At 63.5% G+C, this 112,298-nt stretch carries 113 protein-coding genes (2 of these 113 running past the window's edge); 46 read left to right on the top strand and 67 right to left on the bottom strand.

What is annotated here, in order from left to right; genetic code table 11:
• The 3 genes from LD110_RS11675 to LD110_RS11665 all read right to left on the bottom strand — a co-directional run.
• On the bottom strand, window positions 1-705 hold the 5' portion of the coding sequence (locus LD110_RS11675) for an ABC transporter substrate-binding protein (protein WP_225498969.1). 630 nt of this gene lie to the left of the window's left edge; only the first 705 of its 1,335 coding nucleotides appear in the window; the start codon lies at window positions 703-705; the stop codon falls past the left edge of the window.
• 48 nt (window positions 706-753) lie between these two features.
• The gene (locus LD110_RS11670; protein WP_225498968.1) at window positions 754-2,190 is read right to left on the bottom strand and encodes a GH32 C-terminal domain-containing protein; all 1,437 of its coding nucleotides are present in this window, start codon (window positions 2,188-2,190) and stop codon (window positions 754-756) included.
• A gap of 145 nt (window positions 2,191-2,335) precedes the next feature.
• Window positions 2,336-2,530 (bottom strand): hypothetical protein, encoded by a 195-nt coding sequence (locus tag LD110_RS11665; RefSeq protein WP_225498967.1) that lies wholly within the window; start codon window positions 2,528-2,530, stop codon window positions 2,336-2,338.
• A gap of 438 nt (window positions 2,531-2,968) precedes the next feature.
• Between LD110_RS11665 and LD110_RS11660 the strand changes: the two genes are divergently transcribed.
• Complete coding sequence (locus LD110_RS11660) at window positions 2,969-3,196, top strand: hypothetical protein (protein WP_225498966.1); 228 nt, start codon at window positions 2,969-2,971, stop codon at window positions 3,194-3,196.
• 90 nt (window positions 3,197-3,286) lie between these two features.
• Here LD110_RS11660 and LD110_RS11655 read toward each other — a convergent pair whose 3' ends face one another.
• From LD110_RS11655 to LD110_RS11640, 4 genes are read right to left on the bottom strand one after another with little or no spacing between them, the layout of a single operon-like run.
• A complete protein-coding gene (locus LD110_RS11655) occupies window positions 3,287-4,675 on the bottom strand; it encodes a GntP family permease (protein ID WP_225498965.1) in 1,389 nt (462 codons plus the stop codon).
• A complete protein-coding gene (locus tag LD110_RS11650) occupies window positions 4,672-5,334 on the bottom strand; it encodes a bifunctional 4-hydroxy-2-oxoglutarate aldolase/2-dehydro-3-deoxy-phosphogluconate aldolase (protein WP_225498964.1) in 663 nt (220 codons plus the stop codon). Before LD110_RS11650 ends, LD110_RS11655 begins: the two co-directional genes overlap by 4 nt.
• Window positions 5,324-6,970 carry an amidohydrolase family protein gene (locus LD110_RS11645; protein ID WP_225498963.1) on the bottom strand — a complete coding sequence of 549 codons (1,647 nt, stop codon included), beginning with the start codon at window positions 6,968-6,970 and terminating at the stop codon, window positions 5,324-5,326. Before LD110_RS11645 ends, LD110_RS11650 begins: the two co-directional genes overlap by 11 nt.
• A gap of 8 nt (window positions 6,971-6,978) precedes the next feature.
• Window positions 6,979-8,310 carry an amino acid deaminase gene (locus LD110_RS11640; protein ID WP_225498962.1) on the bottom strand — a complete coding sequence of 444 codons (1,332 nt, stop codon included), beginning with the start codon at window positions 8,308-8,310 and terminating at the stop codon, window positions 6,979-6,981.
• A 171-nt stretch (window positions 8,311-8,481) separates the two neighbouring features.
• Here LD110_RS11640 and LD110_RS11635 point away from each other — a divergent pair, with 171 nt between their 5' ends.
• From LD110_RS11635 to LD110_RS11610, 6 genes are all read left to right on the top strand, one after another.
• Window positions 8,482-9,510 carry a sugar kinase gene (locus LD110_RS11635; RefSeq protein WP_225498961.1) on the top strand — a complete coding sequence of 343 codons (1,029 nt, stop codon included), beginning with the start codon at window positions 8,482-8,484 and terminating at the stop codon, window positions 9,508-9,510.
• Entirely contained in the window at window positions 9,507-10,268 is a 762-nt protein-coding gene (locus LD110_RS11630) for an IclR family transcriptional regulator (RefSeq protein ID WP_225498960.1), read from the top strand. Before LD110_RS11635 ends, LD110_RS11630 begins: the two co-directional genes overlap by 4 nt.
• On the top strand, window positions 10,265-10,669 hold the full coding sequence (locus LD110_RS11625) for a RidA family protein (RefSeq protein WP_225498959.1): 405 nt from the start codon (window positions 10,265-10,267) through the stop codon (window positions 10,667-10,669). The genes LD110_RS11630 and LD110_RS11625 overlap by 4 nt, the downstream gene beginning before the upstream one ends.
• A gap of 169 nt (window positions 10,670-10,838) precedes the next feature.
• The gene (locus LD110_RS11620; RefSeq protein ID WP_225498958.1) at window positions 10,839-11,432 is read left to right on the top strand and encodes a sulfite oxidase-like oxidoreductase; all 594 of its coding nucleotides are present in this window, start codon (window positions 10,839-10,841) and stop codon (window positions 11,430-11,432) included.
• Window positions 11,383-12,180 carry a ferredoxin reductase gene (locus LD110_RS11615; RefSeq protein ID WP_225498957.1) on the top strand — a complete coding sequence of 266 codons (798 nt, stop codon included), beginning with the start codon at window positions 11,383-11,385 and terminating at the stop codon, window positions 12,178-12,180. Before LD110_RS11620 ends, LD110_RS11615 begins: the two co-directional genes overlap by 50 nt.
• The gene (locus LD110_RS11610) at window positions 12,177-12,548 is read left to right on the top strand and encodes a DUF6510 family protein (RefSeq protein WP_225498956.1); all 372 of its coding nucleotides are present in this window, start codon (window positions 12,177-12,179) and stop codon (window positions 12,546-12,548) included. Before LD110_RS11615 ends, LD110_RS11610 begins: the two co-directional genes overlap by 4 nt.
• Here LD110_RS11610 and LD110_RS11605 read toward each other — a convergent pair.
• Window positions 12,545-13,483 carry a LysR family transcriptional regulator gene (locus tag LD110_RS11605; protein ID WP_225498955.1) on the bottom strand — a complete coding sequence of 313 codons (939 nt, stop codon included), beginning with the start codon at window positions 13,481-13,483 and terminating at the stop codon, window positions 12,545-12,547. The two genes, LD110_RS11610 and LD110_RS11605, sit on opposite strands and share 4 nt — an antisense overlap.
• A 126-nt stretch (window positions 13,484-13,609) precedes the next feature.
• Between LD110_RS11605 and LD110_RS11600 the strand changes: the two genes are divergently transcribed.
• Complete coding sequence (locus LD110_RS11600; protein ID WP_225498954.1) at window positions 13,610-14,749, top strand: PrpF domain-containing protein; 1,140 nt, start codon at window positions 13,610-13,612, stop codon at window positions 14,747-14,749.
• Between the two features lie 56 nt (window positions 14,750-14,805).
• Window positions 14,806-16,116 carry a C4-dicarboxylate transporter DctA gene (gene dctA, locus LD110_RS11595; RefSeq protein ID WP_225498953.1) on the top strand — a complete coding sequence of 437 codons (1,311 nt, stop codon included), beginning with the start codon at window positions 14,806-14,808 and terminating at the stop codon, window positions 16,114-16,116.
• Window positions 16,117-16,272: 156 nt separating this feature from the next.
• Here dctA and LD110_RS11590 read toward each other — a convergent pair whose 3' ends face one another.
• Genes LD110_RS11590 through LD110_RS11570 form a run of 5 tightly spaced genes read right to left on the bottom strand, consistent with a single transcriptional unit; the run spans window position 16,273 to window position 22,178 of the window.
• Window positions 16,273-17,316, bottom strand: coding sequence for a LacI family DNA-binding transcriptional regulator (locus LD110_RS11590; protein WP_225498952.1), 1,044 nt, complete (start codon window positions 17,314-17,316; stop codon window positions 16,273-16,275).
• 10 nt (window positions 17,317-17,326) lie between these two features.
• Window positions 17,327-18,217, bottom strand: coding sequence for a glycerophosphodiester phosphodiesterase family protein (locus tag LD110_RS11585; RefSeq protein WP_225498951.1), 891 nt, complete (start codon window positions 18,215-18,217; stop codon window positions 17,327-17,329).
• Between the two features lie 2 nt (window positions 18,218-18,219).
• Window positions 18,220-20,031, bottom strand: coding sequence for an iron ABC transporter permease (locus LD110_RS11580; protein ID WP_225498950.1), 1,812 nt, complete (start codon window positions 20,029-20,031; stop codon window positions 18,220-18,222).
• Window positions 20,028-21,104 (bottom strand): ABC transporter ATP-binding protein, encoded by a 1,077-nt coding sequence (locus tag LD110_RS11575; RefSeq protein WP_225498949.1) that lies wholly within the window; start codon window positions 21,102-21,104, stop codon window positions 20,028-20,030. The genes LD110_RS11580 and LD110_RS11575 overlap by 4 nt, the downstream gene beginning before the upstream one ends.
• Window positions 21,105-21,107: 3 nt before the next feature.
• Window positions 21,108-22,178 carry an extracellular solute-binding protein gene (locus LD110_RS11570; protein WP_225498948.1) on the bottom strand — a complete coding sequence of 357 codons (1,071 nt, stop codon included), beginning with the start codon at window positions 22,176-22,178 and terminating at the stop codon, window positions 21,108-21,110.
• Window positions 22,179-22,658: 480 nt separating this feature from the next.
• Here LD110_RS11570 and LD110_RS11565 point away from each other — a divergent pair, with 480 nt between their 5' ends.
• The 7 genes from LD110_RS11565 to LD110_RS11535 all read left to right on the top strand — a co-directional run bounded on the left by LD110_RS11565 (window position 22,659) and on the right by LD110_RS11535 (window position 30,743).
• Window positions 22,659-24,008: an MFS transporter gene (locus LD110_RS11565; RefSeq protein ID WP_225498947.1), complete on the top strand. Its 1,350-nt coding sequence runs from the start codon at window positions 22,659-22,661 to the stop codon at window positions 24,006-24,008.
• Window positions 24,009-24,154: 146 nt separating this feature from the next.
• Window positions 24,155-25,522: an MFS transporter gene (locus LD110_RS11560; protein ID WP_225498946.1), complete on the top strand. Its 1,368-nt coding sequence runs from the start codon at window positions 24,155-24,157 to the stop codon at window positions 25,520-25,522.
• Window positions 25,523-25,530: 8 nt separating this feature from the next.
• Window positions 25,531-27,075, top strand: a complete 1,545-nt coding sequence (locus tag LD110_RS11555) for an amidase (RefSeq protein ID WP_225498945.1) — start codon at window positions 25,531-25,533, stop codon at window positions 27,073-27,075.
• Window positions 27,059-27,742: a GntR family transcriptional regulator gene (locus LD110_RS11550; protein WP_225498944.1), complete on the top strand. Its 684-nt coding sequence runs from the start codon at window positions 27,059-27,061 to the stop codon at window positions 27,740-27,742. Before LD110_RS11555 ends, LD110_RS11550 begins: the two co-directional genes overlap by 17 nt.
• Window positions 27,739-28,554: an aspartate/glutamate racemase family protein gene (locus LD110_RS11545; RefSeq protein WP_225498943.1), complete on the top strand. Its 816-nt coding sequence runs from the start codon at window positions 27,739-27,741 to the stop codon at window positions 28,552-28,554. Before LD110_RS11550 ends, LD110_RS11545 begins: the two co-directional genes overlap by 4 nt.
• A gap of 10 nt (window positions 28,555-28,564) precedes the next feature.
• Window positions 28,565-30,004 (top strand): amidohydrolase family protein, encoded by a 1,440-nt coding sequence (locus LD110_RS11540; protein ID WP_225498942.1) that lies wholly within the window; start codon window positions 28,565-28,567, stop codon window positions 30,002-30,004.
• A 10-nt stretch (window positions 30,005-30,014) separates the two neighbouring features.
• Complete coding sequence (locus LD110_RS11535; RefSeq protein ID WP_225498941.1) at window positions 30,015-30,743, top strand: aspartate/glutamate racemase family protein; 729 nt, start codon at window positions 30,015-30,017, stop codon at window positions 30,741-30,743.
• A gap of 204 nt (window positions 30,744-30,947) precedes the next feature.
• Here LD110_RS11535 and LD110_RS11530 read toward each other — a convergent pair whose 3' ends face one another.
• Complete coding sequence (locus tag LD110_RS11530; RefSeq protein WP_225498940.1) at window positions 30,948-31,916, bottom strand: aldo/keto reductase; 969 nt, start codon at window positions 31,914-31,916, stop codon at window positions 30,948-30,950.
• A 68-nt stretch (window positions 31,917-31,984) separates the two neighbouring features.
• The gene (locus tag LD110_RS11525) at window positions 31,985-32,875 is read right to left on the bottom strand and encodes a helix-turn-helix transcriptional regulator (protein ID WP_225498939.1); all 891 of its coding nucleotides are present in this window, start codon (window positions 32,873-32,875) and stop codon (window positions 31,985-31,987) included.
• Window positions 32,876-33,045: 170 nt separating this feature from the next.
• Between LD110_RS11525 and LD110_RS11520 the strand changes: the two genes are divergently transcribed.
• From LD110_RS11520 to LD110_RS24070, 4 genes are all read left to right on the top strand, one after another.
• Window positions 33,046-33,369: a carboxymuconolactone decarboxylase family protein gene (locus LD110_RS11520; RefSeq protein ID WP_225498938.1), complete on the top strand. Its 324-nt coding sequence runs from the start codon at window positions 33,046-33,048 to the stop codon at window positions 33,367-33,369.
• 205 nt (window positions 33,370-33,574) lie between these two features.
• Window positions 33,575-34,189 (top strand): NADPH-dependent FMN reductase, encoded by a 615-nt coding sequence (locus tag LD110_RS11515; protein WP_225498937.1) that lies wholly within the window; start codon window positions 33,575-33,577, stop codon window positions 34,187-34,189.
• A gap of 115 nt (window positions 34,190-34,304) precedes the next feature.
• The gene (locus tag LD110_RS11510) at window positions 34,305-35,177 is read left to right on the top strand and encodes an alpha/beta hydrolase (RefSeq protein ID WP_225498936.1); all 873 of its coding nucleotides are present in this window, start codon (window positions 34,305-34,307) and stop codon (window positions 35,175-35,177) included.
• 251 nt (window positions 35,178-35,428) lie between these two features.
• Window positions 35,429-35,668: a PLD nuclease N-terminal domain-containing protein gene (locus tag LD110_RS24070; RefSeq protein WP_225498935.1), complete on the top strand. Its 240-nt coding sequence runs from the start codon at window positions 35,429-35,431 to the stop codon at window positions 35,666-35,668.
• Between the two features lie 172 nt (window positions 35,669-35,840).
• On the opposite strand, the gene LD110_RS11500 is transcribed toward LD110_RS24070, so the two are convergent.
• From LD110_RS11500 to LD110_RS11465, 8 genes are read right to left on the bottom strand one after another with little or no spacing between them, the layout of a single operon-like run.
• The gene (locus tag LD110_RS11500) at window positions 35,841-37,352 is read right to left on the bottom strand and encodes an aminobutyraldehyde dehydrogenase (protein WP_225498934.1); all 1,512 of its coding nucleotides are present in this window, start codon (window positions 37,350-37,352) and stop codon (window positions 35,841-35,843) included.
• 27 nt (window positions 37,353-37,379) lie between these two features.
• Window positions 37,380-38,279, bottom strand: coding sequence for a 4-hydroxy-tetrahydrodipicolinate synthase (gene dapA, locus LD110_RS11495; RefSeq protein WP_225498933.1), 900 nt, complete (start codon window positions 38,277-38,279; stop codon window positions 37,380-37,382).
• Between the two features lie 44 nt (window positions 38,280-38,323).
• A complete protein-coding gene (locus tag LD110_RS11490) occupies window positions 38,324-39,211 on the bottom strand; it encodes a glycine betaine ABC transporter substrate-binding protein (protein ID WP_225498932.1) in 888 nt (295 codons plus the stop codon).
• Between the two features lie 42 nt (window positions 39,212-39,253).
• Window positions 39,254-40,150 (bottom strand): proline/glycine betaine ABC transporter permease, encoded by an 897-nt coding sequence (locus LD110_RS11485; protein ID WP_225498931.1) that lies wholly within the window; start codon window positions 40,148-40,150, stop codon window positions 39,254-39,256.
• The gene (locus tag LD110_RS11480) at window positions 40,140-41,237 is read right to left on the bottom strand and encodes a glycine betaine/L-proline ABC transporter ATP-binding protein (RefSeq protein WP_225498930.1); all 1,098 of its coding nucleotides are present in this window, start codon (window positions 41,235-41,237) and stop codon (window positions 40,140-40,142) included. Before LD110_RS11480 ends, LD110_RS11485 begins: the two co-directional genes overlap by 11 nt.
• Window positions 41,234-41,659, bottom strand: a complete 426-nt coding sequence (locus LD110_RS11475) for an ester cyclase (RefSeq protein ID WP_225498929.1) — start codon at window positions 41,657-41,659, stop codon at window positions 41,234-41,236. The genes LD110_RS11480 and LD110_RS11475 overlap by 4 nt, the downstream gene beginning before the upstream one ends.
• Complete coding sequence (locus LD110_RS11470; RefSeq protein WP_225498928.1) at window positions 41,656-42,225, bottom strand: flavin reductase family protein; 570 nt, start codon at window positions 42,223-42,225, stop codon at window positions 41,656-41,658. The genes LD110_RS11475 and LD110_RS11470 overlap by 4 nt, the downstream gene beginning before the upstream one ends.
• A 23-nt stretch (window positions 42,226-42,248) precedes the next feature.
• Window positions 42,249-43,637, bottom strand: a complete 1,389-nt coding sequence (locus tag LD110_RS11465) for an LLM class flavin-dependent oxidoreductase (RefSeq protein WP_225498927.1) — start codon at window positions 43,635-43,637, stop codon at window positions 42,249-42,251.
• A gap of 305 nt (window positions 43,638-43,942) precedes the next feature.
• On the opposite strand from LD110_RS11465, the gene LD110_RS11460 reads away from it, so the two are divergent.
• The 3 genes from LD110_RS11460 (at window position 43,943) to ykgO (ending at window position 46,049) form a co-directional block, all read left to right on the top strand.
• Window positions 43,943-44,731: an IclR family transcriptional regulator gene (locus LD110_RS11460; protein WP_225498926.1), complete on the top strand. Its 789-nt coding sequence runs from the start codon at window positions 43,943-43,945 to the stop codon at window positions 44,729-44,731.
• Window positions 44,732-44,813: 82 nt separating this feature from the next.
• A complete protein-coding gene (locus LD110_RS11455; RefSeq protein WP_225498925.1) occupies window positions 44,814-45,890 on the top strand; it encodes a GTP-binding protein in 1,077 nt (358 codons plus the stop codon).
• 36 nt (window positions 45,891-45,926) lie between these two features.
• Window positions 45,927-46,049 (top strand): type B 50S ribosomal protein L36, encoded by a 123-nt coding sequence (ykgO, locus tag LD110_RS11450; protein ID WP_225498924.1) that lies wholly within the window; start codon window positions 45,927-45,929, stop codon window positions 46,047-46,049.
• Between the two features lie 45 nt (window positions 46,050-46,094).
• On the opposite strand, the gene LD110_RS11445 is transcribed toward ykgO, so the two are convergent.
• The 16 genes from LD110_RS11445 to LD110_RS11370 form a co-directional block, all read right to left on the bottom strand.
• Entirely contained in the window at window positions 46,095-46,442 is a 348-nt protein-coding gene (locus LD110_RS11445; RefSeq protein ID WP_225498923.1) for a hypothetical protein, read from the bottom strand.
• Window positions 46,443-46,530: 88 nt separating this feature from the next.
• Window positions 46,531-47,211 carry a class I SAM-dependent methyltransferase gene (locus LD110_RS11440; RefSeq protein ID WP_225498922.1) on the bottom strand — a complete coding sequence of 227 codons (681 nt, stop codon included), beginning with the start codon at window positions 47,209-47,211 and terminating at the stop codon, window positions 46,531-46,533.
• 3 nt (window positions 47,212-47,214) lie between these two features.
• Window positions 47,215-48,588 (bottom strand): NAD(P)(+) transhydrogenase (Re/Si-specific) subunit beta, encoded by a 1,374-nt coding sequence (locus tag LD110_RS11435; protein WP_225498921.1) that lies wholly within the window; start codon window positions 48,586-48,588, stop codon window positions 47,215-47,217.
• Window positions 48,585-48,983 carry an NAD(P) transhydrogenase subunit alpha gene (locus LD110_RS11430; protein ID WP_225498920.1) on the bottom strand — a complete coding sequence of 133 codons (399 nt, stop codon included), beginning with the start codon at window positions 48,981-48,983 and terminating at the stop codon, window positions 48,585-48,587. The genes LD110_RS11435 and LD110_RS11430 overlap by 4 nt, the downstream gene beginning before the upstream one ends.
• Window positions 48,983-50,185, bottom strand: a complete 1,203-nt coding sequence (locus LD110_RS11425; RefSeq protein ID WP_225498919.1) for a Re/Si-specific NAD(P)(+) transhydrogenase subunit alpha — start codon at window positions 50,183-50,185, stop codon at window positions 48,983-48,985. Before LD110_RS11425 ends, LD110_RS11430 begins: the two co-directional genes overlap by 1 nt.
• A gap of 237 nt (window positions 50,186-50,422) precedes the next feature.
• Window positions 50,423-51,232: an IclR family transcriptional regulator C-terminal domain-containing protein gene (locus LD110_RS11420; RefSeq protein ID WP_225498918.1), complete on the bottom strand. Its 810-nt coding sequence runs from the start codon at window positions 51,230-51,232 to the stop codon at window positions 50,423-50,425.
• A 118-nt stretch (window positions 51,233-51,350) separates the two neighbouring features.
• A complete protein-coding gene (locus tag LD110_RS11415; protein ID WP_225498917.1) occupies window positions 51,351-52,031 on the bottom strand; it encodes a 3-oxoacid CoA-transferase subunit B in 681 nt (226 codons plus the stop codon).
• Between the two features lie 2 nt (window positions 52,032-52,033).
• The gene (locus LD110_RS11410) at window positions 52,034-52,717 is read right to left on the bottom strand and encodes a 3-oxoacid CoA-transferase subunit A (protein WP_225498916.1); all 684 of its coding nucleotides are present in this window, start codon (window positions 52,715-52,717) and stop codon (window positions 52,034-52,036) included.
• 3 nt (window positions 52,718-52,720) lie between these two features.
• The gene (locus LD110_RS11405) at window positions 52,721-53,935 is read right to left on the bottom strand and encodes a thiolase family protein (protein WP_225498915.1); all 1,215 of its coding nucleotides are present in this window, start codon (window positions 53,933-53,935) and stop codon (window positions 52,721-52,723) included.
• Window positions 53,932-54,405 (bottom strand): 4-carboxymuconolactone decarboxylase, encoded by a 474-nt coding sequence (pcaC, locus tag LD110_RS11400; protein ID WP_225498914.1) that lies wholly within the window; start codon window positions 54,403-54,405, stop codon window positions 53,932-53,934. Before pcaC ends, LD110_RS11405 begins: the two co-directional genes overlap by 4 nt.
• Window positions 54,402-55,205: an alpha/beta fold hydrolase gene (locus tag LD110_RS11395; protein WP_225498913.1), complete on the bottom strand. Its 804-nt coding sequence runs from the start codon at window positions 55,203-55,205 to the stop codon at window positions 54,402-54,404. The genes pcaC and LD110_RS11395 overlap by 4 nt, the downstream gene beginning before the upstream one ends.
• The gene (locus LD110_RS11390; protein ID WP_225498912.1) at window positions 55,198-56,628 is read right to left on the bottom strand and encodes a lyase family protein; all 1,431 of its coding nucleotides are present in this window, start codon (window positions 56,626-56,628) and stop codon (window positions 55,198-55,200) included. Before LD110_RS11390 ends, LD110_RS11395 begins: the two co-directional genes overlap by 8 nt.
• Window positions 56,625-57,206, bottom strand: coding sequence for a protocatechuate 3,4-dioxygenase subunit alpha (gene pcaG / locus LD110_RS11385; protein ID WP_225498911.1), 582 nt, complete (start codon window positions 57,204-57,206; stop codon window positions 56,625-56,627). The genes LD110_RS11390 and pcaG overlap by 4 nt, the downstream gene beginning before the upstream one ends.
• A gap of 7 nt (window positions 57,207-57,213) precedes the next feature.
• A complete protein-coding gene (gene pcaH / locus LD110_RS11380; RefSeq protein WP_374200334.1) occupies window positions 57,214-58,089 on the bottom strand; it encodes a protocatechuate 3,4-dioxygenase subunit beta in 876 nt (291 codons plus the stop codon).
• 52 nt (window positions 58,090-58,141) lie between these two features.
• Window positions 58,142-59,986: a bifunctional sugar phosphate isomerase/epimerase/4-hydroxyphenylpyruvate dioxygenase family protein gene (locus tag LD110_RS11375; protein WP_225498909.1), complete on the bottom strand. Its 1,845-nt coding sequence runs from the start codon at window positions 59,984-59,986 to the stop codon at window positions 58,142-58,144.
• On the bottom strand, window positions 59,986-60,897 hold the full coding sequence (locus tag LD110_RS11370) for a shikimate dehydrogenase (protein WP_225498908.1): 912 nt from the start codon (window positions 60,895-60,897) through the stop codon (window positions 59,986-59,988). The genes LD110_RS11375 and LD110_RS11370 overlap by 1 nt, the downstream gene beginning before the upstream one ends.
• A 182-nt stretch (window positions 60,898-61,079) precedes the next feature.
• Between LD110_RS11370 and LD110_RS11365 the strand changes: the two genes are divergently transcribed.
• The gene (locus LD110_RS11365; RefSeq protein WP_225498907.1) at window positions 61,080-61,586 is read left to right on the top strand and encodes a DUF2247 family protein; all 507 of its coding nucleotides are present in this window, start codon (window positions 61,080-61,082) and stop codon (window positions 61,584-61,586) included.
• A 59-nt stretch (window positions 61,587-61,645) separates the two neighbouring features.
• Here LD110_RS11365 and LD110_RS11360 read toward each other — a convergent pair whose 3' ends face one another.
• Both LD110_RS11360 and LD110_RS11355 read right to left on the bottom strand, forming a co-directional pair.
• Entirely contained in the window at window positions 61,646-63,298 is a 1,653-nt protein-coding gene (locus LD110_RS11360; protein WP_225498906.1) for an amidohydrolase, read from the bottom strand.
• Window positions 63,288-64,745 carry an APC family permease gene (locus tag LD110_RS11355; protein ID WP_225498905.1) on the bottom strand — a complete coding sequence of 486 codons (1,458 nt, stop codon included), beginning with the start codon at window positions 64,743-64,745 and terminating at the stop codon, window positions 63,288-63,290. The genes LD110_RS11360 and LD110_RS11355 overlap by 11 nt, the downstream gene beginning before the upstream one ends.
• 150 nt (window positions 64,746-64,895) lie before the next feature.
• Between LD110_RS11355 and LD110_RS11350 the strand changes: the two genes are divergently transcribed.
• Entirely contained in the window at window positions 64,896-65,504 is a 609-nt protein-coding gene (locus tag LD110_RS11350) for a TetR/AcrR family transcriptional regulator (RefSeq protein WP_225498904.1), read from the top strand.
• Window positions 65,501-66,160 (top strand): nucleoside/nucleotide kinase family protein, encoded by a 660-nt coding sequence (locus tag LD110_RS11345; RefSeq protein WP_225498903.1) that lies wholly within the window; start codon window positions 65,501-65,503, stop codon window positions 66,158-66,160. The genes LD110_RS11350 and LD110_RS11345 overlap by 4 nt, the downstream gene beginning before the upstream one ends.
• Here the strand turns inward: LD110_RS11345 and LD110_RS11340 are convergent.
• From LD110_RS11340 to LD110_RS11320, 5 genes are all read right to left on the bottom strand, one after another.
• A complete protein-coding gene (locus LD110_RS11340) occupies window positions 66,157-66,924 on the bottom strand; it encodes an SDR family NAD(P)-dependent oxidoreductase (protein WP_225498902.1) in 768 nt (255 codons plus the stop codon). The genes LD110_RS11345 and LD110_RS11340 overlap by 4 nt on opposite strands.
• Window positions 66,925-66,937: 13 nt before the next feature.
• Window positions 66,938-68,692 carry a DUF5605 domain-containing protein gene (locus LD110_RS11335; RefSeq protein ID WP_225498901.1) on the bottom strand — a complete coding sequence of 585 codons (1,755 nt, stop codon included), beginning with the start codon at window positions 68,690-68,692 and terminating at the stop codon, window positions 66,938-66,940.
• Window positions 68,693-68,740: 48 nt separating this feature from the next.
• Window positions 68,741-69,625 (bottom strand): carbohydrate ABC transporter permease, encoded by an 885-nt coding sequence (locus LD110_RS11330; protein ID WP_225498900.1) that lies wholly within the window; start codon window positions 69,623-69,625, stop codon window positions 68,741-68,743.
• Window positions 69,622-70,599, bottom strand: coding sequence for a carbohydrate ABC transporter permease (locus LD110_RS11325; protein WP_225498899.1), 978 nt, complete (start codon window positions 70,597-70,599; stop codon window positions 69,622-69,624). The genes LD110_RS11330 and LD110_RS11325 overlap by 4 nt, the downstream gene beginning before the upstream one ends.
• 78 nt (window positions 70,600-70,677) lie before the next feature.
• A complete protein-coding gene (locus tag LD110_RS11320; RefSeq protein WP_225498898.1) occupies window positions 70,678-71,943 on the bottom strand; it encodes an ABC transporter substrate-binding protein in 1,266 nt (421 codons plus the stop codon).
• 371 nt (window positions 71,944-72,314) lie between these two features.
• Between LD110_RS11320 and LD110_RS11315 the strand changes: the two genes are divergently transcribed.
• Both LD110_RS11315 and LD110_RS11310 read left to right on the top strand, forming a co-directional pair.
• On the top strand, window positions 72,315-73,316 hold the full coding sequence (locus LD110_RS11315) for a LacI family DNA-binding transcriptional regulator (protein ID WP_225498897.1): 1,002 nt from the start codon (window positions 72,315-72,317) through the stop codon (window positions 73,314-73,316).
• Window positions 73,317-73,454: 138 nt separating this feature from the next.
• Entirely contained in the window at window positions 73,455-74,753 is a 1,299-nt protein-coding gene (locus LD110_RS11310) for a BNR-4 repeat-containing protein (RefSeq protein WP_225498896.1), read from the top strand.
• On the opposite strand, the gene LD110_RS11305 is transcribed toward LD110_RS11310, so the two are convergent.
• Window positions 74,746-75,609, bottom strand: coding sequence for an SDR family oxidoreductase (locus tag LD110_RS11305; RefSeq protein WP_225498895.1), 864 nt, complete (start codon window positions 75,607-75,609; stop codon window positions 74,746-74,748). The two genes, LD110_RS11310 and LD110_RS11305, sit on opposite strands and share 8 nt — an antisense overlap.
• 211 nt (window positions 75,610-75,820) lie before the next feature.
• On the bottom strand, window positions 75,821-76,000 hold the full coding sequence (locus tag LD110_RS11300) for a hypothetical protein (RefSeq protein WP_225498894.1): 180 nt from the start codon (window positions 75,998-76,000) through the stop codon (window positions 75,821-75,823).
• Between LD110_RS11300 and LD110_RS11295 the strand changes: the two genes are divergently transcribed.
• From LD110_RS11295 to trxB, 3 genes are all read left to right on the top strand, one after another.
• Window positions 75,999-76,919, top strand: a complete 921-nt coding sequence (locus tag LD110_RS11295) for a hypothetical protein (RefSeq protein WP_225498893.1) — start codon at window positions 75,999-76,001, stop codon at window positions 76,917-76,919. The two genes, LD110_RS11300 and LD110_RS11295, sit on opposite strands and share 2 nt — an antisense overlap.
• 145 nt (window positions 76,920-77,064) lie before the next feature.
• Window positions 77,065-77,394 (top strand): nuclear transport factor 2 family protein, encoded by a 330-nt coding sequence (locus LD110_RS11290; protein ID WP_374200333.1) that lies wholly within the window; start codon window positions 77,065-77,067, stop codon window positions 77,392-77,394.
• 18 nt (window positions 77,395-77,412) lie between these two features.
• Window positions 77,413-78,387 carry a thioredoxin-disulfide reductase gene (gene trxB, locus LD110_RS11285; RefSeq protein WP_225498891.1) on the top strand — a complete coding sequence of 325 codons (975 nt, stop codon included), beginning with the start codon at window positions 77,413-77,415 and terminating at the stop codon, window positions 78,385-78,387.
• Between the two features lie 61 nt (window positions 78,388-78,448).
• Here trxB and LD110_RS11280 read toward each other — a convergent pair whose 3' ends face one another.
• Both LD110_RS11280 and LD110_RS11275 read right to left on the bottom strand, forming a co-directional pair.
• Entirely contained in the window at window positions 78,449-79,468 is a 1,020-nt protein-coding gene (locus LD110_RS11280; protein ID WP_225498890.1) for an LCP family protein, read from the bottom strand.
• A gap of 68 nt (window positions 79,469-79,536) precedes the next feature.
• Window positions 79,537-80,745, bottom strand: coding sequence for an MFS transporter (locus tag LD110_RS11275; protein WP_225498889.1), 1,209 nt, complete (start codon window positions 80,743-80,745; stop codon window positions 79,537-79,539).
• 59 nt (window positions 80,746-80,804) lie between these two features.
• Here LD110_RS11275 and LD110_RS11270 point away from each other — a divergent pair, with 59 nt between their 5' ends.
• The 3 genes from LD110_RS11270 to LD110_RS11260 all read left to right on the top strand — a co-directional run bounded on the left by LD110_RS11270 (window position 80,805) and on the right by LD110_RS11260 (window position 82,598).
• The gene (locus LD110_RS11270) at window positions 80,805-81,320 is read left to right on the top strand and encodes a carboxymuconolactone decarboxylase family protein (protein ID WP_225498888.1); all 516 of its coding nucleotides are present in this window, start codon (window positions 80,805-80,807) and stop codon (window positions 81,318-81,320) included.
• 286 nt (window positions 81,321-81,606) lie between these two features.
• Window positions 81,607-82,284 carry a hypothetical protein gene (locus LD110_RS11265; RefSeq protein ID WP_225498887.1) on the top strand — a complete coding sequence of 226 codons (678 nt, stop codon included), beginning with the start codon at window positions 81,607-81,609 and terminating at the stop codon, window positions 82,282-82,284.
• Window positions 82,285-82,301: 17 nt separating this feature from the next.
• Entirely contained in the window at window positions 82,302-82,598 is a 297-nt protein-coding gene (locus LD110_RS11260) for a hypothetical protein (RefSeq protein WP_225498886.1), read from the top strand.
• A gap of 69 nt (window positions 82,599-82,667) precedes the next feature.
• Here LD110_RS11260 and LD110_RS11255 read toward each other — a convergent pair whose 3' ends face one another.
• The gene (locus LD110_RS11255; protein ID WP_225498885.1) at window positions 82,668-83,465 is read right to left on the bottom strand and encodes an alpha/beta fold hydrolase; all 798 of its coding nucleotides are present in this window, start codon (window positions 83,463-83,465) and stop codon (window positions 82,668-82,670) included.
• Window positions 83,466-83,703: 238 nt separating this feature from the next.
• On the opposite strand from LD110_RS11255, the gene LD110_RS11250 reads away from it, so the two are divergent.
• From LD110_RS11250 to LD110_RS11235, 4 genes are all read left to right on the top strand, one after another.
• Window positions 83,704-84,810, top strand: a complete 1,107-nt coding sequence (locus tag LD110_RS11250; RefSeq protein WP_374200332.1) for a fatty acid desaturase — start codon at window positions 83,704-83,706, stop codon at window positions 84,808-84,810.
• 91 nt (window positions 84,811-84,901) lie between these two features.
• Entirely contained in the window at window positions 84,902-85,111 is a 210-nt protein-coding gene (locus tag LD110_RS11245; RefSeq protein WP_225498884.1) for a cold-shock protein, read from the top strand.
• A gap of 177 nt (window positions 85,112-85,288) precedes the next feature.
• Complete coding sequence (locus LD110_RS11240) at window positions 85,289-85,732, top strand: hypothetical protein (RefSeq protein ID WP_225498883.1); 444 nt, start codon at window positions 85,289-85,291, stop codon at window positions 85,730-85,732.
• Window positions 85,725-85,961 (top strand): hypothetical protein, encoded by a 237-nt coding sequence (locus LD110_RS11235; protein WP_225498882.1) that lies wholly within the window; start codon window positions 85,725-85,727, stop codon window positions 85,959-85,961. Before LD110_RS11240 ends, LD110_RS11235 begins: the two co-directional genes overlap by 8 nt.
• Window positions 85,962-86,000: 39 nt before the next feature.
• Here LD110_RS11235 and LD110_RS11230 read toward each other — a convergent pair whose 3' ends face one another.
• The 9 genes from LD110_RS11230 to LD110_RS11190 all read right to left on the bottom strand — a co-directional run bounded on the left by LD110_RS11230 (window position 86,001) and on the right by LD110_RS11190 (window position 95,320).
• Window positions 86,001-86,423 carry a universal stress protein gene (locus tag LD110_RS11230; protein WP_225498881.1) on the bottom strand — a complete coding sequence of 141 codons (423 nt, stop codon included), beginning with the start codon at window positions 86,421-86,423 and terminating at the stop codon, window positions 86,001-86,003.
• A 146-nt stretch (window positions 86,424-86,569) separates the two neighbouring features.
• Window positions 86,570-86,770 (bottom strand): YegP family protein, encoded by a 201-nt coding sequence (locus LD110_RS24065; RefSeq protein ID WP_225498880.1) that lies wholly within the window; start codon window positions 86,768-86,770, stop codon window positions 86,570-86,572.
• Between the two features lie 276 nt (window positions 86,771-87,046).
• Window positions 87,047-88,438 carry a cation:dicarboxylate symporter family transporter gene (locus tag LD110_RS11220; protein WP_225498879.1) on the bottom strand — a complete coding sequence of 464 codons (1,392 nt, stop codon included), beginning with the start codon at window positions 88,436-88,438 and terminating at the stop codon, window positions 87,047-87,049.
• A gap of 295 nt (window positions 88,439-88,733) precedes the next feature.
• Window positions 88,734-90,299, bottom strand: coding sequence for a long-chain fatty acid--CoA ligase (locus LD110_RS11215; protein ID WP_225498878.1), 1,566 nt, complete (start codon window positions 90,297-90,299; stop codon window positions 88,734-88,736).
• Window positions 90,300-90,322: 23 nt separating this feature from the next.
• The gene (locus LD110_RS11210; RefSeq protein WP_225498877.1) at window positions 90,323-91,648 is read right to left on the bottom strand and encodes an MFS transporter; all 1,326 of its coding nucleotides are present in this window, start codon (window positions 91,646-91,648) and stop codon (window positions 90,323-90,325) included.
• Between the two features lie 33 nt (window positions 91,649-91,681).
• On the bottom strand, window positions 91,682-92,137 hold the full coding sequence (locus tag LD110_RS11205; RefSeq protein WP_225498876.1) for a MaoC family dehydratase: 456 nt from the start codon (window positions 92,135-92,137) through the stop codon (window positions 91,682-91,684).
• A 91-nt stretch (window positions 92,138-92,228) separates the two neighbouring features.
• Window positions 92,229-93,488: an acyl-CoA dehydrogenase family protein gene (locus LD110_RS11200; protein WP_225498875.1), complete on the bottom strand. Its 1,260-nt coding sequence runs from the start codon at window positions 93,486-93,488 to the stop codon at window positions 92,229-92,231.
• Between the two features lies 1 nt (window position 93,489).
• Window positions 93,490-94,326 (bottom strand): amidohydrolase family protein, encoded by an 837-nt coding sequence (locus tag LD110_RS11195; RefSeq protein ID WP_225499002.1) that lies wholly within the window; start codon window positions 94,324-94,326, stop codon window positions 93,490-93,492.
• A 52-nt stretch (window positions 94,327-94,378) separates the two neighbouring features.
• Window positions 94,379-95,320 (bottom strand): SDR family NAD(P)-dependent oxidoreductase, encoded by a 942-nt coding sequence (locus tag LD110_RS11190; RefSeq protein WP_225498874.1) that lies wholly within the window; start codon window positions 95,318-95,320, stop codon window positions 94,379-94,381.
• Window positions 95,321-95,437: 117 nt separating this feature from the next.
• On the opposite strand from LD110_RS11190, the gene LD110_RS11185 reads away from it, so the two are divergent.
• A complete protein-coding gene (locus LD110_RS11185; RefSeq protein WP_225498873.1) occupies window positions 95,438-95,908 on the top strand; it encodes a MarR family winged helix-turn-helix transcriptional regulator in 471 nt (156 codons plus the stop codon).
• Between the two features lie 23 nt (window positions 95,909-95,931).
• Entirely contained in the window at window positions 95,932-96,525 is a 594-nt protein-coding gene (locus tag LD110_RS11180; protein WP_225498872.1) for an HhH-GPD-type base excision DNA repair protein, read from the top strand.
• Between the two features lie 12 nt (window positions 96,526-96,537).
• Here LD110_RS11180 and LD110_RS11175 read toward each other — a convergent pair whose 3' ends face one another.
• The gene (locus LD110_RS11175; RefSeq protein ID WP_225498871.1) at window positions 96,538-97,356 is read right to left on the bottom strand and encodes a GntR family transcriptional regulator; all 819 of its coding nucleotides are present in this window, start codon (window positions 97,354-97,356) and stop codon (window positions 96,538-96,540) included.
• Between the two features lie 105 nt (window positions 97,357-97,461).
• Here LD110_RS11175 and LD110_RS11170 point away from each other — a divergent pair, with 105 nt between their 5' ends.
• From LD110_RS11170 to eda, 6 genes are all read left to right on the top strand, one after another.
• The gene (locus LD110_RS11170) at window positions 97,462-98,859 is read left to right on the top strand and encodes an MFS transporter (RefSeq protein ID WP_225498870.1); all 1,398 of its coding nucleotides are present in this window, start codon (window positions 97,462-97,464) and stop codon (window positions 98,857-98,859) included.
• Window positions 98,856-99,899: an L-idonate 5-dehydrogenase gene (locus LD110_RS11165; RefSeq protein ID WP_225498869.1), complete on the top strand. Its 1,044-nt coding sequence runs from the start codon at window positions 98,856-98,858 to the stop codon at window positions 99,897-99,899. Before LD110_RS11170 ends, LD110_RS11165 begins: the two co-directional genes overlap by 4 nt.
• 89 nt (window positions 99,900-99,988) lie before the next feature.
• Entirely contained in the window at window positions 99,989-101,200 is a 1,212-nt protein-coding gene (manD, locus tag LD110_RS11160; protein ID WP_225498868.1) for a D-mannonate dehydratase ManD, read from the top strand.
• Window positions 101,201-101,210: 10 nt separating this feature from the next.
• Window positions 101,211-102,194, top strand: a complete 984-nt coding sequence (locus tag LD110_RS11155; RefSeq protein WP_225498867.1) for a PfkB family carbohydrate kinase — start codon at window positions 101,211-101,213, stop codon at window positions 102,192-102,194.
• A complete protein-coding gene (locus LD110_RS11150) occupies window positions 102,182-103,651 on the top strand; it encodes a mannitol dehydrogenase family protein (protein ID WP_225499001.1) in 1,470 nt (489 codons plus the stop codon). The genes LD110_RS11155 and LD110_RS11150 overlap by 13 nt, the downstream gene beginning before the upstream one ends.
• Entirely contained in the window at window positions 103,644-104,273 is a 630-nt protein-coding gene (eda, locus tag LD110_RS11145) for a bifunctional 4-hydroxy-2-oxoglutarate aldolase/2-dehydro-3-deoxy-phosphogluconate aldolase (RefSeq protein ID WP_225498866.1), read from the top strand. Before LD110_RS11150 ends, eda begins: the two co-directional genes overlap by 8 nt.
• A gap of 599 nt (window positions 104,274-104,872) precedes the next feature.
• Here eda and LD110_RS11140 read toward each other — a convergent pair.
• From LD110_RS11140 to hpaE, 6 genes are all read right to left on the bottom strand, one after another.
• Window positions 104,873-106,837 carry an FAD-binding monooxygenase gene (locus LD110_RS11140; protein WP_225498865.1) on the bottom strand — a complete coding sequence of 655 codons (1,965 nt, stop codon included), beginning with the start codon at window positions 106,835-106,837 and terminating at the stop codon, window positions 104,873-104,875.
• Window positions 106,838-106,864: 27 nt separating this feature from the next.
• Window positions 106,865-108,235: an MFS transporter gene (locus LD110_RS11135; protein WP_225498864.1), complete on the bottom strand. Its 1,371-nt coding sequence runs from the start codon at window positions 108,233-108,235 to the stop codon at window positions 106,865-106,867.
• A 700-nt stretch (window positions 108,236-108,935) separates the two neighbouring features.
• A complete protein-coding gene (locus LD110_RS11130) occupies window positions 108,936-109,745 on the bottom strand; it encodes an HpcH/HpaI aldolase/citrate lyase family protein (RefSeq protein ID WP_225498863.1) in 810 nt (269 codons plus the stop codon).
• The gene (gene hpaH / locus LD110_RS11125) at window positions 109,730-110,515 is read right to left on the bottom strand and encodes a 2-oxo-hept-4-ene-1,7-dioate hydratase (protein WP_225498862.1); all 786 of its coding nucleotides are present in this window, start codon (window positions 110,513-110,515) and stop codon (window positions 109,730-109,732) included. The genes LD110_RS11130 and hpaH overlap by 16 nt, the downstream gene beginning before the upstream one ends.
• Window positions 110,516-110,519: 4 nt before the next feature.
• Window positions 110,520-111,629, bottom strand: a complete 1,110-nt coding sequence (gene hpaD, locus LD110_RS11120; RefSeq protein ID WP_225498861.1) for a 3,4-dihydroxyphenylacetate 2,3-dioxygenase — start codon at window positions 111,627-111,629, stop codon at window positions 110,520-110,522.
• 37 nt (window positions 111,630-111,666) lie between these two features.
• Window positions 111,667-112,298: the 3' portion of a 5-carboxymethyl-2-hydroxymuconate semialdehyde dehydrogenase gene (hpaE, locus tag LD110_RS11115; RefSeq protein WP_225498860.1), read on the bottom strand. The gene runs 910 nt beyond the window's last position; 632 of the gene's 1,542 nt are visible here — the last part of the coding sequence; its start codon lies beyond the right edge, outside the window — the gene reads right to left on this strand; its stop codon occupies window positions 111,667-111,669.

Here is a 112,298-nt window from a genome sequence, read left to right as displayed (position 1 = left end):
TTTGGCGTCGCCCTTCTTTAGTTTCTGGATGAAGTCCGGACCCTGTGCCCTGAACGGCTGGTAGGCGACGTAGCGCTCCAAGGGCCATTGGTCCTGGCCGTCGATGGCGATTGGGGTGATGCCGGCCTGTCGGAGTGCGGTGCACATTGCCGGGATGTCGTCCAACGACTTGGGGACAGCCACTCCCGCTTTCTGCAGGAGAGCCTTGTTGTACCAGATGAACTCCAGCTCGAACTGGAACGGAATCATGTACAGCGATCCGTCGTCGAAACGCTGGTAGTCGAGGGCGCCGGGCCGGTAGCTGTCGTAGACGTTCAGCGATTTCAATAGTTTCTCAGCGTCAACCATCTTTCCCTGCTGGGCCAATTGCCGAGCGAACGGTGTGGCGTCGGTATCGAAAAGCTCCGGAAGCTTGTTCGCAGCGGCCAGGGTCTCCAGCTTTTGGATATAGGAAGGTCGGTCCGGGGTGGTGATCAGGTTGAGCGAGAAGCCCGGGTGGTCCTTGGCGTAGTCGGCGGCGAGCTTCTTCATGATGTTGATGACCGCGCCGTCGGCGGGCCGGGATAGCAACCATGAGATTTCCCGGGGCTTGATCTCCCCCGTCGGACTCACGTTTGTGGGGCTGCTGGCCGCTCCGCCGCCACAGGCGGACAATGCCAGGGCGGCGGCCGCGGCGAGGGCGGCGGTTCGGAAAAGCTTCTTCATTGCGGCAATCTCCCTTGATTCGAACGGAGAGGAGGAGGGTTGGGCTATTCAGTTGTCGGTGCGCTTGCGTACTTCAAGGTCGCTAACGATGACGGATCCTTCACCTGCGAAGACTCCGATCCGTCCCGTGGGTAGGTCATAGATTCGGGTACTGAGTGATACTTTGCGATCCAGCACGGCAACGCAGAGATCTCCATCGACGATGACTTCGAGGGTGTGCTCGCCGGGGCCAAGATCGCACGGCCTTTCCAGCTCAATGTCGAAGGGAACATCACCGGAGATGTGCCATTGGGCTTCACCGGTGATTTTCCGCGGCCAGCGATCGAAGACCAGGCGTCCGCGCTTGGGTTCCAGCCGGACGATGTAGGACCTGTCCCCGTCCGCGCTCGAGCGAAGGAGCAGTCCACATTCCGTGGTTCCTGGTTCGATATTCAGCACAGCCCGGGCGTAGAACTGGCTTGGCATATCTTCGCTGGATACCAAAGCCTTGTAGCCATCTGGAACGTACAGCGTCGCCGGCAGTTCCGTGTGGAAGGTGGCGGGAACATCTTCCCAAAAGCTGTCCACGAGTTCGTCCGCGAAGCCGAAGGCGAGCGTTCCGTTGGGACTCTGCCGCGCCTCCAAGACGGACATGGTGCCCGCCCACTGCCACGGGCCGTCGTCGCGGTTGTCTTCCCTGCTGGCAATCCAGCCGAAGAAGAAACGGCGCCCGTCACGCTCGGCGGACTTGGAGGCGTAAAAGGCGCGTCCGTCGATGCTGTCCAGTTCCGGGACGGTCCATGGTCCTTCAGGGCTCTTGGCCATCCGGTAACGGGTGGTGAAGGACTCCGAAAACTCGGAGTAGACCATGTACCACCACTCGCCCCAGGAGAAGACTTCCGGACATTCGTGCGTGATGTAACGGCGCGGATCCCAGAACGGCTCCGTGTGCTTCCAAGCCATCAGGTCCACGGAAACGCATTGGGCAATGACGCCCCGGCGCCGCTCCGGTCCATCCGCGTGCCGGGCAGCCAGGAGCATCCGCCACACGCCCGCCTCGGCATCCAGGAAAACGAAGGGGTCACGCCAGTCGCCTGTCTCATAGCCCTTCGGCGCGCCGAAGGTCAGCTCGGGGTGCTTCACCCACGTCTTCATGCCGTCGGTGCTGGTGGCATGCATAACCAGCTGCAAAGGGGCGCCATCCGGGCCGAGATTGCGGGGGTTCTGCCCGGTGTAGAACAGGTGATGGATACCCGACTGGTCGCACACCACGCTGCCTGTGTAGGCGTTGAAATCAAGGTCATCCTTGCCGCCGTGACGGAGCGAGATGCCATGGTCTTCAAGCTGGACCAGGTCCTTGGTGGTGACCAGGTTCCACGATGTTCCGGGCTTGGGGTCGCTGCGGTCCTCATGGAGATAGAAGAGCCAGAACTCCCCGTCCTTCTGGAAAGGGATGAGGTCGCCAACCCATCCATCTGCGGGCTGGAAGAAAACTGAGCGGGTCATCGGCACTGACGTCCAATCTGCTTAAGCGTTTTATCAAAGCAAGAGTAACCTAGGTCACAATGTTGATCAAGCGTTTTAGCAAAATCCCAGAAAGGAAGGCGGCGTTCGCATATGAACGCCGCCTTCCCGGTGCTACAGATTGCTGTCAGTGCCCACAAACAGAAGAGGGCCAGATGTTGGAGATGCCACCGAACTGCGAGTGGAAAAACTCACGGATCTGGGACCGGACGTCATTGGATTCGTCCTTGGTCTCCTGCTCGGTGGATTCCGATGCCTGGGAGCCTTCGGCTGCTTCCTCGGCGCCATTGCCGGCAGGCTGCTCCCCGTTGATCTTGTCCATCACTTCCCCTGATTCCTTGGCTGTGTGGGTGCTTCATGCACTCTGTTCCCACGTTTCGCGGGTGTTACCAAGTACTCTCCGATACGCTCCCAAGGAAACGGCTCGGATCCGCGCATCATCGGCTCAAGGTTTGCTCAAGACTTTCAGGCGCGGAGCACCCCAGGTGTGATCTCCATCGCACTGAGTCAATTTCCGCAAAAGGGTCATTGCACATAGGCCGCCTTTGCTGGAAACTGTCTGTGGATCGCACAGAATGCGAAATCCGTTGTACGGACTGTTCCGATCCCCGCCGCCGATTCTCAGGCAGGCCTGCCCCATCCATGAATGTCGGGCACAATCACGATCTCCTTGATGAAGCTCCATCCGCGCAACCGCGCCACGTGAACCACTGTGCCCGGCCCCTCTCATCCATCCTGTTTGCGCAAGAAGAGAGCATCTATGATCAAGCATCACTCCGAGCTCGTCCTCGAAATCACTGCAGACGACGCCAGCACCATCCAGCAAGACCTTAATGCGGCCGAGGAAATCGCACTCGAATCCGCAATGGAACTCCGTCACGGCATCCTGGTAACGCAGCACGACTTCAACAGCTATACCGTGGAAGTCAGTCGCGAAGTCCCGTTCGGTGAGACCCAAGAGGTCCGCGAATGGGGACAGGCTTCCTAGCCCCCCAAAACTCGCCAGAATCACGTCAACCACAGAACACTGAGGGCGCCCCAGCCACAGTTGGGGCGCCCTCAGTCTGTGCCGACTAGCTCACACGAACTGATACACCAGAACCGACATCCCAAAGCCCACCACCGAGAGCACAGTCTCCAGCACGGTCCAAGTCTTCAGGGTGTCCTTCACTGACATGTTGAAGTACTTGGAGATGATCCAGAATCCACCATCGTTGACGTGGCTGGCGATGATCGAGCCGGAGGAAATCGCCATAACGATCAGGGCCAGCTGCGGCTGGGAAAAACCGCTTGCCAGGCTCGGTGCCAGGATGCCGCCCGTGGTCACGATGGCCACGGTTGCCGAGCCCTGGGCGATGCGCATGCCGGCGCTGATGACGAACGCGGACAGGATGATCGGGAGACCCGCCTTGGACAGCGTTCCCGCCACAGCCGTTCCCACGCCGGTGGCTGACAACACGGCACCGAAGAAGGCACCGGCACCAACCACCAGCAGGATCATGCCTACCGGTCGCAACGAGGCTCCCGTGAGTTCACTAAGTTCGCTGGCAGACATGCCGCGGCGGATGCCCAGCAGCCACATGGACAACAGAACCGCGACGCTTAGGGCGATGGCCGGGTTGCCGAAGAACTGCAAGGTGGCGCGGAGGGGACCCTCGGGGGCGAAGATATTGCCGAAGGTACCGCCAAGGATGAGGATCATGGGCAGGCCGATGGCCAGCAGGACCATACTCAGGGGAGGCTCATGGCCGATTGCTTCCTCGGCTTCCGGAATGACCCGGTCCTCGGGGACGGAGACCGCAACGCGCTTGCCGATCCAGGTTCCCCAAAGAATACCCGAGGCGAACCAGGCAGGAATGCCGCAGATCAGGCCCATCAGGATGATCCAGCCGAGGTCCACGTGGAACAGCCCGGCGGCGGCAACGGGACCGGGGTGCGGCGGCAGGAAGGCGTGCGTCACGGAGAGGCCAGCAAGCAAGGGCAAGGCGTACAGGGCCAGTGACCTCTTGCCCTGAACCGCCGCCACGTAGACAAGCGGCGCAAGGACGAAGATGCCGATGTCGAAGAACACGGGGATACCCAGGACGAACCCAGTGAGGCCCATCGCCAGCGGCGTGCCCTTCTCGCCAAAGATCCTCACGAGCCGCCCCAGCAGGACTTCCGCGCCACCGGACCGTTCCAGGATTGCGCCCAGGACGGTGCCGAGGCCGATGATCAGGGTGATGTGGCCCAGGATCCCGGCGAAGCCTTTTTCAATGAGGGCGTCGCTGCTCTTGGTGGCTGAACCGACCAGGGCCTCCACGGAGACCCCGCCGATGAGGGCCACCAGCACACCGGTACCGACCAGTGCGATAAACGGCTCAACCTTGACCTTGATGATCAGGAAGAGGAGAAGGGCAATGCCAACGCCTGCAAGTAGCAGGAGGCCTGCGGTGTCGTGCCGCAGCCAGTCGAGGAATTCGTTCATGAGGGGTTCTTTTCTGCTGAGCTGGGCGCGATGGCAGCTACGAATGCTGCAGCGCGAGCGGTGATATCGGACCATTGGCCGGCGGCCACAGCGGCGGGAGGGACCACACTGGTGCCGCAACAGACAGCGGTGGCACCGGCGTCGAGGTAGCTGGCGGCGTTACCGGCGTCGATCCCTCCCGAGGGGAGGAGCTTCACATCCGGGTAGGGTCCGCGGAGGTCCTTGAGGTAGGCAGGGCCCACCTGCCGGGCTGGGAAAATCTTCACGACGGCGGAGCCGAGATCCAGCGCCTGGGCCACTTCGCTGGGAGTCATGGCCCCGAGGCTGAAGGGGATGCCCGCGTCGGCCGCCACGGAGGCGACCTCGGGCCGGATCCCCGGGGTCACCAGGAAACGTGCACCGGCGTCGATTGCTTGCCGGGCTTGGTCTCCTGTCATCACGGTCCCGATGCCCACAACGGCGCCGTGCTGCCCCGCAGTCTCGACAGCGCGCCGGACGTGGGTGAGGACGTCCGGCGTCGTGAACGTGAGCTCGACGGCGCGGATGCCACCCTCGGCGAGGGCCCGGCTCAATTCCGCGGCATCCGGGATCGAGTCGGCCCGGACGACGGCGAGCGTTCGGTCCGCCTCAAGCTGGCGGAGGAAATCGTCAGGAGTCATTGGCTTTGGTTGTTCCTTCCGGGGATCGTCTCAAGGCACGGCCGGCGCGGGCACCGGTGGGCTTCCCGTCGTCGATGGCTGCCGTGCCGTTGACGAATACGTAGTGGATTCCGGCAGCGGGCTGCCGGGGGCTTTCATAGCTGGCGTTGTCGCGAATGGTGTTCGGGTCGAAGAGGACGACGTCGGCCGCGTAGCCTTCGCGGATCAGCCCCCGCTGGTCCAGCTTCAGCCGGGCGGCCGGCCTGCCGGTGAGGTGGTGGACCATGTCCTCAAGCCCTAGCAGGCCGAGGTCCCGGGAGTAGTGGCCGAGGTAGCGGGGGAAGGTTCCCCAGGCGCGGGGATGGGGCTTGGCTCCGACAAGCAGTCCGTCGCTGCCGCCGGTGTGGGTGCGGTGCTTCATGATCGCCTGGACGTTTTCCTCGTGACCCACGTGCTGGAGGATGCCCGTGCCCAGTCGGTCCTTGACCAGGATGTCCACGAACACCTCGAACGGCGCGCTTCCGCCCTCCGCCGCGATGTCTGCAATGGTCTTTCCGACGTGGCCCGCGAGCTCCCGATTCTGGACGCCGCTGATTTCCAGGGTGTCCCACTCCGCCACGACGCCGTGGCAGCCGTCGGAGCCGTAGATCTCCACGGCTTCGCGGATCTTTTCCGCGGTCACGGGATCCTGGAGCCGGGACAGCGTGGCCTCCGTGCCACCTGAAGAGGCCCAGCTCGGCAGGATCGCCGAGAGTGTGGTGGCACCGGGAAGGTACGGGTAGGTGTCCAGGGTGATGTCCACCCCATCTTCCAGTGCTTCGTCGATGAGCTGCAGCAGTTCACCCGCCCGGCCCTTGTTCTCCGCGAAATTCATGGTGGCGTGTGAGAGGTGCAGGGCGCAGCCAGTGTCCCTGCTGAGGCCGATCATCTCCGCATAAGCGCCGAGGGCGTTCTTGCCGTAGGAGCGGTGGTGCGGGGCGTAGAAGCCGCCGAGTCCCCCGACTGTTCGGCACAGTGCTGCGAGTTCCTCGGTGCCGGCGTACATACCCGGCGTGTAGGTCAGCCCTGAGGACATGCCGATAGCGCCCTCTTCCATGGCCGTGCGGATGACATCCTGCATTTCCTTGAGCTGCTCGGGTGTGGGGTCGCCTTCGCTGAAGCCCATCACGAGCGCGCGGACTGTTCCCTGCGGGACAAGGTACGCCGCGTTGGTGGCGATGCGACCGCCGTCACCGTCCGGGCGGTCCAGGCGGTCCAGATACTCCCCTACGGTTCGCCAAGAGAAGTCGAAGTCCGCGGGATTGTCGTTCCAGCCCGCGATCTTCTCCCGGACCCCCGCAAGCGTCGCGTCGTCCACCGGGGCGTAGGAGAGGCCGTCCTGGCCGAGGAGCTCGGTGGTGACGCCTTGGCTGAGCTTGGCGTAGTGCTCCGGGTTCACCAGCAGTTGCAGGTCCGAGTGCGCGTGCATGTCGATGAAACCAGGGCTGAGGACCAGGCCGGAGGCATCAATGGTGCGGTCCGCCCCGGTGCCTAGGGACGTCAGGCTGCCCGCTTCGGCAACCACGGTGATGGTTCCGCCGTCGAGCAGGACATCGCCCTCGCGGCGCGGGGCCCCGGTGCCGTCCACGATGACGGCGTTGCTGATGAGCGTCTTCATGCGGGGTCCTAGAAGAAGGTGCGGATGAGGTCGACGACGGTGGGGTCGTTGTCAGTGTCCGCGAGGACCGGGATGAGGGTCCACTTGTCGAATGCGGTGCAGGGGTGGGAGAGGCCAAGCCTGACAACGTCGCCGATCTTTACCGTGGTGGTTTTCGGGTCGAAGGACAGGAAGCAGTGCTGGTCGTTGACCGCGGTGATCGTGGCTCCCTCCAGTGGCTCCATGGCTGTGCCCAGCTCGGACCCTATGGCCCGCGGGATGGGCAGGCCCTCGTCTACGGGAAGGTCACGCTTGCCGGCGTCGAGAATGGCGAGGCCAGGTTCGGGCTGGGAGACGACCCGCGCCCAGCCGTGCATGGCTGTGCGGAACGGCTGGCCGCCGCCGCGCAGGAACTGCTCGCGGGAGAAGGGCGAGATTCCGCGGTAGAAGCCATCGTCGTGGGCCACATAGGCTCCGCTGCGGATCACCAGGTTAACCCGAGGGGCGCCATTCCCAGTCATGCACGGGGACAGCACCTCGACGACGTCGTCGAAGTAGGCACTGCCACCGGCGGTGATGATGACATCGCCGCTGTCATAGAGGGCCTCGGCCAGGAGCGACTCGTGCAGCTCCTTCATGTCTTCGAGGTAGGCGCGGACCTTGGCAATGCTGCCGGCCTCTGCCGTATGGGCCAGGGAACCCTCGTAGCCGGAAACGCCCACCAGCCGGAGCGAGGGGGACGCCGCCACGGAGCGGGCCACCTCAAGGGCAGCGCTCACGCTGCGGGCACCGGTCCGGCCGCCGGTTCCGCCGAGTTCCACCAGCACATCGAGTCCTGCCGAGTTGGTGGCTGCCAGGACTCGCTCCAAACGGTGCACCGTGTCCGTCGAATCAACCCAGGACAGGATGGTGGCACCGCTGGCCACTTCCCCGGCCACCCATTCAATTGCGTGCGGGTCAGTGAGGCTGTTGGCGAGCATAAGCTTCTGCACGCCAAACTTCCGGGCCACACGCAGCTGGGCGAAATTGGCGAGCGTGATGCCCCAGGCTCCGCGATTGAGCTGCTCGGCCCATAGCTGGGGGGCCATTGTGGTCTTCCCATGCGGCGCGAGGAGAACCCCGTGCTGCGCACACCATGCAGCCATGGTGTCCAGGTTGTGCGCCATGGCAACCGCGTCGAGCGTGAGCAGCGGCGTCTGGAGTTCAGCGAGTGCATGACGGGCCTCGGCGAAGTCCCGGGTGGAGGTTCCATAAGCGGCTACAGGGGCCGCTTTGTGGTTCCAGCCCAAGGCTTCTTTGCCCAATCCGGCAAGGGCGCTGGCTTCGATGGCGGCAAGACCGCCGGTGGTTGATGGTGTCACCTGTGTTCAATCCCTTCACGGGTGCAAGGTTTGGTGCTGCCCTCTTTGGCTGCGTTGCGTATTTTGCAATCACCGTTGCAAAAGTGCTGCAGATATGTTTAGCATTGCTTCGGATGACGAGTCAAGACCTCATCCCCCTCCCCCAAAGCTCTAAGGAATCCGGATACACACATGCTGAAAGCCGTATGCCTCGGTGAAACCATGGCCATGCTGACGCCGGGACGCCACACTCCCCTGCACCTCGCCGAAGAGTTGCACCTGGGCATTGGCGGTGCCGAATCGAACGTCGCCATGGGCTTGGCTGACATGGGCCTCGACGCTCACTGGATTGGCCGCGTGGGCCACGACGGCTTTGGACGGCGAATCCTCGAGGAACTGCGGGCCCACGGCGTTAAGACTGACGCCGTGGAGGTGGACCACAAGCGACCCACCGGTCTTTATGTCAAGGTTCCGGCCCAGGAAGAAAACCCCGACGGCGGCAGCTCAGTTTTGTACTATCGGCAGGGATCGGCGGCCTCGGCAATGGGACCCGCCCTCCTGGAGAACCCCGACGTCGCCAAGTTGCTGGCAGGTGCAAGCCTGATTCACATCAGCGGAATCACGGCCGCCTTGTCCTCCGGATGCCACGAGCTGCTGCTGGCAATCCTCGCAGCTCCCCGCGAAGGACGGACTATCAGCTTCGACGTCAACTGGCGTGCCGCGCTCTGGGCGGACCGCGACCGGGCAGCGCTCCGGGACCTCGCCAACCAGGCGGACATCGTGCTCGTGGGCAAGGACGAGGCCGGACCTGCCTTTGGAACCACCGACGAAGGTGAGCTGCGCCGCCTGCTCCCGGATCCCGCCGTCGTGGTGGTCAAGAACGAGGCGACCAGCGCCATCACGCTGGGGCGCGACGGAAGCCGGGACGAAGTGCCCGCTTTGTCCGTTGACGTGGTGGAACCCGTGGGCGCCGGCGACTCGTTTGCTGCCGGCTACCTGAGCGGCTACCTCTTTGGCCTGGATCAAAAGGCAAGCCTTCGGAGGGGACACATTGCTGCGGCGTGCACGCTGACGGTGCGCGGCGACCGGGGTCCGCTGCCCGATGCTGAAACCCTTGCAGGGATACTGCGCTGCAGCGACCAGGAGTGGGCTGCCCTGCACGTCGCGGCGGGACAATTCAGTTACTTGGGAAGCATCCAGAGCGAGAGGGAGATGCCATGAGCCAAAGCTTGATGCGAGCATTGGACCTGCTCCAGGAACTTGCCGTCCAGCCAGCCACCCTGGATGAGCTCGCGTCGAAGTCCTCCGTCCACAAAACCACAGTGATGCGCCTCCTGCACGCGATGGAGGAAAAGCGCTTTGTGGTGCGGGACGACAAGCAGCGATTCAGGCTGGGATCAAAACTGTTCGAATTGTCGTCCCTTGCCCTTGAGCAGCGGGACATCCGGGCCGTGGCGCACCCGCACCTGGCAGCGCTGAACGCCAAGGTTGGGCACACGCTGCACCTGGCCGCATTCGAGGGCAACGAGGTGGTGTATATCGACAAGTTCGAATCCCGACACCCTGTCCGCATGTACTCCCGCATCGGCCTGACCGCTTCCCTGCACTCAACCGCTGTGGCCAAAGTCCTCCTGGCCGACATGCCGCGCATTCGCCAGGAGCAGATTGCGGAAGGCATCAACTACGTCAAACTCACCGAAAACACCCTGACGTCGCCCAAGGCCCTGCTGGACGAACTCGCCATCGTGAAGAAGCAGGGGTGGGCGCACGACAACGCCGAGCACGAGGCATTCGTGCATTGCGTCGCAGCTCCCATCCGGGACGCGAGCGGGAGCGCAGTTGCCGCGGCTTCCTTCTCCGTGCCTGTGGTGATGCTCGACTATGAGGGCCTGCTGGGCCTGCTCCCCGACCTGAAAGCCTGCACCGAGGCAATCTCCGAAGACCTCGGCTGGACCAAACCGAAAGGAATCTCCGCATGAGCGACAAGACCATCGTCCGCACCGACAACGCCCCTGCCCCCGCCCACACCTTCTCGCAGGGCGTCCGCAAAGGTGGCGTGTTCCAGGTGTCCGGCCAGGGACCCATGGATCCGGAAACCAACCAGTACATCGGTGAAGGCGACGTCCGCGTCCAGACCCGTCGCACCCTTGAGAATGTCAAGGCCATCCTGGAAGCCGGCGGCTCCTCCGTGGAGGACGTCATCATGTTCCGCGTCTACCTGACCACCAGGGACAACTTCGCGGCCATGAACGAGGTCTACGGAGAATTCATCACGGAGAACGTGCCCAGCGGACAGCTGCCCAGCCGCACCACAGTGTTCGTTGACCTGCCGCATGAAGTGATGCTGGTGGAGATCGACGCGCTGGCCGTGACGGCGTAGTTCCCTCTCATCCCGCGCAGCTTGCGCCCCGGAGTGCCGGGGCGCAAGCTCGTTAATGGAGCCGCGCGGGGGCGGTAGACGCACCACTCTAGACCGCGCCCGGCAGTTGCCCTATGGTTGGGGCATCAACGGCCTTTGGCCGGGTGGGGCTCCACTCCGGAGGTGCATCGTGGGAATCATTTCTTCTGGTTTTCGTGGACGGCGGCAGTCCGAAAATCCTGCCTTGCCTCCTGGTCAGCATGAGACACGGGATTTTCCGGTGCTTACGGCCGGCCCTGCTCCCGTTATCCCAACCGACAAGTGGGAATTCTTCATTGCTCCAGAGAACGGCCAGCGACTCTCCTGGTCCTGGGATGAATTCATGGAATTGCCGCAGGAAGAATTCACCACGGATATTCACTGTGTGACCAGTTGGTCGAAGTTGGGAACAATGTGGCGCGGGGTTTCTTTGGACACCCTCTTCGAAAGTGTGGAAACAAGCAGCGACTTCGCCACCGCGCATTCCTACGGCGGCTATACAACCAACGTCCCATTATGGGATTTGCTTGGAGGCAAGGCGTGGGTGGCCTGGGAATTCGACGGCAAACCATTGGAACGAGCCCATGGCGGACCAGCCCGGCTGCTCGTACCGCATTTGTACTTCTGGAAGAGCGCCAAGTGGGTGCATGGGCTGGAATTGACGGGCGAAGACGTTCCTGGGTTCTGGGAATCGAATGGCTACCATCTCCACGGCAATCCATGGCGCGAGGAACGCTACTCGTGAGGTCGCTGCCGTGAGTTCCGTGTGGCGCGTCGCCGAGGTGGTCAGCGGGGTCCAGGAGAACGCCACCGCCCGGACAATTGGACTCCGCGTGGACGGCCTGATGGGCAACGTCGCCGGCCAGCACATCGACATCCGGCTCACGGCCGACGACGGATACACAGCCGTTCGCTCTTACTCCGTGGCATCGGCTGGCATGGACGAGCACCTTGAGATCACCGTTGATGAACTGCCCGACGGCGAAGTATCGCCTTTCCTGGTCAGGGACCTGGCCGTTGGGGACCAGTTGGAAATCCGCGGCCCGGTGGGTGGCTGGTTCGTTTGGCGGCCTGCCAACGTCAACCCGGTCCAACTGATCGCGGGCGGGTCCGGCGTCGTGCCGCTCATGTCGATGATCCGAGCGCACGAGGCTTCCGATAACCCTTCCCAGTTCCGGCTGCTCTATTCGCTCAAGTCGCCCGAGACGGTGTTCTACCGGGAGGAACTGCATCGCCTGAATAAAGAGTCGGGCAGGCTCATGGTTGCGTACGTCTACACGCGCTCGACGCCGGAGGGCTGGCCAACGCCTCCAGCGCGCCTAACCGCCGAGACCCTTTTGGCAAGGGTCCTTCCAGTGGACCTGAAACCCGATGTTTTTGTCTGCGGACAGACAGTCTTCGTAGAGACGGTGGCGGATTGGCTGGTGACCGCGGGTTATCCCGAGGCATCGATCAAAACCGAGCGCTTTGGCGGGACGGGAGCGATCCGATGAACGACGCCAAGCACTTCCCTGGTCCGGACGCCGAGGATCCCCAGGCTGAAGACCCCCGCGCAGAGGAAGCCCTGGACCAGGACATCGCGGGAGCCGCGCACGACCCCATCACGCACGTAGACGGCAATGCCGTCGCGGGAGCATTATCCGAAGTGTTCCGCATAGACATCATTGCCGCCCTTGGACGCTGCAGGCACTGCGGCTCGATCAAAGCTTTCGGCGAGGCCGTGGTATTCACCGACGCGCCCGGCATCGTGGTCCGTTGCCGCGACTGCGAGGGGGTTTTGCTGCGACTGGTGGAGACGCCTACGCGCTATTGGCTCGACCTGAGCGGGCTTAGCTATCTGGAGATTGACCGGGAAGACTAGCGGACAATTTCTTCCGCGCCCGCTGTCACCTTGTTCTTGGCGCCCTTAGCCGTCGACCGAAACACGGAGACTGCCTGCTGCGCTGCGGGGCTGAGCCTGCGGTTCCTGAGGTGAGCGAGAAGGATCCTGCGGGCCGGAGACCCGGCCAGCGGAACCGCGACGACGTCGGGGCGGAGCGCGCTCAGCGCTAGTCGAGGTGCAAGGGCGATGCCGATACCAGCAGCAACCATGCCCTGAGTCTCCTGGTAGTCGTTGGCAGCGAAGGCGATGCGTGGCTCAAAGCCCGCATCACGGCAGACGCGGCGGAGGACGTCGGCCACTGGATGCTCGTCGCGGACGATCCATTCCTGCTCCTGCAGGGAGTCGATCCGTACGGATCGACGGGTCGCAAGCGGATGATCGGCCGGGACCAGAAGCACGGTGGGGTCGTTCATGAGCGGCATGAGGTTCAGGTCCTGGTCCTCGATGTGTTCCCAGGGGTAGTCCCAGAGCAGTGTCAGCTCAATGTCCCGGCGTTTCAGCCGCTCGATGAGGCCGGCGCGGCGGGCGCTGACCACGGTGACGGCCACTTCCGGGTGGCGCGCGCGGAAGGCGAGGACGACGTCGGGCATGAGCGAGGCACCAACCGTTGGGAAGGTTCCCACCCGCAACTGGCCACGGCGCAGGCCAGCGAACTCGTCCATTTCCGCTTGTGCCGCCTCGATGGTCCTGTCGATCTGGTCCGCGTAGTGCAGGAGTGCCTGGCCGGCATCGGTGAGGACCACGCCCCTGGGATGCCGCTCTATCAGCGCAACACCCACTTCGTGCTCAAGCTTGGCTATCTGCTGCGACACCGCCGACGTCGTAAAAGACAGCGCCGTCGCGGCCGAGGTCAGGGACCCTGAACGGCCCACTTCGCGGAGCAGATGGAGCCTGTGCAAATCGAAGAGAGCCATAGCCCGAGTTTAGCAAAAGTAGACCTTTGTGCAGATTCTTGTGATTGTGCTGAAACCTCGAGTCGCGGATCGTAGAGGGAGCAGGCGCTGTGAGGCGCAACACCACGAGTCGTGAAGGAGAAGAAAGTGCAACTCCGTGGTCACTGGTACAGGGGCGGCACCAGCAAGTGCTGGCTCTTCGATGCCGAGGACGTGGCCCAGCATGCTGGTAGCCGTGAAGAGGTCATCGAACTGCTGGCCGATGCCTTCGGTGCAACCGATGCGCGCCAGTTGGACGGCGTCGGAGGCGGGACCTCGACGACGTCGAAGGCCGCGGTCATCACGGCCACACCTGACGGTTCGGCCGACCTGGAATACCTCTTCGCCCAGGTAGGGATCGGGGACCCCACAGTGGAGCTCGGCTCCAATTGCGGTAACTGCGCAACCGCGATCGCCCTATACGCCGTTCAGTCAGGGATTGTCATCCCGGGAGAGGGAACGACGCGGGTCCGCATGCGCAACCTCAATACCGGAGCCGTGCTGAGCGGGACGATTGCGACGCCGGGCGGTCGCGTCCCGACGTCGGGCCACGCCAGGGTTCCGGGGAGCAAGGCCCCCGGCGTCCCGGTTAGCCTGTCCTTCCACGCCCCCTGGGGCCAGACGGCGGGTGCGCTCCTGCCGACAGGGAGCATGGCGGACCAGCTCACCGTTGGCACGGTCTCGTTCGCCGCAACCATGGTCGATGCAGGGGCGCCGGCGGTCTTTCTCCGGGCGGACGGTCTGGGCATCGACCTCTCATCGATGACTGGCAACCTGGGCGACCACCTTCACCAACTCATCGCCGCCAGGGCATCGGCAGCTGTTGCGATGGGGCTGAGGAAGCCGGAGGAACCGCCACAGAACGCAGTGCCGAAGGTCGGGGTCGTGGCACCCCCCGGTGACTACACCGCTTCGGACGGAAGAATGATCACGGCTGACAGCCACGACGTCCGGGTTCGCATGCTCTCGATGCTCGCGCCCCACCCCGCGATCGGCCTCACATCCGCTGTTGCGGTCTCTGTCGCTTCCGCCCTGCCTGAGTCAGTGGTGGGCAAAGCCCTGGGCCCGGCGCACGCCGCCCTCCAGGCAACCCGGCTGCTGCGGATCGGCACGCCGGCCGGCGTCATCACCACTGAAATCGTCACCGACGATTCCGGCCACGTCAGCGAAGTCGCCCTCCACAGGGCGGCCCGCCATCTTGCCGTCGCCGACATCGACGTCGCACGAGCTGCGGCCCTGACGGCATAGCCCTTATCGACCAGCTCCTGTCATCATGGATAGGGGCTAATCAAGGAAGTTGTTCAATGAAGATCAAATCCATCCTCGGGCACCTGTATGTCCAAGTACTCATCGGCGTGGCGCTCGGTGTCCTCGTCGGCGCGCTGTGGCCCGACCTCGGCTCTTCGCTAAAGCCGTTGGGCGACGGCTTCGTCAAGCTCGTGAAGTTCATGATCGCCCCGATCGTGTTCTGCACGATCGTCAGCGGAATCACGTCGCTGACCGACACAAAGAAGGTGGGGCCGACGCTGCTCCGCTCGCTCGGCCTGTTCTACACCCTCACGGCCCTGGCACTGGCCGCCGGCCTCGGTGCGGTCATCCTCTTCCAGCCGGGAGCAGGGATGCACATCGACCCCACCCACCTGGACTCTTCTGTCGCGTCGAAGTACACCGGCCAGCTTCCCAGCAGCAACCCGGTGGACTTTTTCCTGAACATCATCCCGCACACGTTCGTGGGAGCCTTCGCCGACGGCGAGGTCCTGCCCGTGCTCGTCATCGCCCTGCTGTGCGGCTTTGCCTTCAGCAAGCTCGGTGCGCCCGGACAGCTCGCCCTCAACGTCGTCAATAGCTTCAACCGGCTGCTTTTCGTCATTTTCGGCTACCTCATGAAGGTTGCGCCAATCGGCGCGTTCGGTGCCATGGCGTTCACCGTAGGCAAGTACGGCGCCCACTCGATCGGCAACCTCGGGATGCTGATCCTCGCCTTCTATACTGCCTGCATTGTCTTCGTCGTCGTCGGCCTGGGCATCCTCGCCAAGATCACCGGGTTCAGCCTCTGGCAGATCCTGCGATACTTCCGTGATGAGTTCCTGATCGTCCTGGCAACCTCCTCGAGCGAACCGGTGCTGCCCCGCCTCCTCTCCAAGCTCGAGCGGATTGGCTGCGACCGAGGCGTTGTGGGACTCGTTGTGCCGACCGGTTACTCCTTCAACCTCACCGGAACGGCCGTCTACCTCACACTGGCATCGATGTTCATCGCCCAAGCCTGCGACATCCAGCTCAGCTGGGACCAGATCCTCCTGATGCTCGGCATGATGCTCCTGACGTCCAAAGGCGCTGCCGGTGTCACAGGCAGTGGCTTCGTCGCCCTAATTGCAACCCTCACCGTAATGCCCACCCTCCCCGTGGCGGGCGTCGCCCTCATCGTCGGGATCGACCGGTTCATGAGCGAAGCCCGCGCCCTGACCAGCACCGTCTGCAACATCGTCTCGTGCGTCGCCATCGCCAAATGGCAGCGCGCACTGGACACCGAAAAGCTTCGCGCTGAGCTCAGGACCGGTTTTGTACCCACTGAGGCGGAGAAGCTTCAGCTGACCGAGCCAGCCCTGGCCCACTGAGCCAGGACTAGAAACCGCACCGGAGAAGCCAGACCCTGCAAAAATCGATCGCAACACGTAGCCCGAAAGTCGGGCGCAGGGAGCCGAACCGGTGCCAACGAGGCGGGGCGTTTCGCCCCGCCTCGCCCTTTTAAGTTGTCTCCAAGCAGCCACGCTTTACCTTGGTGCGGCAAGCGTCCTTCCGGGCACAAACTCTCCCGGGAATCGCTCATGCCTCACCGGCACGCTTTCACGGTCTCTGAGCATCTCCTTCATCACTTCCGCTCCGCGCTCGGCAACGCGGGCAACGGGAATCCGAAGGGAGGCGAGCCCGATGCGATTGAGACCGGGCATAATCGCATCGAAGCCCGTGACGGAGAGGTCTTCCGGAACGCGCACGCCCGCCGCGTCGGCGTGGTCGAGGAAACCCAGGGCTCGAATATCCGAAGGAAACAAGGCAGCTGTCGCTCGCCCCTCGCGGCTCAGCGCCACGACGTCGTCGTAGCAGTCCGTGTGCGTGCCGAACGTGGAGGCCTCCAGCCGGTGAACGTCCACACCGCGCCCCTCCAGGTGTGCGGCCATGCCCAGGCCCCGGCGGTGTTCCGCCGTCGACAGTTCCGAGCCTGTAATAACGACGGCGGCAGCGCGGTGTCCGGCCGTCGCCACACGATCGGCGACGATCGCAGCGTTTGTGTCTTCGTCATAGCTCACGCCGTAGATGCCGGGGTGTTCCTCGATGCGTCCCACGGAGACCACAGGAACCGTGTCCAGGAAAGGTTCCAAGTCGGTTGAGCGGATGACTCCGGTGGAGACCATAAGCCCTCCCACCCGAAGGCCCAGGAGGCGACGGAGCGCAGCGAACTCCGCCTCGCTGGGCTCCATAGGCGCCGGAACAACGGTGATGAGCTGAAGTCCCAGCCTTACAGCCTGGATTTGGATCTCTGAATGCAAGAGGCCGTAGGCAGGGTTGCTCGGGCCGCGCAGAAGCAACCCGACAAGGTCAGAACGGCCCCCTGCGAGCCCCTGGGCGATCATGTTCGGCACATAGCCGAGTTCGCGTAGGGCAGCATGGACTTTGGCCCGGGTCTTTTCGGACACAGGGACAGTGCCCATGAGCACCCGGGAAACCGTGGCACGGGAAACTTGGGCACGCGCGGCGACGTCGTCCATCCGCACGCCCAGGGGCGATGCCCCCGGGATACCCTCGCCCACTCCTGCCACGGCCACCACTCTACTGGGCAAGAGCCTGCCCAACGGGTGCCGGCCCTCGCAGCGCGAGGCGATCGCGATATGGCACAAGCAGGCCAGGCCAGTCGGTCTGGATGATGTCAGCGCCCAGGGCCACCAGCGCGCCCCAGCCGAGATCAGGATCAGAGAGCACCGAGGTCTCGTCGTCCCAGCCGCAGAACAGCGGCACGCGGTTGCTGAGGTTAATCGCATTCAGTAGCGCGAAGCAGCCCCGTGAGTGCAGCCACTCGAGGTACTCGGGCTGGGCGAATTCGTGGTCCGGGGACTCGGCCAGCAGTTCGAATCCAACGGTGTTGATGTCAGGCTCCGTCAGGACCCTCAACACGTCATCATGGCTTCGCACCATGGGCGCAAACGCATGCTTGACCGGGTGCGAGGCAAGCAACCCCAGCCACTCGTCCTCCACAGGGGACTTGAGCACCGCCCGGCCCAGGACGTCCAGGCCGTCGAGGACCGGCAGGAGATCACGCCAGAACCACCATGAGCGGTCCACATTGAACAGCGCCTCCGGATGCCCGCGCACGACGTCGGCCAACTCGGCCACACCGTAGCGCTCACCTGCGGCGTCGGAGCACCAGCGATATTCGAGCGCGCGGATCTCCGTTGCCGTCATATCCCGGATGTTGCGGCTGAGGCCGAAATGCATGGGCTCATAGCCGTCGTGGAAAAGGAAGAACTCGCCGTCGGTGGACTGCACGATGTCGATTTCCACCATCTCCGCACCCTGTCGAAGCGCCGCAGACACTGCGGCTGAGGTGTTCTCCGCTATGGTGCCCAAGCCCGTTCCGCGGTGGACCGCCACGAGCGGGCGTGCGGCCGCAAACGCGGCGTTGAGAGGTGCGTTGACCTCCGCAAAGCGGGGCTGTCCGAACATGGTCACTCCTTTGAGGCGCCGGCCAGAGACCGCGCAGGCTGGGTAGGATCGGTTGCTTCACTGCCCGCTTTGGCGGTGGCAGGCAGGGCGGATGTACGACGGCGGCGCTTCCGGGGGCGCGATAGTCCCCGCCCGTAGACGAGCCACATCGTGGCCCCCGTGATGACCATGAGGATCACGGTGTAGACGAACGTAAGGGCTGTAGCGTCGCTGAGCGTATCCTCGCTGGTGGCGTTCTTGATGACGATTCCGAGCGGCTGGTACAACGGGTGCGCAAGGAACACTGCCGTGTCGTAGTCATCCAGCAGGCTGTTGAAGTTCAGCGCGGCGACGGCGGCTGCGGTCGGTGCGACTATCGGCAGCAGGACGCGGCGAAACGTCTCGAACGAGCCCGCGCCGAGGATCGAAGCGGCTTCTTCAAGGTGCCCGTCCACTCCGGCGAACGTAGCCTTGAGCATACGGAGGGTGAAGGGGATCTTGTGGACGACGTACGCGATCGCAAGGATCGCCACCGTCCCCGTCAAGACCATGTTGCCGACGATCCATTCGCCGTGGTCGTACGCGAGGATGAGCCCCAAGGCGATCATTGTGGAGGGCAGGATCCACGGAATGTGGAGGACGTATTCGATGGCGGCCGTGACGGGTCCGCGGAAGCGTTGCAGAATCCGGGCGACGAAGAGCAGCCCGAAAACCACCACAACTGTAGCGACGGCGCTGTAGCCGATGCTTACAAGGAACGGCCAGATGGCGGTGTAATCGGTGAGGACCCGCGCATAGTTCGCAAAGGTGAAGCTGTCCCAGCCCAGGGTGGCGCTCTGGATCGCGGAGGCGTTCGTGAAGGAGAACAGCACTATGAGCACGGGCGGGATGGCATAGACCCCGAAGAGCGCATAGGCGAGCACGTGGATGGCGGCGTTTGCCAGGGGGTTCCGGATTCGTTGCCGTTGCAGGACCGTGGGGACCTTCGAGACCGAGAAGTACGTTCCGCCCTTTTCGAGCCGGTTGAGCACAGCCAACAATGCAATGGTGGCGAAACCGAGGATCAGCGCGAGCGTCGCTGCGAGGTCGCGGGAGCTCGGGGCATTGGCGAACGTGAGGATCATCGGTGTGATCGTCTGGAAATCCTTTCCGCCCAGGACTTGGGGCGCCGCGAGGGCGCCGAGGCCGCCAAGGAAGGTGAGGATAGTGAGCGCGTAAACCGTGGGCATCAGCGTCGGCATGACCACCTTGCGCAACACAGTCCACTCCGAGGCGCCCATCATCCGGGCAGCTTCAATGGTCTGGTGATCTACCTTCGCCAAGGCGTTTCCGAGGAACAGGAGGTGGTTGCCGGTGGTCGCGAATGTCATCACGAACACGACGGCGAACATGCCGGAAAACCATGCCGGGTCGAGGCCGGGGATGAGTCCCTGAAGGAGCTTCGTGACGAAACCGTGCTCGCCGTAAATGACCTTGTACCCTGCCACGAGCACGATGCCGCCATAGACGAGGGTTGTCGCGTAGCCAAGCCACAGCATCCGTGAACCCTTGACATCGAAGTACCGCGTGATGAGCACGATGGCGATGCCAACAGCGTTCACCGTCATTGAGAGCACCAGGGCGAGCACAAAACTGTTCCGAAGCGAGTCCATGGCCCGTTCCGAGGAGAGAAGCCTCTGGATGGCACTGAAGCTGAACTCACCTTCCGGGGCGAACACTGTGGTGAGGACCTTAGCGCTTGGGTAGATCAGGAAAGCTGCGGAGAACCACAGAACGACGACGGCGACGACCAGGAAGAGCGGGGAGCGCAGCAGTTGGCGCAGGGAGCCACTCATGGGGCGACCCCTGCAGGCATAGGCTCGGAGAGCATCTCGGTGTGCGGCTCGGAGGTCGCGTATTGGAGGACATCTGTCGGATCGACCAGGACTTTCACGGAGTCGCCCTGCGCATAGCTACGTCGGCCATCCTCTTTTACGATCGCACGGACCTGCCCTCCAGCCGTATCCACTCGATACGTGCTGAACATGCCGTGGTAGGTGCGAGAGGCGACATGACCGGAAAGTGCGACGGCTCCGGTAGGCGAGGTCCCGCCGTCGTCGGCTATTTTTACTTTCTCAACGCGAAGATAATCCGGCCGCGCGGGGTCCACTCCCCCACCGCGGGCAGCGAGGACCGCAACGTCCGCGGACGAGAGGCGGATGGCCTCACCGACGAAATTGCAGACGAATTCGGTGGCCGAACGCGAGTAAATATCCTGCGGGGTGGCGACTTGCTCGATCCGGCCATCGCGCATAACCGCGATGCGGTCGCTGAGCGTGAGTGCTTCGTCCTGGTCATGGGTAACGTAAACGCTCGTAATGCCGAACTGCTGCTGGAGTTCCTTGAGCTGGACGCGGAGCTGCTTGCGGAGGGCTGCATCGAGGTTGGACAGCGGCTCGTCAAGAAGGAGAATCTTTGGCCGAAGCACAAGCGCGCGGGCGATCGCCACTCGCTGCTGCTGGCCGCCGGAAAGCTCGGCGACGTTCTTTCCCAACTGCTCGGGCGTGAGGTTGACCTGCCGGGCAATCTCGCCCACCCGCGAGCGGACCTCAGCGGCGGGGGTCTTGGCCGTCTTGAGGCCAAACGCGATGTTTTCCCCCACTGAGAGGGTGGGAAACAGCGCGTAGTTCTGGAAAACCATGCCGATGCCGCGGCGGTGGCTGGGAAGGTGGGTTACGTCCTTGCCCTCGATGCGGACCTGGCCGGAGGCGGGCTCGATGAAGCCAGCGAGTGTGCGCAAAGCCGTGGACTTGCCGCAGCCTGAGGGGCCGAGGAGAGTGAAGAATTCACCCTCCCCGACCTCCAGCTGGAAGTCCGGCAGCGCTACGAAGTCGCCGAAGCGGACCTCTACGTTGCGGAACTCGATCATGTCCTAGCCCTTCAGGTACTCGAGCTCGATCTTCTCGACCCACTTGTCGATGTTCTTCGCAACAAGGGCCCAGTCGATCTTCTGCGCAGTGAAGGCGTCAGTCTGCGTCACCGCGTCCTTGTTTGCCGTTGCCAGGGCCTTCGTGTTGGTCGGGGCCGTGAAGAATTTGTTAGACCACTTCGCTTGGATGTCCGCGGAGCCAAACCAGTCGATGAACTTCTTGGCCGCCTCGGCCTTCTTGGAACCCTTGACGAGGGCGACTTGCTGTACCGCGTAGGGGACGCCGACGGCGGGCTTGACCGCCTCCGTGGCGATGCCGTACTGCTTCTCGCGGCTGGCCTTGCCAGCAAGCCACATCTGGCCGGCGTCGACCTTTCCGTCCTTCATACGCGCGAAGAGGTCCGTGCCCTTGACCGCGGGACTGCCACTAGAGAAGAAGGCCTTGATCTGGTCCCAGCCCTGCTGGGATACGCCGAGGGTGCCGTTGGGATCCGGGTAGCGGGCCAGGATGCCGGAGATCACCATCTGGGTGGTCGCTCCGCCGAGCGCAGTCTGGGTCTCGTAACGTCCCTTGAACTGCTGTTTGGTCCAAAGATCGGTCCAGTCCTGCGGTGCGTCCGCCGGGGTGGCATAGGCGTTCTTGTTGTAGACCAGCATGATCGGTTCGCGCACGATCGGCCAGAACGTCTTGCCGTCCTTGTCGCCAAGGGCGGCGTCCACCTCAGCGGACCAGGCCGGGGTGTACGACTCGAGGGCCCCCTGGGCCTTAAGTTTTTCGAAATAGACGTTGTTGAGCCCGAACGTCACGTCGGCCACCGGGTTATTCTTCTCGGCGCTCAGGCGGTTCATAACGTCGCCGCCGCCCAGATCCACGAGCTGGAGCTTGAAGCCGGCAGCCTCGGCTTCCTTGGTGAGCCAGTCACCGCGACCATCAGAGACGGAGTTGCTGTAGACCACGAGGGTCTCGCCCCCGCCGCCTGTCGAGGAGGCTTGGCCGGGAGGGGTGCAGGCGGTGGTGAACAGGGCGCCGGTGACCGCAAGGGCGGCTCCGACTAGGACAGTGCGGCGCTTCATGGTGCTCCTTTGGAGAGGTTCGAACACATATGATCGCGCTTTCATAAGTTCATGAAGGACATCCCGAAACATTTGGAAGTTTGGATGCCACAAAGAATGATCGCGCTTTCATTACCAGCGAACGAGACAAAGGTGCAGTGGTCATTGCCGGAAAAGAACCGCGAGGTTAACGGTCAGCGAAGACTCAGCACTGTGGGCGCACAGGAAGTGGGTCGCCTCGCGACAAACTTGCAGTCCAGTCACAAATCACTTTTATTCCCACACCCCAACAACCCATTGACAGTGGCGCGCACCACACCTACATTTGATTTTGGGATCCCAACCCGGGATCCCAAAAATGGACTCCAGATAACGGCGGCGCAGCCTTCCCATGGAAGAGCAGCGCCGAGTGCTCCGGAGGAGTGAGTCCGGCTGGAAGGGCCACCCATGCAAAGGCTCCCAGCCCATCCCCGCTCGCGTGACTCCCCCTAAGGAGAAGCTGTGTCCCTCCAAAACACTGAAACAGTCACCCAAACCGATACCGGCCAAGCCGGCAAACCCGGCAAGGACGGTGTGCACCGCCGCACAAACGTCCGCTGGAAACTCTTTGTCCTGCTCCTCATCCTTGTCGCGGTCAACTACATCGACCGCGGCTCCATCTCCGTGGCCCTGCCCATCATCCAGAAGGAATTCAACCTCGCCCCCGAGCTGGTTGGCCTGCTCCTCTCAGCGTTCTTCTGGACCTATGCCCTCATGCAGATCCCCGTCGGCTGGCTCATCGACCGCTTCGGCCCCCGCAAGGTGGTCACGGCGTCGTGCATCGGCTGGGGCGCCGCGACCGCGGCCTCCGGCCTGGCCGGCGGCTTCCTCAGCATGTTCATCGCCCGCCTGGGCATCGGCGTCACCGAAGCCGGCGTGATGCCGGCTGGCGGCAAGCTCAACGCCATCTGGATGCACCGCAAGGAACGTGGCCGCGGCGCCACCATCCTCGACGCCGGGGCACCCTTGGGTGCCGGCCTCGGCGGCATCATCATCACCTGGCTGATCGCCTCCACCGGCAGCTGGCGCTACTCGTTCATCATCGCCGGTATCGCCACAGTGGTCATGGGCATCGCCGTCTGGTGGTACATCCGGGACAACCCCCGCAAGCACCCCGGCGTGAGCGAAGCGGAGGCCGCCTACATCGAGGCATCCCATGCTGAAGAGGATGCCGAGGCGGCGAAAGAAGGCAGCAAGGGCAAGCGCGCCCTCCTCCCGTACCTTAAGTTCCGTTCCTTCTGGGCGATGTGCTTTGGCTGGCTGGGATTCAACGGCGTGTTCTACGGCCTGCTGACCTGGGGCCCGCTTTACCTGGCCCAGGCCAAGGGCTTCGACCTCAAGACCATCGGCTGGTCCACGTTCGTGATCTTCGGTGCAGGCTTCGTCGGTGAGATTCTCGGCGGAACGATCGCTGACAAGTGGCGCGCCGCCGGCGGCTCCGCCAACCTGGTGATGCGCACCCTGCTGGGTATCTCCAGCGTCGTCGTGGTGGGCGGCCTGGTAGGGGTGACCGTCGTCGCTGACCCGATCACCGCCGTCGTACTTCTCTCCGTGGTGCTGTTCTTCCTCCGCTGGGTTGGCCTCTTCTGGTCTATCCCGTCCATTCTGGGCGGCCGCACCAACGCCGGCGTCCTGGGCGGCGCAATGAACTTCAGCGGCAACATCGCCGGGTTCGTCACCCCGATTGTTGTAGGCCTGATTGTTGGAGCCACCGGGTCCTACACCTGGGCGCTGCTGTACTTCGTCGGGTCCGCCGTCATTATGGGCGCCTCCGTCCTGACGCTGAACTACGGCAAGCGACTGCCGGTTTAGCTTCACGTCCCACCGTTCCCTGTTTGGGATCCCAAACTCATTGACACAAAGGTGTCCTGCATCTACCGTCATATTTGGGATCCCAAACAGACACCACCGCCTATTCAATAGCTCAATTGAGCCCGTCACATCGCCCAGGAGGGCCCGTGTCGATCAAATCCCAGACCAACGGTTCAGTGTCTGATGGCAAGCTGAAGAACGGCAGCAACACAATGAAGAGGGTCGTTGCCGCCAGCTTCGTAGGCACCACCCTTGAGTACTATGACTTCTTCGCTTACAGCACCGCAGCGTCCATCGTCTTCCCCATCCTCTTCTTCCCCAACTCCGAACCTGCCACGGGCCTCCTGCTGGCTCTGGCCACCTACGCCGTTGGTTACGTGGTACGCCCGCTGGGCGCCGCCATCTTCGGCCATTTCGGTGACAAGATCGGCCGCAAGAACGTCCTTGTCACCACGCTCCTGCTGATGGGCCTGGCGAGCGCTGCCGTCGGCCTCCTCCCTACGTACCAGAACATCGGCGTCTGGGCTCCCACATTGCTGGTTGCACTGCGCTTCCTGCAGGGCATTGGAATCGGCGGCGAATGGGGCGGTGCCGCTCTTATGGTCACCGAATCGGACAAGAGCGGCCGCCGGGGACTCTTCGGCAGCCTGGTCCAGACCGCAGCACCCACCGGCCTCCTGCTGGCAACAGGCATCTTCACGCTCATGACATCAATCCTGGACAAGGACGCTTTTATGGCCTGGGGCTGGCGGATCCCCTTCCTGATCAGCTTCGCGCTGGTTGCGATTGGCCTGTACATCCGCATGAAGCTCGCCGAGTCCCCGGTGTTCGAGGCGGCCGAGAAGAAGGCGGCGGAGAAGAAGCAGGAAGAGGCCAAAGCTCCCCTGCTCCACGTCTTCAAGCACTACAAGAAGCAGCTTGCCCTGGCGGTCGGCGCCCGTATCGGCAGCGACATCGCCTTCTACATCTTCGCTCTCTTCGTCCTCGTTTACGGAACCGAACACCTCGGCTTGCCGAAGAGCCTGGCACTGGCTGCATCCACGGTTTCCGCAGTCGCGCAGATGATCAGCATCCCGCTGTTCGGTGCGCTCTCGGACCGTGTAGGCCGCAGGCCCGTGATGATCGGCGGCGCTGTCGCCGGCATCATCTACAGCTTTGTGTTTATCGCGATGCTCAACTCCAAGGACCCGTTCCTGGTGGTGATCGCCCCGGCGATCGGCTTGGTGATCGTGGCCGCGATGTACGCCCCAGTGGCGTCGTTCATCCCCGAGCTGTTCGCAACCAAGGTCCGTTACACCGGCTCCGCCGTTGGCTTCCAGCTCGCTGGCGTCTTTGGCGGCGGCTTCGCCCCGCTGATCGCCATCCAGCTGATCACCCTGACAAGCACCGGGTTCTCAGTGGCCGGATACCTCTCCGCCACCCTGCTGCTTATGGTGTACTGCGTCTACGTGGCCAAAGAGACGTCGAAGATCACCATGAACGACGCCGGCACTGCAGCCGCCACCACAAGATAGGGACGGACATGAACAACACCGCCCTGCCTTCGGCAAACGCCATTGACAGCCGACAGCTCACGGCTCTGTCAATGTCCGAGTGGGCCGGCCTGCTGCGGGAAAGGCGCGTGACCGCCGTCGAATGTTTGGAACTGCACCTTGAACGGATCGCTGAAGCGAATCCCCGCTTGAACGCCGTCGTCACCCCCAATCCGTTGGCACGCGTCCAAGCGGAGGCCGCGGACGCGGCGGCAGCGGCTGGCCGCTTCCTTGGTCCCCTGCACGGTGTGCCGTTCACGGTCAAGGACACCCTGGCCACCAAGGGACTCCGTTCGACGGCGGGAAGCCCCCTCCTGGGGGACTACATCCCCGCGGAATCCGCGACGGCGGTGCGTCGCCTCCAGGAGGCAGGTGCGGTGCTGCTCGGCAAGACAAACTGTTCGGAATTCGCGGTTGAAACCCACACACGCAACCCGCTCTTCGGCGATACCTGGAACCCCTGGGACATCGGCCTAACGTCGGGCGGCTCCACCGGCGGAGACAGCGCCGCGGTAGCCTCCGGGATGAGCGCGTTCGGACTGGGCACGGACTTTGGCGGATCCATCCGCTGGCCGGCCCACTGCACCGGCCTGGCCAGCCTTCGGCCCACGGTCGGATTGGTTCCGGAGACGGGGCTCCTGCCGTACGTTCCCGCAAATTGCTTGCCCGCCGGAAGCCTGCCAGCGCCCAACTCGATGTCCGCCCTCCACCGGCTGGGAACCGTGGCCTGGCTGGCCAGGAGCGTGGAGGACCTGGGCATTCTGCTGGGAATCCTTGCCGGTCCGGACGGCGTGGACCCGTCCACAGTCCCTGTTCCGCTGGGAGATCCGGCCCAAACCCTGGACGGGATCAGCTGTGCATGGTTCGAGGACGAGGGAACGCACCCCGTCCGGGCCGACCTGGTTGCTGCCGTACGATCGGCCGCCGCGACCCTCAAGGGCCTCGGCGTTCCCACGACGCACGGCAGGCCACCCGGGCTCGACCGGGCAGCGGCTGCCTTCGTAGCCCTGCGAACTGCCGAGGGCATGCCCGAGGTAGTGGAACTGGCCAAGGGCCGCGAGGATGAGCTGGGCAGCACGCTCCGTGCGGCCCTGCTGGGCAAGACGCCCGGCACTGTGGTGGACTACCGCAAAGCCGCCGCGGAGCGCGACGCGATCCGCGCGCAGGTGTTGCGGTTCATGGACCAGCACAACATCCTGCTGCTGCCGGTGGCCAGCGTGCCGGCGTCGGATCCCAGGAAGCAAAGCTTCGTGGTCGAGGGCAAGGACATTCCCTGGACTGAGCTGGGATCCTGCTGCAGGGCCATCAGCATCCTCGGATTCCCGGTGGCAGTGGTGCCGTGCGGATTGTCCCGGGAAGGGCTCCCCATAGGCATCCAGGTGGTTGGCCGCCCCTACCATGATCGTGAAGTGCTCGCAGTCGCAGCGGCCCTTGAAAAGGCCTTCGGCCGTTTCAGCCCTCCAGCACCTGGGGCCGGTGAGGACGTAGAGTCACCAAAAACGCACGAATGGAGTAACGATGCTGACAACAGATGAAACCCCCGTCACCGACCGCCCCCTGAGGGAGACAGTGCGGGACACCATTCGTTCGAGGATTTTCGAAGGTCACTACGCCCCCGGCACCCGGCTGGTGGAACGCGACCTGGCAGCGGAATTCAATGTCTCCCGGCTACCCGTCCGCGAAGCCCTGCGCATGCTCCGCCAGGAAGGCCTCATCACGGACCGTGCATCCCGCGGCATGGAGGTCAGCAGCCTGTCGCCAAAGGACGTCGAGGACCTCTTCGACGTCCGGACCTCCCTCGAGGTCCTGGCCTGCCGCCTCGCCGCCATCCGGGCAACCAAAGAGGACCTGCAAAAGCTCCAGGAACTCCTGGACGAGGCCGAACGCTGCCTCGCCAAGGGCGCCATCATGGACGCACACCGCGCTAATTCCGAGTTCCACGACGCCATCACAGCCATCGCCAACAACGACTTCCTTCGCTCCGCGCTGGAACCCCTACAGGGACGCATGCACTGGCTCTTCCGCCACGTCAGCGACCTGCCAGAACTGATCCAGGAACACCGCGAACTCTACGCCGCGATCGCCAGCGGCGACCCCGAACGGGCCGCCGCCCAATCGGTGTCCCACATTGGCAAGTACCGCGAACAGTTCCCAGAGGATTTCCGCCGGACGGAACCACAGCTACATCGGAAGAGAACATGAAACTGCTAGTCATCAACCCCAACATCAGTGACGATGTCACAGCGCTGATTGAGACCGAGGCCCTACGCTCGGCCGGACCGGACACCAAACTTGTGGTGCGCACGGCAGCCTACGGTGTGGAATACATCGAAACCCGCTTCGAGTCGCTCATAGCCGCCGGCGCCGTCGCCGAAATCATCGCCGAATACGCCGCCGGACAAAAGGACGACGGCGGCAGCGTTGACGGGGTGGTAGTTGCCGCCTTCGGCGACCCGGGCATGCCTGCCCTCAAAGAACTTACCGACATTCCGGTCATCGGCATCACGGAAGCAGCGCTCTGCGCCGCAGCCCTTCAAGGCCACCGCTTTTCCATCATCGCCATCTCGGACCGCATCAAAGCCTGGTACCGGGACTGCGTAGAGCACTTTGGCCTCGGCGGCCGGCTCGCCTCGATCCGCTCGATCAACGAGTCCCTCAACGGAATCGGCTCCGTGCAAGCCGATTTCAAGGACACACTCCTGGCACTCAGCCGGCAGGCCGTCACCGAGGACGGGGCCGACGTCGTTATTCTCGCCGGAGCGCCGCTCGCCGGGCTGGCCCGCGAGTTGGAGGGCCAGATCCCTGTCCCCGTGGTCGACGGTATCTCCGCGGGAATCCGGATGACGGAAGCCATCGTGGCGCTCAAGTCGGGTCCGCACCGCCAGGGAGCGTTCGCACCGCCGCCGGCCAAGCGCCGTCGGGGTCTGTCGCCGACCCTCGACGCCGCGCTGACCGCAGCGCAGAACTCCCTCACCGAGCCGGCTGCCGCCGTCGACCATTCCGTTTCCAAGTAGGAGGACACCGATGTCCCACATCCCTGAACTCGTTATTGCCAACGGGATTGTCGTCAACAGCTTTGGCCGGCACACCGCCCATGTGGTGGTGGACGGTGGCAAAATCCAACAACTGCTCGACGCCGCCCAGCCGGTCCCCGAAGCGCAGCACACCATTGATGCAAGCGGCAAGATGGTCATCCCCGGCGGCGTGGACGGCCACTGCCATGTGGCGCAGGTGACCGGCCGGTACCGCACCCTGGACGACTTCCAAGTCACGTCGACGGCGGCCCTTTGGGGTGGCACCACCACCATCATCGACTTTGGCATCCCCCGCGATGCACAGGAGAGCCCGCTCCAAGCCATCCTCCACAAGAAAGCGCTCGCCCGGGCATCCCGTTGCGACGTCGCCCTGCACGGCGCCGTGGTCCAGTGGGACGAAACCGTGCCGTGGCAGCTGGAGCAAATGGCCACAGAGGGTGTGCGTTCCGTGAAGATGTACACCACCAACCGCGGCACTACCATGGCCGACGGCGACACCATCCTCAAGGTCATGCGCGAGATGGTTCGCCTGGATGGCCTGACATACATCCACGCCGAGCACGATGCCATCGTTGCGGACTGCACTGAGCAGCACGCGGCGGACGGGCTCATTGGCATCGAGCACCTGCACCGGACGCGGCCGGGCCTGGCCGAGGAGATCTCGGTCAAGGAGACCCTCGCTATGGCTGAGTACGCCGGCGCTCCCGTGTACTTTGTCCACCAGTCCACGCCCGGCGCCGTAGACCTGGTGAGCCAGGCCCGCCGCCGCGGCCAGGATGCCTACTCCGAGACGTGCCCGCACTACATCACGCTGGACGACTCCGTGTACGCGGGCCGTTTCCCCGAGTGGTACGCGTGCTGCCCTCCGATGCGTGACGCCCAGACCGTTTCGGCGCTCAAGGAACGGCTGGCCGCGGGCGCTGTCCACACCATCTCCTCAGACCACTCCTGCTACGACCTGTCCCAGAAGCGCGAGCGCACGGACGATGTCCGCTTTATGCCGCACGGCCTACCGGGCGTAGAGACCCGGATGCCGGTCACTTTCACCGCAATGCTCGACGCCGGTGCCGCCGTTGAGGACTTCGTGGAAGTTTTCGCTGCCGGTCCGGCCCGGATCAACGCGGTGCCCGGCAAGGGTGTGATCGCAGAAGGCTTCGACGCCGACCTGGTGATCCTTGACCCGTCCGAGTCTCGGTCGGTGGACGGCAATTCGCTTCATATGGGCACGGACTTCTCTCCGTTCGACGGCCTCACGCTGCGCGGCTGGCCCGCCGTCGTCGTTTCCAACGGGCGGGTGGTTTTGGACGCGGACGGTTTCCACGATCCGGGCCCGGTGGGCCGCTTCGTGGCCCGCAACGGTTTCACCGAGCACCGCGACGCCGTTGCTCCGCTATCTCTGCCCGCCGCGCCTTTTTCCGCAGTCTCCTAAGGAACCTCCTATGCCTTCGACAACCCGTCCCATCCGAATCGGCATGATCGTGCCGTCCTCCAATACATGCCTGGAACCGCAGAGCTACCGCATCCTGGGCGAGCGCCGCGACGTCACGCTGCACTTCACCCGGATCAATGTCACCCGGATCGCATTGGATGAATCGTCTGACAAGCAGTTCGACGCCGCCGGGATGCGTGCCGCGGCAGAGCTGCTGGCGACGTCGGAAGTGGATGTCATTGCCTGGAACGGCACCTCCGGATCATGGCTTGGAGCGACGCACGATCACGAGCTGGTCGCCGAAATCACGGACGCCACCGGCATCCCGGCCACGACGTCCACCCTCGCGTACCTGGCCGCCTTCAAGGAATTCGGCACCGAGCGGATTGGCCTGTTCACGCCCTACACAGGCGACGTCAACGAGGCTGTGATCGAGTCCTACGCCCGGGAAGGCATCAAGACGATCGACCACCGCCACCTGGACCTCAGCCACAACGAGTCCTTTGCCCGCGTCACGGACCAGGAGATGCTGCCGGGGTCCTTGGAGCTCGCCGCTGCCAAGCCCGATGCCTTGGTGTACCTCTGCACGAATCTGTACGGTGCCAACATTGCGGCCGACGTCGAGGAGCGTACCGGCGTGCCGGTGCTCGACTCCGTGGCCGTGACCTTATGGCACTCCCTCAAGCTTGCCGGCGCCCCCTTGCTCGCACCAAGGTGGGGCCGCCTGCTGGCGGACTGAGGCCGCCAGCAGTTCCGGGGCGCCGTGCCGGCACTGTACGGCGTCTTGGGCAAGAAACGCTGCCAGGTCAGGGATCTTCCATGGCAGTACGACGGCGACCCGTCGCCCTTCCCTTGACCCTCGGCCGGGGTTCGGGTGGAGGCGGCGGGTCGCTGTTTTCTCCAGCTAACTAGCGGCTGTCCGCAATCAGTACCACTGGGGACGTCAGTACCAGTAGGGTGACTGCGGCCGGTAAGGCGCCTCGAGTTGGGCGACTTCCTCGTCGCTCAGCCGTACGTCAAGCGCAGCGACGGCGTCGGCCAGATGGTGTGGCTTGGTGGCGCCAACGATCGGGGCGGAGACCGCAGGGTTTCGCAGGACCCACGACAGCGCGATCTGTGCCATGGAGACTCCCCGCGCATCGGCGACGCGTTCCACTGCTTCGATGATTGGCTGGTCAGCGGGGCTGTCAAAAGTCCTGGCGACAGCGTCCACATCGGACCTCGCAGTCTGTTGTCCCCACGGGCGTGTGAGCCGGCCCTTGCCTTGCGGCGAGTAAGGCACCAGCCCAACACCAAGGTCGGCACAGAGTGGGATCATTTCCCGTTCTTCCTCGCGTTTGAGGAGGTTGTATTGGTCCTGCATCGCGCCAAAACGTGTCCATCCGCCGTATTTCGCGGCGTGCTGCAGCTTGGCCAATTGCCACGCCCACATCGACGAGGCGCCAAGGTAGCGCACTTTCCCTGCCTTAACGACGTCGTGCAGTGCCTCCATCGTCTCCTCCGCCGGGGTATCCGGGTCGAACCGGTGGATGTAGTAAAGATCCACATAGTCGGTTCCAAGGCGGGTGAGCGAGGCATCGATCTGCTCGAGGATTGCTTTACGGGACAGGCCCTTCCCGCCCGGACCGTCGTGCATCTTCCCGGAAACTTTCGTGGCAAGGACAATGTCTTCGCGGCGGGAATAGCGGCCGATTGCGCGGCCGATGAATTCCTCGGAACTGCCTTGCTGGTAAACGTTCGCGGTGTCCCAGAACGTGACGCCAAATTCCACGGCCTGGCGGAAGAAGGGCTGGGCGGCGTCCTCGTCGAGGGTCCAGCCGTGCAATCCGGTGCCGGGGTTGCCATAACTCATGCAGCCCAGCGCGATCCGGCTCACCTGGAGGCCGGTGGTTCCCAGGCGGGTGTATTCCATTTGTACTCCTAGGAGGCCTATCAGTGGTGAGGCCTATCAGTGCTGAGGCCTATCAGGGCCGAGGCCTATCAGGGCCGTTGGAGGTGCTTGTCGCTGACGGCATCCAGCATGGCGCCTTCAGTCGCGGCCCAGCTCGCGAGCAGCCGCAGGGATTCCTCGGACTTGGACCCCGGCTCGGCAGGGTACACAGTGAGCGTGAGTCCGGGGTCCTCGGCGAGTTGCAAGGCCTCGAACATCAACTCAATGTCTCCCACTATTGGATGGTGGAAATTCTTGTTGCCTGTGTAGTGGCGACGCACATTATGGGCGGCCCATCGGGTCCGAAATTCCTCGCTGCGCATGGACAATTCGCCGATGAGGTCTCCGAGGCCTTTGTCATAGGGATTCTTGCCTGATTCGGTGCGAAGAATGGCCACGTTGTTGTTCGCAGCGAGATTCCAATCCGGATAAAACTCCATGGCCGCAGGATCGAGGAAGATGAACCTCGAGTGGTTCGCCGGACGCACCGGATCGGCATACATCGGGGCGTAAAGGGCCTGCGCGAGTCGGTTAGCGGCGAGGATATCCATCCGGCCGTTCCGAACAAAGGCGGGCGCCGCCGTGATGGCGTCCACCATGAACTGGACGCTTGGACGGACCCGCTGCTTCACCGCGCGCGGACGGCTGCTGGAGGACGCATTGGCGTGGCGGGCCAGATCGAAGAGGTGGTCCCGCTCAGCCTCGTCCAGTTGGAGTGCCCGGGCCAGCGCCTCCAGCACACTTTCAGAAACTCCGGCGAGGTTCCCGCGTTCGAGCCGCGTGTAGTAGTCGATGCTGACGCCGGCGAGCATGGCCGCTTCCTCACGGCGCAATCCCGGAACGCGTCGGTTGCCTCCGAAGATTGTCAGCCCGGCGTTCTCCGGCGTGATCCTGGCGCGGCGCGATGAAAGGAACTCGCGCACTTCCGTCCGATTGTCCATGGCATTCATGCTAGGCGCGCCGCTGCGGTAGCAGGGAGGTACTGCCATAACCAGTATCGGCAGTGCCCTCCCTCCAAGCCGTAAAGGGGGCTTGGATGAATAAGGCGAGTGAGCGCTGAACCCGCCAGCCCGCCGTCGTACCTTCCACGTCAGTCCCAGAAAGGACACTCATGACTACCACCGAACCCACCGCCGCCCAGAAGGCCTTCGGCGACTTCGCTCCCGCATTGGCGGCCTTTACTGACGACGTACTGTTCGGGCAGGTGTGGGAGCGCCCCGATCTCTCACCCCGCGACCGTAGCCTCGTGACCGTGGCCGCGCTCGTAGCAGGCGGCAACGCTGAGCAGCTCAACTTCCACTTGGCGAAAGCAAAATCGAACGGACTCAGCGAAGAAGAGCTCATTGAAGCCATCACGCACCTGGCCTTCTACTCGGGCTGGCCCCGCGCCGTTTCTGCGATGGCCGTCGCCAAGCGCGTCTTCCGCGGCGAGTAGGCGTCGGGAAAAGCACATTTGGAGTACGGGCCCCGCGGCACCGGAGCGTGGTCGGTTTGAGAGCCCGACGGCGGCCCGGCACTTTGCTGCCCGGGTCGCCGTTCCTTTGGGAGGCCCTGCGGACTAGGCTCGCATTTGTGCCGGGTCCCACCGGCACCCGAACGACGACGGCGGTGTTGTCCGTGCCGTCGGGAAGGAGCCCGCTATGGCCTCGTACAAAATTGGCTACCTTGTCGGCAGTATTTCCACTGGTTCCATCAATCGCACCCTCTCCAAAGCCCTCATCAAATTGGCTCCGGAGGACCTCGAATTCACCGAGATTCCCATCAAAGACTTGCCTTTGTACAGCAGGGACTATGACAGTAATTACCCGCCGGAGGGAAAGGCACTCAAGGACGCTATCGCCAGCTCCGACGGAATCCTCATCATTTCCCCCGAATACAACCGCTCTATTCCGGGCGCACTAAAGAATGCCATTGACTGGGCATCGCGGCCTTGGGGAACTAATTCCTTCGCCCGGAAACCCACGGGAATTATTGGTGCATCTCCCGGTGGAATTGGTACGGCTGTTATGCAGTCGTCCATGCGCAGCGTTCTGAGCTTCCTGGATGCTCCACAATTGAACGCACCCGAAGCGTATATCCGCTTCCAACCCGAAATCTTCGGCGAGGACGGAACAGTCAGCGATGAGGGCACGGTTAAGTTCCTTCGGCACTTCATGTATGAGTATGGCGCCTTCGTGCAGCGCGTCCTGGCGGCGAACGCGCCCGGCCATATCGGCGACCTCGAGCCGGACCAGGAGAAATTGACCAGGCACTGACATTGCCTCCTGGATCCGGGCCATTGACCAGCCCGCAGGCAGGGCTAGCGCAGGCAGGGCCTGGCGTGGGATTCTGAATCGATTCACTTACTTCGCTTCGAGCAAAGGAGCCCGCATGTCCTCGCCCCAAGGTGTTGTCCCAGCAAAGGCGGGAACCGGCGTCGACCGCGTTATCGATGGTCGCGACGGCCCCATCCGCGTCCGCGTGCATCCCGCCGCCGCACCCAAGGACGACACGCCGGTGGCTCCTGCCGGCTCCGGTCTTGTGTGGGTGCACGGCGGTGGCTTCCGCGAGGGAACCCTGGACTGGCCGGAAGCCGACTACACATCCAGGGGTTTCGCCGCGCGTGGCGTGACCGTGGTAAGCGTTGACTACCGTCTATGCCAAGACAATGACACACATTTTCCGGCGCCCTCCGACGATGTGGTGGATGCCTGGGAATGGACGCTGAACCAGGCTTCCGAACTGGGGATTGACCCTCTGCGCTTGGCCATTGGCGGCGCCAGCGCCGGCGGAAACCTGACCGCCGGCGCGGTGATTCGATTGCTGGAAGGCCCGGCCGAGCGCCTGCCAGCTCGCGTTTTCCTCGCTTACCCGACGCTGCACGCGGTGCAGCCGGAAACGCCCGACGACGTGGCGGCGCTCCTGGGTGGGTTGGCGGATCCTGATGTGTTTTCTGCGCCAAACGTGCTGGCAATGTACGAAAACTACCTCGGCGGTCCTGTTGCCGGCGGACCGGCTGCTGCTATTCCGGGTACGGCATCTGTAGGGCAACTCCGTGGCTTCCCGCCCACCATCATGGTCAACGACGAGGCCGATGAGTTGCGCGTCTCGGGCGAAGCGTTCGGCGCGATGCTCGCGGCGGCGGGCATCGACGTCGAGGTCATCACCGAACCGGGCACGGAACACGGGCACCTCAACCGGCCCGAAGACGGCGCCGCGGACCGCACCATGGACCGGGTTGTGGAGTGGCTGCGGCGGGGGTAGCCACATCCATTTGCGAAGGCGGCAATGGCAGTCCGACGCCTGCCCCTATTGAGGCCTTTGGGCGCTGGCCCAGATCCAGGCCCAAAGGCACTGCCGAACTCAGGATCTACGGCCTAGCTTGTAGTGCCGTTTGCGTAAACCGCGCCCCAATGAGACTGGGTGTTTATTTCGTCCTGGCAGGTCCGCTGCGGGGAGTCTGTTTACCGGCCTGGGCGGAGTGCTAGCCTGACCTCCACTGGAGGGAGAGCAATATGGAACCTTGGGAATGGCCTTTTGTTGCCCTAGGTGGACTGTCTGTGCTTTTCATATTGGGGTCCATCATCTGGGGCGTGTTCGACGTACTAAGGGAGGACCGCCTGGATCAAACAGCCAGAGCGATTTGGCTGGTTGTGATGTTCGTCTTGCCGCTGTTCGGAATAATTGCGTGGCTCTACGCGAAGTCTCGACTCGCCGCCCCGAACACCAGGCTGCAGTTTGTTTCCCACAAATGAGCGCTCGGTACTGTGACGACTTCGACGGAGAGCTCGCGAGGTCCTTATTCAGATTTGTGGCAAGAAATCTGAATAAGGAAGCCGTTGTTCAGCGTTCTGGGCGCATGAAGCCGCCGGGCGAAGTCTCAGCTTCAAGACTCCGCCCGGCGGCTTGGCACCCAAGCTCAGCTGCTTACCGAGCCTTGTTGTGCATGACGTGCTTGGTGCGCGAGTAGTCATCCAGGGCGTAGGCTGACAGGTCGCGTCCGTAGCCGGAGCTCTTGAAGCCGGCCCACGGCATCTCATTGGCCAACACCAAATGCGAGTTGACCCACACGGTGCCTGCATCCAGGCGCGAGGCGACGTCATGGCTGCGCTGCGCGTTGAGGGTCCACACAGAAGCGGCAAGGCCATACGGAACTTCGTTGGCCCCGGTGACTGCTTCTTCCTCGGTGGAGAATGTCTCGACGGTGACCACTGGGCCGAAGATCTCCTCCTGCGTACAGGCCGCGCCCTTGGGAACATCTACCAGCACGGTGGGTGCAATAAAGTAACCCGGCCCCTCGAGGGCACCGCCGCCAAGAGCGGCCTTGGCGCCGTCCGCCTGGGCGCGTTCGAGGTGCGCCAGGACGCGCTCGTAATGGGCCTTGGAGATCATCGGGCCCAGTTCGACGTCGGCACCGGCGGTGGATTCGCCCACCACGAGGCTTCCCACCTGCTCGACCAGAAGTTCCGTGAACCGCTCGGCTACGGATTCGTGGACGAGCACGCGGCAGCCGGCGCCGCACTCCTGTCCGGAGTTCCAGTATCCGGCGGCGCGCAGCGACTCGGCCGCTGCGGCGAGGTCGGCGTCGTCGAAGATCACCAGCGGGGCCTTGCCGCCCAACTCCAGGTGCACGCGCTTGATCGTCTCAGAAGCTGCGCGGGCCACTGCGCGTCCGCTGTTAACGGATCCGGTGAGGGCGATCATGTCAACCTTGGGATGCTCGGCCAGGCGAGCGCCGACCACCGGGCCGAGGCCTGTGACGACGTTGAACACACCCGCAGGCAACAGGTCAGCGGTCAGCTCCGCGAACTTCAGCGTGGTCAGCGGGGTCTGCTCGGAGGGCTTGAGCACGATCGTGTTGCCCGCAGCCAGGATCGGGGCGATCTTCCAGGCTGCCATCAGCAGGGGGTAGTTCCACGGAGTCACCACACCGATGACCCCGAGAGGTTCGCGCAGGATGACGGAGAGGTGGTCCTCGGTGTACTCGCCTGCCGCGATGGAGGTCGTGGAACGGACCGCCCCTGCCATGAACCGGAAGGAGTCGATGGAGTTGGCGATGTCGTCCTCGGCCACCATGAGCGGTTTGCCGGTGTTGCGGGCTTCCAGCCGGGCGAGCAAGTCTGCATTCTCGGCGAGCCGGTCCGCGATAGCTAGCAGAATCTCCGCCCGCTGTTTCGGCAGGGTCCGTCCCCACGCTTCCTTGGCTTCGAGGGCGGCGAGGACGGCGGCATCGACATCCTCGGCGGTGCCCTGGGGAATCTCGCACACGATCTCTTCGGTAGACGGATCCACGATGGCCTGCGTCTCGCTGGAAGTTGCTGCGCTGAACTGGCCGCCGATGAAGTGCTGGGTCGGAGGAAGCTCGCCGGCGGCGAGAAGCGGCGTCGCCTCGGTGGGACGGCGCACTGCGCCGGAAATGGTGGCTGTTGAAGATGTCATTATCACTCCTGTTGGTTATTGGAAGGGTTAGGCGTACGCTGCCTCGAGCTGCAGCTCGGCAACGAGATTCTGGATACGCGCCACGGACGCCGGTGCCAGGTCCTCAGTGGGACGGCGGGGTGAGCCAATCGGGTGGCCGAGCAGGTTGAGGGCGGCCTTGACCGCCGGCACGTACGGCGAGGTAAGAATGGCGTCGATCAGCGGATAGATGCGGGCCCACTCGGACTTGGCCGCGGCATAATCACCGGCTGCGACGGCCCGCTGGACGGCCACGATCTCCCGCGGCACTATGTTCGCCGTGCCAGCCATGACGGCAGCGGCGCCCTCGGTCAGGGCCGCCAAGATCAGGCTGTCCCACCCAACGATGGTCGAGATGTGCTCGCCGTGCAGGTGGATCAACTGGGTAGCCTGCCCCATGTCGCCGCTGGAGTCCTTGACGTAGCGGATGTTCTCCACTTCGCGGGCCAGCGTCCCCACCGTGTCCGCATCGAGGTTGATCCCTGTCTGCGGGGGCATGTTGTAGAGCATTACCGGTACGTCCACGGACTCGGCCACGGAGCGGAAATACGCTTTGGCTTCGGACAGGGAGAGCGGGTCGTAATAGGGAGCCACGACCATAAGCACGTCGGCACCGCATTGCTGCGCATGGCGGGACAAGCTGATAGCCTCCCGGGTGCTGGTTGCACCGGTTTGCGCCACTACCGGCACCCGGCCGGCAGTGTGCTCCACCACCGTCTCAACCACCAGGCGGCGCTCGTCGGCGCTCAACGTCGCGAACTCACCTGTGGAACCGCAGGCAACCACCCCGTTGACTCCGCCGTCAATGGAACGGTCCACTAGGTACGGTAGCGCCGCGACGTCGATCCCGCCGTCGGGGGTGAACGGTGTGGCCAAAGCGGTGAGCACGCCGCTGAGTTGTGGGGACATCAGTTTTCCTATCTGCTGTTGACTGGGATGGGGCGTAAAACTCGTCAGCTGAACCAGCTGTCGGTCGCCTTCCGGTTTTCAGGTGCCTGAAGCCAGTTCTTGACGCCTTCGACGGGGTCCTTGACCTTGCTGACTGCAAGCATCAGGCTTGCGAACTGCTCGTCGGTCAGCTTGGCGTTGGTCATCCACTTGACGACTTCAGGGTTCTTCTCCGCGTATTTCTTGGAGAGCACCACGAACGAGCCGTCCGGCTTGGGCCAAGCGCCCATGTCGTCCTCGAGGGCCTTGATTGGCAGTTCGGAGAAGGCCCAGTGCGGTTGCCACAGTGTGGCCACGAGCGGCTTGTTCTTGGCGGTGGCGTCCTTGAGGGCTCCCAGTGTTGCAGGGGTGCTGCCCGCGACAATGTTCAGCTTGTCCGTCGCTTCGTACTTCTTCAGCACGTCGGGGAGGAGCTTCATCTCGCCCGATCCGGCCTCGATGCCGACGATCTTGGAATCGTACTTTGCAGCGTTCTGAACGACCTCCGAGATAGTGTTCTCGGGGACCGACTTCGGCGCGACCAGGACAAGGCGGTTGTTGGTGAAGAAGGGCTTGTCAAGAATTTGGAGCTGGTCCTTGTACTTGTCCACGTATGTGCCGTGCGTGCTGGGCAGCCACGCGTCAAGGTAGCCGTCCAGGTCGCCACGGGCGACGCCGGAGAAGCCAGCCGCCAAGTCCACCTGCTTGGTCTGGAGCGTGTATCCGTGCTCACTGAGAAGTTGCTGCCATAGGCCATTGACGGCAACTACGTCGTCGTAGCCGGCCACTGTGGCAACGGTAATGGTCTTGTTGCTTGCCTGGGAATTGGGTGCGGCGGTGGTGACTCCGGAGCAGGCTGCCAGGGACACGGTGAGGACGGCGGAGGCCAGAAAGGCCCCGATCTTCTTTTTCAAAGCGGATCTCCAATACGTTGGGGTTGGGGTTGGGGGTTGGGATTAGCTGACGGCTGCGGCTGGATCGCTTGCGGCCGCGGCGCGTTGTTCTTTGCGGGTGCGCCTCCTGCGGAGGACGTCCCCGAGGGATTGGGCACCGCTGGTGACACGGTCCAGGTAGACGGCAAGGATTACGACGGCGACTCCGCCTTCGAAGCCGCGGGCGGTATCGAGCTGGGCAACGCCTTGGACGACGACGCCACCCAGTCCGCCGGCCCCGACGAGTCCTGCGACCACCACCATGGACAGGGCAAGCATGATCACCTGGTTGACGCCGGCCATGATCGAGGGGAACGCCAGCGGCAGCTGGACATCCTTGAGGATCAGGCTCCTCTTGGCACCGAACGCCGTCGCGGCTTCGAGCAACTCGAGGTCGAGTTTGCGGATACCCAGTTCGGTCAGGCGCACCGCGGGCGGGATGGCGAACACGATCGTGGCCGCGATCCCGGGAACCATGCCGACGCCGAAGAAGAACACGGCCGGGATCAGGTACACGAATACAGGCATGGCCTGCATGAGGTCCAGGACCGGGCGGACGATCTTGCTGACGGTGTTGTTCAGGGCGGCCCAGATCCCCATAGGGATGCCGATGGCCAGGGAGAACACCACCGAGACGAGCACGACGGCCAGGGTGGACATGGCCTCGGGCCACAGCCCCATTGAAACAATGAGCAGGAACGCCAGCACCGAAAACACGGTCAGGCCAAGGCTGCGCGTCAGGGCTGCGGCGGCTGCGGCGAGGACCGCGATGACCAGGAACGGGTGCAGGCCGATCAAGACGTTGGCCACTTCCCCTACAAGGAGGTTGACCAGCCAGGAGACTGCGTCGAAGAATCCTCCGAAGTTGGCCAGCATCCAGTTGATCATGGACGCGAACCAGTCGCCGATATTAAGACGCATTGCTGAACCCCTTGGGTGAGAGTGCCGCAAAGACGTCCTCTGCGGTGACGATTCCGATGGATTCCCCCTGTTGATCGACGACGCCGATGCGTTCCGCGCCCGCTGCGAAGACCGGTAGCAATTCATGCAGGACGGTGCCCTCGGAGACCCGCTCGGCACCGTCGCTCGGACGGACAGGGCCGTCTGGTTGCCCGACATGCCTGTGGCGGGCGATCAACCCCGCGGTGAGGACCCGGCTGCGGTCCACCTCGGCGACGAATTCCTCGATGTACGGATCCGCAGGGGCCTCAAGCAGGTCCAGGGCGGTGCCGTTCTGGATGTCCTTGCCCTGTTTCATCACCATGATCCGGTCCCCGAGGTACATGGCCTCATTCAGGTCGTGGGTCACGAAGATGATGGTCTTCTTGAAGTTGCGCTGGAGCTTGATCAGCAGCTCCTGCATTTCCTTGCGGATAAGCGGGTCCAGGGCACTGAAGGGTTCGTCCATCAGCAGGATTTCGGCGTCGGTGGCCAGCGCCCGGGCCAGCCCGACGCGCTGCTTCATGCCGCCGCTAAGCTGGTCCGGCATCGCATGGATCCGGTCCCCCAGCCCTACGAGCCGCAGGGCCTCGGCAGCTTTGGCCTCCCTGATGCCCTTGTCCACGCCGCGGACCTTCAGCCCGAACGCCACATTGTCGATCAACGACTTGTGCGGGAAAAGCCCGAAATGCTGGAAGACCATGTTGATGGTCTGGTTCCGGTAGGCACGCAACTCGGTGGGCCCCAGTGAACAGACATCCTTGCCACCCACCGAAATGGCTCCGTCGCTGGCGTCGATGAGCCGGTTGACCATGCGGATGATGGTCGACTTCCCCGAACCGGATAGGCCCATGATGACGAAGATCTGACCCCGCTGCACCTCGAAGGACACATCATTGACGGCGGTGAATCCCTTCGCCGCCTGCCTTCCGGGGAACAAGCGCATGCGCTTGGACTTGCGCGCCAGGAAAACCTTGGTCAGGTTCCTCACGCGGATGAAAGGGACGTCGGCGTCATTCGCATTCACGGCACGGTCCGTCGCCTGTGTTCCAAGCTCCACTGTGTTCACGCGTTCCTCCCCACCTGGTCACCCAGATGCCAGATATTCATGGACGAAAGAAGCTCCCGGGGATCCCAGACCACTGATTCCTCGGTGATGAGTCCGTCCTTGTGGCTCAGGAACGATGCACCGTTCACCGTCACGGCACGGTGGGTCGGCGGTACGCCCATGTATGTTCCGGTGTGGATACCTGCGCTCTGCCAATGGATGGCGATGAGCTCAGAACCTTCGACGGCCTGCAGCACGTCCACATGAAAATCGGAAAATGCGGCATGGGACTCTTCGATCTGGCGAATGACCTCGGCGAGCCCTTCCTCCCCGGTCTTGGAGTGGCGGCGGTAGTCCTTGGCGAGGATCTGTTCGAAGGCCGCCGTGTCTCCTTCGCCCCAGGCCCGGGCCCAAGCCTCGGTGATGCGCTTCAGCATGGTCATCGTTCTTCTGCTTTCTTCTTTTCGGGTGCCGGCGTCGTTGCCGGCGTCGTTTCGGGGCTCGGCCAGAGGAGGTATTCTCCGAACTTGCCCCCGCGGAACATGAGGGCTTCCCCTTCACCGGCCTCCATTGCGGTGACTGATCCGACGATCATGTAGTGGTCGCCAGCTACGACTTCGGAGACCACCCGGCAGTCGATCCAGGCGGTGGAGCCCAGGATGCGGGGAGTGCCGATAGGGCTTGCCTCGTACTCAATGCCGGCGAACTTGTCGTCGCCCTTGCGGGAGAGGGCCCGACAAACAGGGAGCTGTTCGGTGGAGAGGATGTTGGCGGTGAACCGCCCGAGGTTGCGTAGGGTTGGCCAAGTGCTGGACGACTTGTCCACGCAGAAGGTGATCAGGGGTGGTTCGAGGGATAGGGACTGGAAGGTCCCCACGACGAAGCCCATAGGGTTGCCCTCGTCTGTGAAGCCAGTAATCGCCACGACCCCGGTGGGGAGAAGCCCGAGGACCTGCCGGTACTCGGTGGCGGTGATGGCTCCTGCCGGAGCCGTGACATCGGTGTTCATGGGTGTTGTCCTTGGAAGGCCTGTTAAGGCGTGGTGCTCAATGAGCCTTTGGCGGATAATGCGCTGCGGTAGGCGAGCCCGGGGTGGTCTTCGGCGAGCCGCGCCTGGCCTGGGCCAAAGAGGTTCTCCCGCAGGGTGTCGCCGTCGTAAGCGGTGCGCATGGCACCACGGGCCTGCAGCTCGGGAACTACGTAGCGAACGAAGTCCTGGATGTCCCGGAACTTGACCGCGTGCGAGATATTGAAGCCGTCCGCGCCGGTCTCGTCGATCCAGGAGATCAGCTCATCCGCAACGGTCTTGGGGCCGCCAACAATCACCGGGGAAGTGCCGCCGATGCCGTTGTACTCGGCGATGTCTCGGGGCGTCCAGCGCTTGTCCGGGTCAATCTTCGTGAAGAAGTCCACCATCGTCTGACCCGCGTTGGTTTGGACGTTCTCAAAGGGCTCGTCCGGATCGAACTGGGCCATGTCGAGCCCCGTCCAGCCGCTGTATCGGGCCATGGCGCCTTCGTAGTCAACGTACTCCAGGTATTCGCGGTACTTGGCCTGCGCCTCCTCGTCGGTGGGGGCGCTGATGACCGTGATCATCTGGAGAACGGCGATATGCGATGAGTCGCGGCCGACCTCAACAGCCTTGGCACGAAGCGCGTCGATCTGCTTCTTCAGACCGGCCTTGGTGGCGGCGTTCATGAAGACGGCCTCAGCGGTTTTCGCCGCAAGTGCTACGCCGCGGGGCGATCCGCCCGCTTGGAAGATCACGGGGGTGCGCTGGGGCGACGGTTCGCAGATGAATATCCCGGGCACGGTGAAGTGCTTGCCCTCATGGCCGATCTGGTGCACTCGGCTCGGGTCCACATACGTTCCGGTCGCCTTGTCCCGCTCGACGGCGTAGTCGTCCCAGGAGCCTTCCCATAGCTTCAGCGCCACGTCGATGAACTCTTCGGCGATCTCATATCGATCGTCATGGGCGGTTTGGGTCCCGGTTCCCAGGTTGCGGGCTGCGCTATCGGAGTAGGAGGTGACGACATTCCAACCGACCCGCCCGCCGGTGAGGTGATCGAGGGTGGAGAACTTCCTGGCCAAGGTGTACGGGTGGTCGTAGGCGGTTGAAGAGGTCACACCGAATCCCAGGTGACGGGTTGCTGCGGCCATGGCAGGAATCAGGAAAGCAGGATCATTGGCGGGGATTTGGGCGGCATCGCGCAGGGCGCCGTCGACCTTGCCCTGATATTTGTCGTGGTAGCCGTTGTTGTCGGCGAAAAAGATCCCGTCGAAGCCCGCGTCCTCCAGCATCCGGGCGTACTCCATCCAGTACTGCACCGACTTGTACTCGTTCCCGCGGTCGTCCGGATGCCTCCACAGGCCCGCGGAGAGATGAGCGGGACCGTTGAAGTCGAAAGCAAAAAGACGCATCTGATTCAAAGAACTAGCCTCCATCTGTTCACTGAATGAACAACTTGGTTATTGAATGATCAAAATCGTAGGGTGGTCTCGATCACAGCGTCAAGAGTTTTGAACGCGGAGTTCAGAATGTTAACGGGACGGAAACATGCCTGGGCATCGGATAATGACCCGATGGGAGCCCGATGTCGGATCAAACGCCCAGGACGATCCATCAACTGGACGGTCCTGAAAACGACGTGGGCAAGGTTTTCACCTAGCCTCCGCTGGGGCCATTAGGGTTGGGTATACCCCTTCCCGAAAGGCCTTGACCGACGATGACCACCAGTCAGGAACCAGCCCAGCCGGCGTACGCCAACCGCTCTGTCACACGGGCAATCCGGATACTGCGTGCACTGGCGGCGTCAGAAGCGCCGATGACAGTCACGGATGTTGCCAAAAAGATCGAGTTGGCACGCGCCACCACATTCCGCCTCCTGGTGACGCTGGAGGAGGAAGGGATCGTGGACCGGCAGGACACGCTGTACTCCCTCGGGTGGGACCTCGCACGAATCGCCCAATCTGTCGATCCCGCTTCGGGTTTAGTTCCGCGAATCAAGGACATCCTTGAAGAATTTGCGGACGAAGCCAGGGAAACAGTCACCTTCAGCCTTAGGCACGGCTTGTACGAACTGGACCTGGTGCTCCAGGCGTCGCCGAAAGGACTGGGAATGAAGATGTCTGAGATGTACGGTATGCGATGGCCTCATCACGCATCAGCCACCGGAAAGCTGCTGCTCGCCGAGCTCGCGCCGGAACAAGTGGAAGCGGTGTTGGGAGACGAGCTGGAAGCCCTCACCTCGGAGACAATCACGGATCATGAGGATTTGGCTCGAGAACTCAAGGCCGTTCGGGAGCGCGGCTGGGCCAGCACCATCGAGGAACTCGAGGAAGGCATCATCGCCTTTGCCGCCCCGGTGAGGGACTCGGTGGGAACGCTCGTAGGAGCCGTGGCCGTGGTGGGCCCCCGCCATCGCATGGAAAAGGAAGAAAAGCAGGCGGAGCTGCCGGCTCGCCTGATAGCCGTTGCCCAACGCGTGCAGCGGCGGATGAACCCGTCGACTTAGCAGACGGAACCCTCCAGCAATTCCGCGAGCCGGATCTGCCTATCCGTATTAATGAGAACGATTCTCATGTAAGATAGTGGCCATGCCCATCATCGTCGTGAGCTCACTTGACCCCCTCGGCCGGGGACCCGCATGCGAGGCGATCGCAGCCGCGCGGCCTGGCACCGCCGTCGTCGTCCATGATCTTCAAGAACACGGAGTGGTCCTCCGCCGCCTCTACCGCGGTGGCGAACTGTACGAACGCAGCGAAACCGTGCTTCAGCACGACTGCCTTAGCTGCACCGTGAGGCTTGACGTCGTCCCCGCCGTCGCGCATTTGCTGGATCAAGGCGTATCGGAGATCGTCGTCGGACTACCCGGCGGGGTCCCTGCGGCTGCCGCGGTCCAAGGCCTGCGGCAGGGAATCGGCCCGGAGGTGCCAATCGCCTCGGCCGTCCTTGCCTGCGACCCCGCCGCCGTTGAAGACCAACTATGGGACCGGCATACCCTCTTCGAGTCCGGATTCACCGCCCATCCGGAAGACGAGCGCACGCCCGGCGAATTCCTCATCGAGGAACTCGCGTACTGCGACACTGTCCTGCTGTCCGGCCCAGGCCTCCTGCCGGCGGCGCCGGGTCTGCGCAGACGCGGCACTGAACTGCTCCAGGAAATCGCGCCGCACGCGGCGATCAACACGCTTGAAGGCGACTTCCGGCCCGGCCGGCACGACTTCGGCGAGGCAGTGCTGCGCTCCGTCCCCGGCGCCGTCCGGGTGCCGGCCAATGGCCTAGGCAGCCATTTCCGCACCGTGCTGCACCGCGTCGGGCGCCCACTGCACCCCGGTCGCCTCCAGGAGGCCTTGCCGCGCCTCGCCGCCGGGAACTGCTGGCTGCGTGGCCGGCTTTGGGTGGCGTCCGCCCCGGATTGCCGAATCGCCGTTCGCGGCGTGGGGCCCCGCGTTTGGCTTGAAAACACCGGCCCGTGGGCAGCAAATTACGACGACGGCACGCGCTTGGACGGCGACGGTTTCGGTGGCTTAGCGGGAACCGTCCTTGCGGTCACTGGGGACGAAGTGGACGGCGAGGAAATCGCCCAACTCCTGAGCAACTGCCAACTCACCGACGCCGAAATGGCTTCGGATTCTCGCGCAGAGGACCCATTTGATCTGTCCACGCTCTGAAGGCATGACAGCTCTTACTACAGAAAGGATCACGCAATGAAGGTTCGCAATTCCCTCCGGGCGCTGAAGAAAATTCCCGGCGCACAAATAGTCCGCCGCCGGGGACGCGTTTTTGTCATCAACAAAAAGAACCCGAAGATGAAAGCCAGGCAGGGCTAAAGCAACCCCACTCCAGGCCGCGAGGGCTTCCAGCCCTCGCGGTTCCTAGTCCTCGTCGATCCTCTTCAGCAAATCACCGAGGGCGTCACGGATGTCGTCGTAATCATTCTGGCTGGCTCGGCTCTCCGCGGAAATCACTGCGCAACGGTGGATTTTGCTGAAATCACCGAACGGGAACTTGTAGTGGCCCTTTTGGTCGTCGGGATGGTCGTCGTCGATGCCTAAGTACCATTTGCCGTATTCGGCCTTGCCGTTCTTGTCAAGGAATTTGTTCTCGTCCTGGGTGGACGGGGCGTGCTCGCTCCAGTCGTCGCGGGTATCCTTGACCACCTTGCCGTCACGGACCAGGTGCTTTGCATGGTCAAAGGCCTTTGAATTCAATTTGACGGTCATAAAACAACCTCAATTCATTCGGGCCCTGGAATGGGCCGTTTGTCATTCAAGGTGTTCTCCCAGCCTAACCCCGACGCATCGCCACCGGTTAGTGTGGGTTCTCCGGGCGCTTAGCGGTTCCAAGAATGTGCGCGGTCTTCGGCGACAAACGCTGGGCCGAAAAACCAAAGCGCTTGCTTTCCTCAATGGCGAACCCCGCCGCAACAATAGCTCCGAGCGTGTCCCGATTAGGGTGGCACCCTCCAGCAATACGCTTCCACAAAGGTGTAACCAGGTCCTGCAATCCAGCGACCAAGGCATAGTGGGAGCGAACGTGCTCATAGAAGGCCAGCGTTCCACCGGGGCGCAGGACCCTGCGGATCTCCGCTAACGCCGCAGCTTGGTCCGCGACGCTGCACAGGACCAGGCTCACGACGACGGCATCGACAGAGGCGTCGCGAGCGGGGATCTTCTCCGCGGCAGCTGCTAGGACCGTAACGGGCACCGGAGCGGACGCTGCTTTGGAAACCGCGATACTTCTCAAGGAATCCTCCGGCTCCAGCGCCAGCACATGCGTGACCGCGGGAGGGTACAACGCAAAGGATGAGCCCTCACCGACGCCGATCTCAATGACTTTCCCCCGGAGACCGGCCAACAAGCTCCGCCGGTGTTCCAAGGCACCACGTTCGTTCATCCCCTCGACCACGCGGACGTACGCCCGGGCAAAACCTGGATGCTGGAACCGAGCGGACGCCTCGTCACCGGACTGTTGGGCAGGGATTTCAGCCACGCCTTACAGTCCCTTGACCGCGGCCAGCACCTGGGTCAACGAATCCTTGGCGTCGCCAAAAAGGAGCGTGGTCTGCGGCTCGTACAGCAGATCATTCTCCACGCCCGCAAAGCCCGGCCGCATGGATCGCTTAAGGAACACCACCTGCCGAGCTTCGCCGACCTCAAGGATCGGCATCCCGTAAATTGGCGAGCCGGCGGTGGTTTTGGCAGCAGGGTTCACCACGTCATTGGCGCCCACCACCAAAGCAACGTCAGTGGTCTTGAACTCCGAGTTGATCTCACTCATTTCCTTGAGCGACTCGTACGGCACATTCGCCTCGGCCAGCAGCACGTTCATGTGCCCCGGCATACGCCCAGCCACCGGATGGATAGCGAAATCCACGCGAATGCCGCGTTCTTCGAGGGCTTCCGCAAGTTCTGCAGCCGTGTGCTGCCCCTGCGCCACAGCCAGTCCATAGCCGGGGACGATGATGACTCGCTGCGCGTAGCCAAGGAGAACGGCGACGTCTTCTGCGGAGGACGAGCGGACCGGACGGTCGCTGGCCGTCGTCGATCCCGCCGTCGAACCTCCCTTGAAGGCGCCGAATAGGATGCCGGCCACGCTGCGTCCCATGGCCGCCGCCATGGCGCGGGTGAGGATGGTACCGGAGGCGCCCACCAAAGTGCCCGCCACCACCAGCAGCACGTTGCCCAGCACCAGGCCGGACGCCGCCACCGCCAGGCCGGTGAAGGCGTTCAACAGGGAGATGACGATTGGCACATCGGCGCCACCCACGGGCAGCACCAGCAGCACCCCGGCGACAAGCCCGACGGCTAGCAACAGGAGCGCCAGCCCCGTCGAACCTGTCCCCACAATCGCTCCGGCCGCCGCCAAACCGGCCAGCAGCGCGAGCGCCATGGCGACGGGCAGTCCCGGAAACACCACGGGCCGCGTGGTCATCAGCTCCTGCAGCTTGGCGAACGTAACACCCGAGCCGGAGAAGGACACGGCGCCCACCAGCAAAGTGAACACGATGGCCAGCCGCACCCAGGGATCTTCAGTGTGGGCGAGTTCCAGCAACGCCACCAGCGCTGCCGCGCCGCCGCCCACGCCGTTGAACAAGGCCACGAGCTGCGGCATTTGGGTCATGCGCACCCGCCGTGCCACGGGGGCGGCAATCCCGGAACCGACCACAATAGCGCCCATAATCCAAGGCACGTTGTCCATCTTGACGGACAGAAAAACCGTGACGACGGCGACCACCGCACCGAAGGCCCCTACGAGGTTTCCGCGTCGGGCAGTCCGCGGGGAGTTGAGGCCCTTGAGGGCCAGGATGAAGCACACGGCCGCAGCCAGATAGAGCAGGGCGGTCCACAGCGGGTCGAGGAGGGTCATCGGGCACCGCTTTCGTGGGCTGGATTGGATGCTTCGACAACCGCGGATTCGGCCGGATCCGGCACCACAGCGGCGTCGTCTACAGCCCTCGCCCCGGCTGCCCGGGTTCCACGGCCGGGCCCCCGCCCATGGAACATCTCCAGCATCCGGTCTGTGACCACAAAACCGCCCACCAGGTTGGCCGTCGCCAGGACCACCGCGAGGAGTGCCACTGCGAGAACCAACGGCTCGGACGCTTGCCCCGCCACGATGATGGACCCCACCAGGATGATGCCGTGAATCGCGTTGGCACCGGACATCAGCGGAGTGTGCAGGGTACTGGACACCTTGGACACGACTTCGAAGCCCACGAACACCGCCAGCACAGTGATCGTCAACAGGCTGATGCCTTCCATCACAACGCCCCCTGGTTCCGGGCCCCAGCCGCATTCCCAGACTGCGACGCCAATTCCTCCAAGTGCGCCGCCAACGCTTCTGCGGTTGGACCGTGCTTCACTTCACCGTCATGGGTCAGGCACGTCCCGGCCACCACGTCGTCATCGAAATCAGGGGCGACAATCCCATCCCGCGTCATCAGCGCCAACAGGTTGGCAACGTTCTTGGCGTACATCCGCGAGGCGTCGGCCGACATGGCAGAAGCCGGATCCTTGAGGCCCACCAGCGTGACCGTGCCGCGACCATCGGCCGTGGGGACCAAAATGTCCTGCCCAGGGACCGAGCCTTCCACATTGCCGCCGGATTCAGCGGCCAGGTCCACCACCACCGAGCCCGGACGCATAGCCTGCACCATGTCCTTCGTGACCAACAATGGAGCCGGGCGCCCGGGAACGGCCGCCGTCGTGATCAGCACGTCGGCCTGTGCCACGTGCGGCGCCAGCAGCTTCCGCTGCATAGCGCCGCGGTCCGCGCTCAGCTCCCGCGCATAACCGCCGGCCGCCTCGGCAGTCTCCACGTCAAGCCTGATGAACGTGCCACCCATCGAGGCCACTTCCTCGGCTGACGCCGGCCGGATGTCGTTGGCGGAAACCCGCGCGCCCAACCGCTTGGCTGTGCCAATCGCCTGGAGACCAGCGACGCCGGCACCCAGCACCAGCACCCTAGCCGGCGGGATGGTACCGGCCGCGGTCATATAAAGCGGGAAGAACCGCGGTAGCCGCATGGCCGCCTCGAGCACGCTGCGGTATCCGGCAACAAGCGCCTGCGACGTGAGCGCGTCCATGGATTGTGCCCGCGAAATACGGGGCACCAGTTCCAGTGCGAAAGAGGTGATACCCGCCTCGGCGAGCGCCCTCACCGTTGGCAACTCCGACGACGGCGAGGCCAGTCCCACGGTGACAGCACCGCGGCGGAGGCTTGCCGCCGTCGACGGTTCCAGGGGACGTACATGGCCGAGGACGTCAACGGCCCCCAAGTCCAAAACGTCAACGATGCGGGCGCCCGCCTGGCGATAGTCGTCGTCGGCATGGCCGGACGCTTGGCCGGCTCCCGACTCGATCAGAACCTCAAGGCCAAGGCCGCATAGTTGCTTGACTGTTTCCGGCGTCGCGGCCACCCGGAGTTCGCCCTCCCGGCGCTCGCGCGCAATGCCTAGCTTCACCGCCACCCCTTTCGGATGAGTGCAGCCGCGCCGCTGCACGTGGTGGCACGAGTCTAAAGCCGATGTGCCCGGCGCGGCAGTAGGGGACGCCAGGAAGCCGTATTAGCTCGGTTGCAATCTCCCCACGTTCGACGGCGGTTGCTGGCGTGTCGTGGTGACACGCCGGGTGCGCGGACCGGCTGAGAAGGAAAGGTGGGGAGTTTCAGCGCGAGCACGGGCACTGACCGCCGCAACACCCTAGTGCTTCGCCGAGATGTCCGCTGAAATCGCCGCCGCCGTGGCCAGCAATTCGTCCCGCACGGACGCCACGTAAGCCTGCGGGTCCGGTTGGGCCTCGACGTGCTGGGCCTGGAGGGACACGTTGACCGCCGCGACTACCTTTCCGGCAGTGTTCTTTAGCGGCGCGGCCACGGACATGAGGCCAAGCTCAAGTTCCTGGTCCAGCACGCACCAACCTTGCCGCCGCACGTCATCCAGGATCCGCAGCAGGTCCTCCCGCGAAGCGACAGTCCGCGGTGTGATGGCCTTGATATCGGCCGCTGCGAGGTATTCGTCCAACTTGTCCTGCGGCAGCCCGGCCAGGATCACGCGACCCATGGACGTGGCGTAAGCCGGGAATCGGGTTCCTACAGTAATGCCGATCGTCATAATCCGCCGCGTCGTCACGCGTGCCACGTACACGATGTCAGTGCCATCCAACACTGCCGCCGACGTCGACTGGCCGAGTTTGAGGGACAGCTCCTCGAGGTGGGGCTGGGCCAGCTGCGGCAGGGACAAGCCGGATAGGTAGGCGTAGCCGAGCTGCAGCACCATCGCCGTTAAGGCGAAGGTCTTGCCGTCTGTTCGGACGTACCCGAGCTCCACGAGGGTGTGCAGGAAGCGGCGTGCCGTGGCCCGGGTAAGGCCAGTACGCGAGGCCACTTCGGTGAGAGTCATCACCGGGTGTTGGGCATTGAACGCACGAATCACGGCCAGACCGCGCGCCAGCGACTGAACGTACTGGTCGCTGGCCTGCGGTGCTTCCGCCGCGACTGCTGCTTCTGACATTGCCCGCCCCCGCTTCCTTCCGGCTGACTCTCTATCCTAATGGCCTAGATCACATAGCGACGTCGGTAGTCGCCAAGGCGGCGGTAGACGCCACGCGGCGACTACCGCCGTCGCACTGTTAAACCCCGACGGCGGAAGTCGCCTTGAGCGGCACGGGCACCAGTTGTTGGAGTTCTTCGAGGGTGATGCCGAAGGTTTCGCGGACGGTGACGCCGTCGGGTCCGATGAGGAACACGGCTTTGTCGGTGTAGACGCGGGTGACGCAGCCGACGCCGGTGAGCGGGTAGGTGCAGGCCTCGACGAGTTTGGAAGTGCCGTCGCGGGTGAGCAGGGTCATCATGACGAACACGTCCTTGGCGCCGGTGGCCAGGTCCATGGCGCCGCCCACGGCCGGGATCGCGTCCGGGGCGCCGGTGTGCCAGTTGGCCAGGTCGCCGGTGGCGGAGACCTGGAAAGCGCCGAGCACGCAGATGTCCAAGTGTCCGCCGCGCATGATCGCGAAGGAGTCCGCGTGGTGGAAGTACGAAGCGCCCGGGAGTTCCGTGACGGGGATCTTCCCGGCGTTGATCAGGTCCCCGTCGATCTGCTCCCCGACGGCTTCCGGGCCCATGCCGAGCATGCCGTTTTCCGTGTGCAGGGTGATGTTCTGTTCCTCGGTGAGGTAGTTGGACACCAGTGTGGGCTGGCCAATGCCGAGGTTCACGAACGAGCCGGGGGCGATGTCGCGGGCCACCAGGGCGGCGAGTTCGTCCTTGCCCAGCGGCTTGACGGAGCGTTGGATGCTGATTTCAGTGCTCATTGCTATGCCGCCCTTTCTGCAGGGGTACCCGCGACGCGGACGATGCTGTTGACGTAAATGCCCGGCGTGACGATGTTCTCCGGGTCCAGGGCCCCGGTGGGGACGATCTCGGAAACCTGCACGATGGTGTGCTTGGCCGCGGCGGCCATGATCGGGCCGAAGTTCCGCGCCGTCTTGCGGTAGACCAGGTTGCCCTTCCGGTCCGCCGTCAGGGCCTTGATCAGCGCGACGTCGGCGTGGATGGGGGTTTCGAACACCTGCCATTTGCCGTCCAGGAAGCGGGTTTCCTTGCCCTCGGCGAGCATGGTGCCGTATCCGGTGGGGGTGAAGAACCCGCCGATCCCGGCACCGGCGGCCCGGATCCGCTCGGCAAGGTTGCCCTGCGGGACCAGCTCGAGTTCGATCTTCCCGGCCCGGTACTTCTCATCAAAGTGCCAGGAATCGGACTGCCGCGGGAAGGAACAAATCATTTTCCGCACGCGGCCTTCCTTGATCAGCAAGGCCAGGCCCTGGTCGCCCTGACCGGCGTTGTTGTTCACCACCGTCAAATCCGTGGCCCCGGAATCCAGCAGCGCGTCGATCAGCTCGAACGGCTGCCCGGCATTGCCGAACCCGCCGATCATCACCGTGGAACCATCCCTGATCCCGGCGACAGCCTCGCCGACTGTGTCAATAAACTGCAGCATCGCCTAACCCCTAACACCCGAAGTGACGTTTTCCAGCACCACGGCCAAGCCCTGGCCCACGCCGATGCAAATCGCCGCCACGCCCCAGCGCTGACCGGAGGCCTGCAGGGAGCGCGCCAGGGTGCCTAGGATCCGGGTGCCCGAGGCGCCCAGCGGGTGGCCCATCGCGATCGCCCCGCCGTGCCGGTTCACGATGGCCGGATCGATGCCCCAGGCATCGATGCAGGCCAGGGACTGCGCGGCGAACGCTTCGTTAAGTTCGACGGCGCCCACCTGGTCCCAGCCGATGCCCGCCTTCGCGAGGGCCTTGTTCGCAGCCTCCACCGGCGCGTAGCCGAAGAACTGCGGGTCATTGGCGTGCGCACCGCGCCCGGCGATCCTCGCCAGCGGCTCAAGGCCAAGAATCGAAGCAGCGTTCTCGGACCCGATCCACGCAGCGGACGCGCCGTCGGACAGCGGTGAGGCGTTCCCGGCGGTGACAGTACCAGCGTCGGGCCCTGAACCCTCCGGGCGGAACACAGTCTTCAACCCTGCAAGCTTCTCCGCGGAGGAGCCCGGGCGGATCCCCTCGTCGCGGACCAGGTCAGTGCCCGGCACCGGAGCCACGAGGTTGTCATAGAAACCCTCGTCCCAGGCAGCGGCGGCGAGGTTGTGTGAGGCCGCGGCGAATTCGTCCTGCCGTGCCCGGGAAATCCCGTACTTCTCCCGCAACCGTTCGGTGGCCTCGCCCAAAGACACAGTCCAGTCGGCGGGCATGGCCTTGTTCACCAAACGCCAGCCCAGCGTAGTGGAGGCCAGGGTCAGGTCCCCGGCAGGGTACGGCTTCTCCGTCTTCGGCAGCACCCACGGAGCCCGGCTCATCGACTCGGCACCGCCCACCAAAATCACGTCAGCATCGCCTGTGTTGATCTGCCGCGAGGCGATGATCGCAGCGTCCAGCGAGGAACCACACAAACGATTCACCGTGGTCCCGGGAATGGAAACCGGCAGGCCAGCGAGCAGCGTCGCCATCCGGGCAACGTTCCGGTTTTCCTCACCGGCACCGTTCGCGTTCCCGAACACCACCTCATCAATCCGCTCAACATCCAGCCCCGGGGCCCGCTTCACCGACTCGCGCACCACATGCGCAGCCAAATCATCCGGACGGACAGCGGCAAGACCGGAGCCGAACTTGCCAAAAGGCGTGCGTACGGCGTCGTACACAAAAGCCTGATTCATAGGGTTTCCTCTGTTTCTGTATCGGTGCCTGAGGCTCCAGCTGCGGAGTCAATGTCCGCAAAGACTTTCTGCGCGGTCTTAAAGGCCGAGTTGGCCGACGGAACGCTGCAATAGATGGCCGTCTGGAGCAGGATTTCCTTGATCTCGTCCCTGCTCAGCCCGTTACTCAGGGCGGCACGGACGTGCATGGCCAGCTCTTCCCAGTGCCCGTGGGCCACCAGCGCCGTAAGCGTCACTGCGGAGCGCATCTGGCGGCTGAGGCCCGGGCGGGTCCAGATCTCACCCCAGGCGATCCGGGTGATCATGTCCTGGTAGTCGTCCGTGAACTCGTCCTTGCCGGCGTTGGCGCGGTCCACGTGCGCATTGCCGAGCACTTCACGCCGGACCACCATGCCGGCGTCGTAGATTTCCTTGGCTGTGGCGCCGGGTTGGATGGCGCCGCTTGCCGGAAGGTCCTGAGTGCCGCTCATGCGCCAGCCTCCTTCATGAAATTCCGCATTAACTCAACGACGGCGCCAGGCGCCTCTGCCGGCGCAAGGTGCGCGACGCCGTCGAGCGCCACGGCGGCCGCGTTGCCGCCGCCAGCGTTGATGCCGGCAGCGATTTCTTCCGCATACGACGGCGGGACCACCGAATCCTCGACGCCGGCAATCGCCTGGGTGGGGACTGTGATGCTGCCGAGTTCGGCGCGGACGTCAAAGGCAGCCAGCGCTTCACAACAAAAGGCATAGCTGAAGCGGTCAGCGTCGCGAAGGGAGTGCAGAAGCCGGCTGCTGACCTCAGGCTTGCGGTCCATAAAACCGCCACCGAACCAGCGCCGTGCCGAGCCCTGGATCATCACTGGAGTGCCTTGCGCACGGACCAGCTCGGCACGCTCGAGCCAGCCTTCCGGGGTTCCGATTTTGGCCCCCGAGCATTGCACGGACAGGCTCCTGAGCCGTTCGCCGTGCTTAATGCCCAGCTGCAGCCCAGTGGCGCCGCCAAGGGAGACCCCCGCGTAGTGGAACGTGGCGCCGGGCGCGATGGAGTCAACAAGGTCCACAACGGCGTCGGCCAACTCATCGACGGTGAAGGTTTCGGCAGCGGCTGGCGAAACGCCATGGCCCGGGAGGTCCCAAGCGATCACGTCGTACTCGCCGCCCAGCAAGACAGCAGCGTCGTTCCACAGCACTGTGGACGTGCCCAGCGACGGCCCAACGACCAACAAGGGCTTGTCCCCGAGGGCACGCTGGGGGGACAGCAGCACCGCCTTGATGTTCGGCTTAACCACGGTGGGCTCCTTTCGGGTGGGTGTAGTCGGGATAAGCAGCCAGGATGCGCTTGACGATCTCCGTCGCCTGGCCGATGTAGGCCGCGGGATCCAGCAGCTCGGCCAGTTCGTCATCGCTGAGGCGATCAGCGGGGATGGCTTCGCGGAGGAGCTTTGCGTAGGTGTCCGCCTGCTGCCCAGCAGGGGTGGCGAGCGTGCGGTCCACGACTTCCTGCAGGCGGGCTTTGGCGGCGGTCTTGTCACCGGACTCGCCGGCCAACAACGGCGTGGCCACCGTGCTGACACGCTCACTGAGCAGCAGCGGTCCGGCGAGGTCCAGGTTGCGGCGCATGGCTTCCGGGAAGACCTGCAGGCCCTCGGCTAGTTCGCGTAGCTGGATCGATGCGCCGAGGACCAAGCCCAGCAGGGAGCGAAGGGCTGGCCATTCGCTGTGCCAGGCACCGTCCGGACGTTCGTCGTTAAAGGTAGCTGCGGCTAGGTGCAGCTGAGCGCCCAGCGAGGGCGCCTGGAAGGCTGCGCTCCGGACCAACACTGACAGCACGGGGTTCTGCTTCTGCGGCATGGCCGAGGACACGCCCCTGCCTTCCGCCCGCGGTTCCGCGACTTCGCCAACCTCAGGGCGGCTCAGGAACAGGACATCGGCGGCGATCTTGCCGAAGGAATCGGAAAGCGCGGCGAGGGCGTCGCCCAGTGCCGTGAAGGGCAGTCGGTTGGTGTGCCAGGGTGCGGTAGCCGCACTGAGGTGCAGGCGCTCGGCGAGGGCATCGGCAAGCGTGAAGGGGTCCGCATCGGCGTCGGCGGTCAACACCGTCGCCGACGCGAGAGTTCCTCCTGCACCGCCAAACTGGACGGGGAACGTAACAGCCGCAAGCCGCTCGGCCGCCGCCGCGATGCCCTGGAACCACTGCGCTGCGCGCAGTCCGAAGGTGTAGGGCAGGGCATGCTGGGTGAGGCTGCGGCTCACGCACAGCGTGGCTGTGTGCTCCGAGGCAAGCGCGGCGAGTGCCGCCGTCGTGCCTCTCACCTCGGCCAGCACAGCCGTGACCGTGCGCCGAGCAAGCAGCATCAGGGCGGTGTCCAGCACATCCTGGCTGGTCAGCGAATTATGCACGGCCCCAGCGGCAGCAACATTGACGGCTCGTACCTGCTGGCGGAGGTCCGCCAGAAGGGGGATGACCGGGTTGCCGCCGCCGCGGGCACGTTCGGCGATGTCAGCGACGTCGAACAGGCCGGGGTCGGCAGCTTCAGCGACAACGGCTGCCGAACCTGCCGGGGCCAGCCCGGCATCCTCGAGGACGCCTGCCCAGGCGGCCTCGACGTCGAGGATTGCGGCCAGGACCGCGCGGTCGCCGGTCAGCGCCGCCACAGCGGGCGACGCCGACACGGGGCTGAGCAGCCCAAAGTCGCCGTCGTTGGGGGTCACTGTGCTGCGCCCTCCGTAGTGTCAGCATGGAAATCGAGGAAAACAGTCTCGCCCTCGCCCTGCAGGCGGACATCCCAAGTGAGTCCGCCGTCGGGATCGCGGCGCGCGATCAAGGTGTTGCGGCGGTCCTCCGGAAGGGAGCTGAGCAGCGGATCGTTGGCCAGCGCTTCCTTGTCCCCGGGAAGGTAAATGCGCGTAAACAGCCTGTTCATGAGGCCGCGGGCAAACACCGTGACGGAGATGAAGGGGGCACTGCCGGGCTTTGTGGGGCCAGGGTTGACCGTCGTGAAGGTGTAGACGCCCGTGTTGCCCACCGAGGCGCGACCCCAACCGGTGAAGGTGTAGCCGTCGCGGACCAGGGAGCCGGTGCGCTGGACGATGTTGCCCTCGGAGTCAGGCTGCCAGATTTCGAGGATCGCGTCAGGGATGGTGTGTCCGGCGCCGTCATACACCGTGCCCTGGAGGCGGATGCTGCCCGGACTGCCCGGAGCGAGAAGCTCGTTGTCCTTGGGGAACGGCAGGGCATAGCCGAAGAACGGGCCCACGGTCTGGCCGGGTGTTGCGGTTAGCTTGCTCATGCTGTGCCTACTCCTCGTCGTCGCCGGAAGCGCCAAAAGCTTCGTTCTCTGTCCAGGTGCGCTTGGACCCGGTCAGGATGATGTCCCAGCGATAGCCCAAAGCCCATTCGGGGCTGGTCAGGCTGTGGTCGTATGCGGCCACGAGGCGGTCGCGGGCGTCCTGGTCCACGATCGACTGGTAAATCGGGTCCAGCGGGAAGAGCTGGTCCCCCGGGAAGTACATCTGGGTGACGATGCGCTGCGTGAACTCCGTGCCGAACAGGGAGAAGTGGATGTGCGCGGGGCGCCAGGCGTTCAGGTGGTTCTTCCACGGGTAGGCGCCGGGCTTGATGGTGGTGAAGCGGTAGGAGCCGTCCGGGCCGGTGATGCAGCGTCCGACGCCGGTGAAGTTCGGGTCAAGCGGGGCCGGGTGCTGGTCGCGCTTGTGGATGTAGCGGCCGGCAGCGTTGGCTTGCCAGATCTCAACCAGCTGGCCCGCAACCGGGTGGCCGTCGCCGTCGAGCACACGGCCCTGGACGATCATCCGCTCACCCTGCGGCTCACCGTTGTGCTGGATGGTCAGGTCCGATTCCAGTGCGTGGACGTCCTGGTGGCCGAAGGCCGGGGAGTACAGCTCGATGGTCTCCGGGTCCGCGTGGTGCAGGCTCTTAGTGGGGTGGCGCAGGATGCTGCTCCGGTACGGCGCGTAGTCCAGGCGTGGCTGGGTCTCCGGGGCTGCCCCGTCCTTGAGGGCCCGGCGGTAGGCATCGCCGATGGACTGGATCTCTGCGCTGAGATCGGCCTGGGTTTCGACGGCGGCGTCGAGCGGTGCGTGGCCGGCCTTCGGTTCCGCAGCGGGGACGAGCTCGTCCGCTTCGTTCTGCTCGGGGTCTTCAGGGTTCACTGCTTGGTTTTTAGGGTTGACGGCTTGCAGCACGGCTGGCTCCTTTCTGTGGTTAGTGGTGGCTTTGTTCGTATTGGACTGCGTGGCGGACCGGAGCGTTCGGGGCACCGTAGCCCTGGTAGTTGCCGCGGCGCTCCACCATTTCGAAGAACACACTGCCCACTGTGGCCGTGTAGAAGTGGAGGAACTCGCCGTCCGCGTCCCGGTCATACAGGAGGTTGAGGTCCTTGAGCGTTGCCAGGAACTGCGGGTCCAGGTGGAAACGGGCGTCCAGGTCCTCGTAGTAGTTGGCTGGAATCTGCAGGAACTCCAGGCCGCGGTCCCGGGCTGCGCGGGCAGTGGCCACCAAGTCCGGGACCGCGAAGGCGATGTGCTCCTGGGGAGCCTGCTGAGTCATGGGGGCGAGGTTCAGGACCAGCCGCACCGCGGCGTCGGACGTTTCCATGACCTGCGAGCGGACCAGGCCAGTGGGGCTGGCGACCTCCGCGTAGGGCAACGGGTGCAGAGCAAGGGCGCTGGTGTAAAAGAGGACGGCCTCGTCCAAGTGCTGCCAGGGTTGGGCAAGGTTGACGTGGTCGATCACCGCAGTTTGGCCGCTCGGTTGCTCGAGGCCGGCGCCGAATTCCCCTGACTCGCCAAATTCGTGGGTCCACGCTGCCGTGCCGTCCGGGTTGCCTTGGCACAGGAAGATTTCGGTGGAATCCGGGGCCGCGATGCCCTGGAAGACCTCTTCGTCGGCCTGAACCTTGCGTGGGACGACGGGAGCCTTGAGCTGTTGGGCACGTGCCGAGGCGATCACGGGGGAATCGACGTCGAAGCCAAGCGCCGCGATAGCCGGTTCGGTGTGTAGCGGCGCCTGTTCATTGACGATCACCCGGGCGTGGCCCATGCTCCACAATTGGACGGCCTTGGTCCGGTGACGGCCCTGGTAATCGAATCCCAACTGGCCGAGGAGCTTTTCCAGGCCGGCGGTGTCGTCTGCCTTGACCTCGGCGAAGTTGAAGCCGGCCGGTTCTGCCACCTTGGGCAGCGTGGCCAGTTCCATGGGATAACGACGGCGGACGGCCGCATCCTGTGTCGCCAGCCACGCCGCGCTCTGTTCTTCCAACCAGATCAGCGAGCGCATCGCGTCGATGGCGGTGCGCTCAACGTCGGACTGGCGGAAGACATCGTTGAAGACCTCCAGGGATATTGGGCCGGTGTAGCCCGCGCGGACAACGTGGCCCATGAACTTGGCGAGGTCGAACTGCCCCTCCCCGGGGAAAACGCGGTAGTGACGGCTCCACGACAGGACATCCATGGAGAGCTTCGGAGCGTCGGCTACCTGGACAAAGAAGACTTTCTCCGGGTTGAGGGCCTCGATGGGGGCTGTGTCCCAGTCGCGGGAAAGGATATGGAAGGAGTCCAGGCAGGTGCCCAGGTTGGGGTGGTCCACCATGTCGACCAAGCGGTAGGCGTGCTCATAGTCGTTGACGTATTTGCCCCAGGCGAGGGCTTCGTAAGCCACTTTCACGCCGTGGTCCTTGGCAAGGTCCGCCAATTTGGACAGCTGCTCAGCCCTCAGTCCGTCATCATCGATGGTGGCGGTTGCGACGTTGGAGCAAACCAGGATGGTGTCCATGCCCAGGCGGGACATCAGCCGAAACTTGGCCTCGGCGCGGCGAAGGTTGGCTTGCAGCAGCTCCTCCGGGACGCCGTCGAAATCGCGGAAGGGCTGGTAGAGATCCAAGCCGAGGCCAAGGTCTGAGGCCATTTTCCGGACGTCTTCCGGGCTCAGCGGGGACGTGACCAAGTCCTGTTCGAAGATCTCGATTCCGTCGAAGCCCGCGATGGCGCAGGCCTGCATTTTTTCCTTCAGCGTTCCGGAGAGGCAGACTGTTGCGATGCCGGTGCGCACTACCTGGCCCCTGCCGTTTCCCCGACGCCACGCGCCGCTGCTTCTTCAGCCGCGATCAGGTCCAGGAAGTGCGAGCGCATCCGGTCGGCGTCGGCGTCCAAGCCGGTGAAAATTCGGAAGGCATCCACGGCCTGGCCCACGGCCATGCGGCCGCCGTCGAGTACTTGGCAGCCCTTGGCGCGGGCTTCCTTGACCAGCTGCGTTTCGATGGGCCGGTAGACGATGTCCGCCACCCACTGCCGTGGCTCCACGAGGTCCATGTCCAGGGGGACACCGGGATGGGCGGCCATGCCGACAGGCGTGCAGTGCACCAGGCCGTCGCCGAGCGGCATGATCTCCGGAAGTTCCGACGTCGAACGGCCCGTCACCGTGCAGTTCGGAAACAGCTTTGCCAACCCTGCGGCGCGTTCTTTGGCGCGGGCGGCGTCCACGTCCACCACGTCCAGCGTCTTGACCCCCGCGGACAGCAGGGCATATGCGACGGCGGACCCGGCACCTCCGGCGCCGAGCTGCACTACACGGCCCAGCTTCGCGTCGGGGAGGCCGGTGGCGAGCGCCGAAGCAAATCCGGAGAAGTCCGTGTTGTGACCAATGAAGCGGCCGTTAAGGATGACTACGGTGTTGACGGCGCCCAAGCGGCGGGCATCGTCGGAGACTTCGTCCAGGTGCTCCAGGACCAGCTGCTTGCAGGGGTGCGTGATGTTCAGGCCGTTGAAGCCGAGGTGGTACGCCGCCTTGAGGAGGTCTCCGATGCTGGAGGCCGGGAGCTGGAGTTTGGTGAGGTCAATGGGTCGGTACAAGTAGCGCAAGCCCTGCAGTTGACCCTCATGCTCATGCATGGGTGGCGTAAGCGAGGGGGTTACACCGTCGCCGATCAGTCCGATCAGATAGGACTCCGAGCGAGTGCTCATTTCTGCTCCTTCGCGAGTCTGGTGCAACTTGGCCGCAACGCTGAGAATTCAAGTTATGTGAGCCATGCTACTGCAAAAGTTCGAATACTGCACGCATGTTCACATCACGAACAATCTAAAGGGTTCTACGGGAGGCCGCCAGCCCTTTGCCATTGAATGGAATCTGATATTGGGAGGTCGCCATGACCGTCACGTTCGAACTCGAGCCCGGCTTCATCTTGGGAGAAGGTGTCTCTTTATCCGCTGACGATCTGCGTTTTGGGCTCTGGCATTACTACGTGAAACCGCTGGAGACAATTGAGCTGGCGGTGGGATTAGTTGCACGCGGCTCCGCGGATCCTGTCGTGCAGGAGCTTGCCGGACTACTCCACGACGAAACCGACCGCGTCGAGGAATTGTTGGGCATCAACCGGGAACATGACGAGATCCCGGCAGAGGTATCCAGCGACGCGGGAGCCGCGCGGAAGTGGCTGTATCTCCAGCTCAAGGCCGCGTTCCTCGAGCGCCGCTTGCTGGCGGACCCATTGGCTGTTGTGGAGCAGCTTTATGCAGATTTTGGCCAGCCCTCCACGATCTCAGGCTTCGTCCGCTCCCTTTATGCGCCGCCCGATGAAGAGCCCGAGGAACGGCCACTGATACAGCGGTGGGAGCAATTCCTGGAGAAGGAACACGAAGCGCTGGCTGGGTGAAATGGCACAGATGGGTTCCCTCCCGACGAGGAGTAAACCCATCTGTTTGTTCAGGAAGTTTAGGGCGTCACCCCTGCAACGCTGTACTGCAGCCGCCCATCAACGAGCGTTGCCAGCACCTTCGATTCAGCCAACCCATCCGGATCAACCTCCAGGGGATCCGCCTCGAGTACCGTGAAATCAGCCCGCTTGCCCACGGAGATCGAACCCGAGATCGCCCACTCCCCCGCAGCCTTCGCGGCGTGGGAGGTATAGCCCTCCAATGCCTGAAGGGCCGTAAGCGCCTGACTTGGGACGATCGCTTCCTCGTCACGGTGACCGGACCGGCGTCGTAATTGGGCGTCGGCGATGATCGGCAGCGGCTCAAACGGCGCAATCGGCCAGTCGGAGCCCAGGCCGAGAGTGACGCCGACAGAGCGCAAGTCGCCGCAGCGCCACCCGTTGCTCGCCCGCTCGTGGCCCAGGCGGGTGGACCAGTTGTCGCCCTGGTCAGCCCGCGAGTAGTGAGTGCAGTGCGTGGGCTGCATGCTGGCCACCAGGCCGGACGCGGCAAAACGTTCCACCACGGAATCCGGCACCGTCTCGATATGCTCGATCCGATGGGCGGCAGGCGATTCGGTCTCAAGGGACTCGAACGCGTCCAGCACAGCTGCCACGCCAGCGTCGCCGATGGCGTGCGTCGCCGTCGAAATGCCACGCGATGCGAAATACCGCACCGCATTGGCGTACTCCTCGGGCTGTGGCCAGAACGACGCCGTGGACTGGCCATAGATGTCCGGCTCGAACAGCCACGCTGTTCCGTTGTCCACCGTGCCGTCGACGAATAGTTTGATGCCCCCTAGCTCCCAGCGCCGCCCTCTGGCGCCGATCTGGGAAGCGAGCGAAGCCCATTCCTCCTCGCCGGTGCCGGGCATGCACCAGGGTGAGATGCGCAGGCGAAGCGGCAGTTCGCCGTCGGACTCCAACGCACGGTATAGCTCCAGTGAACCTTCGCCGAGGTCCATCACGTGCGCGCCGGTGAGGCCGGAACGGGCGAAGCTGGCCAGAACTTCGGCGAGTCGAACCTTGCGGTCCGCGAATGGCTCCTCAGGCATGATGCGCCCCACCAGTTCAATAGCGGCCGACTCCAGGAGCAGCCCGGTGGGTCGGCCATGATCATCGCAGACCACCTCGGAGGCTTGGTCGAACTCATGCGGCCCAGTGATGCCGGCGAGTTCGAGGGCGCGCGAGTTTGCCAAGGCTGAGTGGCCGTCGAAGAGTCGGATGAGGCAAGGTTGACCGTCCACGACGTCGTCGATCATGTCCCGGTGCGGTGCGGAGGCACCCATTGAGTTGGAGGCACCCAGCGAGTTGGGGTCGAGGCCCCAGGCGCGCACCCAAGGGTCACCGGCGTCGGCTGGCACCAAGGCAGCCTCAGCCCGAAGACGTGCACGCACCTCGGCGAGATCCTGCGCCCCGGAGAGGTCAACACCGCGCATAAGTTCCAGCCCGAACACCGGGTGCAAGTGGCAGTCCACCAACCCCGGTGTGACAACTGCCGTACCGAAGTCGAGAACCTGCCGCGCGGCCGGCCAGGCATCCGCGTCCTCGCGGGTCCCGACGGCGACAATCACCCCATCCTGGACAGCGACGGCCTGCGGGCCGTCGCCAGGCAGGAAAGTGGCGTCCATCGTGTGGATGGTGTCGGCGAGGATGAGCAGGTCAGGATTCATGCGTTTCAAAGCTTCCAATACGGTCGAAGGTTCCAGGCCTGCGGAGGCGGACCCAGCGGGCGATGAACAGGCCAATGGCGAAGACCACCGGCGTCACGAGGATGAGGATGGTGTTCGTGAAGGCGTCGGCGAAGGTCAGGAGCTCGATGTTGATACCAATCAGCAGCACCACCCCGAACAGGAGCACCGCCGACGCCAGGCTCAACGGAACCAATAGGCGATGGGTGATCGCGTCGGGGTTCCTGCGCAGGTAGAGGAACGCGGCGACGGAGACCAACCCCTGCAGCCCAACGATCCCGAAGATTCCCGGAGTGTTCACCCAGATGAGGAGCTGCTGGTACGGATCGGCGTTCAGCATCGCGCAGACAGCGATAACGACGGCGGCAAGCAGGGTTTGTAGCTGTCCTGCCCGGTGTGGGGACTTGAATCTTGGATGGGTCATGCTGAGGAAGCGCGGCAGGACGCCGTCCCGGGCCAGCATGTACACATAGCGGTTGATGGCGTTATGGAAGGCCAGTTGGGAAGCGTAAACGCTGGTGACGATCAGGATGTACATCACTACTTCGGCCCAAGGTCCCACGTAGTGGTTGATGGTTTGGAAGAACAAGCCGTTGGCCAGTTGGCCTGCAGCTTCCACGGCATTGCCTTCGCCGTACGCCTGCACCACCGTCCAAACGATGAACGCGTAGAACACTGACATAAAGCCAACCGCGATGTACATGGCCCGGGGCACGGACTTGTCTGGATTGCGGGCCTCTGAGCGGTAGAGCACCGTGGATTCAAAACCCATAAATGCGGCGAAGCAGATGCCCAGGATCGCCAGGACGCCCGGTCCAAACGCGTTCTCCGGGCTGAACGAGCCCAGGCTTATGCCTTCGGCGCCGCCGTGACCCAGGATGCCGACGCCCATCACGGCAAGGATTCCCGTCTCGGCAACGAGCAGGACCCCCAAAACGCGTGCGCCGACGTCGATCCCGCGGTAGCCGAGGAACCAAACGGCCGCGACGGCCACCAATGCGATGATCGGCCAGGGGACCTCCAAGCCGAAGAGCACGGTGAGCATATCGTGCGTCTGGACCGCGAAAAGCCCGTAAACGCCGATCTGGAGGCAGTTGTAGGAGATGATCGCCAGTATCGCGGAGGCCAGTCCCATGGTTTTGCCCATGGAGATGGATATGTAGGTGTAGAAGCCGCCGGCGGCCTTGACGTGTTTGGTCATGGCCATGAAGCCGATGGCGAAAATAGTGAGCACAATGCCGGCCAGGAGGTAGCCGGCCGGGGCGCCGATCCCGCCGACGCCGATGGCGACGGGTGCGACGCCGGCCATCACCGTGAGTGGTGCGGCGGCTGAGATGACGAGGAAAGCGATGCCGCCCATTCCGAGGGCGTTTCGCTTGAGGGCGCCGTTCGCGGACGACGCCGGTGGTCTGGTTTGGGTTTCCGGCACGAGTCCGTCCTTTCTTACGAAGCCCCGTATAAGAAGAGTTAAACGAAAGGCTTTCGTTTATTATGAAACGGTGTGGCCCGGAGCACAATAGGGGTGCGGAAATTGGCCATAGGCTGGAAGCACGACCACCAGCTGCAGTCAGGAGAACCAATGGGGCGCCCGCTCCAACCACTGATTTCCGTCGAGTCGCTGATAACGGCGGCTCTTGAACTCGTTGACGAAACCGGCGATTTCAGCTTCCCCAAGCTGGCCAAGAGAATCGGCGTCAGCCAATCCTCCATCTACAACCACGTGACGGGGCGGGACGAAATCCTGGAACTCCTGCGCCACCGCATCATCACCGAAGTCCCGTACGCGGCGGTGGACCACAGCGATTGGGAAGGGTCACTGCGCATCCTCATCCGGGCATACCGCGACGCCTTTGCAAGGCACCCCCGGCTGGCACCCCTGATGGTCCTGCAGTCCGTCAGGGATCCCGCCGTCATTGGACTCTACGAAGACCTCGCCGTTGCGCTGGAAACTGCTGGTTTCAAGGGACGGGACGTCACCGCGGCGATTTCCACCATCGACAGTTTTGCCCTCGGCGCCGCTTTGGACCTGGCAGCGCCCGAGGTTGTCTGGGACCCGCCGTCGGAGGGATATCCGACGCTGAAGCGGGCGCTGGGCCACGCCGGACCAACCAGCGAACGCGCCAATTTCGCCTTCGATTTCGGGCTCGACGTCATCATCGGCGGCCTCAAGGCAAGGTTGGCGCGGTGAGCGAACTGTCCCGCCTGGACGGCGAGCCGCTGCGGGTGCCGGCGATCGCCGCCGCCGTCGAAGGCTTGCAGTCAAAGCTCGACGACGGCGGGCGGTTCCTGCTGGGCATAACCGGTTCGCCAGGCTCGGGAAAGTCGATGTTCGCGGAGTGGCTGCGGCGCCACCTGGCGCCGCTTGCCGCCATCGTGGTTCCCATGGATGGCTTCCACCTCGGCAACGCGATCATCGATGGGACGCCGTTGCGGCACCGCAAGGGTGCCATAGACACGTTCGACGCCGGAGGGTACCTCTCGCTGCTGCGCCGGCTGGCTCGGCGGGACGAGGATGTGGTGTACGCGCCGGACTTTCGGCGGTCCATCGACGAGCCCGTTGCCGCGTCGATAGCGGTTCCTGCAGACATTCCGCTGGTGATCACCGAGGGCAACTACCTGCTGGCGGAGCAGCCGCCGTGGCCGGACGTCCGGGCAACGCTGGGCGAAGTATGGTTCCTGGAGACGCCCCGCGAGCTCCGGCTCGCCCGGCTCATCGATCGGCATGTGGAATTCGGGATGGACCGCCCCGCGGCTGAAGCGTGGGCCAACGGCTCGGACGAAGCCAATGCGCGGCTCATCGAATCAACCCGCGACGCTGCTGACCGCGTCCTTCCCTGGGTTTAGAGCGCCGTTAGGCCGCCGTCGACCGTGAAGATGCCGCCTGTGGCGTAGGCGGAGTCGTCGCTGGCGAGGAAAACCATGATCCCTTCGACGTCCGCCGCTGTTCCCGCGCGGCCCAGCATCGTGGAATCAACAAGCCCGGCCCGGCTTTCCGGATCTTCGGCGATGGCTTGGACCAGCGGGGTTTCAGTGTAGCCAGGCACCACGATGTTCACCCGGATACCCTGGGCAGCGTAGTCAGCAGCAACAACACGGGCCAGCCCATGGACCCCGGCCTTGGAACTGGTGTAGGCCGTGAACGTTTGTCCGCAGGCCACAACGGCAGTAGGGCTTCCGGTGCAGATGATCGATCCGCCAGTGCCCTGCATCGCCCGGACCGCGTATTTCAGGGTGAGAAACGCGCCGCGCTGGTTGATCGCCACGGTCTTCTCCCACACTGCCAGGTCCAGGTCTCCCACTTTGGCATCTTGGCCGAACAGCTGCACACCCGCGTTGGCGACCACGATGTCAAGGCGGCCATTGGCCGATACCGCCGCGTACGCCGCGCTGACGCTGTCCTCGTCAGAGACGTCCATGTGGAGTGCAAAGGCATCCTGGCTTCCGGTTGATGCCGCGGCTTTCTCAGCTGCTTCGAGGTTGATATCGGCAAAGTAGACCCGGGCCCCTTCGGCCGTGAATCGCTGGGCAACGGCAAGGCCGATTCCCGAACCGCCACCAGTGACCAGGGCAGTCTTTCCTGCAAGCTTTCCTGCAAAGGGTTGTGACATGTGATTCTCCTTCTCAGGCTGCGCGAAGCCTTACCGCGACGTACTGTTTGCCGGGCAGCTCCACCCGGAACCGCCCTTCAAAGGTGCCGGGCAGTGTTTCGATGGTCATGTTCCAAGTGTCGATGACGTCCACCTCGTACTGAATGCCCGGCGGCATCACGAAGCGCCGGTAGGTGGGCTGGTTGAACCCGAAATAGATGAGTTCATACCGGTCCTTGATGCCGGCGCTGGGAGCGTCCCAATGCCCGGGCAGCGGTTCCAGCCGTCCGCCTGGGCTCTCTTCGAGGACGCGGCGCAGGAATCCGATCCTGTCCGGGCTGGTTCCGTGCAGCTGGCCACCCTTGGCCCACCAGAGGATGTCCTCTGGATGGACATAGGTTTCGCCGTGGCCGACGTAGCCGCCGCGGATGGCCCCTTCCCAGAAACGGCGCGTCATCTCCTCACCGGTAATGTTTCCCCAGCCCTGGTCGATGTTGCCTTCGTAGGCGCACTCGTCGATGACGATGGGCTTCTGCCACATCTGGCGCCACTGGGTGGTGATCTCCGCGGTCTTGTACACGTCCGTCCGCTGGATGCTGCAGTGGGTGACCCACGGCCGGGAGTGGTCGTAGAACTCCCGGCAGTTGTGGATGGAGAGCAGGTGCTTGTTGGGGTCGTTCTCCTGCACGATGGCTGCGAAGCGTTCCCAGTCCTCGAGGGTCTTCCCGAACATGAGGTCGAATTCGTTGGCCAAGGACCACCAAATGTTTCGGTGGGAGGCCAGCCGGGCGGTGACGTACTTGACGTATAGGTCGTCGGCTGCCGCGCTCATGGTGGAGAAGCCCCACCGGTCGTAGGCGTGGAAGAGGATCAGGTCGGCTTCAATGCCCAGTTCTTCAAGCTGGCTTATCCGCAGTTCCAGGTGACGGTAAAAAGCAGGGTTGGGCCGGGTGTAGTCGAAGCCTTCCTGCAGGGAACCCTCATAGGGGTAGATCCCAGGCTCGTTTTCGTTGAACAGGTAGGACTTCGGGAAAACGCACATGCGCATTTTGTTGAAGGGTCCGCTGGCCAGGGTTTCCAGCGTCTTTTCTTCCTGGGCGTCGCCCTGATGGGTCCAGACGTAAGAAGTGGTGCCGATAGGCAGATAGGGGGTGCCGTCGTCGTAAGCGAAGTGGAACGTATCCGCCACCCGGACCAGACCACGCGATTCCGGAGCGGCGGCTGCCGCGGTAAAGGAACCGCTGACCTGGTCAAGTGAGCGGGCGTTGCAGCTGGTGGTGAAGGACCACTGGCCCTCATTCGGTACCAGCAGGCGGATGCGATAGGTGCCGTTTCCGTCGTAGAAACCGGGGACCTTTAGGACCTGGCCGTCGGCGCTGAATTCTGCGGAGAGGTCCACGTCCGTGAAGGGATTGCCGTGGGATGGGCCCTGCAGGGTGATTTCGAATCGCTGCCATTTTTCGACGTCGGCAGGGTAGTCGACGGGGGCGCTGCCGCGTTCCACGGATTCCGGCTCGTACGCGGTTGCGGGTTCGATGTCCCGCACCAATCGCTCGTGGCCTGCAGGAGCCGGGACGAGGGCCTCGATTTCCGCGAGGATTTCGGCCTTTTTCTTCGGGTCGTTGCGGAGGGACTCTTCGGTCCCGAGGATCAGTCCCAGCTGATAGTGGTAAAGCGTGTGCAGCAAGGGATTGGCTGCCAAGTCGGGGACGTGGCTGGCCAGGATTTCGTGCCCTGCCGGGTCGCGCATGACTTCGAAGAGGGGGGTATTTGCGGTAAAGGTCGCCATGATGGCCTTTCTGCTTTGAAACGTGGAGGACTCGCTGACAGGAGGCCGTCAGCCCTTGACGGCGCCTGTGAACATGCCCTGCACGAAGTAGCGCTGGAACAGCAGGTAGATAATCAGGACCGGCAGGATGGACATGATGGTGAAGGCGTTCAGCGGTCCATAGGAGCTGGTGAACTGGGACTGGAAGCCTTGGATGGCCAACGGCACGGTTTGGGATGCCTTGTTCTGCAGAATCACCAGGGCGATGGCGTATTCATTCCACGTAGCTACGAAATCCAGGATGAACAGCGCAGCCAAAGCTGGCTTGGACAGCGGCAGGATGAACTGCAGGAACAGGCGCAGGTTGCCGCCGCCGTCCACACGGACGCTTTCATCGATCTCTTTGGGAACGGCCGTAAAGAAGCCGTGCAGGATGAACACCTGCATCGGCAGGCCGAAGCCGATATAGGGCAGGATGACGCCTACGGGATTGTTGAGCAGTCCGAGGTCGAGGATGGTCTTGAAGAGGGGTCCGAGTGCCACCTGAATGGGCACCATGGATCCGAGCGCGAAGGCTCCCAGGATGATGGTGTCGAACTTGAACCGGATCCGGGACAACGCGAATGCCGCGGCTGCGGCGATAAACAGGCCCAAAGGCACCTTGACGATGGCGATGAACAGGCTGTTGGTGCCGGCGGTGACCAGATTGCCGGTATCCAGCGCCTCGGTGTAATTCTCCCAATCCAGGATGCCTGGGATGGCGAACGACGAAGTGGTGAAGATGTCCGATTCGCTCTTGACTGACGTAAGGAATACGAAGAGCAACGGCATTGCCCAGATGACCATAACAATCACGAGGGCGATCCAAAGGCCGATGCGCACGTAGTCGCGGGCCTGTTTGGGGACCTTGATTCCGTTTCGGACGCGCGTGGCAGGGAGTGTTGCGGTGCTCATCGTTGGTCGTCAGCTCCTTTGGTCGACCAGATCAGGTAGGGGACCACGAGCACGAGCGTGACGACCAGCAGAACTGTTGCCACGGCGTTGCCGAGCCCGAAGTCGTGGTTGAGGAAGGACTGGGTGTATGACCACAGGGCCAGAACCTGGGAAGACTGGGCTGGTCCCCCGCCGGTCATGCCGACGATCAGGTCGAAGACCTTGATGGAGTGAACGATTGTGAGAACCATAACGATCACCACGGTGGGACGCAGGGCCGGTAGGGTGACATTCCGGAAAACCTGCCAGTTGTTGGCACCGTCCAGGCGGGCGGATTCAACAAGTTCCTTGGACACGCCCTGCAGGCCGGCGAGGAAGAGGACCATGTTGAGGCCGGCGACCTGCCAGACGAAGGCAGCGAACACCGCGTAGATCGCCACCTTGGGGTCGCTGAGGAAGGTCACACCCGATCCGTCACCTATGTGCAGCGTTTTGGAGATTTCGCTGAAGACGCCGTAGTTGGGGTTGTACATCCATCGCCACATGTTTGCCACTGCGATCGGGGCGAGGACGCCGGGGATGTAAAACACCGAGCGGAAGAGGTTTCGGCCAACCAGCGGTTGGTTCAGCGCCAAAGCCATGACCAGGCCGAGCGTAGTGGGGATGATCAGGGACAAGATCACCCAAACCACGGTGTTCTGGACAGAAGTCCAAAAAACAGGATCCTGGGTGAAGAGCCGGATGTAGTTCTTGAACCCCACGAAAACCTGGGGATCCGTGTTGTAGCCGGACCATTGGTAGAGGCTGAGCCGAACGGCGCTGATCATCGGAGCGATGACAAAGACGACGTATGCTGCCAGGGCCGGAGCGAGGAATGGCAGGGAGGCGATGAAGCCGCCCTTGCCTATGCGCTGTACCAGATTCTTTTTCCGCTGGGGTCGGCCTTGCGGCACCGACGCCTGGGCTGTGAAGCGCGTTTCTGTGAGCTTTGTCAAGGGATTTCGCCTTTGATCTCTTGTCTAGGTTCGGCAGGTGCGGCCGCAGCAGTTGTTGCGGCCGCACCTGGGAAGCAGCTAGTTGCTGGAGTCCAGGAACTTCTGCATTTCGGCACCTGCCTGCTTCGGATCAAGCCCACCGGTTGCCACAAGGTTTTGGATCCGCCAGTATTCGCGGGTCTGGGACTGGTTCAGGTTCTGATCATTGTTCATGTAGAGCCCCTTGGCGTTCTTGAAGACGCCGTCCCAGGCCTTGTCCAGTGAGCTTGCCTTCGCTTCGTCAGGCTTGACGTCCTTGTTGACCGACTGGACCGCGAAGAGGCCGAGGGTTTCCTGTTGGACCTTTGTCGACGTGAAGTAGTCGAGGAACTTGGCGGCAGCGTCCTTGTTCTTGCTGTCCTTGGTGATGTACTGCGCCTGCTCGAAGCCGTAAAGCCGGTTAGTGCTTGTGGGAAGCGTGAAGACTCCAACATCGTCCAGGTTCATCTTCTGGCCTGCGATGCTGGCATTGAACCAGTCACCCTCAAGCGCCATGGCCGCTTTGCCGCCGTAGAAAAGGGCGCTGGATTCGTCATTGTTGATGCCGATGAAGCCGGGGTTGAAATAGTCCTTGGCCCAGGTCTGCAGCTCGGTGAAGGAGTCCGTCACACAGGATTCCTGACCCCAGTTGGCCTTCTTGGTGACCAGCTTGTCGAAGGTCGCCGATCCACATTTGCCTTCCAGGAACGTGTCCAGGAGTCGCATGACGTGCCAGTTGACCGTGCCGCCGAATTCGATCGGTGTGATGCCGGCATCCTTGAGCTTCTTCGCGGCTGTATTCAGTTCGTCCAGGGTCTTAGGTGTTTGGGTGATGCCAGCCTGGGCAAAGAGTTTCTTGTTGTAGTACAGGGCCTCGCCGTTCAGCTTCCAGGGCACACCGTGGTAACCGCCATACTGGGTCACGGGAGCCAAGGCGGCGCCGGTGAAGCGCTCGTCCCATTTGTATTGCTTGTAGTACTCGGTCAGGTCCGCGCTGGCGTTGGCCTTGACCAGTTCGCCGCCAAGACCCGGGCCAGCCCAGTAGTCGTAGATATCCGGGGCAGCGGAGGTGCCGATTGCCGTGCGAAGGGCGTCCTTGTGCGCGTCCACGGCGCGGGGAGTTCGCTTGATCTTGATGTCCGGGTTGGCCTTCTCAAAGTCGGCGATGACCTTGTCGATCGCCTGGTTGGCAGCCGGGGCGGTGAGGTTGATGGTCCACCACTCAACGGTGGTGACTCCGCTGCCGGAGTTGGATCCTCCCGCGCCACACCCTGCCAGGAGGGTGACGGTGGCCAAGGCTGCGGCTGCCTTTGCGAGCAAACGCATCTTCGCGTCCTTTCGTAGTTTGGGTTGAGGGTGCTGCGTCACAGAAAAAATCAGGCCCCTGCCTTCATTGATTGCAGTTCGTATGTGTGACCTAGCCCATAACGAGTATGGGGGTTTACGATAACCCACGTCAACCGGTTGACCAATATTTCATCAAGGCAGGCAGAAAATCCCTTGAAAGTAGGCTTCACCACCTAGCCCCAGGCCGCTACGTCACGGAAACACGCTGAGCAATCGCGACAGATCGGCGGCGCTGTGCAGGTGATCGTAAACTTGTAGTGAATGGAGCCCCAATGAACAGGAACCGGGCTCCCTAAAAGGGCTGAAGAGGCGGGCATTTGGCGAAGGCTAGGAGAGGGACACGGCCCAGCATGGCGGACGTCGCCCAACTGGCCAACGTCTCAACCCAGACGGTTTCCCGGTATTTCACCGGTGTCGGCTATGTGCGGGCGGAGACGCGGGAGCGGATTACGGCTGCAATCCAGGAACTGGGATATGTGCCGAATCAATCCGCCCGAACCCTTCGCACCAGCAAGACCAATTCCGTGGGCGTACTGAACATGGGTGCCTTCAATTACGGGAGTTCGGGCGTGCTGACCGGATTGGGACTTGCGGCGCGCGAGGCTGATGTCACACTTACCATCGCCCAACTCGATCTGGACTTCGAAGCAAAGAACTGGGAAGTCGAGGCGCGGCGCGCGCTCACCCACTTCAAGTCCGTGCAGGTTGACGGGATCGTTTTGTCGTCGCCGCTCCCTGACATCGATAGCTTGCTCACGGGTTGGGACCACTCAACCCCCCTCATCACCGTGTCCGAGCTTCCGTCGTCGGACGAGGGCTCCGCGGGGACCCATTCGCATGCCGCAGGCTGGGAAGCCACCCATCACCTCATCGAACTGGGGCACCGCGACATCCTGCATGTTGCCGGCCCGTCAACCCGCAATGAAGCACGCGAACGGGAACGCGGCTACCGCGACGCCATGCTAGGTGCCGGACTCAACCACCAAGTGCTCGATGTAGCAAGGGACTGGTCTTCGGATTCCGGCTACCGCGCCGGCAACATAGCGGATCCCAGCACCTTCACTGCAGTCTTCGCCAGCAACGACGAGATTGCCCTCGGCTTCATGAGCGCCATGGAAAAACGCGGCGCCAGGGCACCCCGCGACTTTTCAATCGTGGGAGTGGACGATATGCCCGCCGCCGCCTACTTCTCGCCGCCTCTGACCACCATGAAGCTAGACTTCCGGGCGCTGGGTATCGCAACGTTCAAGATGCTCCACCAGCAAATCCTCACCGGAGAACGCGCCCATCACTACGTCGTCGAACCCGAACTGGTGATTCGCGATTCAACGGCCCCGCCCGCACGTCCGTAAGCACCGTCGCGGTGTTCGGTTCTGATCGAACTCCGGAAAGCCACTGCCTTCCACGCCGACGCCGACCATAATCTGGGAAGGCGCTTTCCCAGCGCCCGGCATCGCGATAACCATGTGCCGCAGGAACCTAGGAGACAAATGACCAACGCTCCCCTGACCCTCAACGACAACGGCGCCTGGTGCTGGTTCCAGGACGAGCGCGCACTGATCGACCCTTCCAACAAGACCCTGCTCATTGGGTCCGTGGCCGCTCCGGAAGGTCCGGGCGGAGGGCAACGCGGAGGCAACATCGAGGTTGCCGTCCTGAACCTCGTCACGGGTGAGCGAGCAGTGCATGTCCTCCATCAGCAGCTCGAGTCGGACGACCACAATGCGCCCGCCCTGCTAATCAGGACGGACGGTCGTTACCTCGCGATGTATGCGAAGCACAAAACCGACAACTACTCCCGGTGGCGCGTATCCACCCGCCCGCATGACGCCTCCGAATGGGAGCCGGAGCAGGTCTTCGACTGGACCGAACTCGCCGATGGCCGAGGCGCCACCTACTCAAACCTGCACAGGCTGGAGGCGGAATCCCGGACATACAACTTTGTCCGGGCCATCAATGACGACCCCAGCATCATGGCCTCCGCCGACGACGGCCAGACGTGGACTTTTGGCGGCAAGCTCTTCACCCGGCCAAAAATTGGCTACGTCAACGGCTACACACGCTACGCGTCCAACGGCACGGACCGGATCGACCTCATCACAACCGACCACCACCCCCGCGATTTCAACAACAGCATCTACCACGGCTACATCCAGGACGACGCCCTCCACACCGCCAATGGAACCGTGGTGAACAAGCCCGTCTTCTCTTCGCAGGGCATAAACCAGTCGGCGCTCACCACGATTTTCAGCGCTGGCATGGAACTCGACGGCGACATCCTCACCCATGGCTGGACCACTGACCTGAGGCGGAACGGAAACCAGCTTGCCGCCGTCGTCTCCTGCCGCGCCAACGACGTCAACGGCCCGCTCCAGCGGGTGCAGCGGCTCGACGTCGACGATCACCGCCTGCTCTACGCGAGGTTCGACGGCGGCACATGGGTCCTGCACCCGCTGGCCGTCGCCGGCCCCGCGCTGCTGCCGCACGAACAGGACTACACCGGCTTGGCGGCAATCGACCCCTACGATCTGGACCACGTGTACATCTCCGCGCCAATCGACCCGCGCACCGGGCAGGGCACCGAGCATTACGAGATCTATTCAGGCCGCACGTCCGACGGCGGTGCCTCCTGGCAGTGGGAAGCGGTCACCGAGGGGTCCACCGTGGATAACCTGCGCCCCATAGTGGTTCCCGGCGATCCGTCCGTGCACGCAGTCTGTTGGTTCCGCGGCAGCATGCGCTCGTCACAGGCCTACAACGCGGAGGTTGTGGGGCTGACTCTCAGTTAGCCGACGCGTAAGGCCGTAGGCCATCAACCAGCGGCGTGGTGGGCCGACCGGCCAGGCGCGACAGCTCGCCGGTAACGTGTGCCAGGGCACCGTCGCGAATGTTGCCGTCGAGCGCGGCCACGAAACCGGCGGTCTGCGCGTCCAAGCCGGCCTCCTGCAGGACCGCCACGTGCTCCTCGGCGTCCAAGGGCGTGTAGCTGACTTCCCGGCCAACGACGCTGGCAATCGCGTCAGCCAATTCGTTGAAGTCCCAGGCGTAGTCCCCGGACAGCTCGTAAATCGCACCAAGGTGACCAGGTGTGGTCAGCACGGTGGCGATGGCTGCTGCATAGTCCGCCCGGGTTGCACTCGCAACGCGGCCGTCGCCCGCGCTGGCAAGGACGGCACCCGTGGCGGCCGCCTGCTGCAGCGTCGGGACATAGTTCTCGGTGTACCAGCCGTGGCGCAGCAGGGTGAAGGGGATGCCGCTCGCCTTGATGTGCTTTTCGGCGTCAGCATGATCGGGTGCCAGGACCAGCGGGGTGCTGTCTGCCTGCAGCACGCTGGTGTAGGCAAGATGCCCGACGCCGGCCCGCCCCGCCGCCTCGATGACCGCCTTGTGCTGCTCCCGACGTCGAACGATGTCGTTGCCGGAGATGAGCAGTACAGTGTCGCCGGCGTTAAAGGCGGCCTCAATGCTGGCGGGCTGGTCATAGTCAATTTCGGCTGTGCGAACGCCAAGTTCTTCCAACTCGGCAAGCTTCTGAACGGAGCGGCCGGCGGCGACGATCTCCGTGGCTGGCACGCCGCGGCCCAGCAGTTCCTTGACAACAAGCGTTCCCAGCTGTCCGGTGGCTCCGGTGATAACAATCGACATTTGGCTCTCCTCCAACTGTTTTTGCCGCCCGTCGTTGTTTGTTCTGGCGGCGCCCTCACTGGGGTCAACTGCCCGCGGAAGGGAAGCATTCCGTTTGCGGCATACGCACTTTAAAGTAAGGGAGTTACCTGGAGGAAAGTATTGGGATCAGCAACTACCCGCGCTGCAGTCGTCGTGCCACACTTGGAGGAACAATCGATTGGCTGGGGGACTAGGTCAGGAGATTGTTCATGAATATGTGGCCGTACCTGCTGGGTGGACTCATGACCATGGATTCCCTGTTGCTGGGGTTGTGGTTGACCACCGTCCGTTGGCCCCGCTGGCCAAGGAAGAAGCGGTAGCCGCGCCCGTACGGCACTCCACCCCGCGCCACGTCTAGGATGTGACGCATGGACCTCAGCGCCGCCGCCGTCGAGCTCTATGCCCTGGCGCCGTCGGAATTCACCGCCGCCCGGAACGCCATGGCCAAGGACGCCAAGGCCGAGGGCGACGCGGAACTGGCCAAGGGAATCGCGAAACTGCCAAAGCCACCAGTGGCCGCGTGGGCAATAAACATGCTGGCGCGGCATCGCGCGCCAGCCATCGATGGCCTGGTGGAATTAGGCGAGGCGCTCCTCCAGGCCCAGCACCAACTGGATCGGACAGCGCTGCGCGACCTCGGCCAAAAGCGCCAACGTGAGCTGACCGCCGTCGTTCGCGAAGCCCGCGAACTGGCGGAGCAGCAAGGGGTGAACCTCAGCCAGGCGGCAGCTGACGACGTCGAAAGCACCTTGCGGGCCGCAATGGCCGACGACGACGCGGCAGCCGCCGTTCGGAGCGGCCAGCTGGTCCGTCCGCTGGAAAGCAGCGGATTCGAGGCAGTCGACCTGACGGACGCCGTCGCGGTTCCGGGCCTTCCTTCGGTTGCTCGGCCGGTGCGGTCCGTGAAGCAAGCCGAACCCCGGAAGAAGAAGGACCCGGAGGAAGAGAAGAAGCAGCGCGAAGCGGAGCAACGCCGCAAAGCTGAACAAGAACGCGAACGGAAGGCCGCAGAGGCTGACCTTGAGGAAGCCGAGCGCAGCCTGGGCGAAGCGGAAGCGGACGTAGCCGATGCTTCCGAGCGACTTGCAGAAGTTTCCGCCCGGAGCAAAAAACTGGCAGCGAAGGTCCGGGAACTCAAGGATGCCTTGGAAGACGCCGAGGCCGACTTGGGTGGCGCCGAACGGGACGAACGGTCGGCAGAGCGGGCCGTGGAAGTCGCCAAGCGGCTGGCAGCCCGCGAACGTCAGGCTGCCGAGCGCGCCAGGGACCGCCTCAAGGCCCTCGGTTAGCCCCTGCCGCCCGTAGCCCGGGTACGGCTGAGTGATGTGAGGCCTTGCCCGGCTGTGCCAGCCGCAGTACAACGGGACAATGAGCGAACATGCAGGCACCGAAGCAGCTGGGAACAAGGTACTGCCCCTCACCGTGACCAATTGGATGGTGGGATACGAGGGCGCATGGACCTCCAACAGTCCAGACGATATCCGGGCGTTGTTCACCGAGGACGCCGTTTACGAGACCAGACCCAATGATCCGTCACCGTGGCGCGGGCATTCGGAGATTGTCGAAAAATGGATCGAAGCCCAGGACCAGCCCGAGGACTGGACCTTTGAGTGGACGCTCCTGGGGATTGATGGCGACACCGCCTACGTCCAAGGCCTCACCACCTATCTCAACGGCCAGCCCACCTACGACAACCTCTGGATCATCCGCTTTGCGCCGGACGGCCGAGCCTCGGCTTTCACCGAATGGTTCATGGCCCGCTAGTACTAGGAGTACGGACAAATGACCGAGCAACTCATCATTATCGGCTCCGGACCCGCGGGCTACACCGCTGCCATCTACGCCGCCAGGGCAGGACTGAACCCTCTGGTCCTAGCTGGCTCAGTCACCGCGGGCGGCGCCCTCATGAATACCACGGATGTGGAGAACTTTCCCGGCTTCCCGGAGGGCATCCAGGGGCCTGAACTGATGGACGACCTGCAGCAGCAGGCGGAACGCTTCGGCGCGCGGATAGTGTTCGACGACGTCACGTCAGTTGAGCTGAAAGGCCACACTAAGCGGGTGGTCACCGGCGGCGGTGACAAGCACAAGGCCCGGGCGGTTATCCTGGCAACCGGTTCGGCGTACAAGGAGCTCGGGTTGCCGGACGAGAAGAAGTTCAGCGGACACGGCGTGTCCTGGTGCGCCACGTGCGACGGCTTCTTCTTCCGGGAACAGGACATCCTGGTGGTGGGTGGCGGCGACTCGGCCATGGAGGAGGCCACGTTCCTGACCCGTTTCGCAAAATCCGTGACTGTGGTTGTCCGGCGCGACCAACTGCGGGCGTCCCGCATCATGGCTCAGCGTGCCAAGGACAACCCGAAAATCTCGTTCGCATGGAATTCCACCGTCTCGGCGATTCACGGCGACGGCAAGGTGAGCGGAGTCACGCTCAGGGACACCCGTACCGGCGAAACGCGTGACCAGGCGGCAACTGGAGTTTTCGTGGCGATCGGCCATGTCCCGCGCACCGAGCTGATCCAAGGCCAGGTGGAGCTGGACTCGGACGGCTACGTCAAGGTGGACTCCCCCACCACAGTCACAAACTTAGCCGGCGTTTTCGCCTGCGGAGACGTGGTGGACCATCGCTATCGTCAAGCCATCACGGCAGCGGGCACAGGATGTGCCGCGGCCCTGGACGCTGAGCGCTACCTCGCGGCACTGAACGACAAGGACAGCATCGCGACGGCTCTGGTGGAGGAACCAACGCACGCCTAGGCGATGGTAGTAAGGCGGGGGCAGCCGGCTTTGGCTGCCTCGGCTGGGTGCAACATCTGGCTCACAGTCCATGGGAGGCGGCGTAACCCGCCAGCCCATCCGATTTCAGGGCGGCGGCAACCTCGGCAATCCCGGCATAATCGGGCAGCACGATCGACTGCCCGTCGGGTGATGTGCCCGTACCGGCCGTAGGCAGCGTGAAGAATACCGAGGCTGCGGGGTCCGTGCTTCGAAGGGCATATGCCACGCTTGCCAGCGCAGTCGAGTCGAAGCCCGGGTCCACGATCAGATGCGGCGACACGACTTTGATGAGCTCCAGCGCGTTCGTCGGATTGGTGACTTTTCCGGTGTGGAGGAGTTGAGTCATCACGGAGCGGACGTACGTCTGCTGGTTGCGCGCCCGTTGATAGTCGCCGTCGGGGAAGGCCTTGCGTTCGCGGACAAACTCGAGGGCGGCTTGGCCGTCCAGTTTGTTAATGCCCTGCGCGAAGGTGTGGTGCGTGTCGAAGGTGGCCGTGAACGGTGCCGTAACGTTGACATCGACTCCGCCGAGGGCATCGGTGAGGTTCTTGAAGCCGTCGAAGTCCAGCATGGCGTAATGGTCAATGTGGGTACCCAGCAGGGAACCGACGGTGTCGGCCACCAAACGAGGTCCGCCAAACGTGAGACTCTCATTGATTTTGGAGTCGCCGTGGCCGGGGATTTTGACCCAGTTGTCGCGCAGGATGGAAATGCCGTAGACCTTGTGCCGGTCTGCCGGAATGTGTACCAGCATGATCATGTCCGAGCGCTCGTCGGCCTGCTCGCCGGTGGCTTCCTGGCGCTGCAATGCTTCCCGGGCGTTTCCGCGAATGTCACTGCCGAGCACCAGGATGTTCATTGGTCCCGGCGGCAACTCCGGCAGGGTCTGCGTTGGCGACGGCGCAGTCGGACTTGAAGGTCGCTGCAACAGCATAAACGCGGCCACGGCCCCGACGATCAGCAAAAGGGCTGCCACCACCCCGATAAGCAGGCGCCGCGGCGGACGGCCCTGACGTTGTGCATCGTCTCCCGTGGGTTGCGGGCCGATGGCGTCGCTCATGGCTCAACCATCGCATCAGGCCCTACCTTTCGGTAGGGGCTAAGGGGTAGGCAGGATCAATGCAATACTCAACGCAGCGAGGTGCCGACGGGCGCCTTGGCGCGGCTCGGAGCCGCGAGACTTGCGGCGGCCACCACGGCCGCCAGGGCACCAAGCCCCCATGGGAGGCCAGCGGCGACGGCCACGCCGCCAACCAGAAGGGGTCCACCGGCGTCGCCCATCTCCCGGCCGATCTCCGCCGAGCCTATGGTGCGCCCCAGCCGCTCCTTCGGCGTCGTATCTGCCAGGTGGGCGAACGCGAGCGGCGTGGAGACGCCGATGCCGGCGCCGATCATCACAGCCGCCAAGTAGATGGCCACGGCGCCTGCACCGAAAAGCGGAACGACGGCGGCAACCACGGCTCCTGCCCCGATCGTCAGGAGCCCACCCACCATGCCCGCCCGGCTGGGCAGCTTGCCCGTGTCCCGGAGATGGCCAACGCGAGGCTGGACCAGCGACGACGCAACGGCGAGCACGGTCACCACCGCCAGGCTGCCCACCGTTCCCAAGCCGTTCTGGACCGCCAGCGCCGGGAGGAAGCCGACAGCGGCGCCCAACGAACCCGTGCTGGCGGCGAGTACCGCCGTCGAACCCAGGAAGTTGCGCTCCGTGGACTGCTTAACAAGGTCCAGGAGGGAGTAACGCGGCCGCGGGAGCGGCTCAATCCGGGGAACGGCGATCGCCGTCCACAGGGCGACGGCGGCGGCCAGCCCGGCGAGGACGGCGAACAGCAGCCCGAAGCCGCCAAGCAGGATTGCTCCGGCGCCGAGCAACGGACCCACGGCGTAGCCGAGGCTCTTCCACGAACCGTACCTGCCGAAGTAAGTGCCGGTCTTTCCGCCGGAAAGGCGGGCGACGGCGGCTGAAGACGCCGGAGAAAAGGCCGACGCGGCTGCTCCCTGGCCGAGCCGGGCCAGCGCAAGGAAGAGCGGCTCGCCAGACCAGACGCCTACGAGCGAAGCTGCGGCAAAGGCCATCAGGCCGCCAACGATCACTGGCTTGGGACCGAAGCGGTCGCTCAATGAGCCGAAAAGCGGCTTCAGGAAGATTTCGGCCACCTCGTAAAGGGCCAGCAGGACGCCGAGTCCCAGGAGGCTCAGTCCAATGTCTTTGCTCTCCGCACCCAGGCCAGCCGCCACGCCGTGGGCACCGAATGCCGTGGTGAAGCCCGCCGCGTAGAGGGGAATGATGGCAGGGGCTGAAGCGGCCTTGGGTTCAGCTTGTTGTGGCGCTTTCACATGCCAACCCTAATCCGCGCTTCCCCAGTGCCGCGAGGCGGCGCAGGTAGGCTCGGGTCATGTCTTCCTCGCCTCAGCTGACTCCTTCCTCCGAGAAGTCGACGCCGGTACTCGCCGGGTATCTCGACAAGCACCTTCCGGGGCCTTTCGAAACCCTGACGCATTACGCCAATCAGGTGGTGGAGGCATCCGATGAGGCGGGGATCCCACGCAAGACGCTGGAATTGATGAATTTCCGGGCGTCGCAAATTAATGGATGCGCATTTTGCTTGGACCTGCACCATAAGCGGGCTCGTAAGTACGGCGAGACGGAACAGAGGCTGGCATTGTTGTCCGCGCATGCCGAATCAGGGCTGTTCACCAAGGAAGAGGAAGTCGCGCTGGAACTGGTTGAGGAAATCACCACCATGAGTATTTCGCATCCTTCCCCGGAACTATTTGCCCGGGCACGCGACGTTTACACCGAGCAGCAGATCGCGGTCTTGTGCATGGCGGCGATTGGGATTAATGCGTTCAACCGGTTGTCGATTTTGAGCTCGCATCCGGTGCGGGTGGGGAAGCACGCGCGAGGCTGACACCTAAGCCCTCGTCACGCAGGAACATATTTCCACCTATTTTGGGGGCTTACGCCACTCATTTTCCGCCCCACAGGCACCTAGGGACCCAGTGGCTGATCTAGCGTCTCAATCGAGGGAGCAGCCCTCACTGGGGCGGACTCAATCCTGCGCACCCGGGTCCGGACTCTGCCCCGCAATGGTGGACAGCGTATAAGTCAGATCTCAAGTAAGCCGCAGGGATTATTGCAAACGAATGGAAAATCCTGAAGACTCGGCCATGGGTGCGCTCCTGTTAGGAGTCGGTATGAAATTCAAATCGCTGAGCCTGTTGACGGTCTTTCTGGGCTCAATGCTTGTCGTGTCTACAGCAACTGCAGCAACTGCTTCGCCCTCCGCCCCTTCCGCGCCTTCTGCGCAATCGTTCTTCACATCGAAAACTTGCTTGGATGAAGTCAATGCAATCGCCGCCGAAAAGGGGATCAACAAGAATCAAGCTGCAAGAGACGCTTCGCGGCTTTGTTCAGCAACTATTACGACGACTGAATCGGCGGCTGTCCAGGCAACCGTGGCAGAGGTGGTGGCAGTAGCACCCAGTTTGAACCTCAACGCAGCTGATTCCCAAGCACTCGTGTCCGCAGCTGCAGCAGGCTCCGTCTGGACTCGTCTGTGGACGCACACGTATTGGGGCGGCTCGCTGGTTGAAAAGCACACCGGTCGAACCTACTGGAATGGAACCCATGCTTGGATCTCTTCCACAACGGATTCGGGGTACCACTGGTGTCACTCCGAGGGTGGGATTGCCATTGGCTGGTCGGTAACCGTCTTGGAGTGTACTCGACCGGGGGCAGGCTCCGTGGCCGATGCGTTTTACCGATTTGATGCGAGCGTCGCGTACCAAGGTAGTCCCATCACACTTCAGGTGGGACTACACCATCAGACGGACCGGTTCGGCAACGTCACTGCATGGCAGGTCGGCGGATAACCTGAAAGGGTGAAGCCATGAGCGCACGAATGCAATCATCAGCCAGCAATAGTCCCCATCGTCTCTACCAGAAAATTGACTGGGTCTTCGCGCTGTTCTTGGTTCTTGAATTCGTAGCCTTTCCGCTCTTTCCCGGATTGCCGCTGTTGGTTGTCGCCGCATCAATGACGACGACTCTGCGCAGATCAAAATGGAGGCAGCTCATCTTGTGGGCAATGGCTGGCATCATGACATTGATCGTGTTGGCCCCTTTCGTCATAGGCTGGTTCCAACTCAGCTTTGTCGAAAATGGTCCGGCTACTCCGGCTAAGTAGTATTGCGCCGCGCTCGAAAGAAGAGAATTGGGTCGAGGGGCAGGCACCGTCAGTCCCTCGACCCAGTCTTTAGCTCAGTAGCCCCTGGTTGCGGTGACCTTTTTTGGTCGCGATGAATTGGCGGATCCAATGGATTGTTTCCGGATGGTCCAGATGCAGTCCGTGTCCTGCGCCTGGAACTTTCACCAACATGGCACCGGGGATGTGCTGGCGCAGAGCTACGGCGTGCGGAAGGGGTGTTAGTGCGTCGTTGGTTCCGTGGAGGATGAGCGTTGGTGCTTGGATCTTGCTGAGTTGGGCCCACGAGTCGTGTGCCCGGCTGGCCCGGAAATGCCGGGACTTTGCCCAGGCCGATGCCTTCGAGTTGAAGAACGTGCGTACATCGTCGGGGTGCTTGGCGGCCCACTCGGGAGCGAAGAATAACGGGGTCAAGCGACCAACGTCACTGCTGACGAGTGTCTCCATCGCGGCGCGGCTGGGTTCCGCCCCGGCGAGCTTTCCTCCGCTGGTTGCCGCGAGAATGAGCGTTCGCACCTGCTCTGGATGGTCGATCGCCAGCCACTGCGCCACCCTGCCGCCCATGGAATGTCCATAGACGTTCGCCGCTTCTGCCTTGGCCGCTTTGAGAACGGCCGCAGCGTCCCCCGCAAATGACCTCGTGGTGTAGCGGTCGTCATCACCTCTGGCGCTATTGCCGATGCCGCGGTGATCGAAACGAATCACCCGGAAATACTCCGCGAGGGCCCGTGCCGTCGGGCTCCAGCCGTCCAGTCCCGTGGCTTGGCCGGCGATGAGCAACAAAGGCTCCCCTGTGCCCTCTTCGGTCCAGGCGAGGTTGGCGCCGTCGGGGGCCTGCGCAGTTTTCACCGGGATACCTTATCGTCGATCGATGGAAGGACCCCGCGCCCAGACCGGATCACGGAGGCCTTTTCCTTCGCTGATCCCTCAAATAGTGCCAGCGTTTCAGCGGTCCGAATCCTGGCGCCGGACTCGCGTAGTTGCCAAAGGGCGTAGACTGGTTGAAAGTGATCGGCAGTCCGCCCTTGGCTTTCCATAGTCTGAAAGCGCTCCCAAGGGCGCGAGCAGCCGATCGAACGGTTCACTTATCACCGCTGTATCCAGCCTTCCTGCACCCAGCACACTCAACCCACAGCGCTACGCGGATGCAGAGTCTTTCCCGCCCCTGACGCGTGCATACATTGCGGTCTCACAGGCAGTCAGCGAGTTTGGCCTGTTGCGGCGCACCCCAGTGTTTTACGCACTCCTCAGCGCAGCCCTGCTGGCTGTCTTGGCTGGCTGCCTCGTAGGATCGGCCCTGCTTGGAGCGAGCTGGTTCCAACTGCTGATCGCCGCCGCGTTGGGCGTCCTGTTCACTCAGGTGTCGTTCCTCGCGCACGAGGCGGCCCACCGGCAGATCCTGGCCGCGGGCCCGGCGAACGACAGGCTCGCCCGCGCCCTGGGAGCCTTGGCCGGGCTCAGTTACTCGTGGTGGGACTCGAAACACAGCCGCCACCACGCCAATCCGAACCGGGCCGGCCGAGATCCAGACATCGAGGTCGACACGATCTCCTTCCTGGCCGAGGACGCGGCGAACGCCAAAGGCTTAAGGGCGTTGATCACACGCCGCCAGGGATGGTTGTTCTTCCCGTTGCTGACCCTGGAAGGCCTGAACCTGCACTTCCTGAGCTTCCGGCATCTGCTTTCCCGCGCTCCAGTGAAGGGCCGCTGGACCGAACTGGCGCTTCTTGCCTTGCGCTTCTCGCTCTTGCTGGTCCCGCTGTTCTGGCTGCTGCCTTTGGGGATGGCGTTTGCCTTCCTAGGCGTACAGCTGGCGGTGTTCGGCCTCTACATGGGTGCCACCTTCGCGCCGAACCACAAGGGCATGCCCGTGATCGCCCGCGATGCCAAGCTGGACTTTTTCTCCAAGCAGGTGCGCACCTCGCGAAACATCTCCGGCGGCTGGTGGGCGACATGGCTCATGGGCGGGCTGAACTACCAAGTTGAGCACCACCTCTTCCCGAGCATGCCCCGACCCCACCTCGCCCGGGCTCGGCTGATCGTCCGCGAGCACTGCCGTGCCTTGGACGTCCCCTACACCGAGACCAGCCTCTGGCGCTCCTACGGGATCGTGATCGCCTACCTCAACAGGGTGGGGCTCGCGGCCCGGGACCCGTTCGCGTGCCCGATCGCCAGCAGGTACGGGCGCCCTTAACACGCGCCCCCATAAAAGACCTCCCGACGGCTCTTCCGTCGGCGCGGAACTCGCCGCCTCCGCGGCGGGAAAACAACAGAAGGAACACATCATGGCCACCACCGGCACCGTCAAATGGTTCAACTCCGAGAAGGGTTTCGGCTTCATCGCTCCCGACGACGGATCTGCAGACGTCTTCGCCCACTACTCCGCCATCCAAGGGGACGGCTACCGAGGCCTCGAAGAAGGCCAGAAGGTCGAATTCGAGTCCCAGCGCGGCCCCAAGGGCCCCCAGGCCGCGGACATCCGCCCGCTGTCCTGAACCAGACCTGCCAAGGGGTAGCGCGGTTGCCGAACTGCCCAGACGCCGCTCGTCGCCGCCGGAAGTGCCATTCACATGGCCTTCCGGGGCGGAGAGCGTGCCAGCCCGAACAACACTGCAGACAAAACCAGCAGCACAAGCAGCCAGCAGCGCAGGCAGCCAGGAGCACCCTGAGCCATGAGGAGTAATTACGTCCGCGGGGCGTCTATCACCGCCTCGGCGTCCCAGGCGGAAATCCAAGACATGCTCTCCGACTTCGGCGCCGTCGGCCTCCGATGCATCCGCGAAGACGGTAGGGCCACGATCGCCTTCAGATCTGGCGGACAGCAGTTCCGGATGATCCTGGTGCTGCCTCGTTCGGCAGATGAGGAGCTGCAGAAGCGCAGCACAGGGCACGCCCTAAAGACGCCCCAAGAAACCGCGCGGCAGCGCTGGCGAGCCTTGTCGGTACTGATACGAGCGAAACTCGACGCCGTGGCCTCCGGCATCGTTAGCTTCGACCAGGAGTTCATGGCTTACCGGCTCCCGCCCCATGAGTTCGAGGACGGGCGGACTAGCCCGGATACGCAGGCCCCTGCACACCAGCCCAATTCCAGCCCGACGGAACCACTCCATGAATGAACTCGAAGCTTCAATGATCATCAAGGCTGGCGCGGAAGTGCTCAAGGACGCCTCGGCCGACCCACGATCGGACGAGGGCTACACCGCAGTAAAGGCGAACCTCTCCGCAGCCTTGGAAGACATCGCAGAAGCACTTGGAAATTTCGAGGCCGCGTCGCCCGAGCCCAACCGCTCATCAGGTTGGGCTCAAGACCTGCGCCGCGTAGCAGACGACCTCGCCGAGCACTGAGGCACGGATGGGCCGGCCGTCTGCACAACCACTCGTAGGCTAGTCAGTCTTCACGATGTACACATCGCACGGCGCATTGTGGGCCACGCTGTTCGCCACACTTCCCAGGACACGGCCGAGTCCACGCATGCGGCGGTTTCCCACCACGATCAGGCTCGCCCCGAAGGTTTCCGCATGTCCCACGAGGGCATTGGCCGGAGCTCCCCGGACGGCATAGTGCTGTATCTGCAGATGTTCACTCTTAAGGTCCTCTGCAACATCCCGTGCGATCCTCTCAGCGTCATCAGCGGCTGACACGATCACTTGGTCACTTCCCTGGCCATAGACCTCGGTCCTGTCACCTTCAAAGGCACTCACGACGTGCAAGGTGGCTCCAACTGCCAGAGCCAGGCCCCGCGCAGTCTTTGCTGCCTTGGCTGCCGTTTCGCTGCCGTCGACGCCGACGACAATCACATCCGTCATGATCCCTCCAAGTTCCTGGTGCTTTTGCGCGCTTGGCATCATTGCCGAGCGGCCTGAATCCACCTTTTCACGGGGAGGCCATCGGGGCTAGGGAAGTCCAGATCCTGGTGTCGTGGCGAACCATGAACGCCCAGGAAACGGCGTTATCAAGAATGGCGTTGTGCGGATTTGGTGCAATCCACAACATGTGCGGTGGCCGCCTCCTCACGAATATCCATAACCGCCGCGGCTGCTGCAGACATGTCTTCGTAAGCCCCCGACGTTGCAAGAGTCTTTCCAGCGGAATCGACGAGGTTTATCCGGACCCCGTGTGGTTTGGCGTCTACAAGTTCAAAATGGCCCGGCATCGGTGTCCCCTTCACGATTGGCTGCATTGACGTCGCGCCGGCGAATGCATCGCCGGAAACATCAATGATATGACAATTTTGTCAATATCTGTGACACGGCAGTTCACGAAGGGTCATTACTATTACGACAGGCAATCTGTCCGTTCGAAAGCGAAATGCGCTGAGAATGACTGCAGCAAACAGTCTTCGCATCGCCCTTTGGACGAGAATTCCGGAATCAGCAGATGCTCCGGCGGCTTCATCCGTCGGAGCATCCGCTGATTCGCGCTTCGTCAATTACCGCTGCGACGCAACAACCGCCATGCCGCCGTCAGCGATCGATTTTTCGTCGAGCTCAACAGCGGAGCCGCCGTCGGGAGCGTCACCGCGGAAGGCGCGAAGCATCGCTTCCCGGTCAAACTGACCCTCCCATTTCGCCACAACAAAAGTCGCGACGCAGTTGCCGAGCAGGTTCACCACCACGCGCATGGAATCCATAAGTCGATCGGCGCCCAGAAGGAGTGCGACGCCGGCAACCGGGAAGATGCCAAGCGCACCCGCGGTTGCGGACAGCGCGAGGAACGCCGACCCCGGGACGCCGGCCATGCCCTTTGACGTCAGCATCAAAATGCCGAGCGCCGCGAGCTGCTGGCCCAAGTCGAGGTGGTGTCCAAAGGCTTGGGCCAGGAACAACAGCGAGATCGACAGGTAAATCGCAGCGCCGTCCAAGTTGAAGGAGTAGCCGGACGGAATCACCAGGCCGGTGGTGCTGCGGGAACAGCCTGCGTTGTTCAGCTTGACCATGATCCGGGGCATGACCGACTCGGTGGACGCCGTACCGAGGGCGAGCATGAACTCCTCTCGGGTGTATTTCAGGAACTGCCACAGGGGAACACGGGCGACGCTCCACGCGATGAGGAACAGCAGGGCGATGAACACGAGCGCCGCGCCGTAGCAGGCGCCGATCAGGACGGCGTAGGTGCCCAGGGAATCCAGGCCGTACTGGCCAATGATGAACGCCATTGCGCCGAACGCGCCGAGAGGCGCCAGCCGCATCACCCAGGCCATGACCTTGAAGAAGATCTCCAGGATGGTGTCGATGACATTGAGGACCGGCGCACAGCGCTCCTTCCCGATCACCACGACGGCGGCGCCGAAGAAGATCGCGAAGCACAGGACCTGCAGCAGATTGTTGCTGGCAAAGGCTCCCACAACGCTCGTGGGAATCACGCCGAGCAGGAACTGGCCGACGTCCTTGGGCGGAGCCGTGGTGGTCTTGGCATTCACCGCGTCCTGGCTGAGGGAATTGGGATCGATGTTGAGCCCTGCGCCGGGCTGAACGAGGTTGCCAACCACCAAACCGAAGGCCAGCGCGAACAACGTAGCCGCCGTGAAATAGGCCAGCGCCTTCACTCCGACGCGGCCCACCGCCTTGACGTCGCCCACTGATGCGATGCCAGTGACGATCACCAGGAAAATGAGCGGGGCGATGATCATCTTGATGAGCTGAATGAATCCGTCGCCGAACGGTCGTAACGCGGAGCCGATAGTGGGCCAGAAATGCCCAATCAGCACACCGGCGACGACGGCGATGAGGATCTGGAAAAACAGGGACTTGTAAAGCGGTTGTCTCCGCGCATCCTGCACAGGCGCGGCAGGCACGGGCGTAGCTGAGGCCATGGGCTTCATAGCAGAACCTATCGTCGGGAGTCCGGACGCCGGGCGCGGTTTGGTTTGGCTGGCGCCGCGCTGGCGCAAAGGGATGCCCCCAACGCTATGTTCTGCGTGTTTCACGGATGAAACGGGCGGATTACCTTAATGAAAAAGCTGGAACGGATGTTTCAACATGGCGGGGAGGGAAAGTGCGCTTCTTCCCAGTTGCTTCCGGTCGTACTCAACGCAGGCGCACAAAATACGGCGTGTCATACGAGACACGCCGCATTTCGCGATGTGAGGGATTTGGTAACTGGGAAGGAGCGCAGAGCTACCCCGCGTACTGCTTCCGCAGCTCCACCTTCCGGATCTTGCCGCTGGCAGTCCGGGGGAATTCCTGCACGAACACCACGGATTTCGGTATTTTGTACCGTGCCAGCTTGCCGTCCAGGAAGCCCTGCAGTTGGGCTTCGGTCAGCGAGGCACCCTCCCGCAGCGTGACGATGGCCCGCGGAACCTCGCCCCACTTCTCATCGGGAACGCCGATGACAGCCACACCGGAAACTGCATCCAGTTCAGCAATGGCGGCCTCCACTTCGGCGGCGTAGATGTTCTCACCGCCCGAAATGATCATGTCCTTGAGCCGATCCGACACGAAGAGGAAGCCCTCATCGTCGCGATACCCCATGTCTCCGGAGCGGAACCAGGAGCCGTCCACGTAGCTGTCCAGTGTGGCGTCGGTTCGGTTCCAGTACTCCTTGATGACGTTTGGCCCGGAGATCTGAATCTCGCCGATCTCCCCGGCGGGAGCCACTGCCCCCAATGGATCGGCAATCCGAACGTCCGTGAAGAAGTGCGGCAAGCCCGCCGATCCAGCCTTGTCCCGCGAGCGCCACACGGGCAACATGGTGGCTCCGGGCGCGGTTTCCGTCATGCCGTAGCAACTGGTGAATCCGATGCCCCGGTCCTCATAGGCGTCGAGGACACGCCGAGGCATAGCCGATCCCCCACACGTCAGCTTGTCCAGCGAACTGAGGTCCGAGGTCTGCCAGTCCGGGTGCTCGGCGAGCATCTGGAACGTGGTGGGCACGCCATTCAACGTGGTCACGCGGTGCTCCGCGATCAGGGACAGGACCCGGCCGGCGTCGAACTTCGGCTCCAGGATCACCGTGGCGCCCTTGAGTATCATGGGCAGCAGCCCCATGTCCAGCGACGCCACATGGAACAACGGCGAGATCAGCAGCGAGACGTCGTTCCGGTTCAGGTCCATGTCCACGATCACGTTGATGCAGTTCCACGTGAGATTGCCGTGAGTAAGCAGCGCCCCCTTCGGCCGCCCAGTGGTGCCCGAGGTATACAGGATCATGGCGCCGTCGACGAGCGTCACGGCCACTTCGATGCGGTCGGCGGGGACGGCGTCCAGTGCCGCTTCATAGCGCTCGACGACGGGACCCACCTGGGTTGCGCCCAGGGGCGCGACGACGGGACCCGCGGCAGCGCCGTCGTCGACCACTAAGCGGTACTGCACACCGGTAGATTGGACGGCGGCAGCAGCCAGCTGTTCCAGGGCTGCGGAACCGACCAGCAGCCGGGCGCCGGAATCCTGCATCTGGAACTGCAGTTCCGGCGGCGCGAGCCGCGTATTCAGCGGCACGATGATGGCTCCGAGCAGGCCGCAGGCGAAGAAAGTCTCCACGAAGGACGGGTGGTTCTCCCCGACGTAGGCAACGCGGTCGCCCTTGGCCACACCACGCCGGCGCAGGGCTTGGGCCAATCGTTCGGTACGCTCGGCGAGTTCGGCATAGCTGATGGCCGTACTGCCGGAGATGATGGCGGTCTTAGGTCCAGACTTTGCCACCCGGCGTCGCAGCCAGGATCCAACTCCGTTGTTGTCCATTTCTGTCCTCCTACCTCAACCGGCTAACCCACCGACGCGAGGTTGTTGTTCTTAGATTCGCGCGTCAGCAGGATGGACACAATCGACACCACTGCCAGACCCGCGAGGAAGGCCGCCACGGTTCCGACGTTTTGACCGGAGTCCTTGTACAGCCCCGCCACTATGCCCGGAGTGAAGCCTGCGCCAACCAGTGTGGCCAACTGGTAGCCGAGCGCCGCTCCTGTGTAGCGGGCAGTGGTTCCGAATTGTTCGGACACGAAGGCGGCAAGCGGACCGTAAAGGCAGGAGTGCAGGATGAGGGCCACGGTAAAGGCCAGGAAGACCAGCGCTACATTGCCTGAGCCCAAGAGGCTGAACATTGGCAGCAGGTAAGCGGCGAACAACACGAGTCCCGCCACCATCACGGGACGGCGACCGAGTCGGTCCGAAAGTCGGCCACCGAGCAGCACGAACACGATGGAGATTGCCGAAGCACCCGCGAAGGCGTACAGCACACCTTGTTGCGGCGCTCCCTTGGAGACGGCATACGTGACAGAGAACGTCGGCAGCACCACCTGCAGGCCGAAACCTGCGGCGCCGGCCAGCATGATCATGATCAGGGCCTTAGGCCTGCGCAGGACCTCAAGGAGCGGCAGCTTCGACTTGACGCCTTGGGCCTTCTCACGGGCAATGGCTTCGGCGAAGATCGGGCTTTCGGAAACGCGCATCCGTACGAACAGGCCAACGATCAACAGAACGAAGGACAGCAGGAACGGTACGCGCCATCCCCAGGCCAGGAACGCGTCCTGCGGCAACGCCGAGAAGATGCCCATGATGACGGTGCCGAGGACCGCGCCGCTGGGTGCACCGGCGTTCACGAACGACGCCGCGAAGCCGCGCTTACTCGGTTCGGAGTGCTCCAGCGCCATGAGTGCAGCACCACCCCACTCACCGCCAACTGCGATCCCCTGGCAGACGCGCAGCAGGACCAGGATTACGGCACCCCAAGGTCCGATGATTCCGGCACCGGGAATGAGGCCGATCAGCGTAGAGGCGATGCCCATGACGGACATAGAGACAATGAGCATGCCCTTGCGGCCGATCCTGTCGCCGAAGTGTCCGAAGATGACTCCGCCCAGCGGGCGGGCGACATAGCCGGCGGCGAGGGTTGCGTAGGCGGCAATAACACCCACCCACTCGTCTGTGCCGGCGAAGAAAACCTTGGGGAAGGCCACAGCCGCTGCGGTGGCGTAGAGAAGGAAGTCGTAGAACTCGATGGTGCTGCCCAGATAGCTGGACAGGATGACCGTGCGCGCCTCTTTGCGCTGCGCGGTCTGGCTCGCAGGGGCGAGCGTGGTGTGTCCGGACATGACTGTTCCTTGGGGACGAGAAGCGGTGTGGGTTTATTTGTAAAAACGGGCCAGGAATTCGGCGACGACGGCGGGCCGCTCCTGTCCTTCAATTTCGATGGTGGCGTTGACCTTGATCTGGGCGCCGCCCTTGACCTCTGTAACCTCGGCGATGCTGGCCTGCATGCGGACCTTCGAGCCGACCTTGACCGGGGACGTGAAGCGTACTTTGTCGAGTCCGTAGTTGACCTTGGTGGTGACGCCGTCCACGTCGAACAGCTCACCCCAGAACGGGATGATGAGTGACAGCGTCAAGAAACCGTGCGCGATCGGCGCGCCGAAGGGGCCGTCCTTGGCCAGCTCGGGATCCACATGGATCCACTGCTGGTCATCCGTGGCGTCGGCGAAGAGGTTGATCTGGTCCTGGGTGATCTGGCGGTAGTCGGTGGTGCCAAGGTCGGCGCCGGACATGGTGAGCAGGGTGTCGAAATCGACCACGAGATTGGGCATCGTTGCCTCCTGGGTGTGTTGGGGAAGGTTCGACGGCGGTGGGCGGCCTCGCGGAGCCAGCCGGCCGTCGTCGGGGTTTAGCGGGTGGATGTTAGCGGGTGAAGGCGCTTTCGCCCGTGAGGGCGCGGCCGACGATGAGGGCGTTGATCTCGTGGGTGCCCTCGTATGAGTAGACAGCTTCGGCGTCCGCGTGGAAGCGGGCGACGTCGGTGTCTAGGGTGATGCCGTTGCCGCCGACCACTTCGCGGGTCAGCGCGACGGTTTCCCGCATGTTCAGGCAGGTTTGCATCTTGGCCAGGGCTGAATCCTGATCACGGAAGATACCGCGGGCCTGCTGTTCGGTCAGCCGGACCACCAGGGACAGGCTGCTGGTGACGTTGCCGAGCATCCGCGCCAGTTTTTCCTGGACCAGCTGGAAGGAACCCACAGGCCGGCCGAACTGGTTGCGTTCGGTGACGTATTTCAAGGCGGCTTCGAAGGCACCGGCCTGGAGTCCGGCGGCGATCCACGCGACATCAGAGCGCATGGCCCGAAGCATCGCTGCTACGTCCCGGAACGAGTTCACACTGTGCAGGCGCATCGACTCGGGGACGCGAACACCCTCCAACGTGATGTGCGCGTTCTGCATCATGCGCAGGGCCGTCTTGCCGTGGATTTTCTCCAGCGTGACGCCGGGAGCAGTCCGGTCGACGAGGAAGGCTTTGACCTGCCCGTCCGCGACATCCCGGGCGAACACGGCCAGCACATCGGCGGTGAGCGCGCCACCGATCCAGCGCTTGGCGCCGTCGAGGATCCATGTGTCACCCTCGCGGCGTGCCGTCGTCGACAGTCCCCCGGCGATATCCGAACCGGATTCCGGCTCGGTCAGCGAGAAGACGCCCTTGAGCGTGAAGTCCACAACCCGAGGCATCCATTCGCGCTGCTGATTCTCCGAGGCGCCGACCCGGATGGCTGTGCGGAAGAGCCCGGCCTGGGCTGTGTACCACGTGGCCAGGGATGCGTCCGTGCGGGCGAGTTCGAAAATGCGGAAACCTTGGTATATCCCGCGCGCCGGGCCCTGCCCCAAGCTTGTGAGCTCGGCCGGTTCCATGAGGTCGAGGTCGATCAACGGCCGGGCCAGTTGTTCCGGGAATTCGCCGCGCTCCCAATATTCGGCGAGCAGCGGCTTCGCATGTTCTTGGAGGAAGGCCCGGAGCCGGCCAAGGACTCCGCGCTCTGCGTCCGTGAGGAGGGACTCAGCGTCGTACCAATCGGATACGGCGTAGAGCCGCTTCGCTGTCGGTGAGGCTGGCACAGCAGCCGCGGACGCCGGTGAGTCTGGCACCGCGGCCGGGGTCGTCGTCGTACTCATCTCAGCCTTCCAGCCCAAGCAGCCGCACCGCGTTGTCCTTCAGGATCTTTGGGCGGACCTCGTCCTTCAACGGCAGCTCGGCGAAGGCGCCCAGCCATTTCTGCGGGGTGATCAGCGGGAAATCGGTGCCGAAGAGCACCTTGTCCTGCAGCACAGAGTCGGAGGCCTTCACCAGGGACTCCGGGAAGTACTTCGGCGACCAACCGGAGAGGTCAATGAACACGTTCGATTTGTGTGTGGCGATGGAGTTGGCTTCGTCCTGCCACGGCACTGAGGGGTGGGCCATGATGATCTGCAGGCCAGGGAAGTCCGCCGCGACGGCATCCAGCAGCAGCGGGTTGGAGTACGCCAGCTTAATGCCGTACCCGCCGGGAAGGCCTGCGCCCATGCCGTTCTGTCCCGTGTGGAAGATCGCCGGGAGGCCCAGTTCCTGCAGGGTTTCCCACAGCGGGTAGAAGGTTTCGTTGGAGGGGTCGAAGCCCTGCAGGCTGGGATGGAACTTGAAGCCTCTTGCCCCGAGTTCCACTGACTGGTGCTTCGCCCCGGCGATCGCGTCCTCGCCGGTTCGCGGATCTACGCTGCCAAACGGGATGAGGACATCGTTGTTCCTGGCGGCGCCCTCGATGAGCTCCGGGATGCTGTTGGGTTGGTGCTTGAGCTGGGTCCGGGCATCGACGGTAAAAACGACGGCGGCCATGTTCAGTTCGCGGTACACCTCGGCAATGCGGTCCAAGCTTGGGGAGCGATCCTCGGCCTTGAAGTATTTCGCGGACGCCTCGGTGAGAACCTGTGGGAGGGAGGCATGCCCGCAACTGTCCACTTCGAGGTGGACGTGCATGTCGATGGCGTCGAGCTTTGCGGCGTCGATACCCAGTTCGTAGCGGGACACCTCAGCGTGCTCCAGCCGTTTCGGACGGCTGCAATTCGGCCGGCAACGGCGGGAATTCTTCGCCCACGCCCTCCAGCGTTTGCCCGTTGAACAGGATGCCGGCCTTTTCCTGCAGCGCCTGGTAACTCCAGCCGCCGTCGCGGTATTCGGTGCTGGCCGGGGTCGGATGCGTCCAGACCTGCAGCCGGTCTCCTCCGATGCCGATCGCCTGGCCGGTGATGCCGGAAGCCGCGTCGGAGGCGAGGAAGGCCACCAGGCCCGCGACATCGTCGGCCGTTCCAAAACCGAGGTCGTGACGGAAGAACGCGGGCATGTCCTCTCCGCGTTCCTCGGCCTCGACTGCCTTCTGGAAGTACGGCACGGTCCTGGTCATGGCCGTGGCGGCAACCGGAATCACCGCATTGACCGTGACTCCGGCTCTCTTCATTTCGAGCGCCCACGAACGGACCATGCCCACAACGCCTGCCTTGGCTGCGGCGTAATTGCCCTGTCCGAAGTTGCCGCGCTGACCCGTCGGCGAGCCGATAGTGATGATGCGGCCTGCAACCTTGTTTTCCTTGAAGTAGGCAAAGGCCTCCCGGACACACGTGAAGGTGCCCTTCAGGTGAACGTTGATCACGACGTCGAAGTCCTCGTCCGTCATCTTCAGCAGGGTCTTGTCGCGCAGGACCCCCGCGTTGGTGACCAGGATGTCCAGCCGGCCGAACGCGTCCAGGGCGGCCGCAACCAGTGCCTTCGCGGCGTCAGTACCTCCCACTGGCACGACGACGGCGGTGGCGCGCCCGCCGTCGGCCTCAATCTGCCCGACAGCCGCAGCGGCGTTCTCTGCGTTGACGTCATTAATAATGACGGCGGCACCCTGCCTAGCGAGTTCCCGAGCGTAGGCCAGGCCCAGGCCCTGCCCGCTGCCGGTGACGATGGCAACTTTTCCGTCCAAGCTCATTGCTTGCTCCTTTGCTTTGGGCCGACCCCACGTCCTCGTGAGATCCTTGTCACAATCAATGAGAATACCGATCGTTGAAAATGTCAATGATTGTTTTTTACCAGTAGTTGGGTGGCTATGACACAGCAGGAAACAGAGGGCGCGCAGATGCCTCGACTCGCGGGGGCAGAGATCGGCATGGACGTGGGCCTGCTGCTTGCCAAGCTGCATGCCGCCGGCTCGGCCTTGAACAACCGGGCCCTCGCTGACTTCGGACTCAGGGAACGGTCCTTCTCCGTGCTGACGCTTGCTTGCAGCGAGTTGGAACCCACGCAGCGCGAGCTGGCGGATTTCCTGAGCCTGGATCCGAGCCAGGTGGTTAGCCTGGTGGATGAACTCGAAAAGCGAAGGTTGGTAAAGAGGGCAACTGGTAAGCACGACCGCAGGGCCAAAATCATCGTGGCAACGGCTGAAGGCCACAAGATTCACAAAAAGGCACGGGCCGCGGCGGAGGCCAGTGAACAACAGCAGCTGGCGGTGTTGTCAGGCAACGAGGCCACAGAACTGAAGCGCCTGCTGCGCAAGGCGCTGTGGGGCGGCGAGGCATGACGAGCACCGGCGCAGGTGGGAGGATGGGGCGCATGGAACTGCACATCACTGGAGATCCCGCTGCCGACAAGCTGCTGAGCGATGACGCCTTTGCGCTCTTGACTGGCATGCTGCTTGACCAGCAGGTGACTATGGAGTCTGCCTTTGCTGGTCCGGAGAAGATCCGGGCTCGCATCGGGTCCGTGGATCCTGCCACGATCGCAAGCTACGATCCGGCAGAGTTCGTTGAAGTCTTCAAGCAGAGTCCGTCCGTGCACCGCTTCCCTGGGTCGATGGCTGGCCGCGTTCAGGCCCTTGCGGAGACGGTGCACCGCGAATGGGACGGCGACGCCACGGCTATTTGGACGCAGGGCGATCCCGATGGTGCCGAGGTGCTCAACAGGTTGAAGGCCTTGCCTGGATTTGGGGAGCAGAAGGCCAAGATTTTCCTCGCATTGCTGGGCAAACAGCGCGGGCTGCAGGCAGATGGATGGCGTGAGGCCGCTGAGCCATACGGCCAGGAAGGCGCCTTCCTCTCGGTTGCCGACATCGTGGATCCGGAATCGCTCAGCAAAGTGCGGGCCAGCAAGCAGGCAGCAAAGGCGGCCGCGAAAGCAGCTAAGGCTTCCGACCGCTAGCAGCGTATACGCCTAACCCAAGCGGGCAATGCTCCGACGAGTGGGTTTGGCCGTGCCATCAGAGAAAAGTTCCGGCGTCGCCGCCTGAATACGCTTGACGTCCTCGAAGACGGCACGGAGGTGGCTGCGCAAGGATTTGTCGGCGTCAGTCAGGTTATTGGCCTCGAGTGCATCGACGACAGCGGTGTGCTGCTCTATGAGCGTAGACACCGGCCGGGCGTCAATGAGGCTCATGCGGCGCGCCCGGTCCAAGTGCGCCTTGGCCGAGTTGACCGCGGCCCAAGCCGATTCATGACCCGCCAAGCGCAGGAGTTCCCGGTGGAAGTCCTCGTCCAGCCGAAAGAATTCGTCCATGTCGCCGTGGGCGTCGGCCTCAGACTGAGCGGCCAAGATCTTCCGCAGACCCGCTATGCCTTGCGCGTCCACTGAAATGTCCGCCAGGGAGGCACACTCGATGGCCTCGCGCACAAACTGCGCCTCGGACACTCGACTGAGGTCAACAAGAGATACAAAAGACCCTATCTGGGGGAACACCTGAACCAGCCCCTCCTCGCGCAGGAGGATCAGGCTTTCCCGCACCGGCGTCCGGCTGACGCCGAGTTCCTGGGCCAACTCGTTCTCTGACAGCGCTTCACCTGGCGGGAGCTGAAGGGAGATGATCCGGCGACGCAGTGTGTCCAGCGTCTGATCGCGGACGGACAACCGGGGTGTCTGCAACTTGGCGGACACCTGCACCTTTGCCGGCGCCTCTACCCTGTCCACTGCGCCTGTCCTGCCGGACGACTGAGACGCTTTGGATGCCTGACCGTTAGCGTTTGTTCCCCTTGCCATGACCCTAGTTTATTCCGTTGACAAACTAGAATGGTAGTGCTTGTATGGTAGTGAAGTTTCTCCCCTTCCTCTTCTCCCATCTTCATCGCATGCAAAGGAGCACTGATGACCGAGAGCATCGCGGCGGCCACCACCAAGAAAGAGTCCAGGACAACCAGGGACCTGGCTAAAGCAGCCGTATCCGGCTGGCTTGGAACCGCCATGGAGTTCATGGACTTCCAGCTCTATTCGCTGGCAGCCGCCATCGTCTTCAACAAGATCTTCTTCCCGGACGTCAGCCCGGTTATCGGCCTCATAGCCGCCATGGCCACATATGGCGTCGGGTACGTGGCCCGCCTTGTGGGCGCCATCTACTTCGGCCGCATGGGCGACAAGATCGGGCGTAAGAAGGTTCTCTTCATCACTATCGCCCTGATGGGTGCATCCACTACCCTCATTGGCTTCCTGCCCACGTACGCCATGATTGGCATCTGGGCACCGATCCTCCTGGTGGCCCTGCGGCTCATCCAGGGTTTTGGCGCAGGCGCCGAAATCGCAGGTGCCACGGTGATGCTGGCGGAATACGCCCCAGTCCGTCGTCGTGGCCTGATTTCTTCCCTCGTCAGCCTGGGCACCAACTCCGGCACCCTGGGCGCGTCCGCACTCTGGGCCATCCTGATCGCCGCGCTATCCGAGGAGCAGCTCCTCAGCTGGGGTTGGCGTATCCCGTTCCTGGCAAGCTTCCTGCTGATGATTTTCGCCGTCTGGATCCGTAGGTCCCTCAAGGAAAGCCCGGTCTTCGAACAGCGTGAGGATGTGGTTGATGGTGTTGCCCTCAGCCGCAAGGACATCAAGTCCCACCAGGCTGCCGCCGTAGAAGCGGAAAAGAGCACTGGAACGCTGGAAAAGGCGCTTCACCAGCGTAAAGGCAAGTCCTTCCTGATCGCCTTGGGTCTGCGTTTCGGCCAGGCGGGCAACTCGGGCCTCGTCCAAACCTTCCTGGTCGGCTACCTTGCCTCCGTCCTCCTCGTCGACAAGACCGTGGGCACGTCCTCCATCATGTGGGGTTCGTTGGTGGGCTTCGTGACCGTCCCTGCGATCGGTATCCTCGGCGACAGGTTTGGCCGCAAGCCGCTGTACATGACACTCAGCATCCTCACCACAATCTTCGCGATTCCCATGATGCTCATGATCACCAGCGGCAACACCACCCTCATCACGGTGGCCATGGTCATCGGACTGAACCTCGGCGTTTTGAGCCTGTTCTCGATGGAGAGCGTCACCATGGCCGAATTCTTTGGAGCCCGCACGCGCTTCACTCAGCTGGCCCTGGCCAAGGAAATTGGCGGCATTCTCGCAACGGCCATTGGCCCGCTGCTCGCCGCAACACTCACCGCCGTCACTGGCCACTGGTGGCCGCTCGCAGCGATGCTCATCGGCTACTCGCTCATCACGCTGGTGTCCGCCGCCGTCGGACCTGAAGTCCGCGGACGCGATCTGGTCCGTCTCGAGGACGCGGCATGAAAGCCGTTGTAGTTCATGGTCCCAACGACCTCCGGGTCGACGACCGCCCGGAGCCGGTTCCTGGCCCCGGGGAGGTGCTGCTCGCTGTCGAGTGGGGCGGCATCTGTGGCTCGGACCTGTCCTACTGGAAGCACGGAGCTTCCGGAACCGCAGCGCTAAAGAGTCCGCTAGTCTTGGGCCACGAGTTTGCCGGGCGGGTCGCCCGCTTGGGCGACGGCGTCACCGGCGTCGAGCTGGGACAGGCCGTCACGGTTCACCCGGCCACGTTAGTGGGCGACGGCGTAATGCCGCAGCGTCTCAAGGGCCGAACCAACCTCTACCCACAGGTCCGCTATTACGGTTCAGCGGCATTCGACCCGCACACCGACGGCGGATTCGTGGAGCGGAAGCTGGTCCGGGCTGAGCAGATCCGTACCCTGCCGGACGGCGTGGATACCCGGCACGGCGCCCTTGCCGAGCCGCTAGCCGTGGCCATGCACGCCGTGAACCGGGCCTCCGCCGTCCTCGGTAAGGACGGGCTATCCGGAAGGGATGTACTGGTGAACGGCGCTGGCCCCATCGGATCGCTGGTGATCGCGGCAGCCAAACATGCCGGCGCCCGTACCGTTGTCGCAGCGGATATCAGCGATGCTTCGCTTCGGGTGGCAGCGGCCATGGGCGCTGACGAGGTCCGCAACGTTGCAAACGACGGTTCACTGCCCGACGACGTGGAGTTGGTTTTCGAAGCATCCGGCGTTCCAGCGGTGCTCGGCTCAGTCCTGCGCGCCACAGCGCGCGGTGGCACCATCGTCCAAGTTGGCAATCTCCCCGGAGCTGCTGCGCAGGCTGCGCTGGGTGATCTGGTAACGCGTGAGATCACATGGATCGGTTCTTACCGTTTCGTCGATGAGATCACCGATGCACTCACGGCCATGTCCGAGGGGCTGGATATTTCCCCAGTTATGACCCACAGCTTCGGAATCGATCAAGCCGAAGAGGCCATGCGTGTCGCATCAGATCCCCGCTCCGGCAGCAGCAAAGTCATGCTGCACATGGGCTGACACCTTCCCCGTGATGCGGCCTGGGCAACCGGGCCGCATCACCCAGATTTCTCCGTCACATTCCGAACCACCCCTGAAGGACCATTGCTGTGAAGATCACCGACGCACGGGTTGTCGTCTCCTCGCCGGGACGGAACTACGTCACACTCGTCATTGAAACCGAGGACGGGCTGACCGGCATCGGCGACGCCACGCTGAACGGCCGTGAGCTCGCCGTCGCGGCCTACCTCACGGAGCATGTCTGTCCGCTCCTCGTTGGCCGCGACGCCCGTCGTATCGAGGACACCTGGCAGTACTTCTATAAGGGCGCTTACTGGCGCCGCGGCCCCGTGACCATGACGGCGATCGCCGCAATCGACGTCGCACTCTGGGACATCAAGGGCAAGGCCGCCGGCATGCCGGTGTACGAGCTGCTCGGCGGCGCAGCCCGTGAGGGCGTTATGGTTTACGGGCACGCGAGCGGCTCCACCTTGGATGACCTCAGCGCGGATTTCCAGCACCACTTGGACCTTGGTTACAAGGCCATTCGGGCACAGGCCGCCGTCCCGGGTCTGGACAAGACCTACGGCATCGCGCCCGTGGACGGCAAGCTTTACGAGCCGGCCAGCAGCAACGTTCCTCAGGAAGACGTCTGGGAAACCACGGCCTACCTGGACTTCGCGCCCAAGATGATGGCGCACGTCCGTGAGCAATTTGGCTACGGGGTGCACGTACTCCACGACGTCCATCACCGCCTGACGCCCATCGAGGCCGGCCGGCTGGGCGCCTCGCTGGAGCAGTACCGCCCGTTCTGGATCGAGGATCCGACGCCGGCCGAGGACCAGTCCGCGTTCCGGCTGATCCGCCAGCACACCACCACGCCGATCGCAGTGGGTGAGGTATTCAACTCCATCTGGGACTGCCAGCAGCTCATCACCGAACGCCTCATCGATTACATCCGCACCTCGGTTTCGCACGCCGGCGGCATCACCCACCTGCGCCGAATCTTCTCCCTTGCCGAGCTCTATGGAGTCCGTTCCGGGTCGCACGGAGCCGGAGACCTCTCCCCCGTATCGTTCGCAGCCGCGCTTCACGTTGACATGGGCATCCCCAACTTCGGCGTCCAGGAATACATGGGCCATCGCGATCCCGCCGGTGAGGTTTTCCAGACCTCCTACACATTCAACGACGGCTACATGCACCCAGGTGACAAGCCCGGACTGGGCGTGGAGTTTGATGAAGAAGCCGCAGCCAAGTACCCCTTCGATCCTAAGTACCTCCCCGTCAACCGCCGCCTCGACGGCTCCGTACATGACTGGTGAGGGGCGCTTGATGCATACACCAAGCCCTGTGGGCCATCCAGAGCCCTTCGATGTCGTCGTGATGGGTGAAGTTCTAGTGGAGGTTGCCACAGATGCTGCCTTCGGCCACGGCGTACCGGCTCAGCTGGGAATCTCCGGTGACGCGTTGAACGTGGCGGCATCAGCGGCCGCGGCGGGTGCTCGCGTTGGGTTGCTGGCAGTCCTCACGGATGACGAGCTCGGCCAAGCGATTGCGGCCCGAGTGGCGGAGCTCGGGATCTCCACGGAACTCCTGCGTTTCAGAAGGGGTCAGCAGGGTGTGTATTTGGTGCACTCCGACCCTCATGGCGAGCGCGAGTTCTCCTACGCCCGACGCGGCAGCGTGGGCTCCACGCTAAGTCCCGAGGACGTCCAGGAGGCGGTGATCTCAACAGCCGGAGCTGTGGTTGCCAGCGGCATCGCCTGTGCCATTTCGCCGGAGACGCGTGCCGCCGTCGTGAAAGCCGCACGTATGGCCAGGCGGTTTATCTATGACCCGAATTACCGGCCGCGTCTGACAAGCCAGGCCGACGCGGCGGCCGTACTCGCCGAACTTGCGCCCTACGCAACCCTCGTGACACCGTCCTACCCGGGTGAGACGCGCGCCCTCATCGGGGCAAACTCCCCCACGGACGCAGCGGCGAAGCTTCGTGCCTTGGGGGCTGCGTGGGTAGCCGTCACGTGCGGTGCGGACGGGATTCAGCTGGAAAGTGACGACGACGGCGGCTGGATCCACTCGGTCCCGGCGCCAGCTGTTGTGGACCAGACCGGCGCCGGAGACTCGTTCATCGGGACTACGGCGGCACGGCTGGTGCTCGGCGACAGGCTGGCGGATGCTGCTCGGCTGGGTGCCGCGGCTGCGTCACTCGTGGTGGGAGGCAAAGGCGGAACGGGCTTCATCCCGACGCTTGAGCAAACACGCGCCCATGCAGGGGTGGCGGCTGAACGGAATGGAGGCCTGCCATCGCACGCCTGAGCCTCGTCTCGCTCGCCGAGGCAGGTGCCTCACCCGCCATCGCGCGGCAGAATCTACGCAATGGCATCGTCCACCTGGGCCTCGGCGCGTTCGCCCGTGCCCACACAGCAGTCTTCACTGAGGACGCCATGCTCGCCTCTCGCGACATCACTTGGGGAATTGTCGGTGTGACGCAGCGTTCGGCTACTGTCGCCCGGCACTTGGCGCCGCAGAATGGCTTGTTTACAGTCTCCGAACGTGGTCAGGGATCGGCACCGGTAAGAGTCGTGTCCAGCATCACTGAAGCCATTTCCGGACGTGACAATCCCGAAGCAGTTGTCCAGCGAATCAGCCACCCGGATACCGCAATCATCACGCTCACCATCACGGAAAAGGGCTACCGTTTCGACCCGCAAACAGGCGGGCTGGACCTCAGCGACGAACTCGTGATGGCGGACCTCAACGGCTCGGCCCCGCTTACCGCCGTCGGGCAGTTGACGCGCGGACTGCAGCGCCGGGCAGCCAGGGATGCTGGCCCCATCACCGTGGTCTCCTGCGACAACCTCCCTGCCAACGGTGAGCTGACAAAGCGGCTTGTCCTTGACTTTGCCGCCGCCCTGCCAGCCGAGGAGTCAGGTCCGCTGACCGCGTGGATCGAGGCAAACACGGCCTTTCCGAGCACCATGGTGGACCGGATGGTCCCGGCTACCACTGCTGATGATCTTCAGGAAGTAGAGCAGGAACTCGGGTTGCGCGACGAAGCGGCAGTCGTCGCGGAGCCGTTTATGCAGTGGGTCATCGAGGACAATTTCGCCGAGCGTCGCCCGCGGTGGGAGGACGCGGGCGCCGTGTTCACGGCGGATGTAGCGCCGTGGGAGGCCGCCAAGCTCCGGCTGCTCAATGCAAGCCATTCGTTGCTGGCCTACCTCGGCCTTGCGTCCGGCAAGGAAACCATCGCTGAGGCAGTATCCGACGACGCGTTTCGTGCGGCGTGCGCAGGGCTCATGCTGGACGACGTCCTCCCGGTCATGGACCTTCCGGATGGACTGAACGGCAAGGCCTACTGCGCACAAATCCTGGAGCGCTTTGGCAACTCGGCCCTCGGGCACACCACCGCCAAAGTGGGCAGTGATGGCTCACAGAAGATCGGGCTTCGGCTGCTCACCACAGTGCGGGACAACCTCGACGCCGGACGCGAACCACGCTGGGCGGCCCTCGCCGTCGCCGCGTGGATGCGGCACGTCGCCACGACGGCGGCCGATCGCCTGGACGATCCACTGACGGAGGCCCTGCATGCAGCTTTGCCAGCACCGGGTAACCGTACAGCCGATATGGTGGTGCCTACGCTCCTGGGCGTCCGTAATGTGTTCGACAAGTCGCTCGCGGAAGACGAACGTTTCATTACCCTCCTCAAGCATTGGTACGGCATCATCGAGAACGGGCCCGATGGCCTGAGAAAAGAGATCCTCCATGGCTGACGCCAGCTCCATAATGCAGGTCTCACCGGTCATTCCGGTGGTCACCATCGACGATCCCGCGGACGCGGTCCCTGTTGCGAGTGCCCTCGCCGAGGGTGGCGTGCCTGTCATCGAGCTGACGTTGCGAACCGCCAGTGCGCTCGAATCACTGGCGCGGATCGCTGCCGCACTGCCGGACATGCTGGTGGGTGCAGGAACGGTGCTCGCTCCCCGTCAGGCTGAAGCCGCCGTTGAAGCGGGCGCGCGGTTCCTCGTGAGTCCGGGCGTCACTCCCAACTTGCTGGACTACATGCTGTCGACTGGCGTCCCAGTGCTGCCGGGCGTTGCCACTGTGGGCGAGGTGATGGGCGTGCTTGAACGTGGACTGACCGCAATGAAGTTCTTCCCAGCTGGGCCTGCCGGTGGCCCGGAGTACCTCGCGGCTATCGCGGCACCTATTCCTTACGTGAAGTTCTGCCCTACGGGTGGAGTCAGCCTCGCAACCGCACCGGACTATCTGGCGCTGCCGAATGTTGCGTGCGTCGGCGGAAGCTGGCTCACACCCAAAGCCGCCATCGAGGCCAAGGACTGGGGACGGATCACCGAACTTGCACGTGGTGCTGCGGAACTTGCCCGGGCCTGATGGAAGCTATGCCTGCAGGATCACAGCGGCGGTTCCATTTTTGGCGGTGGGGTCCTGCAGCTAAATAGCTCCTGCGGGCCGGTCAGCCTGGCGATCAACACTGTCAGTGCCCGCGACGACTTCGGGACCGGTTCGAAATGATGGATCGACCGCGCTCCGACGGACCAGATCCGCCTGACGCCGAGTACGTGGTCGTTTTCATCGGTGACAACCAGCGGCGGGCTCCCCTGCCCGGACACGGGCCTCCGCTTCCAGCAGAGGCTGACTACAGTCATGTGCTCCCAGAATTCCACGGCGGTGATAAAGAACTCGCGTCCGTCATCATCACGGAATAGCCCGGATTGCGGGACATAAACTCCCCGCAAGTCGAAGTCCGGGCGACCCGGGACTGCGGCTGGCTGACGTCCTGTGTCGGCAGGTTGTTGTGGATTGAGATCTGGTTGGGAGGTCACGGTGGTCTTCCGATGAAATTGTGAACGGTCCCCTGCTTGAACCGTCGCCCGGATAAGCACTCCGGTTTATCCAATTTAGTCCCGACTGAGAGTCTCGGGAAGGGGACCGCGGACACGTGCCCATGGGTCCCCTTCCGTGCGTTCCTTCTAGGCCTGGCTGATGACGAGGTCCGGGTCGGCCTTGCGAACAGCGGGAACGGCCTCTTCCGGAACCATCCGGACCGTCCGCCCGGCGGAAAGGAGAGGCGCGAAAAACGCGGCGAGTTCCGCCGTCGCGGTTAACGGCAGCACATTGGCAACATACTGGTCCGGACGGACCACCACGACGGCGCCGCTGCGGTCGATTCCGCGCAGTTCGAAGATGTCTGCGGCAGGGTCCGTGGCGTAGACCTTCTCCAGGTACGTGAGCTTGAACGGCCCAACCTCCGGCTTGAAGGCCTGCGGCACGGCTCCAATGTCCACGTTCCGGTGGTCCTGCTGGTAGATCACTTTCACGTCGAACCATGCGTCGCGATCGAGGCCCTCCGGCGTTGCCGCAAGCGGTGAATCCGGGGCATTCGAAAGCCACTCGGCAAAATCCGCAACCCCGGACGGCTCACCGGCTGAAGGGGCGTCAGCAAAGACATAGATCCTCCACCGGCCGTCAGCCGTCGCCTGATGCCCGAGCTGCAGCGGATTGGTATCGCAAACTCGCACCACGGGCGCGGACTTGAAGCGCTTGCCAACATTGAACCCGGTGGCCAGCCCCGGCTGCGAAGCGTCTCCAATAATCAAAGACGGCGCATATTGCGTCATAAACCCAGCAGGGAACTCCGCCGTCCGCACGTAAAAGTCCTCCAACTCTGTGGGGTCATCGAATTCCTCAGGCTTTTTGGCCATCAGCGACGACCATTCCTTGTCGAAATCGATGAGGTTCTTCGCAATGACCTGGCGCTCCACCGAGTAAGTCGACAGGAGGCTTTCCGGGCTTCGGCCCTCGAGTACATGGCCCAGCTTCCATCCCAGGTTGAAGCCGTCCTGCATGGAAACATTCATGCCCTGCCCTGCCTTGGCACTGTGCGTATGACAGGCGTCGCCGGTGATGAACACGCGGGGAGTCCGCAGGCCCCGCTCGTCCGGCAGGACGTCGTCGAACCGGTCCGTGAGTCGGTGGCCCACCTCGTACACACTGTTCCACGCCACGTTGCGCACATCGAGTGTGTAAGGGTGAAGGATCTCGTTCGCCTTGGCGATGACCTGCTCGATGGTGGTGCTGCGGATAGCGCCCTGGCTGTCAGGAGCCACCTCGCCGAGGTCCACATACATCCGGAACAGGTGGCCTCCTTCGCGCGGGATCAGGAGGATGCTGCCGCCGGTGCCGGACTGGATGGCGCACTTGGTTCGGATGTCCGGAAAGTCCGTCTCGGCCAGGACATCCATAACGCCCCAAGCGTGGTTGGCCTGATCGCCGGCCAGCGTGCAGCCGATCGACTGCCGCACCTTGCTGCGAGCGCCGTCCGCGCCCACAACGTACTTGGCGCGGACAACACGCTCCTGGCCTTCCTCCGGACCGGCGGTGTGGACAAGGGTCACGATCACCGGGTACTCCCCTTGGTCCGTGACCTCGAGTCCGCGGAACTCGTAGCCGTAGTCGGGCTTCATCCGGGCGGGCGAGTTGGCCATGAACTCGGCGAAATAGTCCAGGACGCGGGCCTGGTTGACGATGAGGTGCGGGAACTCACTGATGCCCATTTCGTCGTCGACCGCCCGGGCCGCCCGGACGATCCGGGACGGGTCGTCCGGGTCCGGCTTCCAGAAGGCCATCTCCGTGATGCGGTATGCCTCGGCGATGATCCGGTCTGCGAAGCCAAAGGCCTGGAAGGTCTCGACGCTGCGGGCCTGGATGCCGTCTGCCTGGCCGACGGCGAGCCTTCCGGGGCGACGCTCCACGATGCGGGTGGTGATGCCGGGGAACTGGGACAACTGCGCGGCCGTGATCATCCCGGCCGGGCCCGTTCCTACGATCAGGACATCAACCTCGTCGGGAAGCTCCTCGGGACGGTTGATTCCGACGCCGGCAGCCGGCTGGACGCGCGGGTTGCCGGAGACGTAACCATGGTGGTGGAAATGCATGGGCTTTCCTTACTTCGTTGTGGGGAGCTAGTGGTGGGTGTCGGCGCTGTGTTCGCGGACGTACTCTGCGTGCGCTTCGGCAACGTGCAGGTCGATGCCTTTTGTCTCCTTGACCAGGGAGACCCCAATGAGCGAGACCACTGCGGCGATCGCGATGTAAATCCCGATGGTCCAGGAGGCCTTGAACTCGTTCATGAGCATTTCCGCGATGGTCGGCGCGAACGCGCCGCCGAGGATCGCGCCCATGGCGTAACCAATGGAGACGCCGGAGTACCGCACCTTGGCGGGGAACATCTCCGCGTACAGTGCCGATTGCGGTCCGTAGCTCAGGCCGAGGCCGAGGGTCATGACGAACAGCGCCACGAAGTACCAAAGGATGTTGCGCGTATCGATGAGGAACCACATCGGCACGGCCCACAGAGCGAGGAACGCGTAACCGAGCTGGAAGGTACGTACGCGCCCGATCCTGTCTGAGAGCGCGCCGCCCCACAAGGTGAAGACGAGCCAACCGAAGGACGCCAGCGTGGTCGCGAGGAGCACGGTCGCTTGATCCATCTTGAGCGCCTTGACGGCGTACGTGGAGAAGTAGGCAATGAGCAGGTAGCCGGCAGCATTGTTCGCGATGAAGATGACCGCGGTCAGGACCACCTGCTTGACGTTGTAGCGGAACAGCTGGCCCAGCGGCGCGGACGATTCCTTGCGCCGTTCGAGGAGCTGCAGGAAGACCGGGCTCTCCTCCACTGCGCGGCGGATGAGGTAGCCGACCAGGATCAGGACGATCGAAAACAGGAACGGGATCCGCCAACCCCACTGGCTGAATGCCGGGCCCATGACGGTCGTGAGGACCCACAGGGTGAAGGTCGCGAGGATCATGCCCACGGGCACACCGATCTGCGGATAGGCACCGAAGTAGCCTCGACGGTTCCGGGGTGCGTGCTCTACCGCCATGAGAGCCGCGCCGCCCCATTCGCCGCCGGCAGAGAATCCCTGCAGGACGCGGAGCAGGATGAGCAGGACCGGTGCCACGACGCCAACCGTGTCGTAGGTCGGGAGGACACCGATCAGGGACGTGGACAGGCCCATAAGGATGAGCGTGAACACCAGAACCTTCTTGCGCCCCAACCGGTCACCCAAATGGCCCGCGACGATTGCTCCGAGCGGGCGGAAAAGGAACGAAATGCCGATCGTCGCGAAGGACAGAACCTGCGCCAGGCCGGGGTTGTCCTTGGCGACGGGGGCGAGGAACAAAGGGGCAAGTACGACGCCGGCCGCCTGGGCGTAGATGAAGAAGTCGTACCACTCGATGCTGGTGCCGACGAGCGTCCCAGCCAGGACCCGGCGCGCTTCTTTGGCATCGCCGGAGATGGGTTGTTGCGCCGTGTTGGCTGCCTGGGTCATTTCGAACTCCGTTGTTCTGGGGTGTTCTGGGGGTTGTTCGGGGGTTGTTCTGAGGGCGGGGGTCCCGGCCGGGCTCCGCGCCAGAAAGCTTGAAGGACTGGATGGATCGGAATGGATGGATCGCCCTCTTGTTCGATAATAGAATTTGAGATTCTAATAAAGAACACACGTTAAATGTAGGGGACTGTGTCCTGCAGCACAAGCTGTTCATTCAGCCCTGCCGTTGTAGGGGCTGGCAGAGAGATCTAAACTCTTTGTGCCGCGCCATTTGCCACGACGCAGCGACGGCACCAGAAAAGGTCACGGGACACCATGGTCAAGAACCCATTCGCTCACCGGCACGAGTCACGCGACGCCGGCAAACCCCGTCATCAGCATTTTGGTGAGTGGCTAAAACGTGAGGACGCTGGCGTCACGGGAGGTGCGAGCAGCCTGTTCTGGTCCCACCACGACCAGCCCCTTGCCCCACAAAGAACTTGTATCCAGGGTCACGAGGTCGCTCCCGGCGAGGTGGTCTGCTCCCACGGCCACCCAGTCGGCTAATTAGCGCGAAGGCCTGCTACCGCCATCGGATTACGAAGCCAGCCATGCGGGCTAGTGACGACCAAATCCTGGCCCTGTTTGTGTCGATAAGTCCGTGGGCTAACCGCTGATGGCTCCGCCGTCACAAGGGTCGTGACGGCCGCCAGCCACAACTCGGTTAGTAGCTGCTGGCCGGGCGGTCGGCGTCGGTTTTGATGTAGGTGTCGGCCAGTTTTTCCGTCGCGCGGGCCAGTAGGGCGACGTCGGCACCGACCAGCACAAACGATGCTCCGGCGTCGATATAGGCACGGGCAGTGGCCTCGTTGAAGGCGTTGACGCCCGCCGGTTTGCCCGCCGAATGGGCGGCGGCAATGCAGCGTTCGACGGCGGCACGCACCTCGGGGTGCTCCTGCTCGCCGAGGTAGCCCATTGACGCGGCGAGGTCCGACGGGCCCACGAAGACGGCGTCGACGCCGTCGACCGCGAGGATTTCCTCCACGGCCTCAACGGCCGCCGTCGACTCGATCTGCACGGTGACGCTGACCGTATCGGAGGCGCGGGCGAGGTAGTCCGGGATCCGGTTCCAGCGCGAGGCGCGGGCAAGGGATGAGCCGACACCGCGGACGCCGTGCGGCGGGTACCGCACTGCGGCGACTGCGGCCTGGGCTTCCAAGCGGGAATTCACCATGGGAATCAACAGGTTCTGGGCGCCGAGGTCCAGATACTGCTTGATCAACACTGTGTCGTTGAACGGCGGCCGGACCATCACGTCAACTGGGTAGCCGTGCACCGCCTGCAGCTGCGCGAGGATCGATTCAAGCCCGTTGGGGCTGTGTTCGGCGTCGATAAGAATCCAGTCCAAGCCGGCCCCGGCGCAGAGCTCAGCGATCAGCGGGCTGCCGGAGCACACCCACATCCCGGCGAGGGGCCGGTCCGCTGCCGCCAGGGCCTGCTTGAACGTGCGTTCCGGGTCTACTCGAATCGGCATGTGATGACTCCCAGCGGTCCGTAGTCGGCGTGCACGGTATCCCCTTTGTACACCCACATCGGACGAGTGAAGGAGCCTGCCAGGATGATATCGCCGGCTTTCAGGGAGTCCCCGTGGGCCGCAATCTTGTTGGCAAGCCAGTGCACGCCGTTGGCCGGATGGTCCAGCACACCGGCGGCAACACCGGTTTCCTCCACGGTTTGGTTCTTGTAGAGGATCGCCGAAACCCAGCGAAGGTCGACGGCGTCGGGCCGCACCGGACGGCCGCCCACCACCATGGCGCCCATCGCCGCGTTGTCGGCAATGGTGTCCACGATGGTCCGGCCCTCCATTTCGATCCGGGAATCCAGGATCTCGAGGGCCGGAACCACGTAGTCGGTGGCGTTCAGGACATCCATGAGACCCACGCCCGGGCCCTTCAGGCCTTCCTTGAGCACGAACGCCAGCTCCACCTCAACCCGTGGGTGGGTGTACCGGTCCCACTGCACGGAGCAGCCGGTTTCCAGCACCATGTCGTCGAAGATCGCGCCGTAGTCTGGCTCAGTGATTCCGGTAGCGGCCTGCATCGCCTTGGACGTGAGCCCGATCTTGCGGCCCACCAGCGTCCGCCCGGCTTCCTCGTTCCGGCGGCGCCACAGCTGCTGCACCGCGTACGAATCCTCCACGGTCATCTCCGGATACCGGACGGTCAGGCGCGGGACGGGTTTGCGGTTCCGTCCCGCTTCCACGAGTTCGTCCGCGATGGCCTCGATGGTTTTCGCGTCCAACATCGTCTTAGACCTGGGCGCCGAGCTTGAAACCCTCGACGGCGGCAGCCTCACCGCTGTCTTCTGGCTTGCGCGTGTAGCTGAAACCGTCCGCGCCCACGGTGACGGCCATTTCGGACGATTCCGTGCGCTCGATCACCGGTTGCGGGTTGCCGTCCAGATCCAGGACTAGTGAGGCTTCCGTGTACCAGGACGGGACCACGGGGTTGCCCCACCAGTCACGGCGCTGGTTGTCGTGCACGTCCCACGTGACGGTCGGGTTGTCCGGGTCGCCGGTGTAGTAGTCCTGGGTGTAGATCTCGATGCGGTGCCCGTCCGGGTCCAGGATGTAGAGGTAGAAGGCGTTGGACACGCCGTGCCGGCCGGGGCCGCGCTCGATCCGGTCGGAGATGCGCAGGGCACCCATCTTGTCGCAGATCTGGATGATGTTGTGCTTCTCATGCGTGGAGAACGCGATGTGGTGGAGGCGGGGTCCGTTGCCACCGGTGAGTGCAGTGTCGTGCACAGTCTGCTTGCGGTGCATCCAGGCTGCGTAGGTGACGCCATCGGAGTCCTTGATGTCCTCGGAGACGCGGAAGCCCAGGTCCTCCAGGTACTTGCGGCCGCGCGGGACGTCCGGGGTGACCTGGTTGAAGTGGTCAAGGCGGACCAGTTCCCCGGCGGAGTACAGATCGTAGCGCTGGGTGAGGCGCTCAACGTGCTCCACCTCGTAGAAGAACTCGTACGGGAACCCCAGCGGGTCCTCGACGCGCACGGAGTCGCCCACGCCCTTGGTGAAGCCTTCCTTGCGGCGTTCCACCCGGCAGCCGAGTTCCTTGTAGTACGCCTCTGCAGCATCCACGTCCTCTGGGGTGCGGACGCGGTAGGCGAACGCGGCGGCCGCGGCAACGGGACCCTTGCGGAGTACCAGGTTGTGGTGGATGAACTCCTCGAAGGAGCGCAGGTAAATAGTGTTCTCGTCCTCTTCGGTCACATGCAGGCCCAGCAGGTCCACGTAGAACGCGCGGGACTTGGCCAGGTCCGTGACCACGAGTTCAAGGTAGGCGCAGCGGACAATGTCCGGAGCCGGCACGGAAGGCTTGGGAATGACGTTGTTGGATGAGGCTTGGGCGTTCATGGGGTTTCTCTCTTCGTTGAAAGGGTTTGGGGAAGATTTAGCTGTCGCTGGTTTCGGCTGCATCCTTGACGTTGCCGAACTTAGGCGAGTGGGCCTCGTTGAGGGTGATCTGCACCGATTGCTGAGTGGTGTAGAAGTCGACCGACCGGTAGCCGCCTTCGCGCCCCAGGCCGGAGGCCTTAACGCCGCCGAACGGCGTGCGCAGGTCGCGGACGTTGTTGGAGTTGAGCCACACCATGCCGGACTCAATGGCGTGTGCAAAGTTGTGCGCGCGCTTTAGGTTGGTGGTCCATACGTATGCGGCAAGGCCGTATTTCGTGTTGTTCGCGAGCTCGAGTGCTTCTTCGTCGGTGTCGAAGGAGGTGATCGCGACAACGGGTCCGAAGATCTCCTCCTGGAAGATCCGTGCGTCGGGTGCAACGTCAGCGAAGACTGTGGGTGCAATGTAGTTGCCCGTGGGGAAGCCCTCGGCGCGGCCGCCGCCGGCAAGGAGGCGACCCTCAGTCTTGCCGATTTCGATGTAACTCATGACCTTGTCGAAGTGGTTCGGGTGCACGAGGGAGCCGACCTCAGTGCCGGGGTCGCTCGGAATGCCAACCACGATGTTCTTCGCGCGCTCGGCGAAGCGCGTCACGAAGTCGTCGTAGATGTCGCGGTGCACCAGGACAC

It is taken from the genome of Arthrobacter sp. M4 (assembly GCF_020251205.1).
Taxonomy (GTDB): domain Bacteria; phylum Actinomycetota; class Actinomycetes; order Actinomycetales; family Micrococcaceae; genus Arthrobacter.
Note: the sequence above shows the minus strand (reverse complement) of the source record. Positions and strands in the feature narration are given on the sequence as shown.

Excerpts from the sequence above, each read along its gene's own strand:
- LD110_RS11670 (WP_225498968.1), bottom strand. The coding sequence starts at position 2,190 with ATGACCCGCTCAGTTTTCTTCCAGCCCGCAGATGGATGGGTTGGCGAC.
- LD110_RS11665 (WP_225498967.1), bottom strand. The coding sequence starts at position 2,530 with ATGGACAAGATCAACGGGGAGCAGCCTGCCGGCAATGGCGCCGAGGAA.
- LD110_RS11660 (WP_225498966.1), top strand. The coding sequence starts at position 2,969 with ATGATCAAGCATCACTCCGAGCTCGTCCTCGAAATCACTGCAGACGAC.
- LD110_RS11655 (WP_225498965.1), bottom strand. The coding sequence starts at position 4,675 with ATGAACGAATTCCTCGACTGGCTGCGGCACGACACCGCAGGCCTCCTG.
- LD110_RS11650 (WP_225498964.1), bottom strand. The coding sequence starts at position 5,334 with ATGACTCCTGACGATTTCCTCCGCCAGCTTGAGGCGGACCGAACGCTC.
- LD110_RS11645 (WP_225498963.1), bottom strand. The coding sequence starts at position 6,970 with ATGAAGACGCTCATCAGCAACGCCGTCATCGTGGACGGCACCGGGGCC.
- LD110_RS11635 (WP_225498961.1), top strand. The coding sequence starts at position 8,482 with ATGCTGAAAGCCGTATGCCTCGGTGAAACCATGGCCATGCTGACGCCG.
- LD110_RS11630 (WP_225498960.1), top strand. The coding sequence starts at position 9,507 with ATGAGCCAAAGCTTGATGCGAGCATTGGACCTGCTCCAGGAACTTGCC.
- LD110_RS11625 (WP_225498959.1), top strand. The coding sequence starts at position 10,265 with ATGAGCGACAAGACCATCGTCCGCACCGACAACGCCCCTGCCCCCGCC.
- LD110_RS11615 (WP_225498957.1), top strand. The coding sequence starts at position 11,383 with ATGGCTACCATCTCCACGGCAATCCATGGCGCGAGGAACGCTACTCGT.
- LD110_RS11610 (WP_225498956.1), top strand. The coding sequence starts at position 12,177 with ATGAACGACGCCAAGCACTTCCCTGGTCCGGACGCCGAGGATCCCCAG.
- LD110_RS11605 (WP_225498955.1), bottom strand. The coding sequence starts at position 13,483 with ATGGCTCTCTTCGATTTGCACAGGCTCCATCTGCTCCGCGAAGTGGGC.
- dctA (WP_225498953.1), top strand. The coding sequence starts at position 14,806 with ATGAAGATCAAATCCATCCTCGGGCACCTGTATGTCCAAGTACTCATC.
- LD110_RS11585 (WP_225498951.1), bottom strand. The coding sequence starts at position 18,217 with ATGTTCGGACAGCCCCGCTTTGCGGAGGTCAACGCACCTCTCAACGCC.
- LD110_RS11580 (WP_225498950.1), bottom strand. The coding sequence starts at position 20,031 with ATGAGTGGCTCCCTGCGCCAACTGCTGCGCTCCCCGCTCTTCCTGGTC.
- LD110_RS11575 (WP_225498949.1), bottom strand. The coding sequence starts at position 21,104 with ATGATCGAGTTCCGCAACGTAGAGGTCCGCTTCGGCGACTTCGTAGCG.
- LD110_RS11570 (WP_225498948.1), bottom strand. The coding sequence starts at position 22,178 with ATGAAGCGCCGCACTGTCCTAGTCGGAGCCGCCCTTGCGGTCACCGGC.
- LD110_RS11555 (WP_225498945.1), top strand. The coding sequence starts at position 25,531 with ATGAACAACACCGCCCTGCCTTCGGCAAACGCCATTGACAGCCGACAG.
- LD110_RS11550 (WP_225498944.1), top strand. The coding sequence starts at position 27,059 with ATGCTGACAACAGATGAAACCCCCGTCACCGACCGCCCCCTGAGGGAG.
- LD110_RS11545 (WP_225498943.1), top strand. The coding sequence starts at position 27,739 with ATGAAACTGCTAGTCATCAACCCCAACATCAGTGACGATGTCACAGCG.
- LD110_RS11540 (WP_225498942.1), top strand. The coding sequence starts at position 28,565 with ATGTCCCACATCCCTGAACTCGTTATTGCCAACGGGATTGTCGTCAAC.
- LD110_RS11535 (WP_225498941.1), top strand. The coding sequence starts at position 30,015 with ATGCCTTCGACAACCCGTCCCATCCGAATCGGCATGATCGTGCCGTCC.
- LD110_RS11530 (WP_225498940.1), bottom strand. The coding sequence starts at position 31,916 with ATGGAATACACCCGCCTGGGAACCACCGGCCTCCAGGTGAGCCGGATC.
- LD110_RS11525 (WP_225498939.1), bottom strand. The coding sequence starts at position 32,875 with ATGGACAATCGGACGGAAGTGCGCGAGTTCCTTTCATCGCGCCGCGCC.
- LD110_RS11520 (WP_225498938.1), top strand. The coding sequence starts at position 33,046 with ATGACTACCACCGAACCCACCGCCGCCCAGAAGGCCTTCGGCGACTTC.
- LD110_RS11515 (WP_225498937.1), top strand. The coding sequence starts at position 33,575 with ATGGCCTCGTACAAAATTGGCTACCTTGTCGGCAGTATTTCCACTGGT.
- LD110_RS11510 (WP_225498936.1), top strand. The coding sequence starts at position 34,305 with ATGTCCTCGCCCCAAGGTGTTGTCCCAGCAAAGGCGGGAACCGGCGTC.
- LD110_RS24070 (WP_225498935.1), top strand. The coding sequence starts at position 35,429 with ATGGAACCTTGGGAATGGCCTTTTGTTGCCCTAGGTGGACTGTCTGTG.
- LD110_RS11500 (WP_225498934.1), bottom strand. The coding sequence starts at position 37,352 with ATGACATCTTCAACAGCCACCATTTCCGGCGCAGTGCGCCGTCCCACC.
- dapA (WP_225498933.1), bottom strand. The coding sequence starts at position 38,279 with ATGTCCCCACAACTCAGCGGCGTGCTCACCGCTTTGGCCACACCGTTC.
- LD110_RS11485 (WP_225498931.1), bottom strand. The coding sequence starts at position 40,150 with ATGCGTCTTAATATCGGCGACTGGTTCGCGTCCATGATCAACTGGATG.
- LD110_RS11475 (WP_225498929.1), bottom strand. The coding sequence starts at position 41,659 with ATGACCATGCTGAAGCGCATCACCGAGGCTTGGGCCCGGGCCTGGGGC.
- LD110_RS11470 (WP_225498928.1), bottom strand. The coding sequence starts at position 42,225 with ATGAACACCGATGTCACGGCTCCGGCAGGAGCCATCACCGCCACCGAG.
- LD110_RS11465 (WP_225498927.1), bottom strand. The coding sequence starts at position 43,637 with ATGCGTCTTTTTGCTTTCGACTTCAACGGTCCCGCTCATCTCTCCGCG.
- LD110_RS11460 (WP_225498926.1), top strand. The coding sequence starts at position 43,943 with ATGACCACCAGTCAGGAACCAGCCCAGCCGGCGTACGCCAACCGCTCT.
- LD110_RS11455 (WP_225498925.1), top strand. The coding sequence starts at position 44,814 with ATGCCCATCATCGTCGTGAGCTCACTTGACCCCCTCGGCCGGGGACCC.
- ykgO (WP_225498924.1), top strand. The coding sequence starts at position 45,927 with ATGAAGGTTCGCAATTCCCTCCGGGCGCTGAAGAAAATTCCCGGCGCA.
- LD110_RS11445 (WP_225498923.1), bottom strand. The coding sequence starts at position 46,442 with ATGACCGTCAAATTGAATTCAAAGGCCTTTGACCATGCAAAGCACCTG.
- LD110_RS11435 (WP_225498921.1), bottom strand. The coding sequence starts at position 48,588 with ATGACCCTCCTCGACCCGCTGTGGACCGCCCTGCTCTATCTGGCTGCG.
- LD110_RS11430 (WP_225498920.1), bottom strand. The coding sequence starts at position 48,983 with ATGGAAGGCATCAGCCTGTTGACGATCACTGTGCTGGCGGTGTTCGTG.
- LD110_RS11420 (WP_225498918.1), bottom strand. The coding sequence starts at position 51,232 with ATGTCAGAAGCAGCAGTCGCGGCGGAAGCACCGCAGGCCAGCGACCAG.
- LD110_RS11415 (WP_225498917.1), bottom strand. The coding sequence starts at position 52,031 with ATGAGCACTGAAATCAGCATCCAACGCTCCGTCAAGCCGCTGGGCAAG.
- LD110_RS11410 (WP_225498916.1), bottom strand. The coding sequence starts at position 52,717 with ATGCTGCAGTTTATTGACACAGTCGGCGAGGCTGTCGCCGGGATCAGG.
- LD110_RS11405 (WP_225498915.1), bottom strand. The coding sequence starts at position 53,935 with ATGAATCAGGCTTTTGTGTACGACGCCGTACGCACGCCTTTTGGCAAG.
- pcaC (WP_225498914.1), bottom strand. The coding sequence starts at position 54,405 with ATGAGCGGCACTCAGGACCTTCCGGCAAGCGGCGCCATCCAACCCGGC.
- pcaG (WP_225498911.1), bottom strand. The coding sequence starts at position 57,206 with ATGAGCAAGCTAACCGCAACACCCGGCCAGACCGTGGGCCCGTTCTTC.
- LD110_RS11370 (WP_225498908.1), bottom strand. The coding sequence starts at position 60,897 with ATGAGCACTCGCTCGGAGTCCTATCTGATCGGACTGATCGGCGACGGT.
- LD110_RS11365 (WP_225498907.1), top strand. The coding sequence starts at position 61,080 with ATGACCGTCACGTTCGAACTCGAGCCCGGCTTCATCTTGGGAGAAGGT.
- LD110_RS11360 (WP_225498906.1), bottom strand. The coding sequence starts at position 63,298 with ATGAATCCTGACCTGCTCATCCTCGCCGACACCATCCACACGATGGAC.
- LD110_RS11350 (WP_225498904.1), top strand. The coding sequence starts at position 64,896 with ATGGGGCGCCCGCTCCAACCACTGATTTCCGTCGAGTCGCTGATAACG.
- LD110_RS11340 (WP_225498902.1), bottom strand. The coding sequence starts at position 66,924 with ATGTCACAACCCTTTGCAGGAAAGCTTGCAGGAAAGACTGCCCTGGTC.
- LD110_RS11335 (WP_225498901.1), bottom strand. The coding sequence starts at position 68,692 with ATGGCGACCTTTACCGCAAATACCCCCCTCTTCGAAGTCATGCGCGAC.
- LD110_RS11330 (WP_225498900.1), bottom strand. The coding sequence starts at position 69,625 with ATGAGCACCGCAACACTCCCTGCCACGCGCGTCCGAAACGGAATCAAG.
- LD110_RS11320 (WP_225498898.1), bottom strand. The coding sequence starts at position 71,943 with ATGCGTTTGCTCGCAAAGGCAGCCGCAGCCTTGGCCACCGTCACCCTC.
- LD110_RS11315 (WP_225498897.1), top strand. The coding sequence starts at position 72,315 with ATGGCGGACGTCGCCCAACTGGCCAACGTCTCAACCCAGACGGTTTCC.
- LD110_RS11310 (WP_225498896.1), top strand. The coding sequence starts at position 73,455 with ATGACCAACGCTCCCCTGACCCTCAACGACAACGGCGCCTGGTGCTGG.
- LD110_RS11305 (WP_225498895.1), bottom strand. The coding sequence starts at position 75,609 with ATGTCGATTGTTATCACCGGAGCCACCGGACAGCTGGGAACGCTTGTT.
- LD110_RS11295 (WP_225498893.1), top strand. The coding sequence starts at position 75,999 with ATGGACCTCAGCGCCGCCGCCGTCGAGCTCTATGCCCTGGCGCCGTCG.
- LD110_RS11300 (WP_225498894.1), bottom strand. The coding sequence starts at position 76,000 with ATGCGTCACATCCTAGACGTGGCGCGGGGTGGAGTGCCGTACGGGCGC.
- LD110_RS11290 (WP_374200333.1), top strand. The coding sequence starts at position 77,065 with ATGGTGGGATACGAGGGCGCATGGACCTCCAACAGTCCAGACGATATC.
- trxB (WP_225498891.1), top strand. The coding sequence starts at position 77,413 with ATGACCGAGCAACTCATCATTATCGGCTCCGGACCCGCGGGCTACACC.
- LD110_RS11280 (WP_225498890.1), bottom strand. The coding sequence starts at position 79,468 with ATGAGCGACGCCATCGGCCCGCAACCCACGGGAGACGATGCACAACGT.
- LD110_RS11270 (WP_225498888.1), top strand. The coding sequence starts at position 80,805 with ATGTCTTCCTCGCCTCAGCTGACTCCTTCCTCCGAGAAGTCGACGCCG.
- LD110_RS11265 (WP_225498887.1), top strand. The coding sequence starts at position 81,607 with ATGAAATTCAAATCGCTGAGCCTGTTGACGGTCTTTCTGGGCTCAATG.
- LD110_RS11260 (WP_225498886.1), top strand. The coding sequence starts at position 82,302 with ATGAGCGCACGAATGCAATCATCAGCCAGCAATAGTCCCCATCGTCTC.
- LD110_RS11245 (WP_225498884.1), top strand. The coding sequence starts at position 84,902 with ATGGCCACCACCGGCACCGTCAAATGGTTCAACTCCGAGAAGGGTTTC.
- LD110_RS11240 (WP_225498883.1), top strand. The coding sequence starts at position 85,289 with ATGAGGAGTAATTACGTCCGCGGGGCGTCTATCACCGCCTCGGCGTCC.
- LD110_RS11235 (WP_225498882.1), top strand. The coding sequence starts at position 85,725 with ATGAATGAACTCGAAGCTTCAATGATCATCAAGGCTGGCGCGGAAGTG.
- LD110_RS11230 (WP_225498881.1), bottom strand. The coding sequence starts at position 86,423 with ATGACGGATGTGATTGTCGTCGGCGTCGACGGCAGCGAAACGGCAGCC.
- LD110_RS24065 (WP_225498880.1), bottom strand. The coding sequence starts at position 86,770 with ATGCCGGGCCATTTTGAACTTGTAGACGCCAAACCACACGGGGTCCGG.
- LD110_RS11220 (WP_225498879.1), bottom strand. The coding sequence starts at position 88,438 with ATGAAGCCCATGGCCTCAGCTACGCCCGTGCCTGCCGCGCCTGTGCAG.
- LD110_RS11215 (WP_225498878.1), bottom strand. The coding sequence starts at position 90,299 with ATGGACAACAACGGAGTTGGATCCTGGCTGCGACGCCGGGTGGCAAAG.
- LD110_RS11210 (WP_225498877.1), bottom strand. The coding sequence starts at position 91,648 with ATGTCCGGACACACCACGCTCGCCCCTGCGAGCCAGACCGCGCAGCGC.
- LD110_RS11205 (WP_225498876.1), bottom strand. The coding sequence starts at position 92,137 with ATGCCCAATCTCGTGGTCGATTTCGACACCCTGCTCACCATGTCCGGC.
- LD110_RS11200 (WP_225498875.1), bottom strand. The coding sequence starts at position 93,488 with ATGAGTACGACGACGACCCCGGCCGCGGTGCCAGACTCACCGGCGTCC.
- LD110_RS11195 (WP_225499002.1), bottom strand. The coding sequence starts at position 94,326 with ATGCACGTCCACCTCGAAGTGGACAGTTGCGGGCATGCCTCCCTCCCA.
- LD110_RS11190 (WP_225498874.1), bottom strand. The coding sequence starts at position 95,320 with ATGAGCTTGGACGGAAAAGTTGCCATCGTCACCGGCAGCGGGCAGGGC.
- LD110_RS11185 (WP_225498873.1), top strand. The coding sequence starts at position 95,438 with ATGACACAGCAGGAAACAGAGGGCGCGCAGATGCCTCGACTCGCGGGG.
- LD110_RS11180 (WP_225498872.1), top strand. The coding sequence starts at position 95,932 with ATGGGGCGCATGGAACTGCACATCACTGGAGATCCCGCTGCCGACAAG.
- LD110_RS11175 (WP_225498871.1), bottom strand. The coding sequence starts at position 97,356 with ATGGCAAGGGGAACAAACGCTAACGGTCAGGCATCCAAAGCGTCTCAG.
- LD110_RS11170 (WP_225498870.1), top strand. The coding sequence starts at position 97,462 with ATGACCGAGAGCATCGCGGCGGCCACCACCAAGAAAGAGTCCAGGACA.
- LD110_RS11165 (WP_225498869.1), top strand. The coding sequence starts at position 98,856 with ATGAAAGCCGTTGTAGTTCATGGTCCCAACGACCTCCGGGTCGACGAC.
- LD110_RS11155 (WP_225498867.1), top strand. The coding sequence starts at position 101,211 with ATGCATACACCAAGCCCTGTGGGCCATCCAGAGCCCTTCGATGTCGTC.
- eda (WP_225498866.1), top strand. The coding sequence starts at position 103,644 with ATGGCTGACGCCAGCTCCATAATGCAGGTCTCACCGGTCATTCCGGTG.
- LD110_RS11140 (WP_225498865.1), bottom strand. The coding sequence starts at position 106,837 with ATGCATTTCCACCACCATGGTTACGTCTCCGGCAACCCGCGCGTCCAG.
- LD110_RS11135 (WP_225498864.1), bottom strand. The coding sequence starts at position 108,235 with ATGACCCAGGCAGCCAACACGGCGCAACAACCCATCTCCGGCGATGCC.
- LD110_RS11130 (WP_225498863.1), bottom strand. The coding sequence starts at position 109,745 with ATGCCGATTCGAGTAGACCCGGAACGCACGTTCAAGCAGGCCCTGGCG.
- hpaH (WP_225498862.1), bottom strand. The coding sequence starts at position 110,515 with ATGTTGGACGCGAAAACCATCGAGGCCATCGCGGACGAACTCGTGGAA.
- hpaD (WP_225498861.1), bottom strand. The coding sequence starts at position 111,629 with ATGAACGCCCAAGCCTCATCCAACAACGTCATTCCCAAGCCTTCCGTG.